Source organism: Rhodanobacter sp. L36 (assembly GCF_009765755.1).
Classification (GTDB): Bacteria; Pseudomonadota; Gammaproteobacteria; order Xanthomonadales; family Rhodanobacteraceae; genus Rhodanobacter.
Genome location: NZ_LMUV01000002.1, coordinates 452,563 through 567,905, shown reverse-complemented (window position 1 = coordinate 567,905; position 115,343 = coordinate 452,563). Strand labels below are relative to the sequence as shown.

Sequence of the window (115,343 nt, the reverse complement as noted above, 5' to 3'; positions counted from 1 at the left end):
GCAGCCGCAACGTATCCTTCGGCACCGCGAACCACCAGAACAGCAGGAACACCGCCGGCATCACGTCGTGCAGCAGCAAGTCCGCGACCAGATTCCAACCCTGCGGTTGCCAGAGTTGTCGCAGCAGCGTGTTGTAAGTGAGCATGACCACAGCGATGTTCGCCGCGATGGCAGTGGTTACGCCGGGGCGTCGGAAGAAACGGCCGAGGCGATCGTCCATGCCGAGTGCGTCTGCGCTCAGCGCTGTGGCGACAAGCAGGTTGGTGAGGACGGTGAAGAATCCCAGGTAGATCCAGACGGCCGAGATCACCGATCGTCCATCAGCCGTAGTCATGCGGATCGACAGCCATAGCTGCAACGCCAGCGCGAACCAGCCGAGCAAGGCTGCAGCGGCAAGAAGCGGACTACGCGGTAGGTTCGGAAGCGGCGATGACGGGTTCATGGAGTTCGACTCTTTGCAGAGTGGACGTTGCAGGAATGTCTTTCACCGCCATGGATGTCTTTTCCGCACGGACGCGGGCGATGTGCGCGAACCATCGCGTCAGCAACGGAATGGCGAGCAACACCATGTTGTTCCATGCCGGGACGAACCACGCCAGCAACAGCGACAGCGCTGCCGCAACCGGCAGTCCCCATGCACGTCCGCGGACAGCAGCAACATCCCCGGGCGTCAATTCCGCCTGCAGGTAACCCGGCTGCAACGCACGACCGAATAGCAAGCGCTGAATCAATGCCGCCAACAGCAGCGTCGCCGCGTAGAACATTTCGGCCACGCGCGACAACGGGTTCGCACTCATGAGTGCGGTGGCGAACGGCATGAAGGCGATCACCAGCAGCAGAAGCATGTTGGGCACCATCACGCTGCGGCTGTAACCGACAAGCATGCCGAACACCCGATGGTGCGCAGCCCACAGCGAGCCGATCACCAGAAAACTCAGCACGAACCCGAAGATGCTCGGGCGCAACGAGGCGAGCGCGGCCAGAAAAACCTGGTCATCCACCACGCCCAGTCGCGGCACGTGGATTTCGATGACCAGCAGCGTGATCGCGATGGCGAACACCGCATCGGAGAAGAAGGTCAGGCGTTCGAGTTGCGTGGCGTTGTTGCTCATGCGATCACTGCCTGGATTTCCCTTCGTGGAATGACGACGTCAAACGCCTGCTAGAACTTGTACGCCCGATGGATGGCGACCATGCCGTTGGTGAGGTTGCGTACTTCGACGCGATCGAAGCCGGCGCGCTCCATCATGCCTTTCAGCGTCTGCTGGTCCGGATGCTTGCGGATCGATTCGGCGAGGTACTGATAACTGTCCGCGTCGCCGGCAAAAAGCTGGCCCAGCTTCGGCAGCACCTTGAACGAATGGAAATCGTAGAGCTTGCCGAACAGCTCGCTCTGTACCTTCGAGAATTCCAGCACCAGCAAGCGACCGCCCGGCTTGAGCACACGATGGATATCGGCCAGCGCCTTGTCCTTGTCGGTGACATTCCGCAGGCCGAAGGCCATCGTCACCGCGTCGAACGAGTTGTCGGGAAACGGCAGCACTTCGGCATTGAGTTGCGCCCAGCGCAGGCCGGAAACCAGGCCGCGATCGGTCATGCGATCGCGACCGACGCCGAGCATCGCTGCGTTGATGTCGCCAACCACGACTTCGCCCTCGTCGCCGATGACCGGCTTGAGCAGCGCGGCAATGTCGCCCGTACCGCCAGCGAGATCGAGCACGCGATCGCCGCGACGCACGCCGCTGATGCCGACGAAATGGCGCTTCCACAACCGATGCACGCCGAACGACATCAGGTCGTTCATCAAGTCGTAGCTGCGCGCCACCGAAGTGAAAACCTGACCGACGAGTTTCTGCTTCTCGCCGATCGGCACGTCGCGAAAACCGAAATGGGTGGTCGAGTCGGGCTTGGGCTGTTCGCTGTTCATGGCGGCATGCTACCGGATGGCATCGTTGTCGTCGGAACCGGAAGCAACCGGCGTCGATGGCGTGGATGAATGTGCGCGATGTTCGTTCGCCACGTGGCGATCGTGCATCGCTTCGTCGGAAACATCGGCAGGCAGATGGCTCGGAACGACTGTTGGCGCGGGCGTTGGCGTTTCGGTCACGGAGATTTCCTTTTCGCTGCTGCCGGGCGTGATCTTGAGGATCGAGTGACGTACTTCGCGCGACAGGATCAAGCGCGCGTCGCGCACCATGCCTTCCAGCGCACCGACGTAATCGAGCTTGCCGTTGTCGTCGGTCCACACGACGCGACGCTCGCGCAATTTCTGGATGAAGCCGCGGAACAACGCTTTGTCGAAGAATTCCGGTGCGGACAATTCGTTGAGCAAGCTGAGCCGTTGCGCGGTAAGCGTGCAGGCGTTCTCGAGCTCGGTGCCGGTGAGCGTGTGTGGACCGTTTTTCACCAGCGCGGCGATGGTGATGTAGTAACGCTCGAACGCCTGGATCAGGCTGCGCGCGATCGTCTTGAGCTGATACGCGCCATCGTCCTGGCCCGGGCTGCGTTCCAGCACGCGGCCGTCGCCGGTGGATTCGAGCAGCCCGCGACGCACGAAGAAGTCGATGGTGGCCTGCAGCTGCACCGCGAATCCGTCGGCATCCCACGGCAAAAACAATTCGCTCTGGATGAACGGGTAGATGATCTGCCCCAGCCGCAATACCGACGAGCGCGACATGCGCCGGTTGTTGAGGAAACAGCATGCCACCCACGCGGCGGTGGCGTTGAGATGCAGTACGTTGTTGCGGAAGTAGCTGAGCAGTACCGCCTGCTCCGGCGCGACCGTGAGCACGTCGCCGAGCGGATGCTGCACGCGCTGGATCCACGCCATCTGTTCGCCGTAGGCGATGATCCCGGCGGGGTTCATCGGGGTCAGCGTGACGCGATCGGAATACGGCAGTTCTTCCAGCAGCGCCTTGCTCAGTTCGAGCTGCGTGAGCAGATCGGTTTCCGCCATCGCGTGCTTGGGCGTGGCCAGCAGCGCGAGCGCGAGGAGGTTGATCGGATTGACGTCGGCGGCGCGATTGATGTTGATCTGGATGCGTTCGGCGACGCGGTCGGTGAGCGTGCCGAGCCATTCGGGCTTGGCGTCCGGATCGTCGCCGAGCGTGCGCCAGTCCGCGCTCGCTTCGTCGAGCATCGGGTTGAGTTCGATTGGCTCGCCGAAATTCAGCGCGACGTGACCGTAGCGCTGGCGCAACACTTTCAGGCCCCGCAACAGGCCGAGCAGCGATTCCTTTTCTTTCGGCTGGCCGCTGAGTTCGCCGGCGTACGATTTTCCTTCCATCAACTTTTCGTAGCCGATATACACCGGCTGGAACAGCACCGGACGACGTGGCGCCCGCAGAAACGCGCGGATCGTCATCACCAGCATGCCGGCGCGCGGCGCCAGCAACCGGCCGGTGCGCGAACGACCACCTTCGATGAAGTATTCGATCGGCACGCCACGGTCGATCAACTGCGCCAGGTATTCGTTGAACACCACCGAGTACAGCGCATTGCCCTTGAAGCTGCGGCGCATGAAGAATGCACCGCCGCGTCGGAGGATCGGCCCGATCACCGGCAGATTGAGATTCACGCCGGCAGCGATATGCGGCACCACCACGCCGGACATGTGCAGCTGGTAGCTCATCAGCAAATAATCGGTGTGGCTGCGATGACACGGCACGTACACCACTTCGTGTCCCGGCGCCGCGGCGCGGGCCTTGTCGAAGTGATGCATGGCAATACCGTCGTAGAGCTTGTTCCAGAAATTCGAGAGCAGGAACGACACCGAGCGCACGACCGGATGCGAATAGTCGGCGGAGATTTCCATCACCAGCTTGTGTGCCTTGCGCCACGCCTTGGCCTGGCTGATCTTTTCCTTCGCGGCGCTGGCGGCAATGGCGCTGCGCACCGGTTCGGCGTTGAGCACCGCGTCCACCACCGTGCGTCGATGCGAAAGATCCGGGCCAATTACTGCCGCGCGAATGCGATGGAAATGCGTGCGCAGGACGCGGGCAATCTTGCGCGTGAAGCGCTCCGGATTCATGTCGCCGGATTCGTCCAGCACGCTGCGCAGCGATACCGGCGCAGAGAAATGCACCACGGTGTCGCGGCCGTTCAACAGCAGTGCCAGCAGGCGGCGAAAGCCACCGACCATCACCCAGTTTTCGGAAAACAGCACGCGGAACCAGCCGCTGTCGCGCGTCGGCGCGCGGCCAACGTAGATCGATACCGGCACCAGCTGGATGTCGTGCTCCGGCACGCCTTCCAGCGAACGCACAAGTTGGCGCAACGGTTCGTTCGGCGCGCGTTTACGGTTGCGTCCGAACACCCAGCCGACGCGGCGAGCCAGCGCGAACACCGAGCGTCGCCGCCGCGTGCCGGCCAGCGGCTGCATCGGATTGGGCAGACCTGCTTCGCGGCAAGCCCGCTGAAGAATCAGCGCGTCGGAAAAACCATCGCGCTCGATGACATAGCAGACGGTGACGCCCGCCTTGAGCAACGCGGCCGGCTCCGCCGGATCGCGGCGGATCTTGACCCAGGGCTGCAGCAATTGCCCGGCCAGGTTGAACCACCAGGGAGCGCGCTGGCGTGCGGTGATATCCGCGCTTGAAGTGTTCTGCATCCGCCTATTCTAACGGCTGCGATGTTCAGTCTTTTGCAGGCGCCGTGGCAGCCGGCGCCGGCGCACTGGCGCTGCTTGCCTGCGCGGCCTGTTCGCTCAGTTGCTTGTGCGACTGGCGGACGTTGTCGAGCATGTCTTCGGTGTACCAGCGGCCGTCCTGCTGCACCAGTTTGGCTTCGGTCGAAAGCGGTTTGCCGAGCAGCGTGTAATCGACCTTCACCACCGCGTGGCCATCGCTATTGGAAACCGGCGTCAGCTTGATGGAGTTGAGCGTGTCGTCGACCGACAGGCCGTAGATCGCAAGCAATTGCCTGGCGCCCGCGAAACCGGTCGAATATTTCGTCATCGCGGTATCGAAATCCATCGCGCGTATCTGATCCGGGCTTTTCAGATCGAGCTTGCGCGCGGTTGCCACGACAACACCAATCGCCTGCTTCGCCTTGGTCTGGTCGAACCAGGTGGTTTGTTGCGCCCACGGGCCAAGCACATCGAGGACGTTGCCGGCCTGGGTTTTCTGGTCGGCACTCAGGGTCTTGTTCTGCGCAATGCCGTTCTTGGCGAACGCCTGCCCGACGCTGATCAGCATCGGCAACTGATCCTTGTACTGCTGCTCCAGCGTCGTCAGCTTGGGCTGCAGTTCGGCGTATAGCTTGTTCTCGGCATCCGGCCCGGTGACTTTCTGGATGGTTTCGTCGAACTTGGCGCGATCGTCCGCGCTGACCGGCGGCTGCGACTGCTGATGACGCGTCCAGTCCGCGCGCATCGTGGCGTAATCGGCCGGCGGCAGCGCATGTTTCCACAGGGTATTGAAATCGCCGGCCTTGAGTAGGTCGACCGAGCCTTGCAGCGCCGACTCCGGCGTGCTGCCGCCGGGCTGGGAAGGATCGTCCTTGCCATGGCAGGCGCTCAACACCAGCGCGGCGATCAATGGAAGAACGGCGCGACGGAAAGTCGTGGATCGCATCGGGAAGCTCTCGGAAAGTGGGGACGCTTGTCGCGTCTTGATCGGGCAGGGTACGTGCCGTGCACGCGCCGGGACAAGGCCTCGCGCAACTTTTCACGGCCCTGAAAAAGAAAACCCCGCTGGCGTGAGCCTCGCGGGGAAATCCGGCAAAGCCGGAAGGGAAATGGCCTTGCCTGCAAATCTTTAGGTCAGCAGGTGTTGGCGAGGAGATGGTACGGGCAGATCAAAGCTGAGGCAACACTTTTCTTTTATCTCATAAGCTGATGATTTACAAAATAAATAATTACTGAAAACGGAGCGAATCGATCTTTTGCTGATGACGCTGCTGGCGTGGCGCACTCCAGTCGTTGTTGAACAGCGCCGGCTCCCAAGATCCATAGGTGGCGTTGGGCAACACGAACCAGCGCGTGCCGATCCACGGCAGATAAGGCGCCATCACCGTCTCGCGGCCGGCTGAGGTGTTGGCGAGCACGGTCACAAAATCGCCGATCTGGTCGCCAAACTGCATCAGAACGCGGTAATGCGCGCCGATCAACTGCCGCCGACAGCCCTTTTCAGTTCCGACCTGCTCGCAGCCGTCGACGAACGTTCCCAGCCCGAGGAACGCCTGCGATCCGGAAACGGGTACGCCGACCTGGCGAAGATTGGCCAGCGTGACCTGGTCCAGATCCTTGGCGCGATTGGATACATAGATCACGGCGATGCCGTGCCTTGCAGCGAACTGGGTGAATTCGACCACGCCGGGCAGGGCGCGCGCCCTTTGTTCCTTGCACCAGGCGGCCCAGTCCGCCTCGTTGAATTCGCCTCCGCCCTTGATCACGCGCGCCTGATACGGCGAGTTGTCCAGCACGGTCTCGTCGATATCGAGGATGACCGCGGGCTTGAGGTTCTTCAGCGGCGTGAGGCGATCATCTTTCGGCAGGGCATCCCACTGCCGATCCTTCAGAGCCGCGAGCAGGCGCGATTGGGCATCGCGGTAGGTCTGCAGATAGATCAGATCGTGTTCGATCGCCGTCTGGGCCCATGCAGTCGCGTTGAGGTTGTCGTCGCCATGCGGCCCGGCAATGACGGGCGGTGCTGTGACGGCAGACGCGGGCGTGGCAACCCGGGTCGGCGGCACGGAGGAACAGCTGGCGAGCAGCGCCAGGGCAGCGACGACTGCCGGCAGTCGATTGGACATGAATACCCCTTGGCTTGAGGAAAGACGGCACAGAATCGCCGCAGTTTACGACAGCGCGATGTCGCGGCGACTTTCACGCACTCACGCTGGCGAGCCATGCTGCCTGCTGACAGACTGGCCGCAATCCCTCGAACGTGGCCGCGCATGCAATCGACAACAGGCTTCAACCAACCCACCCGCACCATCCAGATCGTCAGCTATATGCTGGCCGGCGCGGCCCTGTTTCTGATACTCGGGTTGAGACTGCTGCCGGTGCTGCTGGCAGGCCTGCTCGTCTACGAACTGGTGCACACGGTGAGTCCGTTGTTAGGACGTCGACTCGCCGGCGCGCGCGCGCGAATGCTGGTGGTGGCTTTTCTGGGCGTGCTGGTGGTGGGCTTACTGATTTTGCTGACGCTCGCGGCCATCAGCTTCGTCCGCAATGAAATCGGCAATCCCGAGGAACTCTGGCAAAACCACCTGATGCCGCTGGTGGATCGCGCGCGCCAGCAACTTCCGGCCGCACTGGTGGGCTCATTGCCCGACAGCGTCGACGAATTGCGCGTGATGGCCGTCGAACTCACGCACAAACATGCGCTCAGCCTGCAGCACATCGGCAAGGAAACCGCACGTACTTTCGTGCACATTCTTATCGGGCTGGTTCTCGGCGCGATCGTCGCATTAAGCCGTGCCCGACCCGCACATCAGGTCGGGCCCCTGGCAGCCGCGCTCGGCCAGCGCTCGCAACGACTGGCAGAAGCCTTCCACAATATCGTCTTCGCGCAGATCAAGATTTCCGTGATCAATACCGTGTTCACCGCAATCTTCCTGTTCGGCGCACTGCCGCTGTTCGGCATTCACGTACCACTGTCCAAAACGCTGGTCGTGCTGACCTTCATCGTTGGCCTGTTGCCCGTGGTGGGCAACCTGCTTTCCAACACTGCCGTCACCATCGCCGCCCTGTCGGTATCGCTTGGCGTGGGCATCGCCGCCCTGTGTTTCCTGGTGCTCATCCACAAGCTCGAATACTTCCTCAACGCCCGCATCGTCGGCACGCAAATCCACGCCCGCGCCTGGGAACTCCTGATTGCCATGGTCGTGATGGAAGCGGTCTTCGGATTGTCCGGCGTGATTGCAGCGCCGATCTACTACGCGTATCTGAAGAGCGAGCTCGAGTCCGAAAAGCTGATCTAAGTCGGTGGTCGAGTTGCTTTTCCGGACCCCCCCGCTACGCATGACTTGCCAGTCCGTCTCGAATCCAGATTTGGATTAAGTGCGAGAGAATGAAATCGCATCAAATTGCGATTTCCTAGTGTGTATTCAACATCTTAATTTACGCAAGATGTCGCATTAATTTGCGATTTTCTGGGCAGGTGTATTTGTTGCGTGAATAATACGTTCATGCTAAAAATTCAGGCCGGATTCGCATTTAGTGCCAATCGCGGAAGTAATGGGGAAACATCTGGTCCGCAGTAATGACAGCTGGTCGCTGGCGTCAATTAATTTCTAAATTCATGGGGAAAGTCATGTTGAAATCCAAGCTCGCTGCTGCAGTGCTTGCAGCTTTGGCGTTGGGTCTGGGCTCCATTGCTCAGGCCGCCGCGACAACGACGCAGGCCACCACTCAGACCGCCACGGATCAGTCCTCATCCACGCAACAGGACAGCCAGTCGTCGGACACAACCGACCAGACCACGGATGCCGAAAAGAAGGCCAAGCGCCTCGACGCAGTCACGGTCACTGGATCGCTGATCAACAATGCGCAGATTCAGACGGCAGCCCCGGTTTATACGATCACGGCTGAAGACATCAAGGCCAGGGGCTTCACCACCGTAGCGGAAGCATTGCAGGGCGCGGTGCAGGCCACCGGCGCGGTGCAGGGCGCGCAGTCAAGCGCCAGTTTCACCCAAGGCGCCCAGGCGGTAAGCCTGTATGGGTTAAATCCCGAATTCACGTTGACCCTGATCGATGGCAAGCCGATCACCCAGTTCGGCCAGCTCTATAACGGACAGAGCAACTTCACCAACATTTCCAATATCCCGCTCAGCATGGTCGATCACATCGACATCCTGCCTGGCGGTGCGTCGTCGATTTACGGTTCCAATGCCATTGCAGGTGTCATCAACATCATCACCAAGCAGCACATGGACGGCGTCGAGGTGTTTGCCCGCACCAGCAACTACAAGGACGGCGGCGGCGCGAATCAGACCATGAGCATCACCTTCGGTCATGACTTCGGCAAACTCAATGTGCTGGGTTCGTTCGAGTTCGACAATGCCAGCCCGATCTGGGCTTATCAGCGTTCCCTGACCCGACAAGTGCCTAGCGGCAGCACGAACGAACCTGCCGCGTTGGTCGCCCAGTTCGGTACCGTGGATGATTTCTTGAACGGGCTTACAAACTACAACTTAGTCGAGGGTGGTTACCTTTCCGCGCCCGACAACTGCGCTGCAGACAGCGTATTGTTCCATGGCACGACGGTCGCTTCGCATTCCTCGGTAGCGTCGCGCACCGGAACGTACTGCGGGTCGCCAAACGTTCTTGGCTACACCACCCTGGGCAACGCCTCGCGCAGCTACGACGGCATGCTCAAGCTGAAGTACGACATCAACGATCATGTCCGCCTCTACAGCGATGTACTGGTCGACTGGCAGCAGGAACGGCTCACCCCGGGGTCGGATTACAACTTCTGGGAAGCCTCCGATGAGGGTACCTATCTCGATGACGTGAGCAAGGGCGTGGGTCCGTCCGGTGGCGGCACGATCATACTTCCCGAACGCATCTTCGGGCCCGAGGAAGTGGGCGACGATTACTACAGCCAGTTGGGACGGCAGGACGACCTGATGTACCAGGCCGATATCGGAGCGAAGGGCACCTTCGGCGAGTCGAACTGGGACTGGGATGTCTACTTCCTGCGTTCTGGTGATCGCACCAGCACAAGTACTCCGAGTCGCATGGCAGCGCCGATGGATGCCTTCTTCGACAAGATTCTGCGTCCAGTCGACCCGGGTAATCCAGACGGCTACGACGCGTTGGGTCTGGAAAAGGTCAACCCGAATTATCAGGCGCTCTACTCACCGATTACCCCAGCGCAGTTTGCGAGCTTCACGCAGAACATCAACAGCTTCTCAAATACCTGGATCAACAACACACACGCACAGGTGACGAACAGCAGCTTGTTCAGCCTGCCGGGCGGCGATGCCTCCCTCGCCATCTTGGCCGAGGGCGGCAGTCAGGCGTGGTATCAGCCGGCAAATCCGTTAATCACCAGCGGGGCGGTGTGGGGACAAACCGCAACGTCGGGCGGTGGTACCCGCACGCATGACGCTGGCGCCTTCGAATTCAACCTGCCGCTGCTGAAACAGCTGACGCTTGATTTGTCGGGTCGTTACGACTACTACGACACTGACCAGGCATCCGATCATCGGTTCACCTACAAGGCGGGGCTGGAATATCGTCCGTTCGACACGCTGTTGCTTCGTGGCAGCTATTCCACGGCCTTCCTCGCTCCCGACATGTCGTCGGTTTTCCTCGGGCCCAGTGGTTTTTACGAGCAGGTAACCGACTATTACACCTGCTCGCAGAACGGCAACAAGGATTGCAGCCAGAATTTCCCGGCACAGGTGTTAGGCACGACTCTCTCTAACCCCGATTTGAAGCCGGCGACCGCCAAGAGCTGGACGGCGGGATTTGTATGGGCCCCACTGGAGCGGATGAGCATCTCGCTGGATTATCTCCATATCGATATCGCCAACGAGATTCAAGTCCAGGATGTCGATCAGCTGCTGAAGACGGAGTCGCAGTGCCGACAAAATCCCCCGCAGTTGGCACCGGATTCGCCGGATTGCGTGGCGGCATTCGCGCAGGTGCAGCGTGACCCACTTACCGGTCAACTTAGCAACATCGAACTCTACAACGTGAATATCGCGAGCGAGTCCACCGAGTCGGTGACCGGCGAAGCGAAGTACGTGTTCAAGCCCACGGCCATCGGCACGTTCGGCCTGCAACTTGATTACAACGACATGATCAAGCACAGCTACGTGAATTATCCGGGTAGTCCCGCGATCAATGAGCTGACCAACCCGCTGCAGAGCTCGGAGTTCAAGAGCATCGTGAGTGGCGCACTCACGTGGTCGCTGCACGATCGGTGGTCGAGCACGCTCTATTTGCACCGCTATGGACCGACGCCGAATTACCTGGCGCAGGTGAATGGTTATGGCTCGCCAGGTGCCGGCAAGGTGTCGCCCTGGATCACCGCCAACCTGAGCGTGACGTTCACACCGATCAAGGGTCTGGATCTGTCGGTGCTGGCCAACAACATTGCCAACAAGATGCCGCCAAAGGATTCCGGTTGGCTGGCAAGCTTCCCGTACTACAACACGTTGAACTACAACATCTACGGTCGTCAGCTGATGTTACAGGCCGACTACCGATTCGGTGGCGCGCAGAACTAAGCAAACCTTGATGCCGCAATCGATCTTCTGCTGACGGCATCTGATTCATCTGGCTTGATCGAAAACGGCTCCGTTATCACGGTGCCGTTTTTGTTTGTCCGTCGCCAATAACAACGACGATTAATAGTTCAAAACGACTTGGCGTTCTATTTTGATGCCGGCGCTTGTCAAGAGGGCTTGTAGCTCATCCAGCCTGGATCCATATTTCTTCCAACGCTCCATGGCGCTTCGATAAAGTGGCTCGCGCACCTGCACGGAACTGGCGGTGGCAACGGGCGAAGAGTTTTCCTCGAAGCGCAGGCACGCGTCGTTCCATGGCAGGTCGCAGAATTCCAGCAGTCGACGCGAGTTTTCTTCCTGCGAATCCACCAGGTCTTCGTAGTCGATTTCGAGGATGCGTCCCGGAAAAACGCGTTGCCAGTGAGCCATCAGTCGATCGAACAGGACGTAGTACCTGCCCGTGTCGAGCAGGTCGAATGAGTAATCGAAGAACGGCGAATTTGGAGCGAACAACTGGCGAAAATTGCTGAGGCAGGTGTCCATCGGGTTTCTTCGCAGGCAGATGATCTTCGCGTTCGGCATGGCTTTGGCGATGAAACCTGCATACAGAAAGTTGTGCGGCAGCTTGTCGATGAAACGTGGCCGCTGTCCCGTCGCAGGCCGCGTGCTGGACAGATAGATTTCGCCAAGCCTGTTCCAGTCGGTGTCGTGCACGCGGGATACGATGTCGGGGTCGATCATCTTTTCCGTCTTGCTGCCGGACACGAATTTCAACGACATGGCGAAGTTGAGCAACTCGCCTGCCGATTGCACATCCAGATGGCTCGAAATGATGCGTTCCACCAACGTGGTGCCGGAGCGCGGCATGCCAATGATGAAGATGGGCTCGTGTGTCGGATAACCGTCGACCGGTGCCTGCGGTTGCGGAAACGCATGCATGATGGAGGCAAACAAGGCTTCGTCCTGCTCGATGGAATAGCTGCGATCGGCAATCGCAGCATTCTTCCCCAGAACGAGGTGATCGAAAGCTTTAGGGTAGTCGGCCAGGTCTTCGTATTCCTTCGCGATGGCCATGTTGAGCCACATTCTTGCCGGTCTTTCGACGGGTGTTTCGCTGACGTCTGATAACAGCGATTCCAATCGTTCGACGTGATGGCTCGCGGCTGTCTGCCGCTTCAATTGTGCGAGTGTCAGGTGCGCCCGCCAATAGGTCGGATCCTGATCGATGCAGGTTTCGATCTCGGTCTCGGCCTCGTCGATATCGCCGGCGGCGACCAGGGCGGTCGCCAGGTTGTAGCGATAGGACACGTGCGCCGGTGCCGATTTGACGGCAACGCGAAATGCGGCGGCTGCGGATGCGTAGGCGCCGACGTTACTGAAGATCACGCCCAGCGTGTCCAGCATCGCCGGGTGAGTGGGAGATAAAGCCATTGCGGCGTTCGCAGCAACTTCGGCCTCGCTATTTCTGTTCACGAGCGAAAAAGCTTTCGCCAGCTGCACGGCGAAATCCACGCGAGTCGGTTCGACGATGGTGGCCTTGCGCAGATACTCCAGCGCCTTCGGCATCTGACCCAGTTCCAACTTGGTCAGCCCTGCGATGTACAACCCGCCAGGGTGACGCGGGGCGATGCTCAGTAGCTCGTCCGCCATTTTCTCCGCTTGCTGCCACGCACGCCGGTTGAACGCTTCTGTGAGCCTCGCATACAGGGCGGTTGCGTCAGTCATGTCGTTCCGGATGGATGGTGCGAACTGCCCGGATTTCATCATGCACGGGCGCGACTGTCATGCGTTGGCGATTACACGCGCGTGCGGCGTGCGAACAATCAGCCGCTCCCCAACATCGCCTTGATCCTCGCCATATGCGATTCGGCGCTTTCGCGCACGGCTTCCTTGTCGGCTTCGGGATCCGTTCCATGCCGGTGCAGGTTGGCCTGCGACAGGCGCATGAAGCGGCTGGATCATGGGAAAATGACTCTGCCATTGTGCATAGCCGTTCTTCGCGTGGCTGCTTAACAGTCACGCATATCGTCTGATCCGCGCCAACCCTTGTCGACTGATCAGTCGATGACGATCCTCGGTCGCTACCTACGCAACAGCAGCGTCTCACCGACATGCGTCGGGTCGCGCCCATCGCGAAAATGCAGCGCTCAACAGACAATCAAACATTGTCAACGGTACGCCACATGTTCGGCATCGGGCCACGAGCACGAGACATCCGTCAGGTCAATCGCTGGTCCGCCAACATCGCCCCGATCGCGCGATGCCATACGTGCGAGTGCGGTCCATCTATCGATTCCGCAAGCCGCCTATCCGACGCAAGCCTTTTGCCAAAAACGCAAATATTTACGTCTTTCATGGCGTAAGACACAGCGATTTTCGTAAAAGGACGTTGCAAGGATTTTGCGTCATATGTTAAAAACATAACCCACCATGAACCGATTCGGGCTTTTGTTGAACTAACCAAAGGGTTCGTGAGTGTCTCTAATGGCCCGCGTGTCGTTGGGCTCACCTGTAGTTGCTAGGGGAAAATTCAAAATGATCAGGACGAAAATTACTGTTGCTATCGTGGCGGCTTTGGCGTTGGGGTGTAGCACCGCGTACGCGCAATCGTCTGCTCCGCAAGATGCATCACAAGATAATTCCGGCCAAGCCCCGGACAGCACCAACGCAAAGAAGCTCCAGGCGGTGACGGTCACCGGATCCCTGATTCCTCAGACCGAGATCGAGACGGCTACACCCGTCATCACGATCACGGCACAAGACATGAAAGCCAAGGGCTTCACCACGGTGGCGCAGGCGTTGCAACAAGCCTCGTTCTCCACCGGCAGCGTGCAGGGCATGCAGGATACAAATTCATTCACCACGGGCGCCGAGACGCTGAGCTTGTTCGGTCTGCCAGTCGGCTTCACGAAATATCTCATCGATGGACGGCCGATGGGTAATTTCCCTGGCCTGTACAACGGTAGCGATACCTTCAACAGCATCAGCGGCCTTCCGATCGACATGGTCGATCATATCGACATACTGCCGGGTGGTCAGTCCTCGTTGTACGGTTCGGACGCCATCGCCGGCGTCATCAACATCGTGCTGAAGAAGCACATCGATGCTCCGACGATTGATGTCCGCTACGGTTGGGACAAGGGCGGTGGCGGCGCCAATCGACGCATCAGTCTTGCCGACAGTTTCACGTTCGGCAAATTCACGTCCCTGGTGGGCCTGCAATTCGATAGCACCCAGCCGGTCTGGTCACAGGATCGCGCGTTGACGCGCGGCTACTTTCAGCAAGGCACAAGTCCGGGTATTCCCCTGCGCGACAGCTTGGCTTATCAGATCTACAGCAACGATGTGGGTCCTGAATCCCACTACATCCAGGATCCGAACAACTGTCAGGCGCTTACGGGCCTGTGGGGCGGCACGACCGCCCAATACAGCCGCAACCCGCAAGGCAACTACTGCGGATCGCCTAACGCTCCTGCTGGCAAAACGCTCTCCCTGGACAGCAAAAGTGCCAATCTCTATACCCACAATACGTTCGACGTGAACGACAACGTGCAGTTGTACGGCGACCTGCTCTACAACTATTCGGAAGACAAGTCTTCGGATGGCGGTAACACCACGTTCTGGAGTCCTGCTCTCGTTGCTGGCGGCAATACCAGTGGATATTTCTGGGATCCAAGCCTGGATGGCGGAAGCATCGTGACGTTGCAGCACACCTTTGCTCCCGAGGAGGTCGGCGGCTACCAGAACATCATGAGCAAGCAGTATGAAAAAGCCTACATGCTCAGCTTTGGCGCTCATGGCACCTTTGGTCAGTCAAACTGGGACTATGACCTGGGATTCACACACTCCGACGATCACCTGGAGAATCTGGGAACGGCTCGCGTAGCGAGCGAGGTCGAGGGATACTACAAGAACCATGTACTTGGTCCTCAGCAAGGCACGTATTCCGGCTACCCGGTATTCACGCCCAACTATGCCAATTTCTTCAAACCGATTTCCGTGGCTGACTTCGATTCTTTCACCACGCGCACCAAGACGGTTTCCAAAACCTGGGACAATCTGGTTCGCGGTCAGTTGACGAATGCTTCGCTATTCCATCTCCCCGGCGGGGATGCTGGTATCGCGGTAGTGGTTGAGGGCGGTAACGAAGGTTTCGACATCACGCCGGACCCGCGTCTGCTGGAAAACACCACGGTAGATTATGGCAATGGCAACGTCTATACGACGCCATACATCTGGGGACAGAGCGCGACGCCCGGCGCTGGTCATCGTTCTCGTGCCGCTGCCACCGCTGAATTGAGATTGCCCCTGCTGGAGCAGCTCACGGCAGACGTGTCGGGGCGCTACGACAACTACGACGTGAGCGGCAAGAACATCGGAGCAGGTACATACAACCTGGGCCTGGAATATCGCCCGGTCGAGAGCCTGCTGCTTCGCGCTCGTTACGGTACGGCGTTCAAAGTGCCCACCCTGTCCGACGAGTTCCAGCGGCCCAGCGGTTACTTCAGCGGGGTAACCGATTATCTGAACTGCGCGCGGCTTGGCTTCGTGGGTTCAACTCTGGGCAATTGTCCGGACAACTATGGATCGACCCAGTTCAAGGGCGAGACGGTTGGCAATCCGGATTTGCAGCCGATCAAGGCGAAGGTGTGGAGCTACGGCATCGTCTGGGCGCCGGTTCAGGGCATGTCGATGAGCGTGGATTATCTGCACTGGGATATCAACAATGAGGTGTCCCAACTTAGCCCGGATACCCTGTCCAACACCGAATATCTCTGCGACATCGGCACCATCGACCCGAGTACCGCAACCTGCGCGAACGCGTTCAATCTGATTACTCGCGGTACTGCCGGCAAGCTGGTGAATGGCGTCCAGTTGCTCGGCCCCATAACCGATATCACGACCACCAAGCTCAACATTGCCAATGAGCAGGACAACGCCATATCTGCCAATTTCAACTATGGTCACGACATTGGCTCGTTTGGCAAACTGGTGTTCGATTTCTCTTATTCGGATCTGCTGAAGCACACTTCTCAGGATTACGCTATTGATCCGGCGGTCGACCTGCTGACGCATCCCGGCTACAGCACTGACTTCAAGAGCAAGGCAAATGCTTCGTTGACGTGGTTGAAGAACGAGTGGAGCGCCACCTTGTACGTCAATCGATTCGGCCGCACGCCGAACTATCAGGCGACTCAGAGCGACAGTTACGTGCAGACGGCGGCCTATCCTCTTGCGGGGAAATTACCTGCCTGGATCTATTACAACGCCAGCGTGACTTTCAACCCGATTCACAACCTGGCCTTGTCGCTTCAGATAAGCAACCTGTTCAACAAAATGCCACCGCTGGATCGTTCCTATCCAGGTACGACGGCCGTGCCTTACAACACGGATGACTACAATCCGTACGGTCGCGCGATGTTTATCGAGGCCAACTACAAGTTTGGTCAGGGATCCTGACACGCTTCTGAGTTGATTTAACTGTTATCCGAGTGACCCCGTACCAACGGGGTCACTTTTTTTGCGTTATACGAAAGAGAGATCTCCCATTAGGCTGTCGCCCCAGTTTTTTTTCGATCAGCGCGATGTCTCGGCTTCAATCGCGATGCCGCCTGCGCGAAGCAAGGCCAGCAGTTCACCTAGCTGTGATTCGTATTTTTTCCAGCGTTTGAGGGAGGTGCGATAAATCGGCGAGCGAACTTGTACGACGCTGGCAGTATTGACCGGAGCAGAGTTGTGTTCGAACTGCAGACAAAGGTCATTCCAGGGTAGACCGCAAAACTCAAGCAATTCGCGTGTTCGATTTTCCTGTGATTGAACCAGCGCCTCATATGAAATTTCAAGGATGCGGCCAGGCAGCACCCGCTGCCAATGAACCATCAAGCGGTCAAACATTATGTAGTAGCGCCCGGTATCGACCAGATTTAGCGCATAACCAAAATTCGGCGAATGCCGAGCGAACAATTGCCGAAAATTGCTGAGGCATGTATCTACAGGATCTCGCCGAAGGCAAATGATCTTGGCGTTCGGCAATGCGCGGGCAATCCATCCCGCGTAAAGAAAATTATGTGGCAGCTTGTCAATGAAATGCGGCTTCTTGCCGGTGGCAGGGCGTGTACTCGCGATGTATTGCGTGCCGAGCGACACTCCATCAAGGCCGGATGCGCGCTTGATGGTTTCCAGGTCCAGCAGCATTGGCGTGCGGGTGCCCGAAAGATGCTTGAGAGTCAGACCGAAGTTCAGCAATTCCCCAGCTGAGTAAACGTCCGGATGGCTGCTAATAATGCGTTCGACAAGGGTCGTTCCACTACGTGGCATTCCGATCACAAATATGGGTTCATCCGACCCTGAGCCGGCTTCATGTAAGCCAGTCAGTAATTGATCGGCTGGGAAAGCCGCCATGATTTCTGCGAACAGGGCCTCGTCTTGTGCGATGGAGTAACCAGTCCCTTTAGCAGCAGCTGACTTGCCCAGCGTGTAGTGCTCGAAAGCCTCGAGAAACTCGGCGCAATCTTCATGCTCCTTTCCCAATGCCATGTGCAAATAAGTTTGCGCTTCGCTATTTCCCTGATGTTCCGACAGCAACGACTCAAGTCTGCTGATGTGATTGTCTTCCACTGTCTGTCTGCTTTGCTGCGCCAGCGTCGAATGAGCTTTCCAATATTGCGGATCGAGCCTGATGCAATGCTCAAGCTGTTCTCTTGCTCCGCTGATTTCACCAGTAGCCAACAGTGAGGTGGCGAGATTGAACCGATACGATGCTTGATTCGGATCAAGTGCGACGGCTCGCTCGAATGCGTTTCTTGCCTCGACGTGAGCGTGAATCTGCGTGTAAACCACACCTAGTGTGTCGTAGGTGATCGCGTCTCCAGGCGACAAAGCCATTGCGCGATCTGCCGCCTTGCGTGCTTCCGGCGACATCTTGACGATGGCCAGCGCCTTGGCGAAATGCGTCAAGACGTCAATGTTATCTGGATCCAGGTCGGCAGCCTGGTGCAGATGCGAAAGAGCCTTGGGCATCAGTTGGAGCTCCAGGGCGGATACGCCAGCGACGTAGTGCACGGCTGGATGCCTAGGCGACAACATCAGCAACTCGTTCGCAACAACCCATGCTCGCCGCCAGTCGTGTTGATTGAAGGCGAGCGTCAGCGTGGAAAGAAGTGCGGCAGTATCGGACATGGCCACCTCAAAAGTTTCTTACAAAGATATCGAAATCGAAGCATTGGCGGGCATTCCTGCATCCTGCCAATCGCTCAGCTGCTTCCGAGCATCGCCTTGATCCTCGCCATGTGCGACTCCGCGCTTTCGCGCACGGCTTCCTTGTCGGCTTCGGGATCCTTGCCTTGCCAGTGCAGGTCGGCTTGCGGCAGCTCGTGCAGGAAGCGGCTGGGCTGGTTGCTGTGGACGTCGCCGTAGCGTTTGGTCTTGGCCGACCATGACAGGGTCAGCAATTCCTTGGCGCGGGTGATGCCGACGTACATGAGACGGCGTTCTTCGTCGATACGACCTTCGTCGATCGCGCCTTCGTGCGGCAGCGTGCCATCCTCACAGCCGACGATGAAGACGAAGCGGAATTCGAGGCCTTTCGCCGCGTGCAGCGTCATCATGCGCACCGCATTGCCGGGATCGTCGCGATCGGCGTAACTCAGCAGCGCCAGTTGCGATGCGAGATCGCCAGCGCTGTTGCCGCCTTTCTGCATGGCGCGGAACCAGTCCGCGAGTTCCTTGAGGTTTCCGAGCCTGCGTTCACGCATGGCGGCATCGCTGGTGCTAGCGGCAATCTGCGCGGCGTAACCGGTGCGCTGCAGAATCGTTTCCACCAGCTCGGCTGCGCCCTGATGCAACGATGCGCTGCGGAGTTCGTCGAGCAGGCTGGCGAATGAGGCGAGCGCAGCCGCTGGCCGCGGCGTGAGCTGACGCAGCACACCGTCGCTGCGAACGGCATCGAGCAGCGAGCTGTGTTTCTGTTGCGCGAACTGGCCGAGTTTCTCCAGCGTGGTCGCGCCGATTTCACGCTTGGGCACGTTGACCACGCGCAGGAACGCGGCGTCGTCGCTCGGGTTGGTCAGCAAGCGCAGATAGCACAGCAGGTCTTTCACTTCAGCGCGATCGAGGAAGCTCAGCGCGCCGGTGAGGTGATACGGCACGCGCGCGAGTCGCAGGGCTTTTTCCAGCGGACGCGCCTGAAAATTGCCGCGGTAAAGAATGGCGATGTCATGCCAACGCGCTTTGTGTTTTTCCGCCAGCGTGGTGGCGATGGAGGCGACGCGTTCGGCTTCGTGCTCGGCCTCCTTGCATTCGATCACGCGAATCGGCGCGCCTTCCGGATGCTCGCTCCACAATTTCTTTTCGTGCAGGTGCGGGTTGTTGGCGATCAGCTGGTTGGCCGCGCGCAGGATGCGTTTGCCGCAGCGATAATTCTGCTCCAGCTTGATCACGCGCAGGCTCGGCCAGTCGCGTCCGAGCTGGTCGATGTTTTCCGGATTCGCGCCACGCCATGCGTAGATCGACTGGTCGTCATCGCCGACGCAGGTGATGCCGCCACGCTCGCCGGTAAGTGCCTTGAGCAATCGATATTGCGCGTCGTTGGTGTCCTGGTATTCGTCCACCAGCAGATAGCGCAATCGATCGCGCCACGCGTCGCGACATTCGGCGTCGCTTTCGAGAATGCGCAATGGCAGCCGGATCAAGTCGTCGAAATCCACCGCGTTGAATGCAGCGAGGCGTTGTTGATACATCTCGTAGATCGTCGCTGCTTCGAGCTCTCGTGGGCTGCGCGCAGCGGCGAGCGCTTCCTCCGGCGAGAGGCCGCCGTTCTTCGCGCGACCGAGCAGGTTGCGGATGCCGAACAGCACGTCGGGCTTGACGCCTTTCGGCGCGAGTTCCTTGATGATGCCGCCGCTGTCGTCTGCATCGAGTACGGAGAAACCGCGACGTAGCCCGGCGCGTGCGTGTTCGATCTGCAGGAATTTCAGGCCCAGCGCGTGGAACGTGCACACGGTGAGCGCTTGCGCGTCTTCTTCGGTGACGAGCTTGGCGACGCGATCGCGCATTTCGCGCGCGGCCTTGTTGGTGAAGGTGATCGCAGCGATTTTCGAGGGCGGCAGTTTTCGGCGCGCGATCAGGTACGCGATCTTCTGAGTGATCACTGATGTCTTGCCCGAGCCTGCACCGGCGAGCACCAGCAGCGGGCTGTCGCAATGTTCGACGGCGGCCAGTTGTTGCGGATTGAGCATGAAAGCGGGGCAATGCGTGAGGCGGCGAGCGATGGTAACAGAGCCACTCTGGCAAGCTGCGCGGCGTGCGCCATAATCCGCCGATGCCATGGCCGCGGCGTGCGGCAGAAACGGAGGATGCATGACGGAACAGAGCGTCGAACAGTGCGATGTGGTGGTGATCGGCGGCGGCCCCGGAGGCAGCACCGCAGCGACGCTGCTCGCGCGGCGTGGGCACAAGGTAATCGCGCTGGAAAAAGCGCGACATCCGCGCTTCCACATCGGTGAATCGCTGCTGCCGATGAACCTGCCGATCTTCGAGCGACTCGGCGTGCTAGATAAAGTGCGCGCGCTGGGTGTGTTCAAGGCCGGCGCGGACTTCGAGGCCAACAATGAGCGCGGCTACAACACGTATGCGTTCGCACGCGCGATCGGCAACAGCCCGCCGCATGCGTATCAGGTGTGGCGGCAGGATTTCGACAAGATGCTGTACGACCACGCGCGCGACAGCGGTGCGGATGCGCGCGAGGGGCAGGAAGTACTGCGCGTCGAGCAGATCAATTCGCGTGAAACCCTGCTCGACGTGCGCAGCGACGATGGCCGCGAATACCGCGTGCAGGCGCGCTATGTGGTGGACGCCAGCGGTCGCGACGCGTTTCTCTCGGGCAAGCTCAAATTGCGCCGCAAGAACGATCAGCATCAGAGCGCGGCGATCTTCGGTCACTTTCGCGGTGCCGAAACGCGCGCGGGAGAAGACGCCGGCAACATCAGCATTTACAGCTTCGCGCATGGCTGGATGTGGATGATCCCGCTGCCCGACGGCGTGATGAGTGTGGGCGCGGTCTGCCGGCCGGAATATCTCAAGCAGCGCAAAGGCCGCACGGTGGAGTTTCTGCTCGACACGCTGAAGGCAAGCCCGGCGTTATGGAAACGCATCGAGCACGCGGAGTTGATCGACAACGACGTGCGTGTCACTGGCAATTATTCGTATGACTCGACGACGATGGGTGGCCCGGGCTGGGTGCTGGTAGGCGACGCGTTCGCGTTTCTCGATCCGGTGTTTTCCTCTGGTGTTTACCTGGCGATGAGTGGCGCGGAGCAAGCGGTCGACGTGGTGGATCGCGCATTGCGCGAACCTGCGCGCGAGGCTGCACTTTTGCGCAAGCTGGAAAAACGCCAGCGTGCGGGCATGGCGCGTTTCTCGTTCTTCATCTATCGCTTCAACGGACCGGTGATGCAGCAGATGTTCCGTGAGCCACGCAATGCGTTCCGGCTGGAAGAAGGCGTGATCTCGATGCTCGCCGGTGATCTGTTCGACACGCCGCAAGTGCTGTGGCGGCTGCAGATGTTCAAACTGGTCTATGCATTTTGCGGGTTGCTCGACTGGCGCCGCTGGCGCGCGGAGCGACGCTATCGACTGGAGCAGGCGCGGCTGCAGTTCAGTGGTGGGACCACGCCGCTGGACAAGGCTTGAGTGGTTAGGTTGGGATGCTCTTGATCCTCCCCGCAAGCCCTAACGGCCCCCTCCCGGCCTCTCGCTGCAGGCAGGGGGAGGAGTCAGGTCGTGGTCGCGTTACCATGCACGGTCACGAACTGAACCCATGCCATGGCCAAGCTCTATTTCTATTATTCGGCGATGAATGCCGGCAAGACCACCACGCTGCTGCAGAGCGCGTACAACTATCACGAGCGCGGCATGCGCACGCTGATCCTCACGCCGGCGCTGGACAACCGTTTCGGTGAAGGCGTGGTGGCATCGCGCATCGGGCTGAAGGCCAACGCGCGCCGTTTCGGTGGCGACGAGAATCTGCTCGCCCTTGTCGAACGCGACATCGCCGAACGCGGTCCGCTGCATTGCGTGTTCGTCGACGAGGCGCAGTTTCTCGGCAAAGCGCAGGTATGGCAGCTGAGCGATGTGGTCGATCGTCTCAATATTCCGGTGCTCGCCTTCGGTTTGCGCACGGATTTTCGCGGCGAGCTGTTCGAAGGCAGCCGTTATCTGCTGGCCTGGGCCGACAACCTCGAAGAGATCAAGACGATCTGCCACACCGGTCGCAAGGCGACGATGGTGGTGCGCGTGGACGAGCATGGCCGCGCGGTTACCGAAGGGCCGCAGGTTGAGATCGGCGGCAACGAGCGCTATGTCTCGGTGAGCCGCGCGGAATTCAAGAAGATCAGCGAGGGCAGCGGGCGCATCGAATTGCAGCAGCCGGTGTTGCCGTTGGGCGAGAATCGTTGAGCCATTCACCAAGGACATCCATGAACAACCCGATTCCCATTCCCGCCTGGCAACGCCCGCACTGGCACGCCAGCGACGAAGACATCCTGCTGCAGTTCTATGTGTTCGGAAAATTCGACACCGTGCGCGTGCCCTCGCGTGATTACGGCAGCCCTGGCTTGCCGACGCAGATCGAATCGACCAGCCATTTCCACGGCGCGCTGCGCCAGTGGGAAGGCTATCCGCTGAAAGGCGCGATGGGCCGCATGTTCAAGATCGATTCGCCCGAGGCGTACCAGCGCGCACTCGACGCGCCCGAAGTGATGGTGGTGCGCGGCACGCTCAAGGACAGCCAGTCCACCGGCTACTTGCGCGATACGCTCGGCGTGCTGGCCGGCATGCTCGACATCGGCGGCGTGGCGATTCTTGATCCGCAGATTCTGAGTCTGCTCGACGCCGATGCGTGGCGTCGCAGATACCTGATCCGAGATGGCGCACCGATCCGCCATCACCTGCTGATCTTGCGCGATGGTGAATCAGCGCCCGATCATTCGTGGATCCACACACGTGGCATGCGCAAGTTCGGCCGCCCCGACATCAGCATCCACAGCGTGCCGGATCACTCTGTCGATAGCGCGGGCATGTTGTGCGAAAAACTTTGCGAGCTGCAGGCGCTGGGCGTGCATTTCGTCAACGGCCAGACGCTGGATATCGAGGGCATTCCCGCCGGCGTGCAGGTTCGCCTCGGTGGTGGGCTGGAAAACCCGCAGTTCAACAACACGTTCGTGGAATTCGATTGGCCCAAGTGAGTGGCATCGCAGGAGCGCACCCTGTGCGCGACGCTCTTGGTCTTGGGACGCAATGAAAGACATCGCGCACAGGGCGCGCTCCTACAGGATGTGGGGGTCTATCAGCGCTGGCAGGTCGGACACCAGAAGGTCGAGCGCTGTCCAAGCGTCACTTGTTTTATCGGGGTGCCGCACACGCGGCATGGTTCGCCGGCGCGGCCATACACGTTGAGCTCGCGAAAAAAGTAGCCAGGCAGGCCGTCGGGGTTGAGGAAGTCGCGCAGCGTAGTGCCGCCGCGTTCGATCGCCCAGGCCAGGATGCGTTTCACTTCCGTAGCGAGTTTCGCGTAGCGCGCACGCGACACGTTGCCGGCGGCACGGCGCGGATCGATGCCGGAGGCAAACAGCGCTTCGCTGGCGTAGATGTTGCCCACGCCGACCACGATTGCGTTGTCCATCAAAAACAGTTTCACCGCCGCCTTGCGTCCACGCGACAGATGCCACAGCAGGTCGCCATCGAACGCATCGGTAAGCGGCTCCGGGCCGAGGTTCGCCAGCAGCTCATGCGTCTCGCCGCGCGGTTGCCATAGCAGGCAACCGAAGCGACGCGGATCGGTGAATCGAAGCACGCGCGCTTTCTTGCTACCTTCGGGTTCAATCGCGATGTCGACATGATCGTGCTTGCCTACGGGCGCATCCGGCGGCAACACGCGCAACACCCCGGACATGCCAAGGTGCAGCAATGCGCTGCCGATTTCCGTATGCAGTAATAGGTATTTCGCGCGCCGCTCGACTGCGCCGATGCGTTGACCGGGCAGCAGTTCGCTGATCTCGCGCGGAATCGGCCAGCGCAGATCCGGTCGGCGCAGCGTGACACCTTCGATGCGCCGACCGATCAGATGCGGCGCAATACCGCGTCGCGTGGTTTCGACTTCAGGCAGTTCGGGCACGCAGCGTCAGTTCCATTCTTCGTGGAAGCTGCCTTTCTTGTCGATGCGTTCGAACGTATGCGCGCCGAAGAAATCGCGCTGCGCCTGCAGCAGGTTCGCCGGCAGTCGTTCACTGCGATAGCCATCGTAGTAAGCGATGGCCGAAGAGAAACACGGCACCGCGACGCCGGCGGTGATCGCCGCGGTAACGACTTCGCGTAGTGCCTCCTGATATTTCTCCGCGATGTCGCGGAAGTACGGCGCGAGCAACAGATTCGCGAGCTCGCCATTTTGGGCGTAGGCATCGGTGATGTTCTGCAGGAAGCGCGCGCGGATGATGCAGCCGCCACGCCAGATCTGCGCGATGGTGCCGTAGTCGAGCTTCCATTCGTATTCGTCGGACGCGGCACGCAACTGCGCAAAGCCCTGCGCGTAGGAAACGATCTTGCTGAGATAAAGCGCGCGGCTTACCGAGGCGATGAAGGCATCGCGGTCGCCGGAAAACTTTTTCGCTTCCGGTCCGGCAAGTTGCTTGCTGGCGGCGACGCGTTCGTCCTTCAGCGATGACAGCACGCGCGCGAACACCGATTCGGTGATCAACGGCAACGGCACGCCGAGGTCGAGCGCGCTCTGGCTGGTCCACTTGCCGGTGCCTTTCTGCGCGGCGCGATCGAGAATCACGTCGACCAGATCCTTGCCGGTTTCCTCGTCTTTCTTGCCGAAGATTTTCGAGGTGATTTCGATCAGGTAACTATCGAGCTCGCCTTCATTCCATTCGGTGTAGACCTTCGCCAGTTCCGCGTTGGAAAGCCCGAGCACGTGCTTGAGCACGGCATAGCTTTCGGCGATGAGCTGCATGTCGCCGTACTCGATGCCGTTGTGGACCATCTTCACGTAATGGCCCGCGCCATCCGTGCCCATGTACGCGACGCAGGGCTTGCCGTCTTTCGCGCGCGCGGCGATCTCGGTGAGGATCGGCGCCACCAGATCGTACGCATCGCGCGGGCCGCCGGGCATGATCGATGGCCCGTGCAGCGCGCCCTCCTCGCCACCGGAGACGCCGGTGCCGATGAAGTGCAGACCGGCTTTCGCAAGTTCCTGATTGCGGCGGATGGTGTCCTTGAAATTCGTGTTGCCGCCGTCGATCAGAATATCGCCCTTGTCCAGCAGCGGCTTGAGCTTTTCGATGGTGTCGTCGGTGGGCTCGCCGGCTTTCACCATCAGCAGGATGCGCCGCGGTTTCTCCAGCGATTTGACGAATTCTTCAAGCGTATACGTGGGCACGAGTTTTTTGTCGCCGTGTTCGGCGATCACTTCGTCGGTCTTCTCGCGGCTGCGATTGAAGATCGACACCGCGTGGCCACGGCTCTCGATATTCAACGCCAGGTTACGGCCCATGACGGCCATGCCGACGACTCCGATGGCTTGCTGACTCATCTCGATCTGCTCCTGATGTGCGACGCGGCGGACTCATGGATGGAGGCGCAACGACAAAGCTGCAAGGGTACGCCGCAGTAGTGCATGAAGAAGGTTAAATCGAGTGGCGTGGCGGCACGGGCGACATCAGTGCAGATTCACCACGGCCGCCGCGGGCGAATGCGGCATGTAGCGATCCGATATGAGGGCCACACGCTGGCCGACGAGTACATAGTGCTGCGGCCCGGTGACCGAGCTTTCGCCGAACGCGAGCGATTGGCCGTCCAGCGTCAATACAGCTTGCGGGTTCGACAGGCCGATTTTCGCAAGTTTGAAATCGCTGGCCGGACGCCAGCTCAGCACGTGCGCGGCGGCGGTGTCGGCCAGCTCGGCGAGGCGCCCGTCAACGGCTCGAACGGGCGCACCGTCCACACGCCACCAATGGCCATCACGCTTTTCGTAATGCAGCGTGGACGCACCCGACAGCGCCAGCGTGATGCGCGAAATAGTGGAAGGATCGAGCGCGGTCAGCGTGCCGGTTTCATCCTGCTCGTCGCGCCGCGATTGCCATACGGCGGCGACCAGCAGGACTGCCACGATGAGCAACAGGATTGAGCGCTGGCGCGCGGCGCGGCGCATCGATCAACGCCGCCGCCGTTGCCACACGATGAGGCCGCCGATGACCAGCAGCAGTAGCGGCAGGGCGATGAGAAAGCTGAAGCTGACAATGTCGAGTTCGGTCTGCGAGATCGCCAACAGGCGATCCGGCGCACCGCGTGGCGGCAGATTCACCAGCTTATCGTCACCGAGCAGCCAGTCGAACACGCGTTCGCCAAGTGCGCGATTGCCGCCGTTGCCGAGGAACGTGTTGGAAAGAAAATCGCCGTCGCCGATCACCACGACGCGCTGTTCGCTCTTGTCGGGACTCGGCGAAAGGCGACTGAGCGCGAAGCCGAAATCGAGTGGGCCTTTCAGCTCGCCCGCTGTCGCATCGAAACGGATGTCCGACGTCTTCGAGTTGTTGATCGGCTTGAATTCGGTCCAGCTCTGCACGCTCGAACGCAGAAATGGCTGCGTCGCCCAGTCGGCTTGTGTCACCTGTGCCAAGGCGGAAACCTGCGGAAACAAAGTGGTCAGCGTGAAGCCTTGCGTGATCGCCTGCGGCGGGTAATCGCCCAGCGCCAGCTGACGCGGATCGTGCAGGCCGAGCGCCGTGCCGGAACCATCCACCAGCACGCCGGGCAACACGCGCACGCCGAGCGCATCGGCCAGCGGTTTCAACCCGAGGTCGTCGTTGGAAGGCTCGGTGAGCCAGAGCAGGTTGCCGCCGTTCTGCACATAGGTGATCAACGCATGCACCGCACCCGGCGGCAGTGCCAGCGTCGGGCTGGCCAACACAACGAGGTCGGTGTGTTCCGGCACCGCGCTTACTTGCGCAAAGTTCAGCGGCACCGCGCGCATGCCGCGCCCTTCAAGCTGTGCCATGAACGTGCCGAGATCGGCGTTGGCCTGGCCATCGGCGCGACGTTCGGCGTCACCGGTGACGAATGCGACGATGCGATCGCTGCCGCGGACCAATTTTTCCAGTGCGTTGGTGAGGCTGCGCTCGGACAATTCATCCAGGCGCTGTTCGTGGTCCCTGTAGTGCAGGATGAGCGCGCCGTTGACGGTGATGCCGAGCTCGCGCATGCGGGCCGGATCCAGCTGCGGATCGACGAAGCGCAGGTTGATATCGGGCTTCACCTGTTGATAGCGCTGAACGAAACCGGCCAGGTCCTGGCGCAGGTCGCCTTGCGGATTGGCGTAGCTGACGATATCCACCGGTCCGTTCAACTGCGCCAGCACCGCGCGGCTTTCTGGCGAAAGGCTGGTGCGGCCGTTGGCGGTCCAGTCGGCGATATGAGAATAACGGTGAGTGAGGAAGCCGGCGGCACCGACCGCGATTAACAGCAGGATCGCGAACAACCAGCCATCCAGACGTCCATATATGTTCCGCATCAACCGCGCTCCTTGTCCGCCGACAAGCGGCGAGTGGCGAGCGCCAGCGCCAGCGCGATCAGCAACAGGAACCACGCGATGTCGCTGGTCGAAACCAAGCCGCGCAGCATGGGTTCGAGATGCGTGGGCATGGCGATCCAGTTGATGACGCCATTGCTCACCCCAGCAGTCTGCGCGCCGATCTGCAAGATGCAGAGAGCGAGCGCCATCATGATGCCGGCGACAGCGGCGATAGCGGGGTGCGTTGTGTATGCCGAACAGGCCACGCCGATCGCGCCCAGTGTGGCGAGCAGCAGCAAGGTTCCCAGGCTGGCGGATGCCAGCTTGCCCCAGTCAAAGTGGGCCGCGTGTGCCAGTGACAACGGCATCGCCAAGGTCAGCATCAGCCACAGCAGCAGCCAGACCATCAAGGCCAGGTATTTGCCCAGCACAATCGATGATGACGTGAGGCCAGAGCCGAACAGCAGTGGCAGCGTTCCCTGATTGCGTTCGCCCGCCAGCGTCGACATGGTCAACAGCGGCACCATGAACAAGGCCAGTTCGGTGAGTCCGAAAGGAACGAAGCTGCCGGTCAGCAGGCTGCTGAGGAGCGGCACGCTGACCATGTCCGTGTAGCCCGGCCCGCTTGGCAAAGCCGCCAGGCGAACCTGCGAGCCCAGAAAATTCCCCAGAAGGAGCACGAAACGCCAAGCCAATTCAGCAAGAGTGAGTGCGGCGAGAACCCAAGCCAGCGGGCGGACAAGCAGGCGGCGCAATTCAAGGCGCATTACGGCAAGAAAAATCATGCCGCGCGCGCCGTGCCGCCCATGGCGACCTCGAAGAATGCATGTTCGAGCGCTGCGTGATCGTCCGCGTGTACGTTTCCCTCGTGACGCAGCATGCCTTCATGCAGGATCGCTACGCGATCGCAGACGGCAGTGACTTCGGGCAGCAGATGCGTGGACAGGATCACCGCCGTGCCTGCCGCGGCCTGTTCGCGAATCACCGCGCGCAACGCCGTGACCTGCACCGGATCGAGCGCGTTGGCCGGCTCGTCCAGCACCAGCAACACCGGTCGGTGCAGCAGTGCGCAGGCGAGCCCGAGGCGCTGGCGCTGGCCTTGCGACAACACGCCCGCCAGGCGTCGCACCAGAGGCTGCAGCTCCAGTCGTTCGATGATCGCTTCACGTGACTGTTTCAGAGAAGCGCCATGCATTCCGCGCAGGCGACCGTGTGCGTCGAGATGCTCGCGCACAGTCAGTTCCGGCCACAGTGGCGCGCGTTCCGGTAGCCAGCCGATCGACCGGGCAGCGAGCTCGGGATGCTCCAGAAAATCCTCCCCGTTCAGCTTGATGCTGCCGCTGTCCGGCCGCAGCGCGCCGGCAACCATCGACAACGTGGTGGATTTGCCGGCGCCGTTCACACCGAGCAGCCCTAGCACTTGGCCGGGTTGCAGGGTCAGCGAAAGAGTCTGCACGGCCGGCCGGCCGGCGCGTTTGCGGCTGACCTGGTCCAGTTGCAATACGGGGTGCGGCGACGCGGGGCGGGCTGGAGTCATTGTGCGATTGTCACGGCGCCCCCATGGATAGACAACAGGCCTTTGAGCAGCCCGTGAATCGGTCGTGCGAACCAGGCCTCAGTTCCGCGGTCCGTACACATGTCGGAACCCTTGGTGCATATACACTGGCGTGGCGCAGATTCCATGCTGGCGGGTACGGACACCCTCGACTAATCTGCCTCATCCCACATAGCCGGTGCATTCCATGCTCGACGCAGTGCTCAATTTTCTCAGTGATGGCCTGACCCACTCAAGTTGGGGCCAGAAGCTGGTCTACCTGTTGATCGTGACCCAGCTGACCATCTTCACGGTCACGCTGTATCTGCATCGCAGCCAGACCCATCGCGGCGTGGATTTCCACCCGGCCGTGGCGCACTTCTTCCGTTTCTGGGGCTGGCTCACCACCGGCATGGTCACGCGCGAATGGGTCGCGGTGCATCGCAAGCACCATGCCAAGGTCGAGACCGAAGAAGATCCGCATAGCCCGATGATCTACGGCATCAAGAAGGTGTTCTGGGACGGCGTCTCGCTGTACCGCGACGCCTGCGAATCGAAGCAGGACATGGAGCAGTACGGCCGCGGTACGCCGGACGACTGGGTCGAGCGCAACGTCTACGGCGCGCATCCGTATTGGGGTCCAACCCTGATGTTGCTGATCAGCCTCGCGTTGTTTGGCGTGATCGGCGCGGCCATCTGGGCGGTGCAGATGGTCTGGATTCCGTTCTGGGCCGCTGGTTTCGTCAACGGCATCGGCCACTGGGCCGGCTATCGCAATTTCGAAAGCGCCGATACCGCACGCAATCTGATTCCCTGGGGTTTCTGGATCGGCGGCGAAGAGCTGCACAACAATCATCATGCGTTCCCCAGTTCGGCCAAGTTCGCGCTGCGCAAATGGGAATTCGACATCGGCTGGGCGGCGATCTGCATGTTCCGCGCAGTCGGCCTGGCCAAGGTATTGCGCGTGGCGCCGTCGCTCGACGTTCGCCCCAATGTGCCGCTGCCGGATGCCGAAACGCTGAAAGCCGTGCTGACGCATCGCTTCCAGGCAATGACCGACTACTACCGCGGCGTGATCATGCCGACCCTGCGCGACGAAGCGCAGCACGCGGGCGAAAGCCTCAAGGCGGTTCCGCGTCGCATGCGTCTGGCGCTGGCCGATGGTGGCCGCTGGCTGGACAACGAAAGCAGCGTGAAGCTTCAGGCCGTGCTCGCCAAGCGCCCGAACCTCAACGTCGTCTGCGATTTCCGCAATCGTCTCGCAGCCTTGATGGATCAGCGCGGTGCCGATCAGGCCCTGAAAGGTTTGCAGCAGTGGATTCACGAAGCCGAGGAAAGCGGCATTCGCGCACTGCAGGATTTCGCTGCCCGGCTCAAGGGCTATTCCGTGGCGAATGCGTGATCAGCATTGATGTGATTTCCAGGAAAGCCCGCCGCATGGCGGGCTTTCTTTTAAGGCTTTCACCGCATACGACGATTTCGTGTCCGGACTCGATCAACGGGTAGCGCGCTTCCGAAGGCCATGCTGCGCATCGGCGTGGACGCATCAGGCCGAGTTGCCCGATCAATCCAGAAAACGCGTGACATGCGCGGCATCGGGCAAACGGCATTGCTCGCGCCGGCCAAACAATCGATAACGATACCGGGCGATCCATCGATAGGCCGGATCACGCAGGAACGCCGGCACCACGCGCAGAAGCCCGCCGAGGAACATCCAGCGGCCACCCAACCCGCGCAGCACGCGAATGATCGCATCGGTATCGGTGTATCCGCGTCCGTCCTGCACCAGCAGGAACGACGCCGGATCGTCCGGCGACAGGCCATGCTCGCCCAGCAGGCGGCTGCCGTGACGGCCCTGCATGGCGGCGAGTTGGTAGCGGTGTGCGTGGTCGTGGCGAAGGATGAAGTCGACCCAGCGGCTGCACAACAGGCAGACGCCGTCGAACACGATCACGGATGCGTTGTCATCCGCCATCGACGATCTCCAGCCAGCCGCGATAGGCAATCAGTCGCCCCAGCAGCGGCAGCCGGACGTCGATATGGAAGGCATAGCGACCATTACTTTCGCCGCTGCGCGACACGACGCTGCCCAACAGTCCTCGCGGGATCGGCACGCCGAGAAGTCGCACGCTATAAAGTCGCCAGTCGATCGCGCCCGCGTCGAAGCGCAGTTCGAAATGCAGCGCTGCCGGCCCCAACCGCTCGCACAGCAGCGGTCGGCCCTTCACGAGATCGAGCACGGATTGCATCTGTCCATCTGCAAACCGACGGGTCCAGGTTTCACGCGTACCGTTGCGTTCGATCGACACTTCCAGTGGCTGCGCCGGGCCGGGCTCCGGCAGGCCAAGCAACCGGCGGTTCCAGCGTGCCAGAAAACCCGTCGCACCTTCGACGTCCGCAGAGCCTCGCGCCAGCAAGCGCGGAGTGTCGCCATGCATGGCCTGGACCGGTGAGGCCAGCCGATACCATGCGTCGCCGAGCAGGCTTGGGAACAGGGCGGCCGTCGTGGTCATGGCGGAATGATAGGCGGGATCTCTTTCGTCACGGCAACCGGCCATAAAAAAACCCGCCACATGGGCGGGTTTTTCCGGAAGCCGGATTCCGGCCTGCGCCGGCATGACATTCTGGCAAAGCCGTTCGCATCAAGGGCGAACAGGCCAGAATCTCACTTGATCTTGCCTTCCTTGTAGATCACGTGCTTGCGCACGACTGGATCGTATTTCTTGAACTCGAACTTTTCCGGCGTGTTCTTCTTGTTCTTCTGCGTGGTGTAGAAGTGGCCGGTGCCGGCCGAGGAGATCATGCGGATCTTGTCTTGGGTCTTGTTAGCCATGGTTTGATCCTCAGACCTTGTCGCCGCGGGCGCGCATGTCGGCAATCACGGCCTCGATGCCATTCTTGTCGATGGTACGCAACGCGTGGTTGGAAACGCGCAGCTTGATCCAGCGGTTTTCGCTGGCAACCCAGAAGCGTCGCTCGTGCAGGTTGGGCAACCAGCGGCGACGGGTACGGTTGTTGGCGTGCGAAACGTTGTTGCCGCTCTGCACACCCTTACCTGTGACTTGACATACACGGGCCATGACGACCTCCGTAATTTGATGTTCACCACCCGTTGGCCAGGGCGATATCGGCCCAGCGGCGCTTGGCGCCACGCGATGCTGGAGGTTGCAGCTGTCGCCGTGAGTCGTGAAGTCCGCACCGCGTGGCGGACTGCCCGGAATTCCGGGTCGACATGAGCGAGCCGCGTATTCTCGCAGAAAAGCGAGCCGCGGCGCAATCTTTGAAGGCTCGCTAGCGGCCACCCGGCGTGCGTGGCGCGGGGATGTATGGAACAATCGACCTCTTTTTTGACACGAACATCTCGAGGAACACCCGATGGCAGAAGTAATCACCCAGGACCAGGCCAACGGCCAGGATGGCCAGCCGCAACTGGTGATGCAGAAGATCTATGTGAAGGACGTTTCCTTCGAAGCGCCCAACGCACCGCAGATTTTCCAGGACCTCGACGAGCGCGAGCAGCCGCAGGTTCAGCTTAACCTGGGCCAGAAAGCCACCGACCTGGGCAACAACCTCTACGAAGTGGTGCTCAGCCTCACCCTGACCTGCACTGTCGGCGCCCGCACGGCGTATCTGGCAGAGGTGGAGCAGGCGGGTCTGTTCGGCATCGCTGGTTTCAGTGAATCCGATCACGCCGGCATCATCGGCAGCTATTGCCCGAACCTGCTGTTCCCCTACGCGCGCCAAGTCATTTCTTCGCTGGTTCTGGAAGGCGGTTTCCCACCGTTCCTGCTGCAGCCGATCAATTTCGATGCCCTGTTCGCCGAACAGCAGCGCCGCATGATGGGTGGTGACGAGATTCCGCAAACGCTCAACAGCTGAGGCATCCCATGGCCGAACGCCCGACTCTCGCCGTACTCGGGGCTGGTTCCTGGGGCACCGCACTGGCGGCATTGACGGCGCGCAACGGCGTGGCGACGCGGTTGTGGGGGCGTGATCCGCAGGCGCTGGCGACGATGGCTGCGGATCGCTGCAATCATCGTTACCTGCCGGATATCGTGCTGCCGGCATCACTGGCATTCCAGAGCGACCTCGCGCTTGCCGTGCGCGGCGCCGACATCGTGTTGATCGTGGTGCCAAGCCACGCGTTCGCCTCGATGCTGGTGGAACTTTCCTCGTTGCTCGACGACGGCACCGCCATCGCCTGGGCAACCAAGGGTTTCGAGCCGGGTACGGGACGATTCCTCCATGAACTGGTAGCCGAACGCTTGCCGGGTCGCGCCGCCGCCGTGGTTACCGGGCCGTCGTTCGCGCGCGAAGTCGCCGCCGGCAAGCCGAGCGCCGTCACCGTGCATTCGGACGACGACGCCTTCGCGCACAAACTCGCCAGCTTGCTGCATGCGCCAAACCTGCGCGCGTATTCCGGCCGCGATGTGCTCGGCGCGGAACTCGGCGGCGCGATGAAAAACGTGCTCGCCGTCGCCACCGGCATCGCTGATGGCATGGAGCTTGGCCTCAACGCACGCGCCGGCCTGATCACCCGCGGCATGAACGAGATGCTGCGCCTGGGCGTGGCACTGGGTGCGCGTCCGGAAACGTTGATCGGACTGTCCGGTCTCGGTGATCTGGTGCTCACCTGCACCGGCGATCTGTCGCGCAACCGCCGGCTCGGTCTGGCGCTGGGTCGCGGCATCGCGATCGACGAGGCGGTGCGCCAGATCGGCCAGGTTGTCGAAAGCGTGCTCACCGCGGATGAAGTCACGCGGCTTGCCGACAAGCACGCACTGGACCTGCCGATCAGCGCCGGTGTGCACGCCGTTCTGCACGGCGAAGTCACGCCGGTCGATGCGCTCAAGGCGCTGATGGCGCGCGAACAGAAGCCGGAATATCCGCACGGATTGTTCGGCAACGCCTGAGTCGTCGCGGCTCTTTCAACAAAGTTGAAACGCATCGTCGTGGTGACGGTCGCAAGCGCATCGGCACTGCTAAGCTCAACGTTTTGGTTGTCGCCACGGATCGCATGCGCATGCAGCAGCCGGACGAGAAACAGCACGTCGCAGCGTCGCCATCGGGTGACGAAGAAACCTTGCCGCTTGCATGGCGGAAGCTGTTGGCCACGCCGAAGCCGGCAACGGCGGACGACCGCGGCGTACTCGGTTTCTTTCTGGAAGTGATGCCTGAAGAAGGCGCCGCGTTCGCGCGCCTCGACGTCGCGCCGGTATTGCTCTCCACCATCGAACATGGTCGCTACACGCGGCCGGTGCCGCTGGACAGCCGGCATCTCGCGCAGTTCTCGCTGCAACCGCACGAGCAACGTCTTGCAGCGACGATGCTCGGCCTGCCGCAGAGCGTGCGCAAGGGTCGAAGCTACGCGCGCCTGGGCGGTCACGTCGGCGATACGTTGCTGGCCGAAGTTCTCGATACCGCGCCGTGCTTCCTCGGAGGGCTTGCCGGCCTGCGTCTTTCCCGCGGCAAGTCACATCAGCTCAACTGGCATTGGCACATGGAACCGGACGGCAGTCAGCGCCTGCTGCCGCTGTTGCCGCACAGCCAGCGCCTGCTGCGCATCGATGCACTCTGGTATCTCGATGCAGAGCGCGCCACGCTTGGCCTGCTCGACGCTGCGGCGGAAGAAACGCAATGGCTCGAACTGCCCGCGCTCAAGCACGAGCACGGCCGTCGATTGCGCAACCGTTTGCCTGCAAGCCGACTGGCCACGCGCCTGCCGCTGCCGCATCTTTTCGGTGAGTTGCGTCGATCGCAGCTCGCGCCGAAACCGGTGTTGACGCTGCATGCATTGACCCGCCACGCGCGACTCGCCGCGGGCACGCCGCCGCTGGGTTATGCGCGGCTCGCGTTCGACTACGCCGGCGAACGTTTGCCCGGTCGCGGCGGTGAGCCGCTGGTGCGCCGCGTGCGCAACGGGCAACTGGTCGAGATCACGCGTCGTCGCGCGGAAGAACTTTCGGCGATGGAACAACTCGAACGCGCCGGCCTCACGCCGGGCGTCGATACCGAAGGACTGCCGTGGGATGTCGCCGACACTTTGCCGGATGATGCATGGCTGTTTCCCGGCACCGGTTATGCCGGCGCACTCGAGGTGAATACGCCCGCGCGCTGGCTCGCGCTGCGACCGAAACTCGAGCAGGAAAATTTCCAGGTCGAGTACGCGCCGAGTTTTCCGTTCGAAGTGCTCGAAGGTCCGGTGCGCTGGTACGGCCACGCGGTGGAGGATGATGACGATCACGCGTTCGATCTGGAGATCGGTATTGAGCTCGACGGCCAGCGCTACAACCTGCTGCCGGCCGTCGCGCAGGCACTGGCCGAGCACCAGTTGAACCTGAGCCCGGCGCCCAACGAACCGGAAGACGCCGTGTGGTATGCGCCGGTCGACACGCGTCGTCGCGTGCCCGTGCGTCTGAAAGAATTGCGCGGCCTGCTCGCGCCGCTCGCCGAATATCTGGAAAAGCCGCGCAAGAAACTCCACCTGCCGCGCGTGCAGGCTGGACGTCTTGAAGAGCTGGTCGAAGCGATGCCCAGCGGCAGCACGCTCGAAGCATCCGAACCGCTGCGCGGTTTCGCCGCGCGCCTGCGCGATGCCGCCGAACGCGCCAGTGACGCGGTACCCGAAGGGCTCACCGTCGAGTTGCGTCCGTACCAGCGAGAAGGTCTGCGCTGGTTGAACGCGCTCGCCGAAGCCGGCGTCGGCGGCGTGCTTGCCGATGACATGGGGCTCGGCAAAACGCTGCAACTCATCACGCATCTGATGTCGCTCAAGCAGGGCGGCGCGCTGAGTCAGCCAGCACTGATCGTGGTACCCACCAGCCTGATTCCGAACTGGCAGTCGGAGATCGCGCGCTTCGCGCCGATGCTTCGCGTGCTCACGCTGCATGGTCCGCAACGCGCGGAAGAATTCGTGCAGCTCGGCGCGCAGGACATCGTGCTGACCAGCTACGCATTGTTGCCGCGTGATGTGATCGCGCTGCGCAAGCAGCCGTTTGCATTGATCGTGCTGGACGAAGCACAGCAGGTAAAAAATCCGCGCACGCAGGCACGCCGAGCGCTGCTCAGCCTTCGCACATTGCGTTACGTTTGCCTCACTGGCACGCCGCTGGAAAATCATCTCGGTGAGTTGTGGTCGCAGGTCGATCTCGCCGTGCCCGGTCTGCTCGGCGATGAAGGCGCGTTCCGTCGCTACTACCGCGTGCCGATCGAAAAGCAGCACGACGAGGAATGCCAGCAGCGACTCAATTTGCGACTCGCGCCTTTCATTCTGCGCCGGACCAAGGCGCAGGTTGCGAAGGAGTTGCCGCCAAAAACCGAGATCACTCGTCGCGTCGTGCTCGAAGGTCGACAGCGCGAACTCTACGAAGGCCTGCGTCTCTCGCTCGCCGAAGAACTGCGCGAAGTCATCGCCCAGCGCGGCATCGCGCACTCCGGCATCGTGGTGCTCGATGCGCTGCTCAAGCTACGCCAGGTTTGTTGCGATCCACGTCTGGTGAAACTTGAAGTTGCACGCGGCGTGCACGAGTCGGCCAAGTTCGAACTGCTGATGGACATGCTTCCCGCGCTACTCGACGAAGGCCGCAAGGTGCTGCTGTTCTCGCAGTTCACCGGCATGCTCAAGCTGATCGCCGCCGAACTTGATCGCCGCCGCATTCGCTACGTCACGCTCACCGGCGAAACACGCGATCGCGCCGAACCCGTGCAGCGTTTTCAGAACGGCGAAGTGCCGCTGTTCCTGCTCTCGCTCAAAGCCGGCGGCGTCGGCCTCAACCTCACCGCCGCCGACACCGTCATCCACTACGACCCGTGGTGGAACCCCGCCGCCGAAGCGCAAGCCAGCGACCGCGCGCATCGCATCGGCCAGGACAAACCCGTGTTCGTGTTCCGCCTGATCACCTCAGGCACTGTCGAAGAACGCATCGAAGAACTGAAGGCGCGCAAAGCCGAACTCGCCGCCGCTGTTCTGGAAGGCGGTGGCAGCCGCGAAAAACTCAGCTTCGATCAAACCGACCTGGATGCTTTGCTGGCGCCGGCATAAAGCATCCGCATCGTCAGCGAACTCGCTAGATCGCCGCGTGCGCGTATTCATTGTCTGGTTCGCCGAGTGATACCGCGCAGGTTCAACGCAACAGATCAATCTTGCGCAGGCCATCACGTATCGCTTCGATGTTGCCTTTGTCGGGCCATCCAATCACGGTGTCGATAACCGCGCCGTGGTCGAGAAAAAAGAACGTCGGTGTGCCCTGATGCTTCAGCATCGGTAGTTCGTCATCGCGGTACGCGATACCGAGGCGCATGTCGGGATAATAGTTGTTCCACTGCCGCACGGCATCAAAGGCGGTGACGTCCTCGCTGTCTGCGACCCACTGTCCGTATTCGCGAAAGATGTCGCGCAGCAGTGGATTCCGCTCCAGATCGCCTGCGGCAATGTGGCAAAAGTGGCAATCGACTCCAGCGAACACGATGATCTGAGCGGGCGCTCGCATATTGAAACGCAAACGCAAAAGTTCTCGCTTGGCAGCGTTGGCGATCCACAAACTTGGTTGTCCCTTGGCGACGTGGCCGCTGCGCATCACCGGCGGTGGTTCGCGATCCAGTTGCCGATGTGAGGCAAGAAGCGCGCGGGCTTCATCGGTTCGATGGGTTCGAATCAATGCATCGTAGAAGTCGCTGATGACCGGACGCTCCGCCACGTGCCGGCGATCGAGTTCATCGAAATCCGCACGCATGTCCGCGAGATAAGCTGCGTTGCCAGTGCGGCCGAGCGACATATTTGCTGCGCGAAACACGAACTCCATATCGCGATCGCTGAGTGTTCGTCGCTGCGAATCGGTCTGGTACGCGGCGAATTCCGAACCGTATTGCTGGATCAAGATGTGTGTCGCGTTCTCATCGTCTTTCTCGCCGGCTTTCAGCAGAGTGTCATAGCGGCTTTCAAGTTCGCCGCTTGCGTGGCGCTCACTGTCGGACAGCGGCGTATAGCGCGCGTCCATGCCGATCGCAAACGCCTGCTCGCCGAACAGTCGCAACAACGCAAAGGCCTGATCCCGCGTGAGGTCGTAGCGCAGGTCGTCGGTTTTGAATCCACTAAGGCCTCGCTCGTGGAATACCAGGCTGGCGAGAAACCTGCGCTGGCCGCCGGGCGTGAGCGCACTGAACGGCGAGCGGGAAGACGGCGTATCGCGCAGGTACACATCGAGCTGTTCCTGCGTGGCGATAGGTTTGGAAGGAAACGCGATTGGCGTGACCGGTGTCATGCCGGCGCTCGCTGTTGGCATCGCACTTTTTGCCGGCGCCGCCATCGCTGCCATTGAAACGCCCATCAGCAGGACGTGGAAGGAAAGAATGTGTCGTGGTGAATGACGCGACATGATCACCTCGCATGTGCCGACGTGAACGTCGGAAACAACGACCGCGTTCTCGGTTCCGTTCTAGCGCGGCTTCAACAGCGAGCCGCCCGATTCCATCACCGCCAGCGCGGCTGCGCCGAGCAGGCCGGGTTCGGGATTCATGATCGCCTGCGTCGGCACTTTTTCCATGATGTCGCGGAAACGACCCTTGGCTTCGAAGCGTTCGCGGAAGCTTCCCTTCGTGAGCCACGGCAGCAGGATCGGAATCAACCCGCCGGTGAGATACACGCCGCCCCAAGCGCCGAGCGTCAACACGAGATCGCCGGCGATGCTGCCGAAGATGCCGGCGAAAGTTTCCACCGTGCGCACGCTCATCGCATCGCTGCCGGCTTTCGCGCGGGCGGTGATGTCTTCGGGCAGGATGCATTCGGCTTTTTCGCCGGCGATGTGGCAGATCGCGTCGTAGAGATTCACCAGGCCCTGGCCGCAGATCAGGCGCTCATTCGACACACGTCCGTACTTCTGGTTGAGATAGTTGAGGATCTCGATGTCTTCCGGCGAATGCGCGGCGAATCCCGCATGGCCGCCTTCGGTCTGCAGCACGCTGCAATGGCCTTGGCGCACGAGTAATCCACCGACGCCGAGGCCGGTGCCCGGGCCCACGATGGCGAATGTCTGTTCGTCCTCCGCGCCGATCAGCGGTGGCGGCAACGTGCCCACCGTTACCAGGTCTTCCGACTGCAGCAGCGTCACGGCCATGCTCTGCGCGGCGAAGTCGTTGACCAGATGCACGTAATCGAGATTCAACGCCGCGGCCGTCTGCTTCGCCGAAATCGCCCACGGATTGTTGGTGACCTTCACCGTCTCGCCGTCGTCGATGCGGCCAGCCGCGGCCACGATCGCGCGGCGGACTTCCAGGCCGGTTTCCTCGAGGTAATGCTTGGCCGTGGATACCAGCGAATCGTAATCGGCCACGCGATAACGACGGATGCTTTCGTTGAGCAGCGGCTTGGCGAGCGAGGGGTCGGCCACGCCGAAACGCACGTTGGTGCCACCGAGATCGACGAGCATGGTGGGGGCACGATTGGACTGACTCATGAATCTTCCTGAATGCATGGAACGGCAAGCCTGCCGACGTAACGTCGCTACGTCCAGTCCTACGGACCGTACGGCGTGGAATGTGCGGCAGCGAACGCACAGGCCGCGTGATGTCATGAAACGCGGCCGTTGGCGATGGGGCGTAAAATACAACGGATCGACCCTCGAGAGTCCGCCATGAGCTTCCCCGCCATCCGCATGCGCCGCATGCGTCGCGATGCCTTCTCCCGCGCGCTGATGCGCGAGCACACGCTGCTGCCGACGGACCTGATCATGGTGGCGTTCGTGATCGAGGGCGAAGGCCAGCGCGAACCGGTACCGTCGATGCCCGGCGTGGATCGCCTGTCGATCGACGAACTGCTCAAGCTCGCTGGCGAATGCGTAAACCTTGGCATCCCTGCGCTGGCGTTATTTCCTTCGCCCGGAGCGTCGGTGAAAAGCGAGGACGCCGCCGAAGCGTGGAATCCTGATGGGCTCATGCAGCGCGCCACCCGCGCACTTAAAGCGGCGCATCCCGAACTCGGTTTGATCGGCGACGTCGCGCTCGATCCTTACACCACACACGGCCAGGACGGCTTGATCGACGACGCCGGCTACGTGATGAACGAGCCGACTGTTGAAGCACTGATCAAAATGTCGCTGGCGCAGGCCGATGCCGGCATGGATTTCGTCGCACCGTCGGACATGATGGACGGCCGTATCGGTTCCATCCGTGACGCGCTGGAAGACGCCGGCCACATTCACACGCGCATCCTTGCCTACTCGGCGAAATACGCCTCCGCATTCTACGGCCCGTTCCGTGACGCAGTCGGCTCTTCGGCGAACCTCGGCAAGGGCAACAAGCACACGTATCAGATGGACATCGGCAACAGCAATGAAGCCCTGCACGAAATCGAACTCGACATCGCCGAAGGCGCCGATGCGGTGATGGTGAAACCCGGTTTGCCTTATCTCGACATCGTGCGCCGCGTGAAAGACAGCTTCGGCGTACCGACGTTCGTGTATCAGGTGAGCGGCGAGTACGCGATGATCAAGGCCGCATCGCAGAATGGATGGCTGGATGAAAAAGCCGTCGTGCTTGAATCGCTCACGGCGATGAAGCGGGCGGGAGCGGACGCGATCCTTACTTACTTTGCGATTGATGCGGCGAAGTGGCTGTGCGGAGAATAAGCGGCTGGGTCGATTATTTTCGTTGGGCGCTGCAAGGGCTACACGTTCAGCAGGACTTTGCGTGTCGCTGTTCGTTGCGGGCGAGACATCATATGAGGACGCCTATGAACATTCGAACCATCGGCATGGCGTTTTTCCTGTTGTGTTTGCCAACCATTTTGGCAAGTCGGGATGCGAGCCGTGTGGATGCTGTGGATATCGCGGTATTGAAAGTCGTTCTGAATGCGCAACGGCACATGTCGGATGACGGTTTCCTCGTTCTTTCCTCAACGACAGAGGCGCCTGGTCCAAACGCCGATATCGGTGCCGCTGACAATTCAGGGGCTGTCGGCGACCTGAAACGCCGAGCGCAAATCCCGACAGCGTTGCCTGAAAGTCTCGCCACTGGCGATGTCCATCTTCTGAACGATCGGGAGATTCAACAGGCCTTGAAAGACGCCCGCCCGACGTCGACGAAAGCATCGTCAATTCACAAAGGCTGGGAGTCATTTTACTCAGCGTTCCCGGGCTCGGCCGGCCTGTTGAAAATCAGTCTGCCCGGCTACGCAGCGACGGGCGATATTGCTGTCGTATACACCAGCTTTCGGTGTGGACGACTATGTGGAACGGGACAGTATTTTTATCTGCGAAAGGTAGGTGGGACCTGGCAGATTCTGGTTTATCTTCCAGTCTGGGTTTCATAGCAATAACCGCTCGTGGGCCGCCGAACTCACGCGTACTGCGCGACACCATTTCCGAATGACCAGTTCTCTTTTGTCACCTCGACCAGATTGATGAATACGTCTTCCGAGCGTACGCCCGGATCGGCGGAAAGATTCTCCGCGATGCCTCGGTACAGCGCTTGTTTCTGATCGATCGTGCGGCCGCTGTTGCAGGTGATCTGCACGATGACGAGGTCGTCGCCGCGGGCGATGCCGAGATAGGTTGGGTCGTAGTCGAACTCTTCGGCGTCGTGCTGGGTGACCAGGATGAAGCGGTCGTTCTCCGGCACGTTGAAAGCTTCGCGCATCCCCTTGTAGACGCCATTGCGAATCGCAGTGAGATGAGCGGGAGATTTGCCGCGGCGAAGGGAGATACGGACGAGGGGCATGGTTGTTCTCCGTGGGATGAAGTTCGCTAGATGGGGATGGTTAGGTCGAACTCCAATATTCGTTGGTCCTTAGTGGCAAGCCGGCGTGTCGAATAGGAGCAAGGGCTTTCGTCTGCTTGCAGCAGCCGAGTCATTTCTCTTTTGCTTGTCCAAAAGAGAAGTAACCCAGAGAAAATGACACCCGCTTGGCGCTTGCCGGGCATCCATGCCCGGCAAGTCCGTGAGCCGGTGCCGGGCCTTTCGACAGCACATCCATGTGCTGGCGAAAAGGCATCCACATCGTGTCGATGCCCGCTACGCGGCCTGTGCGTCCCGACTCACCGCCGCACAGGGCACCGGGTAAAGCAGCAGGCCATCCGGGCGCGCACTCGATGAAAGTGCCATGCAAAGCACAAAGCACAAACACGTGCACGGATAGCGCCAACTAACGACTTATTTTTCCCAGCGCGTCAAAGCCGATGGATCACTGGTTGTAGTACTGCAGTTCGAATCGCTTGTAGCCGTGTTTGCGCAGCAGCTTGGTGTGCAGTTCGAAGTCGACCTGATCGCCGGGTTGAAGGATTGTGTTGAGATCGGTCGAATCCGAGCCGACGTAGCGGTTGTCATCGTCGTAATAGGTCACGGCCACGCCGATCAGCTTCATCGAGCGCGTGTCGGTGTTGTGCAGCGTGCCGACCATGTCGACACATTGATAGTTGAACGAGAAATCGCCTTGGCCGTTGATGATGCGCTCATGGCAGGTGCGCATCTGCTGCGACTTGACCTCGAGGTTTGCCTTGCGGCGCGGACCGGGCAGGGAGAGGCCGCGTGACGGATGCCAATGGACGTCCATTCGTGCGATCGGTTTGATGTCATCGTCGTCGCCGATTTTCACCCACGCTTTTTCGCCGGGATACAGCGATGGTGGAAGGCCGCCGATGCTGGCGGGAACCTGGCTGGTGCCATCGGTCGAGTAAAGCCGCAAATCCATCACCGGATTGATCACGATCGCGTCGGTGCTTCGGTTGTTCAGCGGCGCGCGAAAAGTCGGCAGGCCGGTTTCATCGATGATGCGTTCGAACGTGCCTAGTTCGAGTTTCGAACGGTCGAATAGCGGAAGCTGTGGCGCGAACAGTTCGTCCAGCGTCCAGTCGAGCCCTTCGTCGATCACGCGAATCTTCGGATGCTGCACGGTGACCTGTCGGTTGCCATTGCCATTTGGTGTTGCCACGGCCGCGGTCGCGGGTGCCGAAGAGGACGCGACTTTTGTGTCGCTCAACGCGTGGTGGTGCAGATGCCGCCATGCAATCACGGCGCCAGCGATCAGTGCGACAAGTATCACCAGCGCTGGCCACATTCTGCGCTTGATGGGCGCCGTCTTCGCCTTGGTGCCGATTGGATCGTGCTGCACCCAGCCGCAGCTCTGGCAGATGTAGCTGCCATCGCCTTGCGGCACGCTGTTGCGCGCGCCGCAGCTTTCGCAGATGACCTTGTTGTCGACGCTGCCGTTGCCCGGTTGGTCGCTCATCGTGGCGTCCTTGCGGTGACTCGCTCGCTATCGATGAGGTACTGCATCGAAGCGATGTCGGCTTCGTCGTAGCGATCGATCGACACATCGAAGTTGGTGGTTTCGCCACGCGCGAGCTCGGAGGAATCCGGTGAGCCGTGGCCGTATCCGACGAGGTTGCCGGCGGCGTCGAACAGACTGATGGACAGGTTGATCGATTTGGCAGGCAGCGCATCGGCATCGGTCAACTGGCCGATGAAGCGCAGCCGCGTGTGCTCGCGCACCAACTGTTCATGTGCCGCACGCAATTGTGCGCGACCGTCGAAATCGTCTTCGGTGTCGACGCGCTTGCTGGCTACCTCGAAACGTTCGTCCGGTTTGGGCGACCACGGCCAGAAAACGATCGGCAATGTTTCGCCGGGGAGCAGACGCTCGCTCATCGACGTGGATTGATCGTCCTTGCGCAGGCCGCCGCTGTAGACGTTGAGCGTGAGCTCGACCCGGTTGACCACGCGGTCGCTGTCGTTGCGAATCATGCCCACGAGCTTGTCGCCTTGCGCCACGCGATGCAGGCCTTCGATCTTCAGCAGGCCCGGATCGACGTCTGGCCGCGCGCGGGTACTGTCGAACGCGTGATGCGTCGATTCCGTGCGCGTCGCGTGACGCACGCCGGTGGTCAGCAGGCTCGCGAAGAAAGCAAACAGCGCGATCATGGCGACAACGACAAAAACCCACGCGATCGATGCTTGGGGTCGCGGTGCGTTCGTTGCAGCGGTTGCCGCCGGCATCTGCAGCTTGCTGAGAATCTGCTCAAGCCGCTCGGCAACATCGTCCTGCACGATCGTGATCGAGCCGCAGTGCGTGCATTTGAATTCGTTGGTGTCGAGGCGGATGAAATCGCCGCCGTGACAGTTGGAGCAGGTGAGTGTCTTGGTGTCGATCATCAATCACGTGTTCCGGCGTCGGGTGGATCGTTCGATGCGCTGGCGGCTTCGGTTATGCTTCGACGGTCCTTCAAGGCTGCGAGCCCGCCATGTCCCTGTGGAACAAAGCCACTGCAGAACTCGTCGACATCATCGAGTTTGTCGATCCGTCGCGCGACACCCTGGTCCATCGCTTCGAACGCTACAACAACGAGATCAAGTATGGCGCACAGCTGATCGTGCGCGAAGGGCAGCAGGCGATCTTCGTCAACGAAGGCAAGTTGGCCGAGGTGTTCGGGTCGGGCACGTACACGCTGGAGACGAAAAACCTGCCGGTGCTGTCCACCCTCAAGGGCTGGAAGTACGGATTCGAGAGCCCGTTCAAGGCCGAGGTGTATTTTGTCGGAACGCGGCAGTACCTCGACCAGAAATGGGGCACGCAAAATCCGATCGTCCTGCAGGATGCGCGTTTCGGTTTGGTCCAGTTGCGTGCCTATGGCACCTGCGCATATTCGGTGGTCGACGCCGCGGCATTTCTGCGCCAGGTGGTGGGCACCAGCGACAAGGTGCAGACCGATGCGGTGCAGGGGCAACTGCGCAGCCTGATCGTGACGCACTTCGGCGACGCGCTGGGCGCGATGAAAATCGGTGTCGAGCAACTGATCGGCCAGCAAGGCGAACTGGCCGCGGCGATGCTGTCGAAGATCAATGCGGACCTCGTCGCGCTCGGCGTCGCGCTCAGCCAGTTCACCGTCGAGAACATGTCGCTGCCCGATGCGCTGCGCGATGAAATTTTCGAATATAGCCGTCTGAATCGCGTGGACGTGGATGCGTTGACGCGGCTGAATTCGGCCAAGGCAATCGAGAACATCAGCCTCAAGCCTGGTGGCACGGCCGGCATGGGCGGTGATCTCGCGATGGGCCTGGCGATGGCTTCCAACCTCGGCAATGCACTGGCCGGCAACGCGAGTCATGGAGCAAGTTCGACGCCGACGGACGGCTATTTCGTTGCGCTGGATGGTCAGCAGCAGGGTCCGTATTCGCTGGCTCAGCTCGGGCCGTTGGTGCAGCAGCGCAAACTCGCCGCCAACACGCTCGTATGGCGCGCAGGCATGAGCGAATGGACACGCGGTGCAGATGAGCCGGCCATCGCGCAGTTGCTGTCACAGCTGCCGCCTCCTTTGCCACCGGCATGAAGCGCGCAGTTCTTCACCCATTCCGCTCCACATGTGTTTGCCATCCATGACACTCTCGCGTCTTGAAATTATCCGCCCCGACGATTGGCATCTGCATCTTCGCGATGGCGATGCGCTGGCTTCGGTGATTGGCCACACCGCGCGTCAGTTCGCACGCGCGATCGTGATGCCGAATCTGAAGCCGCCGGTAACGACGGTGGCGCAGGCGGAGGATTATCGCCGGCGCATTCTCGCGAGCTTGCCTGCGGGTTCGCGCTTTCAGCCGCTGATGACGCTGTATCTCACTGAGACCACGCCGCCCGCAGAAATAGTGCGCGCCAAGGCAAGCGACAGCGTCGTGGCGGTGAAGTATTACCCCGCCGGCGCCACCACCAATTCGCAATCGGGCGTGCGCGAGTTGTCGCACGTGTATCCGGTGCTTGAAGCGATGGAGAAGCATGACCTGCCGCTGCTGCTGCACGGCGAGGTCACCGATCCGGACATCGACATCTTCGATCGCGAGCGCGTTTTCATCGAACGTCACCTGATGCCGCTGCGCGAAAAATTCCCCGCCTTGCGCATGGTGCTGGAGCACATCACCACGCACGATGCCGTGCAGTTCGTGCATGCTGCTCCGACGCACGTAGCGGCGACGATCACGGCGCACCATCTGCTGCTCAATCGCAACGCGCTGTTCGAAGGCGGGATGCGTCCGCACAACTATTGCGCGCCGATCCTCAAGCGCGAGACGCATCGCGCGGCGTTACTGCAGGCCGCGACCAGTGGCGATCCGCATTTCTTCCTCGGCACGGACAGCGCTCCGCATCCGCGCGAGGCAAAGGAAACGGACTGCGGATGTGCGGGTCTGTACACGGCGCATGCGGCGCTGGAGTTGTATGCCGAGGCGTTCGATCAGGCGGGTCGCCTGGACAAGCTGGAAGCATTTGCCAGCTTTCACGGGCCGGACTTTTATCGGTTGCCGCGCAACGCGGATCGCATCGTGCTGGAGCGCACGCCGTGGATCGTGCCGGAGGAATATCCGCTCGCAGGATCGACCTGCAAGCCGATGCGGGCGGGGGAGTCGGTCGCTTGGTCGGTGGTTGATACCGCGATTGCGTGATCGGGTATCGAAGCTGAATAAAGCAAAGCCACGAGCGACCCCACCCATCCCCTCTCCTGCAAGTAGGGGAGGGGAGAAAAGCTGGTCCATTCGGACTTTCGGCTCGATCTTCAGACGTCACGCGTTTAGAGCTTCGGCGTTACATGTTTCGAGCTTGGGCGTTAAGCGGTTCGGGCCTCAGCGCTCGAACTCTTGAGGATCAATACGCGAATTCGCGGAATACCGGATCGACGCTGCCGTTCCAGACGCCGTGGAAAAGTTCGAGTTTGCGTTCGGCTGGCGTCTGGTTGGCCTGCACGATCTCGATCATCGGTTCGAGGAAGATGCTTTCGTCGGCGCCGTTCTTGTTGAGCTTGGCGCGACGCTTGAGACCGTGGCTGGCGATCTTCAGCGCCTCCTCGGAAAGGTCGCGCACGGTGCCGCCGCGGAACGGCAGTTTCAGCGCGTGTTTCGGCACGCCGTCACGCAAGGCGTGACGCTCTTCGCGGCTGAAGTCCTTGACCAGATCCCACGCGGCGTCGAGCGCCTCGTCGTCATAGAGCAGGCCGACCCAGAAGGCGGGCAGCGCACACAGGCGATTCCACGGGCCGCCGTCGGCGCCGCGCATTTCCAGGTACTGCTTGAGGCGCACTTCGGGGAATGCGGTGGTGAGGTGGTCGGCGAAGTCCTTCATGCTGGCGTGCGTGCCCGGCAGCATCGGCAGTTCGCCGGCCATGAATTTCTTGAAGTCCTGCCCGGCCAGGTCGATGTACTTGCCGTCCTGGAAGCTGAAATACATCGGCACGTCGAGAATGTAGTCGACATAGCGCTCATAGCCGAAGCCGTCGGCGAAGACGAAGTCGAGCATGCCGGTACGGTCTTTGTCGGTGTCGGTCCAGATGTGCGAGCGATACGACAGATAGCCGTTTGGACGTCCTTCCGTAAAGGGCGAATCGGCGAACAGCGCGGTGGCGATCGGCTGCAGCGCCAGGCTGGTGCGGAATTTCTTGATCATGTCCGCTTCGGACGAGAAGTCCAGATTCACCTGCACGGTGCAGGTGCGCGTCATCATGTCCAGGCCGAGCGAGCCGACCTTGGGCATGTATTCGCGCATGATCTTGTAGCGGCCCTTGGGCATCCACGGCATCTCGTCGCGACGCCACTTCGGCTGGAAGCCCATGCCGAGAAAGCCCAGGCCCATGCCGTCGGCGATCGAGCGCACTTCCTCCAGGTGCGAATTCACTTCGCAACAGGTCTGGTGGATGGTTTCCAGCGGTGCGCCGGAGAGCTCCAGCTGGCCGGCCGGCTCCAGCGTGATCGACGCCTTGTCGCGCGACAGCGCCACCGGGTTTTCGCCTTCGCGGGCGACGTCCCAGCCGTAGCGCGTGGCGATGGTTTCCAGCAGCAGCTTGATGCCGCGATCACCCTCGAAGGTCGGTGCGCGCAGGTCGTCGGTACGGAATCCGAACTTCTCGTGCTCGGTGCCGATGCGCCATGCTTCGCGCGGCTTTTCGCCGGCGGCGAGGTAATCGGTCAGCTGCTGGCGGCCCGCAATCGGGGTGCTCTTGACGGCACTGGGTATGGACACGGCAAAGCCTCGCAGGGTGAGCGAGTGACTATGGGGGTGTTGGGTGACAACGAAAAGGGGGTGAGGGCAAATAATTGGACGGGGCGGTACAGATGGCGGCTCAGGCTCATCTAGATATATCGTCCGGCACGCATGCTCATCGCAGTCTTTCAGTGCGTCGCGGTGGCAGTCAGGCAAACCAATCGTTTCACTATGGAATCGGGTAAGCCTTTGTCTCTGCCCAAGATGGCAACCGTGACGCCTGGTTTTCGGATAGTGAGGTTTGCGCGACAGGGTTCGGCACCATGGTCAAGCAAGAGTTGAGTCATGGCTGCATCGCCGGAAACGGCTGCAGTTAGCAGGCCTCGGGAGGGATCGGCGCCATATTCGAGCAAGCGCTGCACGATGGCAGCGTTACCTTGAAGCACAGACAAGCTCAGTACATCGACACTCTTGGGTGGGTGTGCTTTCACGTTGGCGTGGTGGTTCAGTACGACGTCCAATGTAGCTACGTCCCCACACATGGCGGCAGTACGCAGTGCAGGGCCATCCGAAAGGCCCGGGAACATCAGTACTTCGTCCAGTTTAAAACCAGTTTCCGGCTCTGGGTTTGTCGAATCCCACTTTGGATCCTTCTTCACGTCGGCGACGACTTGATCATGGAACCTGCGTTTGAGACTGGGTATTGATCCTTCATCATTTACCACTGCGCCATCGTTCAGCAGGCTATCGACCATGGCGGAATGTCTGGCGTAAGTTGCGATGATCAATGCGGATTGACGCCAGCGTGTGGCATCGGCCTTATTCATCGCACGTAGCTGCTGACTTACCTGCGGCAGTTTTCCGTCGATCACATTCACCATCAGCGTATTGATGGCGGGAGGTGCATCGAAAACGCCTTGGAGCGCGAGTTTGCGCATGAGGGAAGTTTGATAGGGGCAAATCAACGTCGGCGGGAAAGGTTTCTGATCGGCTGCGGCTGGCTTGGCAAGTAACAGTCCGAACATGAGCAATGCAATGCGTAAAAGCATAAATTTCCCCCCCTGGATTTGCGGCCGACTGCAGCCGAAGGACGGCGCTTCTGCAAGTGCGTGCAAACAAGAAAGGCCGGCTTGCGCCGGCCCTTCCAATTCACGCAAACGATGCGGTCAGCGCTTCATCGAATTGAAGAACTCGTCGTTGGACTTGGTGTTCTTCATCTTGTCGAGCATGAACTCCATCGCGGAGAGTTCGTCCATCGGGTGCAGCAGTTTTCGCAGGATCCAGATCTTGGCGAGCATGTCCGGGTCGATCAGCAGATCCTCGCGACGCGTGCCGGAGCGGTTGATGTCGATGGCCGGGTACACGCGCTTCTCGGAAATGCGGCGGCTCAGATGCACTTCCATGTTGCCGGTGCCCTTGAACTCCTCGTAGATCACCTCGTCCATCTTGCTGCCGGTTTCGGTCAGCGCGGTGGCGATGATGGTGAGGCTGCCACCTTCCTCGACGTTACGCGCGGCGCCGAAGAAACGCTTCGGGCGCTGCAGTGCGTTGGCGTCGACACCACCGGTGAGCACCTTGCCGGAGCTGGGGATCACGGTGTTGTAGGCACGCGCCAGGCGGGTGATCGAGTCGAGCAGGATGATCACGTCCTTCTTGTGCTCGACCAGGCGCTTGGCCCGCTCGATCACCATCTCGGCGACCTGCACGTGGCGCACGGCGGGTTCGTCGAAGGTCGATGAAATGACTTCGGCGCGCACGGTGCGGGCGATCTCGGTGACTTCCTCCGGGCGCTCGTCGATCAACAGCATGATCAGGTGCGCTTCGGGATGGTTGTACTGGATCGCCTGGGCGATGTTCTGCAGCATCATCGTCTTGCCGGATTTCGGCTGCGAGACGATCAGGCCGCGCTGGCCTTTGCCGATCGGCGCGATGAGGTCGAGGATGCGGCCGGTGATGTCCTCACTGGAACCGTTGCCGCGCTCGAGCTTGAAGGCCTTGCGCGGGAACAGCGGGGTGAGGTTCTCGAACAGCATCTTGTTCTTCGACGCTTCCGGCGGATCGCCGTTGATGTCGTCGACGCGCAGCATCGCGAAGTAACGCTCGCCTTCCTTCGGGTGACGCACGCGGCCGGTGATGTAGTCGCCGGTGCGCAGGTTGAAGCGACGGATCTGACTGGGCGACACATAGATGTCATCCGGACCGGCGAGGTAGGACTCGTCGGCCGAACGCAGGAAGCCGAAGCCGTCCTGCAGGATTTCCAGCACGCCTTCGGCCCAGATGCCGCCGCCGGAGCGTGCGTGCGCCTTGAGCACGTTGAAGATCACGTCCTGCTTGCGCGCGCGGGCGACGCCTTCGTGCACGCCCAGCGATTCGGCGAATTCCAGCAACTGGATCGCGTTCTTGCGCTTCAGTTCGGTGAGGTTGATGACGCGGTCGTTGCTGCCCGGATCGGCGTTGTCGTCATCTACCGGCAGGCCATTCGGGTTGGGGCGCGGATGGTTGTTCTGTGGGCGCGGCTGTTGCGGATTACCGGGATTGGGGTTGCCACCGCGCTCGTTGCGGCGACGGCGACCGCGGCCATCACGGCCTTCGCGATTGTTCGGGTTATTCGGGTTGTTCGGATGATTGGGATTGTTCGGGTTGTTCGAACCATTCGGGTTGCCGCCCTGATGGTTGTTCGAACCCTGACCCTGACTCGGCGCCGGGTTCGCACCCTGCGGCGCCACGTTGCCCTGAGACGGCGCTTGGCTGTCGCCCTGGCCGCTGTTTTGCGCAGCAGGCGCGGCATTGCCATTGCTGCCGTTTGGCGCCTGGTCGGCGTTCGAGTACGACGTCGATTCACGTGGCGGCTGCGGTTGCTGCGCGCGCGGCGCGTCATTGTTGTAGCTCGGCGTTGCCGGCGCGGGTGCGGGCGACGGCGCAGCGGCCGGCGGTGGCGCAGCGCGCTCGGTCACCGCGGCGGCGGGCTTGTCGCTGCCCGCTGCTTTCTCGGCTTTGTCCGCCGCAATGGCGGCAGCCGTCCGGCGCGGCGCACGCGTACGCGGCTCGGCCTTGCCTTCGGATGCAGGCTTGGTATCGGCGCTCTTGGCGTCGTTGGGAATCTTGTTTTCGGTATCGGACACGGGCAATCCTCGCAGGGCGCCGTTGAATTACAGGAGGGAGGGTGTGCGTCGCGCGGAAGGCGCTCAGGGACAGGACTGCCCCGACGGACGCGATGAATCTAGCACTCGTCGCGCACTGGCGTAAAGCCTTGTGTAGCGGCGGGGCTTCGGGCCGGACCTTGGTCGGTCCGGCATGGCGTGGCAATTTGCAGCAGGTGAAGCAGGTGGATCAGAGAGCCTTGTCGATCATCTGGGTCAGCTGACCCTTGCTGACGGCGCCGATCTGGGTCGCTTCGACCTTGCCGTTCTTGAACACCATCAGGGTCGGGATGCCGCGGACGCCGTAGGTGCGCGGGGTCTGCTGGTTCTGGTCGATGTTCACCTTGACGATGCGCAGCTTGCCTTCGTATTGCTTGGCCAGGTCGTCCAGCATCGGCGCGATGGCCTTGCACGGGCCGCACCATTCCGCCCAGAAATCGAGCAACACCGGGGTCTCGGACTTGAGCACCTGCTGTTCGAAGGCGTCGTCGTTCACATGGGTAATCAGGTCGCTGCTCACCGGGAATCTCCGTGGCTGGGGCGCATGTCGCGCGGACTAAAAAGGTTGGGAACAGAGAATGGGGTGGCGGATGCGGCAAAACAAGGAGTGACGGGCGCGGGTCCTGATCGGCTACACTCAGGCGCCCATGAAGCACGGGTTAGGCAGAATGGAGGGCGCGCCAGGAAGGCAGGTCTTCATTCCAACCCAACTCAGGGCACGATTCAAGGGCGGCTTTCCAAGCCACCCGTTGGCCTGCCGGCACATCGGCGCCGCTCCACGCGGCGACGCGCCGACGGCGCCGACATGAACCGCTTCGCTGCGCATCGCGCACCCGTCCTGCACCGCCATCCGCTGACTTCCGGCGCATGAAGCGGGCGCAGCGCATCACGCCGCCGTCAGGCAAGGTTTCCATTCCGCTTATGTCACAAACCGTACTCACCGATACCTTCTTCGCCAATTTCGATTTGCATCCGCTGCTGCAGCAAGGCCTGGACGACAGCGGCTTCACGCGCTGCACGCCGATCCAGGAAATGACCCTGCCACTGGCGCTGACCGGGCGCGACGTCGCCGGCCAGGCGCAGACCGGCACGGGCAAGACCTGCGCGTTCCTCGTCGCGCTGATGAATCGCTTGCTCAATCACCCGGCCGTGGCCGAGCGCAAAGACAGTGACCCGCGCGCGCTGATCATCGCGCCGACGCGTGAGTTGGCCATCCAGATCGAGAAAGACGCCCGCGCCATCGGCCGTCACACCGGACTGCGCATGGCGCTGATCTACGGCGGCGTCGACTACGACAAGCAGCGTCAGCAATTGAAGGACGGCTGCGACATCATCATCGCCACGCCGGGCCGGTTGCTCGACTATCACAAGCAAAATGTTTTCGGCTTCAACGGGGTCGAAGTGATGGTGATCGACGAAGCCGATCGCATGTTCGATCTCGGCTTCATCAAGGACGTGCGTTTCATTTTCCGCCGTTTGCCGGTGCGTGAGCAGCGCCAGGTGCTGCTGTTCTCCGCCACGCTCAGCCATCGCGTGCTCGAGCTCGCCTACGAGCACATGCACAACGCCGAAAAGCTGGTGGTGGAAAGCGACAACATCACCGCCGACCGCGTGCGCCAGCTGGTCTACTTCCCGGCCAAGGAAGAAAAGATGCCGCTGCTGCTGAACCTGATCGATCGCAGCAAGCCGACGCGTAGCATCATCTTTGTCAACACCAAAGCCGCCGCCGAACGCATCACCGAACGCGTCAAGCGTCACGGTTGCCGCGTGGGTGCGATCTCCGGTGACGTACCGCAGCTGAAGCGGCAGAAACTGCTGCAGCGTTTTCAGGATGGGCAGCTCGACATTCTTGTTGCCACCGACGTGGCTGCGCGCGGCCTGCATATTCCGGCCGTCAGCCACGTCTTCAACTACGACCTGCCGCAGGACGCGGAAGATTATGTGCATCGCATCGGCCGTACCGCGCGTCTGGGTGCCGAAGGCGACGCCATCAGTTTCGCGTGCGATCTCTATGCGATGTCGCTTCCGGATATCGAAACCTATATCGGTCAGAGCATTCCGGTGGCGCAGATGGATCCGGAATTGCTGATCATGCCGAAACCGCGCGCGATCGACGCCGAATTCGCCGCGAACGCCGCAGCCGACAGCGCCGCGTTCGGCGACATCGTGCCGCCGCGACCGGGCGAAGCGCCGCGTCGCCCGCGCGGTGCGTCGGGTCGCGATGGTGAGCGAAGCGGTTCGCCGCGCCCGGCATCGAGGCCGCCGCGCGAGCGTCGTCCGGTTGCTGATGTTGTCGCTGTCGCAGAGCCGGCCGTTGCGGCGACTCCCATCGTTGCCGACACGAGCGCACCGGGCACCGCCGATGCAACGGCCGAAGGCACGCGCAAGCCGCGTCGTCGTCGTGGTGGCCGCAATCGTCGTCGCGAGGGTGAAGCAACCGCCGTCGTCGAGACGCAGGGTCAGCCTGCAACGAATCCGACAACTGGTAATCGTGCGCCGCGTGGCGAACGTCGTCCCGCGCGTGAGCGCAGTGCGGCCGACGTGGCCGCGCATGGTGGTCGTCCGTCGCGGCAAGTCGCGGTGACTTCCGGCAAGACCGGCGAGCACGCGCATCCGAAGAAGCCGGGCATCTTCCGCCGACTGACCAAGCTCTTCACCGGGCGCTGATTCCATCGGTCGCCGGGCTTTGCGTCCCGGCGACGATCACGCCATGACTTGATTCTTTCTGCACGGGCTTCGCTTATCCTTGCGGTCGCAACGACGTACAGGCGCGGGGACACGCGGTGATTCATTTCGATCAAATCAGCAAACGCTACGAAGGCGGCCACGAGGCGCTGTCGCAGCTGTCGTTCGAGGTGCCGACGGGCGAGATGGCTTTCGTCACCGGCCACTCCGGCGCCGGCAAAAGCACGCTGCTGAAACTGCTAGGCCTGATCGAACGTCCTTCGCACGGCACGATCAGCATGGATGGCAAGAGCCTGGGCAAGATCCGTCGCAGCGGCATTCCCAAGTGGCGCCGACAGATCGGCATGGTGTTTCAGGATCACCGCCTGCTGATGGAGCGCACGGTATTCGCGAACGTCGAGTTGCCGCTGGTGATCGGCGGCATCGCACGCGCCGAACGCGCGCGCCGCGTTCGCGCGGCACTCGAAAAAGTCGGGCTGCTTGCCTATGAACGGCAATTGCCGGCCACGCTTTCCACCGGTGAACAACAACGCGTCGGCATCGCGCGCGCCATCGTGGCGCGACCGACGTTGCTGATTGCCGATGAGCCGACCGGCAACCTCGACCCGCAGCTCGCCATGGAAATCATGGGCCTGTTCGCCGAATTCCAGCAGGTTGGCACCACGGTGCTGATCGCCAGCCATGATCTGCCGCTGATCAAGCGGATGAAGAAGCGCGTGATCGTGCTCGATCACGGACGCCTGGTGGCCGACCTCGCGGCGCAGGAGGTGCTGTGAACATGCCGCCGGAAAATCACACGGCTCCGCCTTCCGATGCGTCGATGCGCAATGAACACAGCCACGGACGTCGTGTGGCGAGCTGGCAGGAGCATCACGGCTGGAGCGCGGCAAACAGCCTGCGCCGGCTGGCATCACGCCCACTCGGCAGCCTGCTGACCATCGCGGTGATGGGTCTGGCGCTGGCCTTGCCGCTGGCGTTTTATCTCCTGCTGGGCAACGTGCAGCGACTCGGTGATGCGCTGGGCCAGAGCCAGGACATCAGCGTTTTCATGCAGCCCGGCCAGGGCGCGCAGCAGGCGCAGTTGCTGGCCACGCAGTTGGGTGGTCGCGCTGAAGTGGCGTCGGTGCACGTCAAGAGTCCACAGCAGGGCATGGATGAACTCGCCAGAATGCAGGGCTTCTCCGGCGCGTTGAAAACACTGGACGACAACCCGCTTCCCTACGTGTTGCAGGTGCAGCCGCGTGCCGATGTCAGCGCCGACGACGTCGACCGACTGGTAGCGGACGTGCGCACGATGCGCAGCGTGGACATGGTGCAGGACAGCGGCACCTGGCGGCAGCGACTCGACGCACTGCTTGGTGTTGGCAATCGCGTGGTCCTGATTCTTGCGTCGCTGCTGGCGCTGGCGGCGTTGCTCGTGGTCGGCAATACGGTTCGCGTGGATATTGCCAGCCGCAGTGAGGAAATCGGCGTGTTGCTTCTGGTTGGAGCAAGCGCTTCGTTCGTGCGCCGGCCGTATCTCTACGCAGGCATCTGGTATGGCCTGTTCAGCGGCTTGCTTGCGGCAGGGTTGGCGATCCTCATCGAATTCGCGCTGGCCGGACCGGTCGCACGGTTGAGCCAGACCTATGATGGCAAGCTGCAGGTCGGCGGCCTGCCGCTATGGCTGTTGGTCGCAGTGCCCATTGCGGCGGCGGCACTGGGCTGGATCGGTGCGAGGCTGGTCAGTGCGTGGCAGTTGCGCAAGGCGGTTTGAAAGTCGGCGCGACAAGACGAATCGTCGGCGTTCGCCACAATGTTGAAGTAAGCGGACGCAGAAGGCGTGACCGCAGGTTTACGGCCAGGGATCGCCATCGGTCAGGTGGATGTGCAGGGAATGAGTAAAAATATCAGCAACCGTCTGCTCACCGAGGCGCCCCGCGTGTTGGTGGTCGACGGTTCGCGTGTGGTGCGCCAACTGATCAATCGCGTGTTGCTGGCGGAACTTCCAGGCGTTGAAGTCGTGGGTTGCGGCACGGGCGCCGAAGCGGAGCAGATGCTCGGTGAGGGCGTATTCGATTTCATCACCATCGCGTTGCGTCTGCCCGACATGGATGGTCTGGAACTGGCGCGCTTCGTGCGCGAATCGGCGCCGCAAACCTATGTGCCGATCGTGGTCGTGTCCGGCGATGTCGACGATCGCCTGCATCAGCGTTCGCTCGGCGAACATGTCACGGATTACTTCGACAAATCGCTGGGATTCCAGGCACTGGCCGAGTTCATTCGCGGCTACGTGAGTCCGCAGACGACCACCGAAGGGACTGTGCTGTATGTCGAGGACAGCCGCGTCGTCGCGCTGGCCACGCGCCGCATGATGGAAAAGATCGGCCTGACCGTTCGCCACGTGGTCAGCGTGGAAGACGCGCTGGCGATGCTGGAAACCGATCGTGCGCTGGGCTGGGTCGGCGCCGATGTGGTGCTCACCGATGTCAGCCTGAAAGGTGAATTGACCGGCGGCGATCTGCTCGCGCATATTCGCGGCGAGTTCGGCTACGGCAAGGGACGGTTGCCAGTGCTGGTGATGACCGGCGACGAAAATCCCGCCAACCAGACAGCATTGATCCGTGCCGGTGCAAATGACTTGGTGGAAAAACCGGTAGAGGAAAAACTCCTGATCACCAAATTGTTGTTTCAGCTTCGCGTCGCGCAGCATCTGCGCGGTCGTGCCGGCAAAGCATGAGCGAGCAGCCCATCCGGCTCGAACCGTCATGGAAATCGCGGCTCGGCGAGTATCTGCAGCGGCCGGACATGCAGCAGCTATCGGCGTTTCTCCGCGCAGAAAAACAGGCGGGGAAACACATCTATCCGCCGGGGCCGGAGATCTTCGCGGCCTTCGATCACACGCCGTTCGACGCGGTGCGGGTGGTAATTCTCGGTCAGGATCCATACCACGGGCCCCGCCAGGCGCATGGGCTTTGTTTCTCGGTTCGCCCAAGCGTGCGCGTGCCGCCATCGCTGGAAAACATCTTCAAGGAAATTCAGCGCGACCTGGGTATTCCGCGTCCCGATCATGGATGCCTGACGCCGTGGGCAGATCGCGGCGTGCTGCTACTCAACAGCGTGCTGACGGTTGAGGATGGGCACGCCGGTTCGCATCAGGGCAAGGGCTGGGAAGGTTTCACCGATGCTGCCATCGCTGCGCTCAACGGCGAGCGAGAAGGCCTGGTGTTCCTTTTGTGGGGTTCGTATGCGCAGCGCAAGGGCGAACTGATCGACAGCCAACGCCATTGCGTATTGAAGTCGGTGCATCCGTCGCCGCTGTCCGCGCATCGCGGCTTCATGGGCTGCGGACATTTCTCCGCAGTGAACCACTATCTGGAATCGCGCAGCCAGTTGCCGATGGACTGGTCGCTACCGCCGCGTTCGGCGTTTCAGGACAGCTGAAGAACTTTTACGACCACGAGTGCAGCAGCATCACGATGCCCCAGGTCAGCAGGTAGAGACCGAGCAGATCCATCAACACGCCACCCATGGACGCCACTCGCGAAGCGTTTGACGTCGGATGGTCGAAGGCATAAGCCGGGCGCGGCGGGTGATTGATCCATTCGCCGACGCCGAACAGGAAAACACCCGCGGCGATCATCGCGATCGAACGGTTGTTCATGTTCAACGGCAGCGTCAGAGCGAGCAGAAACGGCGGCGCACTCAACACCACGATGGCCTTGTACCAATAGTTGGCGACCAGCTTTTTCACAGCCCGCGCGCCTTCGACCGGGTTGGCAGCGGAAAGCTGACCTGAAGTCCGTGTCCTGTCTGTGGTCTGTCCATGTTTTGTCTCTGTCTTCAAGCGATCCATAACCCGGGGAAGGAGATCAAAGTGACGCACATGGTCAGTTTCTGTTGGACGACGCATGCGACCTGATCTCGAGTTGACTGCTGCACAAGGCTTCGATGCCTTTATCAGCATGGGTGCTGATAGATAAGCAGGACCCGGGCCAACACCGCAGGTAGACATGAAACTAGGAGTCCTAGATTTTCGTCACAGGTCCACATAGCTCAGGCCAAGACTTCGCGCTGGTTGAGGGCTCGCCCTTGAAGTGCGTCGATCAGGATTCGATCTCCAGCGCATTCGAGCGCTGGACAAACCGTCTCAATATCTGTACGATTCGGTTCATTAAGTCCGGAAGCGTTCCGGTCTGAACCAAACAGGCTTTTAGCACTCCAACTATCCGAGTGCTAAAATTTGTTTTCCTCCAGGAGGTTCCACCCATGTCTCAAGCTTTGGTGACCGCCAACCTGCCGCTCCCCAGCGTGGTGGGCAGTCTCGACGCCTACATTTCTGCGGTACACCGGATTCCGGTGCTGACTTCGGAAGAAGAGCAGGCGTTGTCGCGCGACTATCTCGAAGAAGCCAATCTGGCTTCGGCGAAAAAGCTGGTGATGTCGCATCTGCGTTTCGTGGTGCATGTGGCCCGCGGATACAGCGGTTACGGGCTGCAGCTGTCCGACCTGATCCAGGAAGGCAATATCGGTCTGATGAAGGCGGTCAAGCGCTTCGACCCGGATCAGGGCGTTCGGCTGGTCAGCTTTGCCGTGCACTGGATTCGCGCCGAAATGCACGAGTTCATCCTCAAGAACTGGCGCATCGTGAAGGTCGCCACCACCAAGGCGCAGCGCAAGCTGTTCTTCAACCTGCGCAAGAGCAAGAAACGCCTCGGCTGGATGAACGCCGCCGAGGTGCGCACCGTCGCCCAGGATCTGGGCGTGCCGGAAGCAACCGTGCGCGAGATGGAATCCCGACTGTCCGGCCGGGACATCGGCTTCGAGCCGGTGAGCGACGACGAGGACGCCAAGCCCGCACCGGCGGCGTTCCTGATCGATGAAGGCGCCGACCCGTACGAGAACGTGGCCGATGCCGACGATGCGGACAATCAGATGTCGACGCTGTCCAGCGCGTTGAAGAATCTGGACGAGCGCTCGCGCAAGATCATCCAGCGTCGTTGGCTCGACGACAACAAGGCCACGCTGCAGGATCTGGCCGATGAGTACGGCGTTTCCGCCGAACGCATCCGTCAGGTCGAGGCAAATGCCATGAAGAAAATGCGCGGCCTGTTCACGACCGCAGCCTGAGCGATCCGTGCATGACGACGACGGCCTCCTTCGGGAGGCCGTTTTGTTAGGCTGATTGCCCGTCATCACGCACCATCGCATACAGCACACCATGCCGCGCATTCTGGTCATTGAAGACGACGACGTTACGGCGCGAGAAATCGTCGCCGAACTCGTGGCGCATGGTTTCGAGGCTGATCGCGTTTCCGATGGCAACGTAGGTCTCGCGCGTGCGCTGGTTCCGGGTTACGACGCCATCACGCTCGATCTCATGCTGCCCGGCCTGGATGGGCTTGGCGTGGTAACGCAGCTGCGCGCGCAAGGCATTGCGACGCCGGTGCTGATGATCAGCGCGTTGGGCGATGTCGACCGACGCGTCAGCGGCCTGCGTGCCGGCGGAGATGATTACCTGACCAAGCCATTCGCGCCCGACGAAATGGTGGCGCGGGTGGATGTGCTGTTGCGTCGCCATCGTCAGCAAGCACAGCAGACCGTGCTGCGCGTGGCCGACCTCGAACTCGATCTGGTCCGTCATGTCGCACGCCGAGGCGAGCGCGAGTTGTCGCTGCTGCCGACCGAATTCAAGCTGCTCGAATTCCTGATGCGCCACGCGGGGCAGGTGCTGACACGTGCGATGATTTTCGAAACCGTTTGGGGTTTCCATTTCGATCCGGGTACCAATCTGATCGACGTGCATATCGGCAGGCTGCGTCGCAAGATCGACACCGGCGAACATCAGCCATTGATCCATACCGTCCGTGGTTCGGGATACAGCCTTGCGCAGACTGACTGACAACTGGCGATCCACCACCGCGCGCCTGATCCTGATCTACGGCGCGTTCTTCGCGCTGTGGGGCGTGCTGGTGATCGGCGCCATCCACTGGCAGGCAGCGAGTTACCTCAGCCGCGTGTCGGACGATCTGATCGGCCGACAGGTCAATTATTTTTCGATGCTCGACGAACCCACGCGACAGATCGCGCTGAGCGATTACGTGTCGCTCGAAACACGCCGGCTCAATGCGTGGGGATTGTTCGACGCGAAAGGCGCGCCGCTCGGCGGCACGATCAAGGCACTGCCGAAAGAAGTACGCGTGAATGGCCCGGTCGTCGTTCTGCCCGACGGCCTTTCGAGAACCGATGGCGACGACCATGGCAGCGTGCGCGCAGCCGCGGTGCGGCTCGACGACGGACGCATTTTGCTGATCTCGCGCGACACCAGCATCGTGGATCGTATCGGCGCGATCATTTTCCAGGCGTTGCTCTGGGGTCTGTCGTTGACTGTGGTGCCTGGTCTGCTTGGCGGATGGCTGCTCACGCGTGGGCCCTTGCGTCGTGTGCACGCGATTCGCGAAGCCACGTTGCCGATCATGCGTGGCGACCTCGCACAACGATTGCCGGTCAGCCGGCGCGGCGACGAACTGGATATGCTCGCCGGCATCGTCAACGCGATGCTCGATGAAATCGAACGCCTGCTCGGTGAAGTCAAAGGTGTCTGCGACAACATCGCGCACGATCTGCGCACGCCGTTGACACGTTTGCGCGCGCGTCTTTATCGATTGCAGCAGCAATTCGACGATGACAGTGGCGAAAACGAATCGCTTGAAGCGTGCATGGTCGACACCGACGCGTTGTTGGATCGCTTTCGCGCGTTGCTGCGTATTTCGGAGCTGGAAAACCAGCATCGCCGCGCGGGTTTCGAGCGCGTCGACCTCGTCGAAATCCTGCATGAAGTTCACGCGCTCTATCTGCCTCTGGCCGAAGACCGCGGCCAGCAACTCGAACTGCAACTGCCCGCGCTTCCGCCCGTGCAGGCCGATCGTCACCTGCTGCTCGAGGCTTTCAGCAACCTGGTCGGCAACGCGATCAAGTTCACGCCGCCGGGCGGTCGCGTGGACATCGCCGCGCGGTCAGCTGACGATGGCCCGTGGGTCGATGTCAGCGACAGCGGCCCGGGCATTCCGGTGGATCAGCGCGTCGCGGTGACGCGCCGCTTCTATCGAGTCGAGAGCTGCCGCAGCACGCCGGGTTCCGGCCTGGGCCTGAGTATTGTCAGCGCTATCGCGCGACTACATGGGTTCACGCTGGAAGTCGCCGATGGCGAACGCGGCGCGCGCCTGAGCATCCACTGCGCCGTCGCGGATATTTCCTAGCGACAACCCATCGCATCGCCGCAGATGAAAATATCTTCATGCGGCGAAACGCGATCCCCGACGGCGCGCGTGTCAAAATTTGACGCTTCGCAACATTCTCGCTGGAAAATCCATGCTGGGTATCGTGCGGATCGCCTTGTCGCGACCCTACACATTCATCGTTCTCGCGCTGCTGATCCTGATCATCGGCCCGTTGTCCGCCATGCGAACGCCGACCGATATTTTTCCGGACATCAATATTCCGGTGATCGCGGTGGTGTGGCAGTACACCGGCCTGCCGCCCGATCAAATGGAAGGCCGAATCACTTCGCCGTACGAGCGCACGCTGACCACCACGGTCAACGACGTCGAGCACATCGAGGCGAAATCGATTGCCGGCTTCGGCATCGTCAAGATCTTCTTTCAGCCGACGGTGAATATCGCCACCGCGAACGCGCAGGTGACCGCGGTGTCGCAGACGCTGCTCAAGCAGCTGCCGCCCGGCATCACGCCGCCGCTGATCCTCAACTACAACGCCTCGACGGTGCCGATCCTGCAGCTGGCGCTGTCGGGCAAAGGTCTCAGCGAACAGAACCTGGGCGATCTCGCGCTCAATATCCTGCGACCGCAGCTGGTGTCGGTGGCGGGCGCGGCGATCCCGTATCCCTATGGCGGCAAAACGCGTCAGGTGCAGATCGACGTCGATCCATCGGCGCTGCAGTCACGCGGACTTTCGGCGGCGGACGTAGCCAACGCGCTGGCGGCGCAGAACCTGATCGTGCCGGTCGGCACGCAGAAAATCGGTTCATTCGAATACACGCTCAAACTCAACAACTCGCCGAACGACATTCAGGATCTGGGCAATCTGCCGATCAAGACCGTCAACGGCACCACGATTTACATCCGCGATGTCGCGCACGTACTCGACGGCAGTCCGCCGCAAACCAACATCGTGCATGTGGATGGCCATCGTTCGGTGCTGATGAGCGTGCTGAAGAACGGTTCCGCCTCCACACTCGCGATCGTCGCCGGCATCCGTCAGCGCCTCGACGATGCGAAGGCCACGTTGCCGGATAATCTCAAAGTCGCGCCGATCGGCGATCAGTCGATCTTCGTACGCGCGGCCATCAGTGGCGTGGCGCGCGAAGGCATCATCGCCGCGGCGTTGACCAGCCTGATGATTTTGCTGTTCCTCGGCAGCTGGCGCTCCACCGTGATCATCGCCGTATCGATTCCGCTGGCGATTCTTTCCTCGCTCGCCGCGTTGTCCGCGATCGGCGAAACGCTCAACATCATGACGCTCGGTGGCCTCGCGCTCGCCGTGGGCATCCTGGTCGACGATGCCACGGTCACCATCGAAAACATCAACTGGCATCTGGAGCAGGGCAAGCAGGTCGAGCCGGCGATTCTCGATGGCGCCGCGCAGATCGTCACGCCGGCCTTTGTCTCGCTGCTTTGCATCTGCATCGTTTTCGTGCCGATGTTCTTCCTTGAAGGCGTTGCGCGATTCCTGTTCGTGCCGATGGCTGAATCGGTGATGTTCGCGATGATCGCCTCATTCATCCTGTCGCGCACGCTGGTGCCGACGATGGCGAAATACCTGCTGCATCCGCACGTCGACGAGCACGGCCAGCACGCCGAAGTCGCGCCGACGCGTAATCCGCTGGTGCGTTTCCAGCGCGGTTTCGAAGCGCGTTTCGACAAGATTCGCGACAGCTATCACGGCCTGCTGGGCATGGCGATGGAACATCGCCGCATCTTCGTGATCGGCTTCCTCGCCTTCGTGGTGCTGTCGTTCGCGCTGGTGCCCGGGCTCGGCCGGAATTTCTTCCCTGACGTGGACGCCGGCCAGATCCTGATGCATGTACGCGCGCCGGTCGGCACGCGCATCGAGCAGAGCGCGCAACTCTTCGCACAGGTGCAGCAGAGCGTCCGGCGCATCATTCCCGCAGAGGAACTGGGCACGCTCGTCGACAACATCGGCCTGTCCAGCAGCGGCATCAACAACACATACAACAACACCGGCACCATCGGCGAGCAGGATGGCGACATCCAGATCGCGCTCAACGAAGGCCATCGGCCGACCGCGGAATACGTGCGCGAGATGCGCGAAAAACTGCCGCGCGAATTCCCCGGGGTCACATTCTCGTTCCCGCCCGCTGACATCGTCAGCCAGATCCTCAACTTCGGTTCGCCCGCGCCGATCGCCTTGCAGATTCGCGGCGTGCATCTGCCGGCAAACTTCAAGTACGCCAATTCCCTTATGCGAGACATCAAGCGCATTTCCGGCGTGGCTGACGCGCGCATCCAGGAGTCGCAGGCGAACCCCGGTTTCAACATCGATGTCGATCGCACGCAGGCGCAATTGCTCGGCATCACCGAGCGCGATGTCACCAACAGCCTGGTGGTGAACCTTGCCGGTTCGAGCCAGGTGGCGCCGACTTTCTGGCTCAATCCGCAGAACGACATTTCCTATCCGATCGTGATGCAGACGCCGCAGTACTCGCTCGATTCACTATCCGCGTTGCGCAATCTTTCGGTCACCGGCAGCAACGGCACGTCGCAAGTGCTTGGTGGCCTGGCGACGGTGAATCGGCAGAACACCAACGCGGTCGTGGATCAGTACAACATCCAGCCGGTGGTGCAGATTTTTGCCACCACGCAGGATCGCGATCTCGGCAGCGTTGCCGGCGACATCCAGAAAGTGATCGACAACCACGCCAAGGAATTGCCGAAAGGCTCGCACGTCGAGCTGCTCGGTCAGGTGCAGACGATGAACAGCGCGTTCTCCGGCCTGTTGTTCGGCTTGCTCGGCGCGCTGGTGCTGATCTACCTGCTGATCGTGGTGAACTTCCAGTCGTGGGCTGATCCGTTCGTGATCATCACCGCATTGCCCGCCGCACTCGCCGGCATCGTGTGGATGCTGTTTGTCACGCACACCACGTTGTCGGTGCCGGCGCTGACCGGCGCGATCATGTGCATGGGCGTGGCGACGGCGAACTCGATCCTGGTGGTGAGTTTCTGCCGTGAGCAGCTGTTCGAACACGGCGACGCGCAGGCCGCGGCACTCGAAGCGGGTTTCGTTCGTTTCCGCCCGGTGCTGATGACCGCGCTGGCGATGATCATCGGCATGGCGCCGATGGCGCTCGGCCTCGGCGAAGGCGGCGAGCAGAATGCGCCGCTTGGTCGCGCCGTGATCGGCGGCCTGGTGTTCGCCACTGTGGCTACCCTGTTCTTCGTACCCGTGGTGTTCCGCATCATCCATGCGGGTTACGTCCACGCTCCCGAGCAATCCCCCGATGATCCAGCGCCTGTCCTTGGAGGGCCTGCCCATGTCTGACAATCAACAACTCTCTGCTGCACCGTCGCCGCAACGCCTGCGTCTGGTCGGCATCATCGCCGTGATCGTCGTCGTCGCCGTCGTGATACTCGGCATCGCCACGCGCATCTCGGATGCGAAGCAACTGAAAACCTGGACCGACGCGCAAAGCGTGCCGACTGTCAACGTCGTGTCGCCGGAATCCAGTGCGACCGGCGCGCCGCTCGAATTGCCTGGACGCATCGAGGCGTATGCGCGCGCGCCGATCTACGCACGTATAGACGGCTATCTGAAATCGTGGAATGTCGACATCGGCACGCAGGTGAAATCCGGCCAGTTGCTCGCTACCATCGAAACGCCCGACCTTGACCAGCAGCTACTGCAGGCGCGTGCGGATCTCGCCAGCGCGCAGGCCAACGAATCGCTGGCGTCGACTACCGCCAAACGCTGGCAGTCGATGCTGAAATCCGATTCCGTGTCCAAGCAGGAGGTGGACGAGAAGACGGGTGACTTCACCGCAAAACAGGCGATGGCGAACGCAGCACGCGCCAACGTCGAGCGCATCAACGCGATGAAAAACTACACGCGCATCGTCGCGCCGTTCGACGGCGTGATCACCGCGCGCAACACCGACGTTGGTGCGTTGATCAACGCCGGCAGCGGTGGCAATGGTCAAGCCTTGTTCGAGGTCTCCGACGTGCGCAAGCTGCGCGTCTACGTGCAGGTGCCCCAGAGTTACGTGCCGTCGATACCGACGGGTGCCGTGGCAACGCTCACCGTGCCGGAGTATCCGGGCCGCACGTTCAACGCGAAGGTCGAATCGTCCGCACAGGCCGTTTCCGCCGCATCCGGCAGCACGCTGGTGCAGCTGGCGGTGGACAACGCCGACGGCAAGTTGATGCCGGGCAGTTTCGCCAACGTGCGCTTCGACATCGCCGCCGACAAAGCCGCGCTGCGCGTACCCGCCAGCGCGTTGGTGTTCGACGACAACGGTACGCGACTGGCGACGATCGGCGCGGATGACCGCGTGAAATTCAAGACCATCACGATCCTGCACGACTACGGCAAGAGCGTGGAAATCGCCTCCGGCATCGCCGCTGGCGACCGCGTGATCGACAGCCCGCCCGATGGACTCAACGACGGCGACCATGTGCGTATCGCGCCATCGGATGCTTCATCCAATGCACCGGCCAAAGACCATGCGAAAGCCTGAACTCCGCATCTCGCTCGCGCTGGCGATCGGTCTGGTGCTGACCGGTTGCTCGCTGGCGCCGGCGTACAAGGTACCGACCGTGCCCGTTGCCGCGTCGTACCAGGAGACCGGCCCGTGGAAGCAGGCGCAGCCCGCCGATCAGCTGCCACGCGATCAATGGTGGCAGCTCTATCACGACGCCCGGCTCGATGAGCTGCAGCAGAAACTGCTGACCAGCAATGCGGACCTCGCCGCCGCACTCGCGCATTACCGACAGGCGCAGGCGTTCGAGCAGGAAACGCGTTCGGATCTTTTCCCCACGATCAGTTTGAACGCCAACGGCCAGCGCGATCGTCAGTCGGATACGAAACCGTTGCGTGGTCCGTTGACCGGCCCGAGCGAATCGCCGGCCAACTACAACTCGTACACCGCCGGCGCCGAGATCGATTACGAACTGGACTTGTGGGGTCGCATACGCAACGCGGTCACGGCGGGCAGGGGTGAAACGCTCGCGTCGGCAGCCGATCTCGCTTCTGCGCAATTGAGTTTGCAGGCGCAGCTTGCCGACAACTACATCGTGCTGCGCGGCACCGACCAGGAGCTCGCGCTGCTCAAGCAGAGCATCGATGCCTATCAGCGCGCGCTGCAGTTGACGCAGACGCGCCACAGCGGTGGCATTGCATCCGGCCTTGACGTGGCGCGCGCGCAGACGCAGCTGTCGTCGGCAAAATCTTTGTGGTCGCAAAGCATGGCGCAACGCGCGCTGACCGAGCACGCCATTGCGGTGCTGGTTGGCGAATCGCCCGACCAGTTCAAGCTGGACGTGCAGACGGCGCCGATCGGCTTGCCGCAGGTGCCGGCGAACGTGCCATCCGCGTTGTTGCAACGTCGTCCGGATATCGCCGCCGCCGAACGTCGCACGGCCGAGGCGAATGCGCGCATCGGTGTCGCACGCGCCGCGTATTTCCCGTCGCTTTCGCTGAGTGCGCAAGGTGGGTTCCAGAGTGCGGAATATGCCGGCCTGCTGACGGCGCCCAATCACTTCTGGGCGATCGGGCCGATGCTGTTCGAAACACTTTTCGACGGCGGCTTGCGCAAGGCCGGCGTCGAGGCAGCCAAGGCGGCCACCGACGAAGCCGGTGCGCGTTATCGCGGCGTCGTACTGAATGCGTTCGCGCAAGTCGAGGATAACCTCGCCCAGCTAGATCACGTCGGCGTGGCGCTGAACGACCAGAAGGATGCCGCCGATGCCGCGCAGCATTCACTGGATCTGTCGATGGATCGTTACAAGCAGGGCGCGGTGGATTATCTCGACGTGGTGCAGGCGCAGACGGCCGCACTTGATGCGCAACGCAGCCTGCTCGATCTCAGCACGCGCCAGCTGCGCGCCAGCGTGCAACTGATCCGTGCGCTCGGTGGTGGCTGGTCGGTGGATCGACTCGCCAGTCGCTGATGCAGGCAACGCCGGCGCGTCAGTCCGGCGTGTCTTCGCCGCTGACGATGCGTGCGCTGCGCTGATGCGTGAAGTACGCCCAGCCCCAGTCGAGCATCACCACCAGCCGGTTGCGGAAGCCGATCAGGAAAAAGATGTGCGCCAGCAGCCACACGGCCCATGCAATGAAGCCGGACAATTTCATCTTGCCGAATTGCGCGACGGCCGCCATCCGGCCGATGGTGGCGAGCGAGCCGTCGTCGTGATAACGGAAGGCGCGCGTGTCGTCGCCATCCTGCAGGCGCGCGCGAATGATCGCGCCGACATGCGCGCCCATCTGTTTCGCTGCCGGCGCCACGCCGGGCACGGGTGATCCGTCCTCTTGCATGACGCTGGCGAGATCGCCGATCACGAATACATCCGGATGTCCCGGCATGCTCAGATCCGGACGCACCTGCACGCGGCCGGCGCGATCCAGCGGCGCGTCAAGCATGTGCCCCACCGGTGACGCCGCCACACCCGCTGCCCACAAGACGGTGCGCGCGCGAAGACGACGTTCGCCCAGCCTCACGCCTTCGGCATCGATCGCCGTTACCGCCACGCCGGTATGCACTTCCACACCAAGGTGTTCGAGCTGTGTGCGCGCTTTTTCCGAAAGTGCCGGATCGTAGGCGGACAGCAATCGCGGGCCGGCTTCGATCAAGCGCACCGATGCGCGGCGTGGATCGCTGCGACGGAAATCGCGCGGCAACGTATGCCGCGCCAGTTCGATCAAGGTACCCGCCAGTTCGACGCCGGTTGGACCACCGCCGACCACGATGAAGTTGAGCCACGACTGGCGATGTTCCGCATCGGCTTCGCGTTCCGCGCGCTCGAACGCGAGCAGTACGCGACGGCGGATCAGGAAGGCATCGTCGAGCGTCTTCAACCCCGGCGCAAACGGCTCCCAGTCGTCGTGGCCGAAATACGAATGCGTGGCGCCGGTGGCGACCACCAGAAAATCGTAGTGAAGCTCGCCGTGCATCAGCTGGACGCGCCGGCCGCCGACGTCGACGCCGGTGACTTCGTCGAGCAAGACGGTGACGTTGGACTGGCGTCGAAGAATCTCTCGCAGCGGCGCGGAGATCGACGGCGCCGCGAGGCTTGCCGTCGCCACCTGATACAGCAGTGGTTGAAACAGATGATGGTTGCGCCGATCCACCAGAGTGATGCGCGCGGCACTTTTCGCCAGTTTTCTGGCGACGGCCAGACCGCCGAAGCCTCCGCCGAGAATCACGACGTGCGGTAATGCGCCAGCGTCTTTGCCCGTGTCGATGGACGTCATGCGATTCGACCTGCAGAGATCATCCAATCGGGATGAGTGGCGGCATCCTATCTGCATCCATCGGCACACGGCGTCAACGCGCCGTCAGCAATGCCGAATGTGCAGAGTCTCAGCGTCGCGTCGGGCTCTGTCCCAGCGCCATGCCCTTGAGCACGTTCAACGCTTGCGACAGCGCGTAGTCGCTGGTGGCGAGTTTGCCGCTGGCGCTGCTGCCGTCGTCGTTGATGTCGTCGCCCTTGGCGTGTTCGTTGGCCAGATGGTTTGGCAGATCCGCTTCGGAGCTGATCAGGCTGGGGCCGCTGTCGGCCTTGTTCACGGTGAGGTCGGCGAGCGCGATGTCGGGCTTGATGCCCTCGGCCTGGATCGAGGTGCCGTTGGGCGTGTAGTAGCGCGCGGTGGTGATCTTCACGGCGTGCTCCGCATCCAGCGGCAGCACGGTCTGCACCACGCCCTTGCCAAAAGTGCGCTGGCCCATGATCAGCGCGCGATGGTTGTCCTTGAGCGCGCCGGAAACGATTTCCGCCGCGGACGCGGTGCCGTTGTTGGTGAGCACGATGAGTGGCGCACCGTTGAGCTGGTCACCCGGATGCGCATTGAAGCTCATGTTGGAATCGGGCAGGCGACCGCGCGTGGTGACGATGACGCCGGAGCTCAGGAAGTCGTCGCTGATGCCGACCGCTGCGGTGAGCAGGCCACCGGGGTTGTTGCGCAGGTCGAGTACCGCGCCTTTCTGTGCGCCGTTCTTCGCGATCAGGTCGGCGAGTTTCTTCTCCATGTCGCCAGCGGTGTCTTCCTGGAACTGGGTGACGCGGATATACGCGAAGCCGGGTTCGAGTTCGCGCACCTTGATGCTGGTGACGGCGATGTTCTCGCGCACCAGATTCAGGTCGATCAGCTTGTCGCTGTTCTGGTGCACGATGGTCAGCGCGATCTTGCTGCCGGGCTTGCCACGCAATTCCTTGAACATGTCGTCGACGTTCTGCGGATCGATCACCGTGCCGTTGATCTTGACGATGGTGTCGCCGGCCTTGATACCGGCGCGTGCGGCTGGCGTGTCGTCGATCGGCGACACGATCTGCAAGCCGCCATCGGTCTGCAGCACTTCGATGCCCAGGCCGCTGTACTGGCCGGTGGTGTCTTCGTCGAGCTGTTGCAGGCCTTCCTTGTCGAGATATTCGCTGTGCGGATCGAGGCCGCTGAGCATGCCGGTGATCGCGGCCTTCATCAGTGTCTTGTTGTCGACTTTTTCCACGTATGCCTGACGCACCAGCGCATACACGCGGCTGAAATTGCGGATGTCGTCGATGTCCACCTGGTCGGTGCTGGCGGCGCTGGCCGGGACGCTGGCAGTCGATGCGGATGCAGGCAGTTCGGGTGGCGCGGCGGAACTCGCTGCAGCCGCAGGCGCGGTCTGCGCCGATGCGAAGGGCGCGGCCAGCATCAGCGGAACGGTCAGCAGCAGGCCGAGCGGGCTGCGGGTGGAAAAACGCATGTTCAGAACTCCGTGCGACAGGCGGGCGCCGGGAAGAGCGCGGCAGCATGGGGATAACGTGGGACAACGGGACGCGTGCGGAAATTCACCGGCATCGCAGACTAGCCTGCGATGCCGCATGGCGCACGTCAACGACGGCTGAGCCAGCTGCGCGGATCGACCGGCTTGTTGTCCTGGCGAAGCTCGAAATACACGCCGGTATTGACGCCGGTCGGCGCGCTCGCCGTGCCGATCGCCTGGCCGGCCTCGACCTGATCGCCAACGCCCTGCAGCAGCGTTTCGTTGTTGCCGTACATGCTCATCCAGCCGTTGCCGTGATTGACGATCAGCAGCATGCCGTAGCCGCGCAGGAAGCCCGCGTAGATCACGCGACCGCGTGCCACGGCGTGGATTTCGCTGCCGCCGCCGGCCTTGATCAGCACGCCATTGCCATAGCTGTTGACCACGCCGCTGGCGGGCCAGGGCAGGTTGCCGCGAATGTTTGCCGAGGCTTTGCCCACCTCGATTTCCGGCGGCGGCAAGCGATGTCCGGGATGCTTGCGGATCGCGGCCTCGCGCGCCGCCTTGTCGCGTGCTGCCGCTTCGCGGGCGGCATCGTCAATCGCTTTCTGCAGCTTGTCGACCAGGCTGTTGAGCGATTGCGCGTTTTGTTTCATCGCCGCGAGCCGCTGCGCCTGATCCTTGTATTGCGCGTCGGTGGCGCTGGCGAGTTTCTGCTGCGCGGCGCGTTGCTGGGCCAGCGTTTTGGTCTGCTTCTCGCGTTGCGTGCGTGTCGCCTCGAGCGCCTGTCGTTCGGCGGTGATCGCATTTTCGAGATCCTGCAATTTCGCCAGGTCGGCCATCAGTTGCTGCACGCGCTGCACGCGGTCCTGCTGGAAATATTTGGAATAGACCAGCGCGCGCGAAACACGGGCCACATCCTCGTCGCCCAGCAGCAGGCGCAGGTCCGAACCGTGGCCGAGCGCATATGTGGCGCGCAGGAGATCGGCGATCGCCGCGCGTTGCGTATCCAGTTTCGCCTGCAGATCGGAGCGTTGCTGTTCCAACTGTTCGAGCTGTTTCTGCTTCGCGCCCAGTTCGACATCGGTCTGGCGCACCGCGCGCGCGGCGCTGGCCAGCGCGTTGGCCTGCTTCGCCAGTTCCGCGTTGGCGCTGTCGCGGCGTTCCGCCGTTTCGGACTGCTGTTTCGCCAGCGCCTCCATCTTGCTGCGCAGGTCGGCAAGTTTCTCTCTGGCCTGCGCCTGCTCGGTGCGGCTGCCGGCGTCCTGGTGGGCTTGAGCCGGCCACGGCGCGATGCCGCCTGTCAGGACGAAGGCGGTGAGCAGGCCGATGACGGCAAGGCGGGCAACGCGGGTGGTATGGGGCATGCGCCGATTATCACCGAGCCGGCGCGCCGGCGCGAGCGACGCGGCGCGCGAGGAATGCGATAACGGCGGGCGCTGGCGGCGATCGCTCGATGGGACGACATCCTGAGCCGGACTTCGAAGTGGTATGCAATCTCTCGCTCGTCCCGGGTTCGCATCATGCATTGAGACGCAAAGACGTATAGCCGTCCAAACGCATTTTTTGACGCGACGCAGCAGTTGTGGTTTAGTCAGGCATACCCGCATGCCATGCCGGTGCTTATTGCGCCGCAGGCCGCGTGCACTCCCGAACATCCACTGCCGGAGCCATGATGGCGCAGCCAGACCTACGCACGTTGTACGACCCGTCGTTCGAGCATGACAGCTGCGGCTTCGGGCTCGTCGCGCAGATCGACGGGCGCGCGAGCGCGAGTCTGGTCGATACCGCGTTCTCCGCACTGGCAAAACTTTCCCATCGCGGCGGCGTCAACGCCGACGGCATCAGCGGCGACGGTTGCGGCGTGCTGATCCATCGTCCTGAATCGTGGTTGCGCGCGCTGGCCGGGCAGAGCGGCATCGCGCTGGCCGCGCGTTTTGCCGCGGGTCTGGTGTTTCTCGATCGTACGGACAGCGAAACCGCAGCGATTGAATTCGAGCGGCACATTGCAGAAGCGGGCCTCGAGCTTGCCGGCTGGCGCGATATCGTCATTGATCAGGACGCCTGCGGGCCGCTCGCCAGCGCCACGTGCCCGCGCGTGCGCCAGGTATTCGTCGACGCGCCGGAAGGCATGGACGATGCCGCATTCGAGCGCGCGCTGTTCCGTGCACGTCGCCGCGCGGAAACAGCGCTGGAAAGCGATGCGCAGTTTTACATCGTGACGTTTTCGGCGCAGGTGATCGGTTACAAGGCGATGGCCGCGCCGGGCCGGCTGCGCGATGTGTTTGCCGACTTGCGTCATCCGTCGTTGGCGAGCGACGCCGTGGTGTTCCACCAGCGCTTCTCCACCAACACCACGCCGCAGTGGCGACTGGCGCAGCCGTTCCGCCTGCTCGCGCACAACGGCGAGATCAACACCATTCGCGGCAACCGTCGCTGGATGCAGGCGCGCGAAGCCGTACTGCGTTCGCCGCTGGTCGACCTCAGCGACATCGGCCCATTGGTGCGCCAGACCGGATCCGATTCGGAGAGCCTCGACAACGCACTGGATGTGCTGCTCGCCGGTGGCCTGGACATGCTCACCGCGATGCGCGTGCTGGTGCCGCCGGCGTATGCGGCGCGCGAAGATCTGGATGAAGACCTGGCCGGTTTCTACGAGTACTACGCGTTGCACAGCGAACCGTGGGACGGGCCGGCGGGACTGGTGATGTGCGATGGCCGCTACGCCGTATGCACGCTGGATCGCAACGGCCTGCGTCCCGCGCGTTGGGCACTGTCCGACGACAATCATCTGATCGTTGCTTCCGAAGCAGGCCTGTGGGACGTGCCGCCATCGCGCGTGGTTGCGAAAGGCCGGCTCGGGCCGGGCCAGATGCTGGCGGTGGATTTCCAGCAGAAGCGTTTGCTGCACGACGCCGACATCGACGCGATCAATCGCAGCCGCGCGCCGTTTCGCGACTGGCTGCGCGCGGGCGTGAGCTACCTCGAATCCGACCTCATCGATCCCAGTCTCGCCGCCGAGCCGTTGCCGGCGAACGAATTGCGTCGATGTCAAAAGCTCTACGGTCTGAGCCGCGAGGAACGCGAAAGCGTGCTCAAGGTGATCGCTGAAACCGAGGCGGAAGCCACCGGTTCGATGGGCGACGACACGCCGATGGCGGTGATGTCGCGGCAGATTCGTCCGCTGTTCGATCGCTTTCGCGAGGGTTTCGCGCAGGTCACCAATCCGCCGATCGATCCGCTGCGCGAGCGGCTGGTGATGTCGCTGGTCACGCAGATCGGCCAGGAAGGCAACCTGTTTGAACTGGCCGCGGAAAACGCGAAGCAGATTTTGCTCAACTCGCCGATTTGTTCACAGCGCAAGTTGCGCCAGATCCTCGCACTGCCGCAGTTCGCCGACGCCACGGTCAACATCGATCTTTGTTACCCGCTCGGTGAAGGGCTCGAAGCCGCGCTGCGTCGTTTCTGTCGAGAGGCGGAGCAGGGTGTTCGTGCCGGCGCTGGCATGGTGTTCATCACCGATCGCTATCCGAAGCGTGAGACGTTGCCCGCGCATGCGTTACTGGCAGTGGGCGCGATCCACGCGCACCTGATCGAAACCGGCCTGCGTTGCCAGTGCAATTTGCTGGTGGAAACCGCGACGGCGCGTGACGCACACCAGTTCGCGTGCCTGATCGGTTTCGGCGCCACCGCGATCTATCCGTGGCTTGCGTATCAAAGTCTTTTCGAACTCGGCCGCGATGGCTACATCAAGCGCGGCGATGGCGAGCCGCGCGAGATCGGTCGCAGTTATCGGCGCGGCATCCGCAAGGGGTTGCTGAAAATCCTCTCGAAGATGGGCATCTCCACGGTGGCCGGTTATCGCGGTGCGCAGCTGTTCGAGATCGTCGGGCTCGCGCCGGAAGTGGTTGCGCTGTGTTTTGCCGGCACGCCGTCGCGCGTCGGCGGTGCAGGTTTCGCCGAACTCGAACAGGACCAGCGCCTGCTCGCCGCCGACGCCTGGAACGAAGCGCAGCCGCTGCGTGCCGGCGGCTTGTACAAGTTCGTGCACGGCGGCGAGTACCACATGTACAACCCCGACGTGATCGACACATTGCAGACGGCGGTGCGCACCGGTTCAATGGCCGACTATCGACGCTACGCGCAACACGTGGATACCCGCCCGCCGTCCGCGTTGCGCGATCTGCTGTTGCCGCACGCTGCAGGTGCGCCGATACCGATCGAAGAAGTCGAGTCGGTCGGAGACATCCTCAAGCGATTCGATTCGGCCGGCATGTCGCTCGGCGCGCTGTCGCCGGAAGCGCACGAGGCGCTGGCGATCGCGATGAACCGGCTCGGCGCGCGCAGCAATTCCGGCGAAGGCGGCGAAGATCCCGCGCGCTACGGCACCGAGAAAATGTCGAAGATCAAACAGGTGTCGTCGGGTCGCTTCGGTGTGACCGCGGCGTACCTGATCAACGCCGAAGTGCTGCAGATAAAAATAGCGCAGGGCGCGAAACCCGGCGAAGGCGGCCAGCTGCCGGGCCACAAGGTGGACGCGACCATCGCGCGCCTGCGTTATGCGAAGCCCGGCATCGGTTTGATTTCTCCGCCGCCGCATCACGACATCTATTCGATCGAGGATCTCGCCGAACTGATCCACGATTTGAAGGAAGTGAATCCGTACGCGTTGATCTCGGTGAAGCTTGTATCGCACGCAGGCGTTGGCACGGTGGCCGCCGGCGTGGTGAAGGCGGGCGCGGACCTCATCACCGTGTCTGGCCACGACGGTGGCACCGGCGCCAGCCCGCTCACGTCGATCAAGTACGCCGGCACGCCGTGGGAGCTGGGTATGGCCGAAACGCAGCAAACCTTGCGTCGCAATGGCCTGCGTGGGCGCGTGCGGTTGCAGACCGATGGTGGCCTGAAGACCGGCCTCGACGTGGTCAAGGCCGCGATGCTCGGTGCGGAAAGTTTCGGTTTCGGCACCGGGCCGATGGTCGCGCTCGGTTGCAAATACCTGCGCATCTGCCACCTCAACAATTGCGCGACCGGTGTAGCTACGCAGAACGAAAACCTGCGCAGGGATCACTTCATCGGCCTGCCCGAAATGGTGATGAACTATTTCCGCTTCGTCGCTGAAGACGTGCGCGCGCATCTCGCGCAGCTGGGCGTGCGCAGCCTCGGTGAACTGGTCGGTCGCAACGATCTGCTGAGCCAGGCCGAAGGCAGCACGCCGGTGCAGCGGCAGCTCGACCTCTCGCGGCTTATCGTCGACGACGGACTCGGCGTCGATGTCGATTCGGCGTGTGTCATGCCGCGCAATCCGATGCGCGATCCGGCCGCGCTCGCCTCGCGCATCAGTGCCGACGCGGACGAGGCGATCACGCGAGCGCAAAGCGCCACTTTCAGTTACGACATCGCCAATACCGATCGTGCCATCGGCGCGCGCTTGTCCGGCGACATCGCTCGCCTGTATGGCGATCACGGCATGGATGCGACGCCAATCACCCTGAAGCTCGAAGGTGCGGCCGGCCAGAGTCTGGGCGCGTGGAACACCGGCGGCGTGCATATCGAACTCACCGGCGAAGCGAACGACGGCGTCGGCAAGGGCATGACCGGTGGTCGCATCGTGGTGCGTCCTTCGCCGGATTCGCCGTTCGCCAGCCAGGATGCATCGATCATCGGCAACACCTGTCTCTACGGCGCCACCGGCGGCGAACTGTTTGCCGCTGGCCGCGCGGGCGAGCGCTTTGCCGTGCGCAACTCCGGCGCGCTGGCGGTGATCGAAGGCGCCGGCGATCACTGCTGCGAATACATGACTGGTGGCGTGGTCGCCGTGCTCGGTTCATGCGGCCTGAATTTCGGCGCCGGCATGACCGGCGGCTTCGCCTACGTGCTCGACATGGAGCGCAACTTCGTCGATTGCTACAACCACGAACTCGTCGACATCGTGCGTATCTCGCCCGAAGGCATGGAGCACTACATGCAACATTTGCGCAACCTGATTGCGTTGCACATCGAGCGCACCGGCAGCGCGTGGGCAAAGAGCCTGCAAGGCGATTTCCGCGGCTTGCTGCAGCGCTTCTGGCTGGTGAAGCCGAAGGCCGCGAGCCTCGCCGCGCTCGCCGACGAATTGCGGAGAGCGGCATGAGCGACAAACTCTTCCGCTTCCTCGATTTGCCGCGGCAGCCGCCCAAGGCCGTGCCGGTGGCGATTCGCGTACTCGGTTACGGCGAAATCAGTGGCGACTTCGCACCGACTTCGGCGGTGGGCCAGGCGGAGCGTTGCATTGACTGCGGCAATCCGTATTGCGAACACGCCTGCCCGGTGCACAACTACATTCCGGACTGGCTGAAGCTGGTACAGGATGGACGGCTATTTGAAGCGGCCACCCTGATGCACGAAACGAATCCGCTACCGGAAATCTGCGGTCGCGTGTGTCCGCAGGATCGCTTGTGCGAAGGCGCGTGCACGCTGGAGCAGGGCGATTTCGGTGCGGTGACGATTGGCAGCATCGAGCGTTCGATCACCGACGAAGCGTTCCGCCAGGGCTGGCGTCCCGATCTATCCGGCGTGATCGAAACCGGCCGGCGCGTCGCGGTGGTCGGCGCCGGTCCCGCGGGTCTGTCGTGCGCCGATCGTCTCCGTCGCGCCGGCATCGCGGTGGATGTCTTCGATCGCCAGCGTGAAATCGGCGGCCTGCTCACCTTCGGCATCCCGCCGTTCAAGCTGGACAAATCGGTGGTGCGCACGCGGCGCGACGTGCTTGAAGGCATGGGCGTGACGTTTCATCTCGGCGTGGAGATCGGGCGCGACATCGCGTTCCATCAACTACTCGCCGACTACGACGCAGTGTTCGTCGGCACTGGCGCGTACACTTTCGTCGACGGCGAATTGCCGGGCAAGCAACTCGCCGGCGTGCACGATGCGCTGCCGTTCCTGATCGCCAACGTCGATCGCCTGCTCGACGATCAGCCGGTACCGCGCGCACTCGATCTCAACGGCAAGCACGTCGTCGTGCTCGGCGGCGGCGACACCGGCATGGACTGCAACCGCACCGCGATCCGCCTCGGCGCAGCTTCGGTCACCTGCGTCTATCGCCGCGACGAGGCCAACATGCCCGGCTCGCGACGCGAAGTCGCGTACAGCCGCGAAGAAGGCGTCACCTTCCTGTTCCATCGCCAGCCGCTCGCATTGCTGGGCGGCGACAGCGACGAGGACCGCGATGTCGTACGCAAGGTTCGCGTCGTCACCACTGAGCTCGTTGACGATGGCGAAGGCCGCAAGCGGCCGGCGAACGTCGCTGGCAGTGAAGTGGATCTGCGTGCGGACGTGGTGATCCAGGCGTTCGGCTTTCGCCCGAGCCCGCCGACGTGGTGCGCCGAGCACGGCATCGAACGGGATGCTGGCGGAAAAATTCTCGCCGGTGGCAGAGGGCGTCTTCCTTTCCAGACCGGTCATCCGCAGGTGTTCGCCGGCGGTGACAACATGCGCGGCGCCGATCTGGTGGTGCGTGCGGGGCATGATGGCCGCGAGGCCGCCGCGTCGATCGCGCAGATGCTAAACGAACTCTCGGTGGCTTCGCTCGAACACGTCGCCTGAGTTCGCCATCGCGTTCATCACGACAGCACGTATGCAGCCGTCGTATCGTGAGGCATCTGTCTTGCCGGTAATTTTTAGCCATGTGTCTGATCGCTTTCGCATGGAATATCCACCCGCGCTGGCGCCTCGTGCTGGCGGGTAACCGCGACGAATTCCACGCGCGTCCAAGCGCACCACTGGCGCGATGGAAAGATTCGCCGATCATCGGCGGCAGGGATATTGAAGCCGGCGGAAGCTGGCTCGGCGTGACCGATGCCGGTCGTTGTTGCGTGGTAACCAATGTGCGCGATCCACGCGATCCGCAACGCGGCACATCGCGCGGCATGCTGGTGACGCACTTCCTGCGCGGCGGGCACGACGCGACGCATCACGCGCATGGATTGCTGCGCGTTGCGGGTGATTACCGGCCGTTCAATCTGCTCACGTTCGACGCGCGCGATGCCTTCTACCTCGGCAATCGCCCCGCGTCGCACATGCAACGTGTCACCGCGGGCGTGCACGGTTTGTCGAATGCGGATTTCAATACGCCCTGGCCGAAGACGCACGCGCTGATGCGTCGCCTGCAGCAGTGGATCGACAATGGCGACAATTCCTTCGTTGCGCTGTTCGACGCGCTCGCCGACGAACAGATAGCGCCGGATGAGCACTTGCCGGATACCGGCGTCGGGCTGGAACGCGAACGCTGGTTGTCGTCTGCGTTCATTCGCGGCGAAAGCTACGGCACGCGCGCCAGCACGGTTGTCGCAATCGGACACGATGGCGTCGGTGCCATTGTGGAACGACGCTTCGGCCCGAACGGTCGCCTCGATGGTGAGACCACGCTGACATTTGGCCCGCAAGCGACCAGCGATTGATCGCGACTGCGCATGCGCCACGCGGGGTGATGCGCGTCGCCTACATGGACCGTCGGTATCGTCGCATCGCTGCGCGCGCGCAGATTATCTAGCCTGCGAGGACTGCCAAGGAAATGGAATCGCATGCGCACGGAATGGCTCAGGTGGATGATCGCCGTCATCTCTGTTTTCGAGGTCACGTTGCTGCGTGCAGCGGATTGTCCGGCGTGGCCTCGGGAAAGAGCAGCGAAGGAAATGCTCGTATTGCATGATCGCCTGGATGGCTGGAATCAGGCCTATCGCGCGGGCGGTCAATCGCCGGTCGACGATGCGGTCTACGATCAGGCGCTGAAGCAACTCGCTACATGGCGACAATGCTTTCCCGTCGGTGCGCCGCCGATGCCCACGCACCTTGGCCATGCCGGCGGCGGCGCGACCACACCGGTCGCGCAGACCGGCCTGGCCAAGTTGCCGGATGCCGCTGCGCTGCAGGCATGGATGCAGCAGCGTGACGCGAAGGATCTATGGGTACAGCCGAAGGCCGATGGTGTCGCGGTCACGCTGCTCTATCGCGATGGGATTCTGCAGCAGGCCACGAGTCGCGGCGACGGCGTGCACGGATCGGACTGGACTGCGATGGCGAAACTCATCGACGCGATTCCGAAGCATCTGCCGAATGCGCCCGGCCGCGTCGTGTTGCAGGGAGAAATCTACTGGCGCCTGCCCGACCACGTGCAGTCGAAAGACGGTGGCGTCAACGCGCGATCGGCGGTGGCCGGTGCGCTTGCGCGCGACGATCTCGATGCAACGACGGCGGCGAAGATCGGCCTGTTCGTGTGGGATTGGCCGAGCGGTCCGGCCGACATGCCCGCACGGCTGGCGGGTCTGCAGGCGATGGGTTTGAGCGACAGCGTCACGTACACGCAACGCGCCACAAGCTTCGATGACGTCCAGCGCTGGCGCGAGCAGTGGTATAGACACGCGATGCCTTTCGCCGCCGATGGCACTGTGGTTCGCCAAGGCCATCGACCACCGGCCTCGACGTGGAAAGCCGCACCACCCGCGTGGGCTGTTGCATGGAAATATCCTGCGGCCAGCGCGCTTGCCGAAGTGCTTGCGGTGACGTTCAAAGTCGGTCGTAGCGGACGCATCACGCCGGTACTCGAATTGCGGCCGGTGCAACTGGACGATCATCGCGTACAGCGCGTCAGTGTCGGCTCGCTGAAGCGTTGGAAAGAACTCGACATACGGCCGGGCGATCAGGTGGAGATTGTGCTGGCCGGGCTGACCATTCCGCGATTGCAGTCAGTCGCGTGGCGCGCCGCCGAACGCACTCCGGTCAATCCGCCCGATCCACAGATGCACGACCGTTCGAGCTGCTGGACGTACGAGCCGGATTGCGCGAAACAGTTTCGCGCGCGACTGGTCTGGCTTGGCGGCAAGCATGGACTGCAACTCGAAGGGCTGGGTGCGGATACATGGCAGTTGCTGATCGATGCGGGAGACATCCGTGAATTGCTCGACTGGATGACTCTGACGCCTGCGCAACTCGCAGCCATACCGGGTTTGGGCAAAGCGCGCGCCGCCACGGTGGCGCAGACTTTTTCGAACGCGCGACGTCAGTCATTTGCGCACTGGATTCATGCGCTCGGCTTGCCGACGGGCGGAGAAATGGAATTGACGAATTGGGCTGCGGTCAGTCATCGCGATGCAGGCGATTGGCAAACCCACGAGGGAATTGGTGCCGGTCGCGCGCAGCATCTGGTCGAGTTCTTTCACGATGCCAATGTCGTGGCGCAGGCCGCGCGATTACACAAAGCAGGCATCGAAGGTTTCTAGTGCGCGGGCGCGATATCGATCACGTCACCATCTCGCCGTCGAGATAAAACCAGCGGCCTCGTTCGCGCACGAACCGGCTGAGCTCGTGCTGGCGTTGTGCGCGTCCGCCAGCGAGGCGATAACGCGCGACGAATTCCACCGTCGCATGATCGTCATCGGTCGACTGATGCCCGCGAATATCGAGTCTCAGCCAGGTCGGTTTCGGCGTCTGTGTAGCGAGGCCGAGCGAAGAAGGACGCGTATCGGCATGCCAGCTGGCGAGCAGGTAATCCTCGCGTGTCAACACGTACGCGCTGTAGCGGGAACGCATCAGCTGCGCGGCGTCTTCGGCCAGCGCGCCTTCGTGTAATGGTTCGCAGCACGATGCGTAGCCTGACGAATTTCCGCACGGGCAAGGCGTCAAAGTGTCGATCGATTTCATGCAGTGTTCGATGCAACGCGACGCGTGGTCGCGTTGCCGAAACGCAGAACAATCAGGCCGCGTGACCACGCAATACGCGCGCCGGCAACATCAGCATGGCGCCGAGCAAGGCGAACACCGCACCGACCGTGATGCCGACCAGCCGGAACGGCAACAACACCAACCAGACAATCGGATAAAGCACCAGGGCCAGCAACGCCAGCGGCCAGCAGAACACCAGCAACAACAACCAGAGCAGGAAACCAGCCATCTGAACATTCTCGCGGTGAGTGGGTGGCCGCATTTTAGCGCGCGATCCGATCGCCCGCGTGCATGACTCACGTCACCCTTGTGGAAACGGGATCTTCACGATTTCGTGGAGACGCGCACCACCAGCGCCACGGCGTCTTCATGCATGACGATGGTTCGCTTACCGGTAGCGCCGGGTCGCCATGCATCACCTTCGTGCAGGCGGCCGTCGGCGATGTCCATGTTGCCGCGAGCGCAATAAACGAGCACGACGTCCGCATCGGCGATGCGTGTTTCCGCGCCGCGCCATGTCGTGACATCGCCGTGCGTCAGTGCGCGGCGAACCATCAGGTTGAAGTCATGCGTCGCGCCGTCGACCAGACGCACGGTGACGCGGGATTCGCCGGGAAAACCGAACGGTTCGAACGGTTCGACCAGCGCGTGTGTGCGCTCGTCATCGAGCGTCATGTGAAAACCGCGACCGTCGAGCAGCACGATCTGCCGATCGATGCCGGGAAACAAAGAGAACGGCGCGGCGCTGTCGACGCGCGCGATGCTGATGCGCCACACAAAATCGTCGCCATTAGCGCCATCCGGATGGACGGCTATTTCACGCGTGCTGCCCTGGCCATTTTTCCACGGACGATCGGGGCAATCCTGCAGGCGGGTGATCATGCGGTGCGCTCGATGATGCGCTGGAACGGCGGCAGCGCCTTGAGCATGCCGCTGCCGTAGCGCTTGGTGACGACGCGGCGATCCAGCAACACGATGCGGCCACGGTCGGTTTCGTTGCGGATCAGTCGGCCGCAGTATTGCGTCAACAAACGCGTCGCTTCGGGGATGCTCACTTCGATGAAAGGATTGCGCCCGCGCGATTCCAGCCATTCGGCATACGTGGCGCCCACCGGATCGGTCGGCACCGCGAATGGCAACTGGGTGATCACCACCGTCTCGCAAAGTTTGCCCGGCAGGTCGAGGCCCTCGCCGAACGAGGCCAGCCCGAAGAGCGTGCTGCCTTTGCCCGCTTCGATGTCCGCGCAGTGTTCGGCGATCAGTTGCGATTTGCCGAGCGAGCCTTGCGCGCGCACCTTGCGCACCTGCGCGATGGGAAGTTTCTGCAGTACGCGATCAAGTTTCACGCGCGAGGTGAACAGCACCAGATTGCCCGCATCCCAATCGAGGTGTTCGGCGAGCCATTCGCTGATTTCCTCCGCGTGCGCTTCGCGCGCGTCCGGCAACGTGCGCATCGCGGGCACTTCGAAGCGCGCCTGCGCGGCGAGGTCGAACGGCGAAGGCAGGCTTAGCGTCACCGCGTCGTCGGGCAAGCCGACCGAATCGGCGAAGCCGCGGAAATTGCCGCCCGCGCTCAACGTGGCCGAGGTCATCACGACACCGCTGGCATTGCCCCACAGCACGCTGCGCAGCAACGGGCCGGCCGAGACCGACGACGCGTGGCAAACCAGCTGCTGATCGCCGGTAAGCGTGACCCAGCGCGCGAGCGGCGGCACGTCGTCGGTATCGTCGCTGCACCAGGCGTTCCAGGTGCCGGCCTGCTTGCCGATGCGTTCCAGCGCGATACCGAGTTCGCGTGACAACGCTTCCTGCGTCGGCCCGCCGTCGGTCATCTCGACCACCGCCCGCCGCACGGCGGTGAGCCAGCGATGCACCTCGCCGGTAAGCACGGCGAGCACGCGCGCGTGGTGCACCCACGGTTTCGGCAGTTGCCCCAGCGAGCCGCGAAACATCGGTTCGGTTTCGGATGGATCGGGCAACCAGCCGAGGCGGATGTCGCGCTCGAGTTCCTCCAGCGTGTTGCTCAGCTCCTGCAGTTTCGCGTCGCCGCGATCGAGGCTGAGCTTGCCGAGGGTTTCTTTGTCGGTGAGCGAATACGCGGCGTGCACCTGTCGGCCGAGTCGGCTCAGCTGGCGCACCGTGGTGTTCATGAACACCTCGCCGGCGCCGCGATCGATCGCCTTGCCCGGCAAGTGATGGCCTTCGTCGAAAATGTAGAGCGTCTCGTCCGGCCGCGGCAGGATTACGCCGCCCCACGCCTGCACGCCGCCCTCGTCCTCGCCCGGCATGGTCAGGTCGGCCAGCACCAGATCCTGGTTGGCGACGATGATTTCCGCGTCTTCCACCGCACGGCGCGCGGCAAAGAACGGGCAGATCATGAAATGCGCGCACTTGCGACTGGTGCAGCCACCAGCGCTGGTGGTCACCATCGGACGCAGCAGGTCGCTCACGCTTTCCGGTGAGCTGTCCATGTCGCCGTTCCACTCGTGGTGATCGAACGCGACGCTGAGTTTTGCCAGCGCGTGCTTGTCGCGCGGTTGCGGCGGTTTGGTCCATATCGCCAGGTCCGAATCGAAGCCCGCCAGCCCCATTTGCGCACTGTCGTTGATGCTGCGCGTGGCCAGCGCCAGGTTGCGCGGGCACATGTAACGGCCGCGGCCCTTGGCCAGTGCGACCTTCGCCTCGATGCCGTTGAGCTTGAGATACAGCGGAATATCGCGCTGGATGAGTTGCTCCTGCAGCGCGACAGTGGCGGTGGCGATCAGCAGTTTCTTTTTCTGGAAGCGCGCCACTTCCACGCCGGCGATCAGATACGCCATCGACTTGCCCGTGCCCGTGGGCGCCTCGATCACCGCCACGCCGCCGGTCTGCCCGAACGCCTTGGCGACCTCGGCGATCATCCGCCCTTGCGACGCGCGCGCGCGGAAGCCCGGCAGGCCGTCTTTCAGGCGTGCGTAGGCGGCGCGGATGGCCTCTTTGGTGACGTCGGTGAGCATGCGATGGATGAACCTGTGACGCGTGTCGCGGGAAAGCGTTCCGGCCTCGCCGAACCTGTGGACTCTCGAACGAAATAGCGAGATGGCGTCGTGGGAACGAGCCGGCCCGACAGTTTATCGGCAATGCCCCTTGCGCAGTGCACGCCATGGCACAGCCCTTGCTGTCCTGGGGCAGTGCAGGCGTATGCTGATCGACGGGGTGACTAGTTATGGTCCTGAGGGGGGGCTTTTCGATGAAGGGTTCGGGGATCGTCGATCCGGTCGTTTCCTATGGCGCGCTCCAGCTCGCCTGGCTGACCCGGCTCACGGCCGCCAACACGCCTGATGAAGTCGCTGCGGCGATCGCCGACCTGGCGCAGGCGCGCCCGGGCTGCAAGGCCGCATGCGTGGTCTGGGGTCTGGACGATGCGTCGGGTTGCCACAGCGTCCCGAAGACGCCGTCCGATGTGAGTGACGCGCTGTGGCTCGACGAGGCGAGCCACTCCGATGTGCCGCGCTGGCACGACGAGCGTCAGCGCGTGGCGATCCGGCTTTGCCGACTGCCCGAACCGGCTGTGCTGGTATTGACCCTGCAGGCGGGTTACGACGGCAAGCGTTTTCTCGATGAACTGGCCGCGCCGCTGGAACTCGCCGGCCAGCATCTGCGTCGCGCGCTCGAGTGGCTCGAGCTGCAGTATTCGCATCAACAACTGGAGCGCTCCGAAGCATTGCAGCGCGCGCTGTTCGCGATCTCCGACCTCGCCGGATCCGAGCGCGACATGCCGGACATGCTGCGCGGCATCCACGCCATCGTCAGCGAGCTGATGTACGCGGAAAATTTTTTCATCGTGCAGCACAACACCGAGCGCGACACGATTCGCTTCCTGTATTTCGTCGACGTGGAAGATCCGCTGTCGCCGGGCGAAGGGCGCGACATGCCGCTGTCCGCCATCGAATACACGCTGACCTGGTACGTGATTCGCGACGGCAAGGCGTTGATGGGCACGGCCGAGCAACTGCGCAGCCAGGTGCCCGGCCAGGTGATGCAGATCGGCTCGGACAGCCACGACTGGCTCGGCGTGCCGTTGATGCGCGACGGCACGCCCGGCGGCGCGCTGGTGGTGCAAAGCTACAAACAGAGCATCGCGTTTACCCACGAAGATCGCACGCTGCTGGAGTTTGTCGGCAGCCACATTCTCACTGCGCTCGAACGCAAGCAGACCAAGGAGGATCTCGAACAGCGCGTGATGCAGCGAACCGAAGAGCTGGCCGAAGCCAATCGCGGCTTGCAGATGGAAATTCTCGAACGCCAGCGCGCCGAACATCTTCAGGCTGCGCTGTTCCAGATCGCGCAGCTGGCGACCGCGGATATCGGTCAGGAGGAATTTTATCGGCGCGTGCACGCGGTAGTCGGCGAGCTGATCAATGCGGAAAATTTCTTCATCGCGTTGTTGTCCGACGACCGTCAGCAACTCACGTTCCCGTATTCGGTCGACGCAGTGAAGTTGCCGCCCAAGCAACGTCCGCTCGGGCGCGGATTGAGCGAGTACGTGCTGCGTCGTGGCACCGCGCTGCGTGCGGATAATGCCGACATCGAGGAACTCGATCGGCTGGGCGAGATTGCGCCGGGCCGTTCCGGATCGCCGGCGTTGTGCTGGCTCGGCGTGCCATTGATCGTCGGCGACGAAGTGATCGGTCTGGTGACCGTTCAGAGCTACAGCGATTCGGTTGTTTACGGCCCGGCGGATCAGGAATTGCTGAGCTTCGTCGCCAGCCAGATCGCCAACAGCCTCACGCGCCGGCGCTCCGCAGAATCGTTGCGGCGCGCGTACGAGCAACTCGAACATCGGGTCGAGGAACGCACGCTTGCGTTGCGAAAGGAGATCAGCGAGCGCGAACGCATCCAGGATCAGTTGCGTCATCAGGTGATGCACGACTCGCTGACCGGCCTGCCCAATCGCGGCTATCTGCGTGATCGCATCGATCGCGTGCTGGCCAGCATCCGGCTGGAGCCGCACCGGCGCTGTGCGCTGCTGTATCTGGATGTCGATCGCTTCAAGATCATCAACGACAGCCTCGGTCATCTGGCCGGCGACGAAGTACTGAAGGAAGTCGCAACGCGGCTGGCAAGCTGCGTGCGGCATCCGGATCTGGTAGCACGATTGTCCGGCGACGAGTTCGCGATCCTGCTGGAAGAAGTCGAGTCGCCCGCGGTCGCCACCACCGTTGCACAGCGCGTACTCGACGCGCTCGGCGCGCCGATGCTGGTGGCCGGCAAGGAATTGCAGCCCACCGCCAGCGTCGGCATCGCGATCGGCGACGCGCACTATCACGCCGCTGACGACGTTTTGCGCGATGCGGACATCGCGCTGTATCGCGCGAAGGAACTCGGACGCAAACGCTACGAATTGTTCGACGAAACACTGGCAAAAAACGTGGTCGACGTGCTGACCATGGAAGGCGAATTGCGCCAGGCTTTGCTGCAGGAGCAATTCGAGCCGCACTTCCAGCCGATCTGTCGCCTCGACAGCGGCAGAGTGGTCGGCTACGAAGCCCTGATCCGCTGGAACCATCCGCAGCGTGGCGTGCTGAAGCCGCACGATTTCCTCAAGATCGCCGAGGACAGCGGGCTGATAGAGACGATCGACTGGCACATGTTCGAACTCAGCTGCGGCCTGCTCGCGCAATACGGTCCGGCCGACACGTTCATGACGTTCAACGTATCGGCCCTGCACCTGCGCCATGCGAATTTCGACGAAACGCTGATCGACATGCTCTCGCGCACCGGACTGGACGCATCACGTCTGATCGCGGAAGTGACCGAAGGCGCGCTGCTGGACAACCCCGATCGCGTGCGCGCCACGCTCGACCGGTTGCGCATCGTCGGCGTCGGTGCGGCGCTCGACGATTTCGGCACCGGTTACTCGTCACTGAGTTACCTGCATTCGCTGCCGCTGCGCATGCTGAAGATCGATCGCGCTTTCGTGCAGGAGCTGGACAAGGCCGGCAACACCAACAGCACAACCGTGGTGGCGGCGATCCTCGCGCTCGCGCGCGCCCTGAACATCCAGGTGATCGCCGAAGGCATCGAAACACAGGCACAACGCGACGCGCTGCTGGCGATGGGTTGCGAAATGGGCCAGGGATATTTGCTTGGTCATCCCGCGCCGATCAGGCAATGGCTGGTCGGCGGAGATCACTGACTCGGCGAGCGCGTTATGCCGAAACGATCTGGCGCAGTGCCCGCTCGAACGCTTCCGGCGGTTGTCCGCCAGAGATCAGGTGCTGTCCGTTGATGATGGTCGCGGGCACGGAATGAATGCCGCGATCCATGAAGAAACGTTCCTGCGCGCGTACCTCGCTGGCGTAGGTGTCGCCGGCAAGAATCTCGCGTGTGCGCGTGGCATCAAGCCCGGCTTCTTCCGCCAGACGCACCAGCGTGTCGTGCGCGCTCACGTCTTCGCCATCGGTGAAATACGCGCGCAGAAAAATCTGCTTGAGCGCAAGGTCCTTGCCCTCCAGTTCGGCCCAGTGCAGCAGGCGATGCGCGTCGAAGGTGTTGTAGATGCGCTGGCGCGCGTCCAGGTTGAAGGTGAAACCCACTGCTGCGCCACGCTGGCGCAAGCCTTCCTGGTTCTGCGCCAGCTGCGCCTGCGACATGCCGTATTTCTTCGCGATGTGCTCACCGACATCCTCACCCTCGGGTGCCATCTGCGGATTCAGTTCGAACGGCTGGAAATGGATTTCCGCCTGCACCTCGCCATCGAGTTTCGCCAGCGCCTGTTGCAGCGAGGCCAGACCCACCGCGCACCACGGACAGGAAACGTCGGAGACGAAATCGATACGAACAGGAACGGGTTGGGCCGACATGGGATGCCTCGCGAATGATCGTGTCGCCACGATATAGGGTCGCGGTGCTGCGCAATCAATCGAAGCGGATGAACCGCATTGATCAGCAATACTTGATCAGCGCGTGGCGATGCTCAGCGCAACGGCCTCGGCGATGCGGATGCCATCCACCGCCGCTGAAAGAATGCCGCCGGCGTAACCCGCGCCTTCACCCGCCGGATAGAGGCCGTGCGTGTTGAGGCTTTGCAGGCTGTCGTCGCGCTTGATGCGCACGGGCGACGACGTGCGTGTTTCGACGCCGGTAAGGACCGCATCGTGCATGGCATAGCCGCGAATCTGCCGGTCGAATGCAGGCAGCGCTTCGCGGATCGCGGCCAGCGCGTAATCGGGCAATGCGCTGTCGAGGCTGCCGAGCGCTACGCCGGGTTTGTACGAGGGCTGTACGTCACCGAAGGCGTGCGAGGGATTCGCGGCAAGGAAATCACCGACCAGTTGTCCCGGTGCGCTGTAGTCGCCGCCACCGAGTACGAAAGCATGACTTTCCAGCGCGCGCTGCAGGGCGATGCCGGCCAGCGGATGGCCGCTGCCTTCAGAAGCCATGTCGTCGTACGGCGCGAAATCAGCGGGATCGATGCCCACCACCACGGCCGCATTCGCATTGCGCTCGTTGCGCGAGTACTGGCTCATGCCGTTGGTGACCACGCGACCGGGCTCGCTCGCGGCCGCCACCACGGTGCCGCCCGGACACATGCAGAAGCTGTAGACCGTGCGACCGTTTCCGGCATGGCTGCCCTTGCAGTGATGCACGAGTTTGTAATCGGCGGCGCCAAGCAACGGATGGCCGGCCTGCGCGCCGAAGCGCGCGCGATCGATGACCGATTGCGGATGCTCGATGCGGAAGCCGATCGAAAAGGGCTTTGCTTCCACATACACGCCGCGCGCATGCAGCATCTCGAACGTGTCGCGCGCGCTGTGGCCGATCGCGAGCACCACGTGATCGGCACGTAGCGTTTCGCCGCTGGCCAGTGTGAGTCCGCGAACATGACGCTGGCCGTCGGCCCCGGTTTCGATCTCCAGATCGTCCACGCGCTGGTCGAAGCGAATCTCGCCGCCAAGCGATTCGATCGTCGCGCGCATGTTCTCCACCATCGTCACCAGGCGGAACGTGCCGATGTGCGGCTTGCTGACGTATAGGATTTCTTCCGGTGCGCCGGCCTTGACGAATTCGACAAGCACCTTGCGGCCGTGATGCAGCGGATCGCGGATCTGGCTGTAAAGCTTGCCGTCGGAAAACGTGCCGGCACCGCCCTCGCCGAATTGCACATTGGATTCCGGATGCAGGTTGCGTTTGCGCCACAGGTCCCAGGTGTCTTTCGTGCGCTCGCGTACCGCCTTGCCGCGGTCGAGGATGATCGGACGAAAGCCCATTTGCGCCAGCAGCAATCCGGCAAAGAGCCCGCACGGTCCAGTGCCGATGACCACCGGACGCGACGGCAACGATGCCGGTGCCGAGGCGACGAAATGGTAATCGGTGTCGGGTGTCGGGTTGACGTGCGGATCATCGGCGAAGCGCGCGAGCAGCGCGTCGTCGCGCGTGGTGCTTACGTCCAGCGAATAGATCAACGCGATCGCGCCGCGCTTGCGTGCATCGTGGCTGCGCTTCGCCACGACATGCAGCAGCAATTCGTCTGCGCGGATGCCGAGCCGCGTCACGATGGCCAAGGCGATCGCATCGTCGGCGTGATCCAGCGGCAGCTTGATGTTGGTCAATCGCAGCAAGCGAAAATTCCAGGGACGGCACACAACGTGTGCGTGCCATTGAACGTGCAATGAAAAGTTCGGATGGCATCCCGCATGCGCGGCACACGAGAGACGGACGGCTATTGTCGGTGCCGCGGTGGCCGCCGACAAGGCGCCATTCGCCAGCGGCGCCAGTACCTTGAGATGTGGCGACGGTGATCGGCTTGCAGCGTTTCAGCGGCGAGCCGTTCCCGCGGTCATTTTTACAATGAAGCAGCGGTCCGTGGACATGACGTCCGCGGACCGCTCGATCGATCAGGCTTGGCCGATGAAGTCGCCCTTGCCGATTTCCACACCTGACTTGCGCAGGATGTTGTAAGCAGTCGTGCAATGGAAGAACACATTGGGCAGCACGAAGTGCAGCAGGTAGCTTTGGCCGTCCAGCTTCTGATCGCCATCGCGCGTCTTGATCACCACTTCGCGAGTTTCGCTGCCGTCGATCTGCGCGGCGGTGAACGTCTTGATGTAGTCGGTGGCGCGCGCGATGCGGGCCTGAACCTGTTCCATCGTTGTTTCGGTGTCTTCGAACGATTGCGGCTCCGCACCCGCCAAACGCGCCGAAGCGCGGCAGGCCATGTCGCACGCGATCTGCACCTGGCGAACCAGCGGCAACATGTCCGGAATCAATCGCGTCTGCAGCAGCACTTCGTCGCTGACGCTCTTTGCCTTGGCGTGTTCCGCGCCTTTGCCGAGCACGTGCGAAAGATTGGCGAGCGTGCGAACAAACACGGGGACGGAAGCCTGGTACATCGAAAGTGTCATGGGAATTGCTCCGGTGGATGTTGGGGGAATGGATGGGCAGGGATGGTGTCGGCAGGCACGGACTGCGCGCCAGCGGCGACAGGGCGCGTGACGCGCGCGGCGATCAGGGCAGCGGCCAGCAACAGCGCCGCGGCCAGTACGAACGCCACGCCGGGCAAATGCCCCACGGGCGCGTGATCACTGATGAACAACGCGAACAGATTGGCGAAAAGTGCGGGACCAAAGATGCCGGCAAGGCTGGCGAGGCTGGTCAGCGCACCTTGCAGCCGACCCTGCTCGTGTGGATCCACCTGCTGGGTAACCAACGCCTGTGCGGGTGGACCAGAAAGGCCTCCAAGGCACAGGAAAGGAATACCAAGCACGAAGAGCCAGCTGCTGTTGGCGAATCCGAAAAATGCGTAGCCGACAATACAAAGGGCGAGGCCGATCAGGATCAGCTTGCGCTCGCCCAGTGCCGGCATCAGCCGTCGCACCAGCACGGCCTGCACCAAGCCACTGCACAGGCCGACCAGACTCAAGGTGAACCCGACGATCTGCGATGCCCAGCCGTACCGGTATTCGGTATAGAGCACGTATGTGGAATTCAGCGAAAACTGTGCGAGGTTGATCAAAAAGAACACCGAGGCCAGTCCGAGCACCTGCGGGTAACGGCGCAGCAGCACCACGGCGCCGAACGGGTTGGCGTGGCGCCAGTCGAACCGTGTGCTGCGGCGCTCCTTCGGCAGCGATTCGGGCAGCACGAAGAAACCATAGGCGAAATTGATCAGCGACAACACCGCTGCAGTCCAGAACGGCAACCGGATCCACAGATGACCGAGGAAGCCGCCCAGCGCCGGACCGATGATGAAGCCGACGCCAAATGCGGCGCCCAGCGTACCGAACGCTGCCGCGCGTTTTTCCTTCGGCGTGATGTCCGCGATATAGGCGTTGGCAGTCGAAAAGCTGGCCGCGCAGATGCCCGAGATCGCGCGGCCGACAAACAGCAGCCACAGCGATGGCGCCAATGCCATGACGACGAAATCGACACCGAGGCCGAAGCTGGAAATCAGGATGACCCGGCGTCGCCCATAGCGATCCGAGAGCGCGCCCTGCACCGGCGAAAACACGAACTGCATCGCCATGAACAGCGTCATGAACATGCCGGCCCATACCGCTGCCTTGGCAAAGCTCCCGCCGATCAATTGCATGATCAGGTTCGGCAACACCGGAATGATGATGCCGAACGCGAGCATGTCGATCATGACGGTGACGAAGATGAAGGTGATCGCAGCGCGGTGGCGCGGCGCGATGACGCTCGGTGACTGATCCATGTTTGGGGCGTGGCGCAACAAAGGGAGCTGCACGATAGCCGAAGCGTGACGGCGCGACATGTGCGCCTCGACACTCCAGCCGGCATGATCTTGAGGGTTCGATTCATCGACGCAAGTAAAAGCGCACGCGGCGAAAGCTCACTGACCTGAAATCACTCAGCGTTCGGCGGCACTGGTCAGCGAAGCTTCGATCCACGCATGCACTGCCTGCGGATGTTCCAGATGCAGATGATGTCCGCCATCCATGTGGCTGACCACGATGTTGCCGACACACTCGGCGCGAGCCTGCATCAATGCGCTGGGCAGATAAAAAGTGGCCGGTTGCGCCAGCAAAAGCGAGGTAGGTGAACTGATGCCGCGCAACAGCGAATGGATCTGCGATTCGGCCAATCGCGTGGCGCTGGGTCGAGTCAGGCGCGGATCGCTGCGCCATTGCCAGCCGTCATCGACCTTCTTCAAACCGCGTTCGACGATCGGCTTCGCGAACTGGGGCGGCAAGCCGCTGACCATCGTGCGCGCGCTCACCGCTTGTTCGATGCTGCGAAACACGCGAAGCGGCCGGCTCTTTTCGCTGCGCGTCGCGAAGGCATCGCGGAAACGCTGCAAGGTGTGCGAGCCGTCGTCGCCGAGCGGACCAAGCCCTTCGATCAGCAGCAGATTCGCGATGCGTTCGGGGGATGCGACGGCGACAAGCGACGCGATGCCTGCGCCGAGCGAGTGTCCCAGCAGAACGTATCTATCGAGGTGCAGCACATCAACCGTCGCCAGCACGTTCTGCACCTGATCGAGATAGTGATAGCTGGCCGCGGCGTGCGCGTGATCGGAGTGACCATGTCCTGGCAGGTCGAGCGCGATCACGCGAAAGCGCGTCGCCAGCAGCGGTGCGAGGCGCGCGAAGCTTCCGGCATTATCTAGCCAGCCGTGCAGCGCGAGCAGCGGCGGTGCGTGCACATCGCCCCAGATTTGCGCCGTCAGCTTGCCGTGCGGCAATTCGATGCGCTGTTCCGTCGGCGTGATCAAGAGATCGCTGCGTCGTGTGGTTGCGCCCAGCCTTGCGCGTGTCGAAGCAGCAGCGTGGCGAGGCTGTCGACCTGCTCTTCGCTGTCGTTGAGCGCGGGAATGTAACGCAACGATTCGCCGCCCGCGGCGACGAAAAAGTCACGATTCTGCATCGCGATTTCCTCCAGCGTTTCCAGGCAATCGACCGCAAAACCGGGACAGGCGACATCGAGTTTCTTCACGCCGCCCGCTGCCAGTTCGCGCACGGTAGCGTCGGTATAAGGATGCAGCCAGCGCTCGCGACCGACGCGCGACTGGAAGCTGATCAGCAGTTCGTCGTCAGTCAATCGCAACCGGTTGCGAAGCAAACGCGCCGTGGCTTGGCACTGGTCTGCGTAGGGATCGCCGAGGCGCACGTAGCGTTCGGGAATGCCATGGAACGACAGCAGCAACTTGTCGCCGCGACCATTCATCTGCCACCAGCGTTCGATGCCTTGCGCGAGCGCTTCGATGTGACCGCTGTCGTCGTGATAGTCGTTGATGATGCGCAGCTCCGGCGGCCAGCGCAGTTGCTTGAACGCATCGGCGACTGCGTCGATCACCGAACCGGTGGACGTGGCGGAATACTGCGGATACAGCGGCAACACGAGCAGACGTCGAATGCCATCGCGTTGAAGTTGCGCGATCGTGTGCGCCACCGACGGTTCGCCATAGCGCATCGCCAGCGCCACGCGAAAATCACCGGGCCGGCGATGATCCAGTTCGCACTGCAAGGCATGCGACAACGCTTCGCTGCCGACGCGCAAGGGCGAGCCCTGCGCGGTCCAGATCTTTGCGTACGCATGCGCCGAACGCGCGGGCCGGATGCGCAGGATCACGCCGTGCAGAATCAGCCACCACAGCCAGCGTGGATAATCGATGACGCGCGAGTCGCCAAGAAATTCGGCGAGATACGGACGCACCGCACTAGCGGTTGGCGCGGTCGGCGTGCCGAGGTTCACCAGCAACACGGCTGCCTGAACGGAGGGAACAGAGGACTCCCCGGAACCGCTTGCAACGCCGGTATAGTGATTGCTGCTGGGCATCGTGAGAGTCATGGCTGATCGAGGCCCGAAGTCTGCCACAAGCGCCATCGCGCAGCGGTGCGTCCGCCATCCCCGAACCCGAGTGGAGCTGTCCATGTTCAAGACCCCATTGCATCGTGTCCTGCTGATCGGTCTGGCCCTTCTGCTGCCTGCGATGGCAGTGCACGCGGAGGATCCGCCGCTAGTGCGCAGCAAGAACGCCGTGCGCGTGTTGAGCGACATCATGCAGGCGCCGGACAAGGCGATTCCGCAGGATCTGCTGCGTGATGCACGGGCGATCGCGGTGATCCCCGACTTGCTCAAGGTCGGCTTCATCTTCGGCGGTCGCCGCGGCGAAGGGCTGATTTCGGTGAAGGGTCCCGATGGCACGTGGTCCAACCCGAGCTTCATCACGATGACCGGCGGCAGTGTCGGTTTTCAGGCGGGCGTGTCGTCGACCGACGTGATCCTCGTGTTTCGCACGCAGCGCGGCGTGGATTCGATCGTGCGCGGCAAGTTCACCATCGGCGCGGACGCATCCGCCGCGGCTGGCCCGGTCGGTCGCACCACCAGCGCGGCGACGGATGGCGAGCTGAAGGCGGAAATTTATTCCTACTCGCGTGCACGCGGGCTGTTTGCCGGCGTGGCGATCGACGGCGCCGCGTTGCGCATCGACTACGACGCGAACGAGGCGATCTACGGCCCCGGCATCACGCCGCGGCGCATCTTCGAAGGCGGCGTGAGCAACGTGCCGGGTCCGGTCGTCGATTTCCGCGACAGGCTTGAGGAGTACACTTCACGCTGATAAGTGCCGGCGCGATTCGCGTCCAGACGGTCTGGCTAGCATCCGCCTCGAGGTCGATTATGGGTTTTGACAGTATTTGGCATTGGCTGATTCTCCTGGTGGTCGTGCTGCTGATTTTCGGCACCAAGAAGATCCGCAACCTCGGGCCGGACCTCGGCGCGGCGATCCGCGATTTCAAGAAAAGCGTGAGCGGCGACGACGAGGCGAAGCAGAAGGAAGAGGAAGCCCGCAAGGCTGCCGAACAACTGCGCGCCGACCCGCCGCCGTCCAGCAGCACCACGCAGAGTCAGCGCGACTCCAGCGAAACCAAGTAAGCGCACGGCGGGCGGCGGCAATGATCGAGATCAGTCTCGGCAAAATGGTGCTGCTCGCCTTGATCGCGCTGATCGTGCTCGGTCCCGAAAAACTGCCCGGCGCGGCGCGTACCGCCGGCGCGTTGCTGCGTCGCGTGCGCAGCGGCTGGGACAACGTTCGCTCCGAAGTCGAACGTGAGCTGGAAATCGAAGAGATCAAGCGCGCCGCGCGCGAGGCCGCGGCGCGTGCCGAGTCACTGCAAAACGAGATGAAGCAGACCGCGCAGCAGGTGCATGCGCCGATGGCGGAGGCCGTGATGATGGTCAAGTCATCGACGAGCGATGCGCCGGTTGCAGATGTGAGTCCCGAAGACGTAGTCGGCACGCAGGCCGAGTTGCCGCTCGAGACGATGCCGTCGACACCGCAGACGCACGACAGTGAACCGCATGGCCACGACTGATCCCGCCGAGTCGGACGTCATCGAAGACACGCAGCAGGGGCTGTTTTCGCACTTGCTCGAACTGCGTACGCGCCTGCTCAAGGCGGTGGCAGCAGTTTTGCTGGTGCTGGTGGCGCTGGTTCCGTTCGCGAACCGCTTGTACGCGGAACTTGCCGCGCCGCTGGTAGCGCGGTTGCCGCAGGGCGCGCATCTGATCGCAACCGAGGTCACCAGCCCGTTCATCACGCCGCTGAAGCTGGCGTTCTACGCGTCGCTCTTCATCAGCATGCCGGTAGTGCTGTATCAATTGTGGGCGTTCGTCAGTCCCGGTTTGTACAAGCATGAGAAGCGTCTTGCGCGCCCGTTGCTGGTGGCAGCGCTTGCGCTGTTCTACATGGGCTGCGCGTTCGCCTATTTGCTGGTGCTGCCGGCGGCGTTCCGCTTTCTCACGGCGGTGACGCCGCAGGGCGTGGAGATGATGACCGACATCACCCACTACCTCGACTTCGTGATGCTGATGTTCTTCGCGTTCGGCCTTTGCTTCGAAGTGCCGGTGGCGGTGGTGATTCTCGCGGCGATCGGCGTGGTCGATCTGCAAAAACTGCGCAGCGGGCGTCGTTACGCGATCGTTGGCGCGTTCGCGATCGCCGCGCTGATCACGCCGCCGGACATCACGTCGATGCTGATGCTCGGTATTCCGATGTGCTTGTTGTACGAGCTCGGCGTGCTTGCGGTGCGCTGGCTGGTGAAGCCCGGCTCGCTGCGACGCGACGCGGCCTGAGCGACGCATCACTCGATACGGCAACACTCAATACAGATCGATCGGATCGACATCCAGCGACCAGCGCACCCGTCGCGCCGATGGCAGCGCGGTCAACGCGAGTTGCCACGTTCGCAGCATGCCGTGCAGCGTTGCACGGCTATCCGCCTCCAGCAGCAGTTGCCCTCGATGTCGGCCCGCGCGCAGAGGCATCGGCGCGGGCATCGGGCCGGCGATCTGCAGCGATGTCAGGTTCGGCAGTGCGGCATGCGCATCGGTGAGGAATCCATCGACGTGTTCGCGCAGCGGTGCTTCCGCGCGCAGCAGCACCTGATGGCTGTATGGCGGCAGCTGGCTTTGGTGACGCTCGGCCAGCAACTCACGCGCGGCGGCGGCATAGCCTCGAGCGAGCAAGCCGCGCAATAGAGGATGTTCCGGCTGATGCGTCTGCAATAGCACGCGGCCGGGCTTGCGCGCGCGCCCCGCGCGCCCGGCGACCTGCACGACCAGCTGCGCCAGTCGTTCGCCGGCGCGAAAGTCGACGCTGTGCAAGCCTTCGTCCACGCCGACGATCGCCACCAGCGTGAGGTTGGGCAGGTCATGGCCTTTGGCGAGCATCTGCGTGCCGACGAGGACCGTCGGCTGGTGGTCCTGCAGCGTCGCCAGCAATGTTTCGAAGGAGTCGCGACGACGCGTGGTTTCGCGGTCGACTCGCAGCACGGGCACCTGCGGAAATTGCGCAACCAGCGCTTCCTCCAGCCGTTCCGTGCCCTGACCTTGCGGCTTGAGATCGTTGGCGCCGCAGGTCGGGCAGGTCGTCGGCGGGCGCTGCCGGTAATCGCAGTGATGGCAGATCAGCTGGCGACGACCGGCATGCAGCGTCAACGGGCGATCGCACCGCGGGCAGTCCGCGTGCCAGCCGCAGTTGTGACACAACAGCACCGGCGCGTAGCCGCGGCGATTGCGAAACACCATCGCTTGCTCGCCGCGGGCGATGGTATCCGCCACGGCTTCCAGCAATGCAGGAGACATGCCGTGATCCAGCCGCTGCGCGCGCATGTCGATGATCTCGACCTGCGGTGGCCGGATCGCACCCGGCCGTGCGCGCAGATGCAGCGTGCGATAACGGCCGCTTTCCGCGTTCGCCAACGATTCCAGCGAGGGCGTGCCCGAACCTAGCAGCACCGGGATATTCAGGGCGCGTGCGCGCACGATGGCCAGATCGCGCGCGTGGTAGCGAAATCCATCCTGTTGCTTGTAAGCGCCGTCGTGTTCTTCATCGACGATGATCAAGCCGGCCTGCGGCAGCGGCGTGAAGATCGCCGAGCGCGTGCCGAGAATCACCCGCGCATCGCCCGATCGCGCGCGCAACCATGCGCGCGTCCGATCGCCTTCGGAGAGATTCGAATGCAGTACTTCGACGCCGACGCCGAGCCGATCGCGCAGACGCCGCACGGTCTGTGGCGCCAGGCCGATCTCCGGTACCAGCAACAACGCTTGCCGACCTCGTGCCAGCACCTGTTCGATCAGCGCGAGATAGACCTCGGTCTTGCCGCTGCCGGTGACGCCATCGAGGAGGTACGGCTGAAAAGCGCCGAGGCTTTCCGCCACCGCGGCCACTGCGTTGCGCTGTTCGTCGCTGAGCAGCGGTGCGCTCGACATGCTGGACACGCGCGGCGACGATGGACGCTCGCTGCGTTCGAGCAGGCCGGCTTCGGCCAGCCGTCGCGCGGCGGCTCGCCAGCCGGGAAGCCGGTCGGTCAGTTCCGCGGCGTCCAGCGGTCCTTTGGCAAGTACCGCCAGCAACGCGCCGCTGCCGCCACGACGGCTACCGGCGTCGTGAGCACTCTGGCCTGCCGTGGTCAGCGTCCAGAATTCGTCGCCGATCGCTGGCAGCGGCCTGGCTTCGCGCAACGCCAGCGGCAGCGCATTGGCGTAAGCCTCGCCCGGCGCGCCCAGCCAGTAATCAGCGGCCCAGGCCAGCGTCTGCATGAGTTCGGTGTCGAACAGCGGTTCGTCGTCGAGCAACCGCAAGGCGCGCTTCAGCCGGCGGTTGTCGACGCTGGTTTCCACATCGATCGCAACCACCACGCCTACCAGCTTGCCGCGCCCGAACGGCACCCATATGCGCGAACCCACGCCGGCTGCGCCGGTTTCCGGCGGCAGGTAGTCGAACAGGGTCGGCAAAGGCACCGGAAGGGCGATGCGGAGAACAGCGGGCATGGTTACCTCGTGGAGTTCGACAGTGTAGCCGTGCACCGATTTTCCCGACCGGATGAGGCACGAAGTCGAGTTGCGCGCACTTGCTCTGCGTGTATCGAGAAAGCGAGGGTAAGTTGCTCACCGCCGGAGCTTTTTATGCTTATCCACAACAGCTGTGGATAAGTCTGTGGATGCAACGGGGAGGGCAGGCCGCCGGGCGCGCCGCAGCGCCCTTCATCCCTAGTTGATGAAGTTTTCGTCACGAACAAAAGTCGCTTATTTTCAAGGAGTTGAAAATGACGGCACGCAGGTGTTCACGCAACTGACAAACGGCAGTCATCCACCTTGACAGGTCGATGACGCTGTGCAAAACCATCGGCAGACGCGCTGAAAACGACTCAATATCCCAGCCCGAGCACGGTCGCGATGAGCAGCGCAACAAGCAGCAGCCAGAAGTAGAACCAACCGATGAACCACCACTTCAGGACGGTCATCGCCCAGCCTTGGCGATACACGCGTTTCTGCATGATCAGCAGGTAGATCGGAATCCACCACAGCATCAGTGTTTCCAGCCAGCCCAGCGTCGTCGACATCCACGCGCCGTGCGGCTTCAGCCACGTCCCCAGCATGTTGAGCAGCAGGACCAGCAGCAAGGTGAGGAACATGAACGCGTGACTGTGCAGGGCGACGATCAGGTGTTCCATGTAAAGTCGGCGGCGGAACACGTAGAAGAACCAAAGCATTCCGGCAAACATCGGTATCAGCACGAACATCGTCTGCGGCAGCACGCCGAAGATGCCGTTGATCATCCGCTGCTTGGCTTCCTCGCTGGTCTTGGCATCGCCGTGTTTGTAAGTACGCCAGTTGGCGAGGACGTGCGTGGCCCATTCGCCAAGACGTGCATTCACGACGTCGGGTAGCCATGCAACATGGATGGACTTCGAGAGGTCCTTGGTCTTTTCCGGAGATATATCGAGTGGCGAATCGTCATCGTCATCGCTTGAGGTCGCCGCCGCTGGCGCCGCCATGGATGCTGCGGGCATCGGAGCTGCGCCTAACTGGATGAGACGGGCGCTCGCGGTCTGCTGCAACTTCTGTTCACTGGTGGCCAGTTCCGCTGCGGCAGACGCCGGCAACACTTCGTAGTTGCGGATTTTCTCCATGTTGTGCAGTTGGACGCGCAGCGTCTGACGCACGTCGGCTGCTGTCTTGGCGTGCGCGAACTCGCTGCCATCGAACTGGATGTCCGGCTTGATGTTGGGAAAGCTGCGCGAGGTAATGTTCTCCACCGCGAGGTGGAATACGAAGAACGACATCACGCACAGAATGAACATCAGGCGGAACGGTGCGACATAGCGCACGCGCCTGCCGCTGAAATATTCCAGCGTGAGAAAACCGGGCTTGAGCAATAACGGTGGCAGCGTGTGGACGATGCGGCCATCGATGTCGAGAACAGTCTCCACCGTCTCGCCGATCATCCCGTGCAACGGCCGCAACACCGTGTGGATGGACTGGCCGCAGTCGTGGCAGAACTCGCCGTGCATCTGCGCGCCGCAATTGGCGCAGTTCACGTTTTCGAGGTTGCTCAACTGCTTCATTCATCGCCCCCTTTCCACACAGCACGTGATCTTCGCACAACGATTCAACGGATCGGTCGTGACGAATGGCTCAGGTAGAATGGCCGGCCCTGGAGTCTGCTGTGTCGATGAGTTCCTTCCGTCCCGACCGCGTCCGTCTCATGCACGAGATGCGCGCCACCGTTCGCCTTGCGTTGCCGCTGATTTTCGCGCAGCTCGCGGCGATCGGCAGCAACGTCATCGACACCGTGTTGGCCGGTCACGTCGATGCGCATGTGCTCGGTGCCGTCGCGGTGGGCGCGAATATCTGGTCGCTGGTGATCGTCTCCGGCATCGGCATGATGATGGCGCTGCCGCCATCCATCGCGCAGCTCGATGGCGCGGGCCGCCGCCATGAAGTCGGCGCCGTGTTTCGCCAGGCATTGTGGCTGGCGATCGGCATGGGCGTGTTTTTGTGGTTCGCGGTGCGCCACGCGGAGCCGCTGATCGACATGGTGGGTGTCGCGCCGAGTCTGCGTGCCGACGTGCAGCGTTTTCTGCTGGCGATCAGCTGGGGCGCACCGGCGCTGACATGTTATTTCGCGTTGCGAGGTTTGTCCGAAGGCCTGTCGCTCACGCGTCCGTCGATGTATTTCAGCCTCGGCGGCCTGGTCCTGCTGGTGCCGCTGGGCTACGTACTGATGTTCGGCAAACTCGGCATCCCGCCGCAGGGTGCGCACGGTTGCGGCATTGCCACGGCTATCGCCTTGTGGCTGGAGATGCTCGCGTTCGGCATCTACGTGATGGTTCGCCGCAACTATCGCGGGCTCGGTCTGTTCGACCATTTCGAATGGCCGGATCGGCGACGGATCGGTGCGCTGGTGCATATCGGCTTGCCGATGGCTGTGACCTTGCTCGCCGAAGCGGGTCTGTTCGTGGCGACCGCGCTTATCATCGCCACGCTGGGCGAAGCGGTGATCGCCAGCCATCAGATCGCGATCAACATCGCCTCGTTCTTTTTCATGATTCCGCTGGGCCTCGCGATGGCGATCACCGTGCGCGTAGGCAATGCGGTTGGTCGCGATGATGCGCTTGGAGTGCGTTACGCCGGCCTGTGCGGCATCGGCCTGACGCTGGCGACGCAGTTGTTGTCAGCCGCGTTGATGCTCGGCCTGCCACGACCCATCGCCTCGTTGTACACGCATGATCCCAAAGTGATCGCGCTGGCCGCGCAGTTGATCGCGCTGGCTGGATTGTTCCAGTTTTCCGACGGCATCCAGGTCGCTGCCAACGGCGCGTTGCGCGGTTTGAAGGACACGCGCGTGCCGATGGCGATCACGCTGTTCGCCTACTGGGTCATCGGCTTGCCGGTCGGCTTCTGGCTGGCATTTCATCGCGGACAAGGTGCACGCGGCATGTGGATGGGCTTGATTGCCGGGCTGTCCGTGGCGGCCCTGATGCTGTTTGTGCGCTTCTGTCGCAGCGCGTGGAAACAACGTTGGCAGCGCAGCCCTGCCAACATGACCGGACCGATCTGACCGGCTACGCTTGCCCCAATCACCATGGAACAATCACGCATGAATCCACCGCCGCTGCCTCGCCGTAAAAATGGTTTCTGGCCTTTTCTTCGCAGTGCCGGGCGTGGAATCAACATCGTTCGACTGGTGATCATCAACCTGATCTTCTTTCCGCTGCTGCTGATCTTTCTGCTGTTCCTTGTCGCGGGTACCTTCGGCAGCCGCAGCAGCCGGATCCTGCAGAGCGACAGCGTGCTGGTGCTGAAGCCGCGCGGTCAACTGGTCGAGCAATACAGCGCCGATCCGCTGCAGCGTACGCTGGCCGGCTTGTCGGGTGACGAGCAGAAGCAGGTGCAGGTACGTGACCTGATCAGTGCGGTGGACGCGGCCGCGAGCGACAAGCGCATCACGCGAATCCTGCTGCTGCCGGATGAATTGCAAGGCGGCGGTTTCGCTGCACTGCGCGAAGTCGGCGCCGCGCTCGATCACTTCCGTGCCGCCGGCAAGCCGGTGATCGTTTGGGCGGCCAATCTGGATCAGGGCCAGTACTACCTCGCAGCCCACGCCGACCGTGTACTGGTCGATCCGCAAGGTGGCGTCATGATCACCGGGTTGGCGAATTACCGCCTGTTCTACAAGGACCTGCTCGACAAGCTTGGCGTCGATGTGCACCTGTTCCGCGTCGGCCAGTTCAAGAGTGCGGCCGAGCCGTACATCCTCGATCACGCGTCGCCCGAATCGAAGCAGGCCGACGGTTACTGGATGGGCGGGCTGTGGGACAGCTATCTCGACGAGACCGCCCGCCTGCGCAAGATCGACCCGGCCGCACTACGCGCGGACATCGACAACCTGCCGCAGAACATTGCCAGCACCCAGGGCAATCTGGCGCAGCTCGCGTTGAATGAGCACCTGATCGACGGACTGGCCACGCCCGACGAGCTCATCTCAATGATGCGCAAGGAAGGCGTGCCGGCCGGTCGCGGCGGACAGGGTTTCCGGCAGGTCGACCTGCCTCGCTATGCGGCCGTGGCTTCCAGTGGTGTCGAATTGTTCAAGCCGGGCGTCACGGTGGTGGTCGCCGAGGGGGAGATCGCCGGCGGCAAGGCGTCGCCCGGTTCGATCGGCGGCGAAAGTACCGCGGCATTGATCCGCGACGCGCGCGAAGATCGCAAGACCAAGGCGCTCGTGCTGCGGGTCAATTCGCCAGGCGGCGAAGTCTATGCCGCGGAACAGATCAGGCGCGAAGTGGAATTGACGCGCGAGGCGGGCATTCCCGTGGTGGTGTCGATGGGTGATGTCGCCGCCAGCGGTGGCTACTGGATTTCGATGAACGCCAATCGCATCTTCGCCGAGCCGAACACCATCACCGGATCGATCGGGATTTTCGGCATGTACTACTCGGTGCCCAACACGCTGGCCAAGCTCGGCGTGCAGAGCGATGGCATCGCGACCGGGCCGATGGCCGGCGCGTTCGATATCACCCGTCCGCTCGATCCCAAAGTGGGCGACGTGATCCAGGCGATCATCGACAAGGGCTATCGCGATTTCGTCGGCGGCGTCGCGAAAGCACGCGGCAAGGACTACGCGTCCATCGACGCCATTGCGCAGGGCCGCGTCTGGACGGGCCAGCAGGCGCTCGATCGCGGACTGGTGGATCAGCTTGGAGGGTTCGGCGATGCCGTGGCCGACGCGGCGAACCTCGCGCATCTGCAGGATGGTTTTCCTGTGCGTTATGAAGAGGCGCCGATGGGCGGCTTCACGCGTTTCCTGATGGGCCTCAACCAGAGCGCCAGCATGCAGGTTCTGCAATCGTGGGGCGTGCGCCTGCCAGGCTGGGTGGCGCAGATTCCGGCGATGGCACCCGAGCTGCAATTGCTGCGCAACGCGCAAGCCGGCAAGCCCAACGTGTATGCCGATTGCCTGTGCAGTCCGCGATAGACGGCTGAAGGTTCACCGCATCACATCGCGCGATGGTGGCCATCGCGCGTGATGGCCGTCCATCTATGGCTCTCGCATTTATTGGGTCTGCGCCTCGATCTGCTTGCGCTGTTCCTCGGCCTGTTTTTCGACCGTGTTCTTCGTGTCCTTGGCGCGTTGTTCGTCGGCGCGCAATCCGTCGAACGGCGTCGTTACCGGCGCAGGCTTCGCTTCGGCCGGTGGTGGCTTGCCCGAGCACGCGCCAAGGGCCAGCAGACTAAGCAGGATCGGCAGCGATTTCATGGCGGCTTCCGCTCAAAGGAGATGCCGAGTGTCCCGCCATCCGGCAACACAAACAAGAAACCCGGTCACGACTTCAACCTATGCGCGACCGATGGGACGTTTTAAGCTGCCGGCATGAACAGCCGCATCGACGCATGGCAGCTGCAAGGCCACACCGCTTTGATCACCGGTGCCAGCAAGGGCATCGGCTACGCAACGTCGCGCGAGCTGGCGGGGCTGGGCGCCAATCTTCTGCTGATCGCACGCGACGAGGATTATCTCGAACAGGTGCGGGTGGAATTGACGGACGATTTCCCCGACGTCGACATCCTGACGTTTGGTGCAGACCTCGTCGAAGCCGAAGAACGGCTCGCAGTGTTTGACTGGATTTCAGATCTCGGTGCGCCGCTCTCGCTGCTGATCAACAATGCCGGCGGCAACCAGCCGAAAGACACCCTCGACTATGCCGACCATGAGTTCCGCGCAATCTTTGAGCAGAACCTGTTCTCCGCGTTTGAGATGTGCAGGCTCGCGCATCCGCAGCTGACGCAGCATGCCAACGCGGCGATCGTGAACGTGGGTTCGGTGTCCGGCATCACGCATGTCCGCACGGGCTCGCCCTATGGCATGAGCAAGGCCGCGCTGCATCAGCTCACGCGCAACCTCGCTGCGGAGTGGGCGGTCGACGGCATTCGCGTTAACGCGGTCGCGCCGTGGTACATCCGCACGCAACGTTCCGAGCCGGCGCTAGCCGACGACCAATACCTGGACGAGGTGCTCGACCGCACGCCGCTGCGGCGCATCGGCGAACCCGAAGACGTGGCAGCCGCGATCGCGTTCCTTTGCCTGCCGGCAGCAAATTACATAACCGGCCAGGTGCTGGCCGTCGATGGTGGATTTCTCCACTACGGCTTCTGACGCTTCCGATTCTCCAGAAACAAAGTTCGGCTGTGCGCTCCCTATCGAAACATGCACGCTGCCAAACCGGAGGCTTGCTCAAGATGCAGTTAACCTGCAAAGCGATGCCTAGAACTCCGCGACGTGTTCCTCGGCCGCAAAACCCAGCGTGACCGCACCTTCGCCAACGTTCACCATGCCGGTGATGCTCATGGGTGCTTCCATCAGTTCCACGTCGCACTCCTCGCAGGCTGCGCGCAAAGCCGCGTAACCGGGAAGATTTGAAAGCACGTTCAGATCGCCTCCATAACTCACGCAGACCATCGGCACCAGCAGTCCGGCGCGTACGCGCTGGGTCGCGTATCCGAACAGCGCCTCGGCGCCTTGTTCGAAACCACGCACCTTGCCGACCGGGCCGGTTTCGCCGCGATAGCAACGCAGCAACGGTTTGATATCCAGTGCGGAACCGAGCATCGCGCTGAATAGACTGACGCTGCGGTCGTTCTTTTTCTTGGCGCGCGCGCGCAGGTAGTAGAGATCGCGCGGCAACATGTAGCCATAACTGTTGTTGGCGACATGCGTCAGTCGTTCGCGAATCGCTGCGGGCGCTTCGTCGGCCGCGATCATGCGAGCCGCGTCGTAGATCGCCGGTGCCGCGCCTGCAAAAATGTTGCGTGTATCGACCACGCGCATCATGAAAGGTCCCGTGGCGCCGGCCTGTTCGCGTGCATGGCGGTAGTTCTTCAGGATCGCAAAGCTGGCGCGATTTACGTGTTCGTTGATCGGACTGCGGGTGGCCGTGATGGTCAGGCAGAACACGCAATCCTGTTCGAGCACGAGCTTTTCAAGAAAAATTTTCTGCACGTTTTCCACGGAGCACGGTTCGGTTTCGGCCGAATGGCTGCGACTTCCGAGGCGGCGGTCGATGAATCGCTGAAGCTCGACCGGCTCGCGGTCATCCATGAATTCGTCGTTGTCCACACGCACCGTGATCGGCATGACCGTCACCTGATGCTTCTGCAAAAAGGCTTGCGACAGATCGCAAGCCGCATCGATAGCCAGGCCCATCCTCATCGCATTTGTCCGGTCATGAATGGCAGGCGAAACATATCATGCACGTCGCGCGCGGACGCGTACGAAAGCCATCGACAACGTTGAATCGGCAGCCACTCCCGGGTGCCGCCGTAAGATGTCGCCACATGCATTGACCTTCTCGCCGGCGTGGCGTCGCCGGCAACATCCTTCGAGTAAACACTGATGAAAAACAAGCAGGAAATTGTTTCCAACTGGCTGCCGAGATACACCGGCACGGCGCTGGAGCAATTCGGCGAACACATTCTTTTGACCAACTTCGGACATTACGTGGAACTGTTTGCGCAGTGGCACGGCGTGGAAGTGCAGGGACGCGATCGCCCGATGCCCAACGCTACCGCCGACGGCATCACCTTGATCAACTTCGGCATGGGCAGCCCGAACGCCGCCACCGTGATGGATCTGCTGGGTGCGATCCAACCGAAGGCGGCGCTCTTCCTCGGCAAGTGCGGCGGCCTCAAGAAAAAGAATCAGCTCGGCGACCTCGTGCTGCCGATCGCCGCCATTCGCGGCGAAGGCACCAGTAACGACTACCTGCCCCCCGAAGTGCCGGCGCTGCCGGCGTTTCAGTTGCAGCGCGCCGTGTCCACCATGATCCGCGACCTCGGCCACGACTATTGGACCGGCACGGTTTACACCACCAACCGTCGCGTGTGGGAACACGACGACACCTTCAAGGATTACCTGCGACGCACACGCTGCATGGCCGTGGACATGGAGACTGCCACCATCTTCGCTGCCGGTTTCGCCAACCGCATTCCATGCGGCGCACTGTTGCTCGTGTCCGACCAACCGATGATTCCCGAAGGCGTCAAGACCGAAGCCAGCGACCGCCAGATCACCTCGAAATTCGTCGAGTCACACATCAAGGTGGGCATCGAGGCGCTGAAGCTGGTGCGGCGACATGGGCGCAGCGTGAAGCATTTGAGGTTTGACGAGGAGCTTGGCGAATAGGCATCAAAGTTTCGCGGTCGTTAACCTCCCGTTCCAAATCGCGACTTTTTAAAAGGCAAGTCATTCGCAATATATTGCGTGGACCCGACCTTCCCAAGCTCCTTTGGTAGCCGTTTGTAGCTGATAAGGCGCGAAGTCGAATTAATTGCCTCAATTAAATCGTAATAAATTACGATTTTGTCGATTCATAACTCCCATAAATGCATGATTTCGCAAGTTATTGTTGTTGACTTTTTGTTATTTGGCGCCTTATGGTTAAGCACGAACCAGATTGCTAAAGGCAGGTTAAAGCCCGCTAAAAATAAAGGGAGCTTTAGCGATTTGTGGGGAAAAGAAGTCGTCAGAATTGCACGGTTTAATTGAAAAAAAGTGCGCATTACGTGCCTGCAATCACTGCCGGCGTCTTACTTAAAGTTAAAAATTTCTTGCCGCTATGGGGTCTACTTCATGAATTCTAAAAAGCTTGCATCCAGGTCGAGGGGACTGAATGTCCGCCATACCACTCTGGCAATCGCCGTGGCGATGGGCATGGGTCTGTCCGGACACGTGTTGGCACAGGCCACCACCGGTTCCGTGTTCGGCACGGCGCCTGTATCCGCCGGCGAATCGGTTCGTATCGTCAACAGCCAGACGGGCCAGACTCGTGAAGTGCAGGTTGGCAGCGACGGTCGATTTGGTGCCAACCAGCTGCCTATCGGCGATTACACCGTATCGCTGGTGCAGGGCGGAAATGTGATCGCTACGCACAACCATGTCCAGGTGAGCGTCTCGGGTGGCACGGCGGTGCCATTTACCGCTGACGAGGCCAGTAAGAGCGCGCAAAACCTCTCCGGTGTTACGGTGACGGCCAACCAGTTGCCTGCTATCGACGTGTCCAACACCCGCCAGAACCAGGTGATCACTGCGCAGCAATTGAAGACGCTGCCGGTGGCTCACAGCGCTGAAGCGATCGCACTGCTGGCTCCTGGCGTGAACATGGGCGGCTCCAGCCTCGGTAATGGTCCGACCGGTACGCCGCTGGTTTCCTTTGGTGGTAACAGCGTCGTGGAAAACGCCTATTATCTCAACGGTTTCAACACCACCGATCCCATCGGTGGCGCGGGCGGTATTGCACTGCCGTTCTTCGCCATCGCCGAGCAGCAGACCATCACCTCCGGTTACGGTCCCGAATACGGTCGTTCGACCGGCGGCGTGATCAGCCAGATTGGTCAGCGCGGCAGCAACGAGTTCCATGCCGGCGTGGATGTGTCCTGGCGCCCGTCGTCGACTCAAGCCAACTTCGACAACATTCACTACAACAACCCGCTGACGCCTGTAGGTGCGGTGGACAACACCGGTACGCCCTATCTAGCCTCCAGCCAAGGCACAACAGCTTACGCCCCCGGTTATGGCCAGATCCAGGATGGCAGAAGGCAAAACAGCGACTGGGAGACGGTGTATGACGCTTACGTCAGCGGTCCGCTGATCAAGGACAAACTGTTCTTCTTCATCACTGCCGAATGGCAGCATGACAGCAGCCAGGGCGGTCTGGGGAACTTCGGCGTAACGTCGCCGCAGGGTTTCTGGGAGTCGCAGGGCACCAAGAGCCCCAAGCTGTACGGCAAGTTGGACTGGAATATCAACGACAGCAACGTGCTGGAAGCCACCTACGCTTCAACCCAGAACCAGCAGACCGGCAAAAACTTCTACAACTATGACTACACGGATCAGACAGTCGGCAGCTTTTACGGTCCGGGCGTAACGACCAAGGATACTTTCAAGGTCGGTATTCTCAAGTATACCTCCTACATCACCGACGACCTCACGCTCGAAGCGCAATATGGCGTGATGACGGGTCAGTACTACTCCGGTCTGGGTGGTGCAAATGTGGCGCCGGTGAGCTTTGGTCCAGGCGTGCCTGTGCCAGCGGGTGTCACCGTCCCGAACCTGGTGGATACCACCATTGGCAACCCGGGTCACAAAACCAAGACAGAAAACCTGCGCGTCGACCTAGATTGGAAGATCACGGCTGATCATGACGTCAAGTTCGGTATCGACAACGTTCAGTACCGCGACGATGACGATGGTACCTCGATCCTTGGTGGCGGCGCCTACAACTACGTCCTGGGCATTCCGTCCGAGTTCTCCAATGCGCCTTTCCTAGGCACTCCTGGCTACGGCAATTACGTCACCGAAGCGCTGGTACAGCAGAACGTCACGATTGCGGCTCGCCAGAAAGCACAGTATGTGGAAGACAAGTGGCAGGTTACGCCCAACCTGTTGCTTGACCTTGGCCTGCGCAACGATCAGTTCGAAAACACCGGCCCCCAGGGCGTAGCCTACGTTAGGGAAACCAGCCCGCAATGGGCGCCGCGACTTGGTTTCAGCTGGGATGTGTTCGGCGATAGCACTTTTAAGGTCTTCGGTAACGCGGGGCGTTATTATCTAGCCTTGCCGGCCGGTCTGGCCGCGCGCAACTCGGCATTCGGCTCGATCAACGGCCAAATTGTCTATACCTATACAGGCATCAATGCTAATGGCGTTCCGACAGGTCTGACCGCGCTTCCCATCAGCAACCAGGCGCCGGGGACGCCCACCGGATACTTTTCGTCGGATGGTGAGAATGGCGTCCCCGGCAATATCAAGGACTATGCCTCGACCAATCTCAAGCCGCAGTACCAAGACGAATACGTATTTGGCTTCCAGAAGATGCTTGGCGATACCGGTTTGGTGCTCGGATCTCAGGCTACTTGGGAGAAAGCCGGCAATCTCGTGGACGACACCGACGTCGCCTACGAAGGCAACGTCATTGCGGGTCTGGTCAATCCTGGCAAGACCAACTACATCCCGCAGCCCGATGGTGTCGCGGTATGGAATCCGAATACAGGTGAAGGCGTTTACACGCAGGGTCAACCATTCATCCCGTTCCCGCAGCCGTCGCGCAAGTACTACTCCTTGGATACCTATCTGGAACATAGCTGGGACGGCAAGTGGTTCGGCAAGATCGACTATCTGTTCTCCAAGTCGTACGGCACCACCGAAGGTCCGACCGACACCGCGATTGGACAGATCACCAACCAGACAAATGGCGGCTTCTCCGGCTCGACCACGGCACAGTGGGATTTTCCGGATCTCATGCAGTACGCCAACGGTGATCAGGCCAACGACCATCGCCACACCATCAAAGCGTTTGGCTCCTACGCCATTACGCCGGAGTGGCTGGTTGGCGGCACCCTTATCATGCAGTCCGGTGCGCCGAACCAATGCTTGAGCGGCTTCGGTGATACGATCATTGCGGATGCGTACAACGGCCCCTACCAGCATTATTGCGGTGGTGTACCTAGCTCCATTTCGCCCACCGGTGTGGGTTCTGGTGGCGTAGGGTCACCGGGTGGTACCAGCGGCCGTACGCCGTGGCTCCACCAGCTCAACCTGAGCTTGACTTACGTGCCGGACTGGGCGAACAAGCACCTCACTTTGCAGGTTGAAGCGCTTAACGTGCTCAACGAGCAGAAAGCGACGCTGTACTACACCCAGTACGCCATCGGTAACGGTGGTGGCGCAGGTGGTGGCAATACGGGTACCTTCATTTACAACCCCGTTTACCACACTGCCCAGTCGACCGAAGCGCCGCGTTACGTGGTATTCAACGCCAAGTACGACTTCTGATCCTCACCCTCCAACCGCAGGCCGTCGCGAATGGCGGCTTGCGGGAACGAGATGCGGAACTAAGGCCGCCGGGCAACCGGCGGCCTTATTTTTTATATTACGTGGGGCTGTCAAAGCACACGCCTTTGTAGCTGCGCGAAAAGGACGGACCACCCACGTGTCGGACGTCGTACGTACGTCTCGCCTGCCTTTATATCTGTCTCGACAGCCGCTCCCGCAACGACTGCAGCCAAGGCAGATACAGCGCGCTATGCGCTGTATTTGTGCGAATCGGCTTACGTACCTGAGCCGCGCTCGCAGTACTGAGCACCTCACGATTCGTCCGGTGAGGTGTCAAGCAGGCCGGGTCGAAAGAAAGGTCGCAGAAGGCGAGCATGCGACGGATCTGTGCTTCCGGTTCCCGCACCAGAGTTTCGTATGGCAAATCCAGTATGTCTTGCGGATGCCGTGCCAGCCAGAACGCGCTGAGGCGTTGGTAGTCGCGGTAGTACTCGACTAACTCATCCAGGTCGTAGCTGTAGTGCACGCCCTGTCGGAACAGTTGGCGATAGCAGGAAAAGCAGGTTTCCACTGGGTCGCGATGACAGTGGACGATCTTGGCGCCCGGCAGCATGCGCCGCGCCGCACCCAGCAGCGGCCAGTTGGTGACATTCTTGTCGGTGAAGCGCGGGCGTTGCTCGCGCCAGCGTGCCGTGCGAGCCAGGTAATCCTGACCCAGCCGATGCCAGTCATCGGCGGTGGCGGCTCTGACCCATTGCGGGAAGGGTTGGCCGCGGCGGCGCGACTCGTCTTCGATGACCTGGGGTAGATCAGGAATCTCGTTGGCGCCTTCAACGCCTCGATGTGTTGCGAGGATGTGCTCGACCAGCGTGGAACCCGAGCGCGGCATGCTTGCGATGAAAATCACTTCGTGGCCAAGGGAGGCATCTATCGACGCAGGCGGCGGAACGCTGAAGGCCTCGATGATCCGGTCGATCTGCGCTCGCTCGGCAGCAGCATTCCAATCCACTTGCTGTCTCTTGTCCGCGTTTGCCTGGCGCAACGCTTCAAAAGCAAGGGCGTAATTTTGTTGATCTTCCAGCGCGTGGAACAGACTGAAACCGAGCAACACCCGCGTGTCAGGTGGCAAATTGGGTTGACGCAGGGCGCGACGGATCAGCTCGGTGTCGGCTGGTCCCAGCGATTCGGTCTTGAGATTGGCCAGACCGTGCCACGCTTCGGCGCGCTCGGGCTGTTGCCGCAGCACATGACGGTACTCGGCCACGGCACGCGGAACATCTCCCTGCATGGTGGCGACATCAGCCACGCCGATGCGCGCAAGCACGTGTTGCTGATCCAGTGACAGCGTTTGCCGAAAGGCCTCGTCGGCATCGCTCAGTAGGCCCTGTTCCTTCAGTGCCTTGCCGAGGTTGTAGGCGAGCTTGGCTTGCCGTGGTGCCAGTTCGCACGCTTTGCGCAAATGGATCAACGCTTCGTCGAACGCGCCTGCATCGTGCAACGCGCAACCCAGATAGCTCTGCATGTTGGCGTCGGAAGGATGCTGTGCGACGGCCTTGTGCAGCCAGCCGACAGCCTTGGCAGGCCGGCCGCGCATCAGGCAGGTGATGCCGTACAGGTATTGCGCGTTAGCCAACGCGGGATGGGCAGTCAGCACGTGCATCAGCGTGCGCTCGGCGTCATCCAGCCTGCTTTCACCAAGCGCTTTTCCGGCTTCTGCCATCAACTGACCGATGTCGGTGGAGGTCGGATGTGGTGGCATGTGACTTCCTTCATCGAACGCGCAATGGCAGCCTGCCCTTGATGCTTTCTCAGGTCGGCGGTCGTGTTACCTGACGCGTCTGAGCTTGATCAGTACCGAGGCACGCTCGAATCAATCTCAGCGGCCCAGGCATCCATCCCGCCGTCCACATTGTGAAGATTGCTGAATCCGTGCGCGGCGAATCGCTCGGCCATGGCGCGGCTGGAGATGCCGTGGTGGCAGATGAAAGCGATGGCGGTGTCTTTGGGAAGGGCGGCCAGGCTTTCGTAGCCTTCGTCTTCGAGTACGCGCGCCTGCGGTAGCGGCGCGGCTTGCGCGCGGCTTTGTGCGGGGCGAACGTCGATCAGCGTGACGCTATTGGTTTCCAACAACGTCTTGAGCTGCTGCACGGTGATCGACTTGATTTCCTGCGCGCCGGGAAACTTCAGGCTGAGGCCCTCGCCCTGCACGGTGGAAACCCAGTCGATCACGATGCCTTTCGCGCGCTGCGCGCTGGCGGGGTCGAAATGCACTTCGAGACCGTTGGCGTGCGCGACGATGTCGTGCTCGCCGGCGGGCGCCAGCTGGAAGCCGGCGCTGTGGTCGGGGCCGATTTCCAGATGCAGTGCGACGCCCTGTACGTTGCCGGTGCCTTGACGGATGGCTTCGGCCGCGGCGTCGGTGATGGTGATCTCGGGAGGCGTGCGATCGGGCAGGGCGGCGCCGAACAAGGTGTGCAGTTCGCCGCTGGTGTAGAGCTGGCGGATGATGTCGGCGCCGCCGACCAGCTCGCCTTCCACATAGAGTTGCGGGATCGTGGGCCATTCACCGAAAGCCTTGATGCCTTCGCGGATTTCCGGATCTTCCAGCACGTTGACCGTGTGATAGCTCGGTAGCAACTCGTTGAGCATGTTGGTCGCCGCGGCGGAGAAACCGCACATCGGCTGCTGGCGATCGCCCTTCATGAACAGCACCACGCGGTGGTCCTTGAGCAGGGATTCGATTCGTTCGCGGGTGGCAGTGTCGAGGGACATGGAAGGCTCCGGTAAAGAACGCAATGATACGCCGCCCGATATGCGGCGATCCGGCCCGGGCTTCAAGGTAGCGGCGGGTCAGGCGGCGCGATCCAGTTCGCGCAGTTCACGTCGGCGAAACCCCAGCGGCGCCAGCGCCAGTGCGGCACAGGGTGAAGGCAGAACCAGTTCGCGACTGGCGCGGCCCAGCGCCGTGGCCTGTTCGCTCCAGTGGATCAGTTCCATGGCGCCGGTGTGATCCTCGATCAGGGCGGTGCAATGTTCCACCCAGTCGCCATCGTTGAGGTACAGCACGCCGGCCAGCTCGCGCACGTGGCCAAAATGAATGTGTCCGCAGATATGCCCGTCGAAGCCGCGTTCGCGCGCGTCGTCGGCGACGCGCTGCTCGTAGGCGCGGATATAAGCCAGCGCTTTGCCGATGTGCGATTTGACGATGATCGACAGCGGCAGATACGGCAGTTCGAGCTTTCGACGCACGGCATGCAGGCGTCGATTGCCCCAGCAAATGAAGCGATGCATCGCTTCGCCGACATGCAGCATCCAGCCACGGCCAATGTGTTCCGGGTCGAACTCGTCGCCGTGGCTGACGCGATAACGCCGGCCATCGGCGCCGATGTGCACGGTGTCCAGCTCGATCCGCACGCCGCCGAAACATTGGCCATGCAAGCCGCGCAACGGCGCGTCGTGATTGCCGGGAATATAGACGACCTCGACACCGCGACGCGCGAGGTCGAGCACCTCGGCGATCACCGCGCTGTGTTCGGGATGCCACCAGTGGCGACGCGTCAGCGCTTCCATGTCGATGATGTCGCCGACCAGGTAGAGCTTTTCGCAGCGAAGCTTGCGCAGGAAATCCAGCAGATAACCGGCCTTGCAGTCAGGCGTGCCCAGATGCACGTCGGAGATGAAGGCGCTGCGGCAATGGAAGTTCTTCATGGCGCGTTCCCCGGTGGTTGCCCGGGGCGCCAGTGTCGGCCGCCAACGTCACCGCGCGATGGCGGAAAGGTTGCAGCACGGTTGCGCGGAAACCTCAGCGCGAACGCAGCGCCATTCGCACGACCGGTTCAATCGCATTGACCCACAACGCATATTGCCGGGCGTCCGGGTGCAGGCCATCGTCGGCGACAAATTCAGGGTGGAGTCGCGACGCGCGCGTGATGTCGACGAATCGTGCACCGGCACGTGTTGTTTCGTCGCGCGCGATCGCGTTGAAGATATCCAGCTCGCGGGCAACTTGTGCCGCGTCGCGGCCTTGCTCGCGCGCGAACCGCGTGACGCCCCAGTCCGGAATCGAAACCACCACCACGCGCGCGGCTTGATGGCCCGCGAGTCCGATGGCGCGCGCAAGCAGGCCGGAGAACTGCAAACGGTATTCACCAGCCGGACGGCGACGGTATTGATTGTTCACGCCGATCTGCAGCGTGACCAGATCGAAGGTTGTCGACAGCTGAGCCGCATCCATGCCCTGCGAGAGTTCGTCGGTGGTCCAGCCGGTCACGGCGACGATGCGCGGATCGTCGATGACAACGCCGGCACGTCGCAATCGCGCGACCAGTTGCGCGGGCCAGCGCCCTTGCGCGGGAACCGATTCGCCGATGGTGTACGAATCGCCCAGCGCGAGGTAATGCAGAGGCGCAGTCGCGGGCATTCGTCTCAGGCCACGGCTGCGGCGGATCGCTGCGGTTGCTCGGACGCCATCTGCGCCAGCACGCGTTCGATGCGCGCGAACACTTCGCTCAATTGCGCGGGCGCCGGCAACAAGGTGAGTCGGAAATGATGGCTGCCGGGCACGTTGAAACTACTGCCGGGCACGATCAGCACGGATTCCTGTTCGAGCAGGCGTAGTGCAAACGCCTCGTCGTCGAACGCCGGGAAATGATCGGCGCGCACTTGCGGGAACGCGTAGAGCGCGCCGTCCGGCGTCACCAGATCCAGATAACGGCTTGCGGCAACGCCTTGTAGCACGGCACGGCGGGCTTCGTGCAGACGTCCGCCGGGCGCGGTCAACGTACCGATCGTGGGCGCGTCCTGCAGCGCCGGAATCACTGCCCATTGCGCGGTCACGTTGGCGCACAGGCGAAGCGCGGCAAGCAATTGCATTGCATCGCGATAAGACGCGCTGCGCACCGGATTGCCGGACAAGCTCATCCAGCCCACGCGATAACCGCAGGCGCGATGCACCTTGCTCAGTCCGCCGAAACTCAGGCACGGCAATTCGCCGGCGACTTCAGCCAGCGGCTGGAACGTGGCGTCGTCGTAAAGAATCTCGTCGTAGATTTCGTCGCACAGCAGCAGCAGGCGATGACGCACCGCGATCGCCACGAGTCGCTCAAGCAGCGTGCGGGGATACACCGCTCCGGTCGGATTGTTCGGATTGATCAACACCAGCGCGCGCGTGCGCGGGGTGATCAGGGATTCGACTTCATCCGGATCGGGCAGGTGGCCGTTTTCCGCCAGGCAGCGGTAATAGCGCGGCTGTCCGCCGTTGAGAATGGTCGCGGCGCTCCACAGCGGGTAATCCGGGCTAGGCAGCAGCACTTCGTCACCCGGATGCAGCAGTGCGCGCAGCGACAGGTCGATTAGTTCGCTGACGCCATTGCCGATGAAGATGCGCTCGGGCTCGACGCCACGCGCGCCACGCGCGCGCTGTTGCGCGGCGATGGCCTCGCGCGCCACTTCCAGGCCTTGTTCGTGGCCATAGGCTTCGCTGTCGCGCAAGTGGC

The 115,343-nt window shown here is 62.1% G+C and carries 91 protein-coding genes (2 of these 91 only partly in view); 39 read left to right on the top strand and 52 right to left on the bottom strand.

Translation table 11 applies throughout. The features are described 5' to 3' along the window. The 6 genes from GSQ73_RS02435 to GSQ73_RS02410 form a co-directional block, all read right to left on the bottom strand. Positions 1 to 442: the 5' portion of a Pr6Pr family membrane protein gene (locus tag GSQ73_RS02435; RefSeq protein WP_158880650.1), read on the bottom strand. 236 nt of this gene lie to the left of the window's left edge; 442 of the gene's 678 nt are visible here — the first part of the coding sequence; its start codon is at positions 440 to 442; its stop codon lies off the left edge, out of view. Then, positions 405 to 1,112 (bottom strand): TMEM175 family protein, encoded by a 708-nt coding sequence (locus tag GSQ73_RS02430; protein ID WP_158880648.1) that lies wholly within the window; start codon positions 1,110 to 1,112, stop codon positions 405 to 407. The genes GSQ73_RS02435 and GSQ73_RS02430 overlap by 38 nt, the downstream gene beginning before the upstream one ends. A 50-nt stretch (positions 1,113 to 1,162) precedes the next feature. After that, the gene (ubiE, locus tag GSQ73_RS02425) at positions 1,163 to 1,927 is read right to left on the bottom strand and encodes a bifunctional demethylmenaquinone methyltransferase/2-methoxy-6-polyprenyl-1,4-benzoquinol methylase UbiE (RefSeq protein ID WP_158880646.1); all 765 of its coding nucleotides are present in this window, start codon (positions 1,925 to 1,927) and stop codon (positions 1,163 to 1,165) included. Positions 1,928 to 1,936: 9 nt separating this feature from the next. Next, positions 1,937 to 4,609: a glycerol-3-phosphate 1-O-acyltransferase PlsB gene (gene plsB / locus GSQ73_RS02420; RefSeq protein ID WP_158880644.1), complete on the bottom strand. Its 2,673-nt coding sequence runs from the start codon at positions 4,607 to 4,609 to the stop codon at positions 1,937 to 1,939. A gap of 25 nt (positions 4,610 to 4,634) precedes the next feature. Next, positions 4,635 to 5,573, bottom strand: coding sequence for a hypothetical protein (locus tag GSQ73_RS02415; RefSeq protein WP_158880642.1), 939 nt, complete (start codon positions 5,571 to 5,573; stop codon positions 4,635 to 4,637). Positions 5,574 to 5,856: 283 nt separating this feature from the next. Further along, complete coding sequence (locus GSQ73_RS02410) at positions 5,857 to 6,753, bottom strand: HAD family acid phosphatase (RefSeq protein WP_158880640.1); 897 nt, start codon at positions 6,751 to 6,753, stop codon at positions 5,857 to 5,859. 144 nt (positions 6,754 to 6,897) lie between these two features. Between GSQ73_RS02410 and GSQ73_RS02405 the strand changes: the two genes are divergently transcribed. Together GSQ73_RS02405 and GSQ73_RS02400 are read left to right on the top strand one after the other, a co-directional pair. Further along, a complete protein-coding gene (locus tag GSQ73_RS02405) occupies positions 6,898 to 7,926 on the top strand; it encodes an AI-2E family transporter (protein WP_158881670.1) in 1,029 nt (342 codons plus the stop codon). 332 nt (positions 7,927 to 8,258) lie between these two features. Then, on the top strand, positions 8,259 to 11,186 hold the full coding sequence (locus tag GSQ73_RS02400) for a TonB-dependent receptor (protein ID WP_158880638.1): 2,928 nt from the start codon (positions 8,259 to 8,261) through the stop codon (positions 11,184 to 11,186). Between the two features lie 120 nt (positions 11,187 to 11,306). Here the strand turns inward: GSQ73_RS02400 and GSQ73_RS02395 are convergent, their stop codons facing one another. Together GSQ73_RS02395 and GSQ73_RS18100 are read right to left on the bottom strand one after the other, a co-directional pair. Next, positions 11,307 to 12,911, bottom strand: a complete 1,605-nt coding sequence (locus tag GSQ73_RS02395; RefSeq protein ID WP_158880636.1) for a sulfotransferase — start codon at positions 12,909 to 12,911, stop codon at positions 11,307 to 11,309. 98 nt (positions 12,912 to 13,009) lie between these two features. Next, positions 13,010 to 13,132 (bottom strand): hypothetical protein, encoded by a 123-nt coding sequence (locus tag GSQ73_RS18100; RefSeq protein ID WP_256371879.1) that lies wholly within the window; start codon positions 13,130 to 13,132, stop codon positions 13,010 to 13,012. A gap of 589 nt (positions 13,133 to 13,721) precedes the next feature. Between GSQ73_RS18100 and GSQ73_RS02390 the strand changes: the two genes are divergently transcribed. After that, positions 13,722 to 16,646, top strand: a complete 2,925-nt coding sequence (locus tag GSQ73_RS02390) for a TonB-dependent receptor (protein WP_158880634.1) — start codon at positions 13,722 to 13,724, stop codon at positions 16,644 to 16,646. Positions 16,647 to 16,763: 117 nt separating this feature from the next. Here the strand turns inward: GSQ73_RS02390 and GSQ73_RS02385 are convergent, their stop codons facing one another. Both GSQ73_RS02385 and GSQ73_RS02380 read right to left on the bottom strand, forming a co-directional pair. Further along, a complete protein-coding gene (locus tag GSQ73_RS02385; RefSeq protein WP_158880632.1) occupies positions 16,764 to 18,365 on the bottom strand; it encodes a sulfotransferase in 1,602 nt (533 codons plus the stop codon). A gap of 74 nt (positions 18,366 to 18,439) precedes the next feature. Then, the gene (locus GSQ73_RS02380) at positions 18,440 to 20,422 is read right to left on the bottom strand and encodes a UvrD-helicase domain-containing protein (RefSeq protein ID WP_158881668.1); all 1,983 of its coding nucleotides are present in this window, start codon (positions 20,420 to 20,422) and stop codon (positions 18,440 to 18,442) included. 121 nt (positions 20,423 to 20,543) lie between these two features. Between GSQ73_RS02380 and GSQ73_RS02375 the strand changes: the two genes are divergently transcribed. The 3 genes from GSQ73_RS02375 (at position 20,544) to GSQ73_RS02365 (ending at position 23,428) form a co-directional block, all read left to right on the top strand. Further along, positions 20,544 to 21,875, top strand: a complete 1,332-nt coding sequence (locus GSQ73_RS02375; RefSeq protein WP_158880630.1) for an NAD(P)/FAD-dependent oxidoreductase — start codon at positions 20,544 to 20,546, stop codon at positions 21,873 to 21,875. 132 nt (positions 21,876 to 22,007) lie between these two features. Beyond that, positions 22,008 to 22,640 (top strand): thymidine kinase, encoded by a 633-nt coding sequence (locus GSQ73_RS02370; RefSeq protein WP_158880628.1) that lies wholly within the window; start codon positions 22,008 to 22,010, stop codon positions 22,638 to 22,640. A 20-nt stretch (positions 22,641 to 22,660) separates the two neighbouring features. Beyond that, a complete protein-coding gene (locus GSQ73_RS02365) occupies positions 22,661 to 23,428 on the top strand; it encodes a hypothetical protein (protein ID WP_158880626.1) in 768 nt (255 codons plus the stop codon). A gap of 101 nt (positions 23,429 to 23,529) precedes the next feature. On the opposite strand, the gene mutM is transcribed toward GSQ73_RS02365, so the two are convergent. The 6 genes from mutM to GSQ73_RS02335 form a co-directional block, all read right to left on the bottom strand. Further along, a complete protein-coding gene (gene mutM, locus GSQ73_RS02360) occupies positions 23,530 to 24,357 on the bottom strand; it encodes a bifunctional DNA-formamidopyrimidine glycosylase/DNA-(apurinic or apyrimidinic site) lyase (RefSeq protein WP_158880624.1) in 828 nt (275 codons plus the stop codon). A 6-nt stretch (positions 24,358 to 24,363) separates the two neighbouring features. Further along, entirely contained in the window at positions 24,364 to 25,773 is a 1,410-nt protein-coding gene (gene gndA, locus GSQ73_RS02355; RefSeq protein ID WP_158880622.1) for an NADP-dependent phosphogluconate dehydrogenase, read from the bottom strand. A gap of 126 nt (positions 25,774 to 25,899) precedes the next feature. Then, on the bottom strand, positions 25,900 to 26,391 hold the full coding sequence (locus GSQ73_RS02350) for a hypothetical protein (RefSeq protein WP_158880620.1): 492 nt from the start codon (positions 26,389 to 26,391) through the stop codon (positions 25,900 to 25,902). A gap of 3 nt (positions 26,392 to 26,394) precedes the next feature. After that, a complete protein-coding gene (locus tag GSQ73_RS02345) occupies positions 26,395 to 27,750 on the bottom strand; it encodes a GldG family protein (protein ID WP_158880618.1) in 1,356 nt (451 codons plus the stop codon). Further along, positions 27,750 to 28,535 (bottom strand): ABC transporter permease subunit, encoded by a 786-nt coding sequence (locus GSQ73_RS02340; RefSeq protein WP_158880616.1) that lies wholly within the window; start codon positions 28,533 to 28,535, stop codon positions 27,750 to 27,752. The genes GSQ73_RS02345 and GSQ73_RS02340 overlap by 1 nt, the downstream gene beginning before the upstream one ends. Beyond that, on the bottom strand, positions 28,532 to 29,287 hold the full coding sequence (locus tag GSQ73_RS02335; protein ID WP_158880614.1) for an ABC transporter ATP-binding protein: 756 nt from the start codon (positions 29,285 to 29,287) through the stop codon (positions 28,532 to 28,534). The genes GSQ73_RS02340 and GSQ73_RS02335 overlap by 4 nt, the downstream gene beginning before the upstream one ends. A 205-nt stretch (positions 29,288 to 29,492) precedes the next feature. Here GSQ73_RS02335 and GSQ73_RS02330 point away from each other — a divergent pair, with 205 nt between their 5' ends. After that, positions 29,493 to 30,686, top strand: coding sequence for a fatty acid desaturase (locus GSQ73_RS02330; RefSeq protein ID WP_158880612.1), 1,194 nt, complete (start codon positions 29,493 to 29,495; stop codon positions 30,684 to 30,686). A gap of 162 nt (positions 30,687 to 30,848) precedes the next feature. Here GSQ73_RS02330 and GSQ73_RS02325 read toward each other — a convergent pair whose 3' ends face one another. Genes GSQ73_RS02325 through rpmB form a run of 4 tightly spaced genes read right to left on the bottom strand, consistent with a single transcriptional unit; the run spans position 30,849 to position 32,364 of the window. Continuing rightward, the gene (locus GSQ73_RS02325; RefSeq protein ID WP_158880610.1) at positions 30,849 to 31,259 is read right to left on the bottom strand and encodes a thiol-disulfide oxidoreductase DCC family protein; all 411 of its coding nucleotides are present in this window, start codon (positions 31,257 to 31,259) and stop codon (positions 30,849 to 30,851) included. Next, positions 31,249 to 31,902 carry a DUF4166 domain-containing protein gene (locus tag GSQ73_RS02320; RefSeq protein ID WP_254063240.1) on the bottom strand — a complete coding sequence of 218 codons (654 nt, stop codon included), beginning with the start codon at positions 31,900 to 31,902 and terminating at the stop codon, positions 31,249 to 31,251. The genes GSQ73_RS02325 and GSQ73_RS02320 overlap by 11 nt, the downstream gene beginning before the upstream one ends. Before the next feature lie 47 nt (positions 31,903 to 31,949). Next, a complete protein-coding gene (rpmG, locus tag GSQ73_RS02315) occupies positions 31,950 to 32,117 on the bottom strand; it encodes a 50S ribosomal protein L33 (RefSeq protein ID WP_072759007.1) in 168 nt (55 codons plus the stop codon). A 10-nt stretch (positions 32,118 to 32,127) separates the two neighbouring features. Then, a complete protein-coding gene (rpmB, locus tag GSQ73_RS02310; protein WP_158880608.1) occupies positions 32,128 to 32,364 on the bottom strand; it encodes a 50S ribosomal protein L28 in 237 nt (78 codons plus the stop codon). 295 nt (positions 32,365 to 32,659) lie between these two features. On the opposite strand from rpmB, the gene secB reads away from it, so the two are divergent. From secB to GSQ73_RS02295, 3 genes are all read left to right on the top strand, one after another. Beyond that, on the top strand, positions 32,660 to 33,163 hold the full coding sequence (gene secB, locus GSQ73_RS02305) for a protein-export chaperone SecB (protein ID WP_158880606.1): 504 nt from the start codon (positions 32,660 to 32,662) through the stop codon (positions 33,161 to 33,163). An 8-nt stretch (positions 33,164 to 33,171) separates the two neighbouring features. Continuing rightward, the gene (locus tag GSQ73_RS02300) at positions 33,172 to 34,197 is read left to right on the top strand and encodes an NAD(P)H-dependent glycerol-3-phosphate dehydrogenase (RefSeq protein ID WP_158880604.1); all 1,026 of its coding nucleotides are present in this window, start codon (positions 33,172 to 33,174) and stop codon (positions 34,195 to 34,197) included. Positions 34,198 to 34,307: 110 nt separating this feature from the next. Then, positions 34,308 to 37,325, top strand: a complete 3,018-nt coding sequence (locus GSQ73_RS02295) for a DEAD/DEAH box helicase (protein WP_158880602.1) — start codon at positions 34,308 to 34,310, stop codon at positions 37,323 to 37,325. Between the two features lie 82 nt (positions 37,326 to 37,407). Here GSQ73_RS02295 and GSQ73_RS02290 read toward each other — a convergent pair whose 3' ends face one another. Then, complete coding sequence (locus GSQ73_RS02290) at positions 37,408 to 38,658, bottom strand: hypothetical protein (protein WP_158880600.1); 1,251 nt, start codon at positions 38,656 to 38,658, stop codon at positions 37,408 to 37,410. A 60-nt stretch (positions 38,659 to 38,718) separates the two neighbouring features. Beyond that, complete coding sequence (gene glk, locus GSQ73_RS02285; protein ID WP_158880598.1) at positions 38,719 to 39,735, bottom strand: glucokinase; 1,017 nt, start codon at positions 39,733 to 39,735, stop codon at positions 38,719 to 38,721. 177 nt (positions 39,736 to 39,912) lie between these two features. Here glk and hemB point away from each other — a divergent pair, with 177 nt between their 5' ends. Further along, entirely contained in the window at positions 39,913 to 40,905 is a 993-nt protein-coding gene (gene hemB / locus GSQ73_RS02280) for a porphobilinogen synthase (protein ID WP_158880596.1), read from the top strand. A 104-nt stretch (positions 40,906 to 41,009) separates the two neighbouring features. After that, positions 41,010 to 41,588 carry a hypothetical protein gene (locus tag GSQ73_RS02275; RefSeq protein ID WP_158880594.1) on the top strand — a complete coding sequence of 193 codons (579 nt, stop codon included), beginning with the start codon at positions 41,010 to 41,012 and terminating at the stop codon, positions 41,586 to 41,588. Positions 41,589 to 41,614: 26 nt separating this feature from the next. Here GSQ73_RS02275 and GSQ73_RS02270 read toward each other — a convergent pair whose 3' ends face one another. The 3 genes from GSQ73_RS02270 to GSQ73_RS02260 all read right to left on the bottom strand — a co-directional run bounded on the left by GSQ73_RS02270 (position 41,615) and on the right by GSQ73_RS02260 (position 44,425). Next, positions 41,615 to 41,995, bottom strand: coding sequence for a tautomerase family protein (locus GSQ73_RS02270; protein WP_158880592.1), 381 nt, complete (start codon positions 41,993 to 41,995; stop codon positions 41,615 to 41,617). 463 nt (positions 41,996 to 42,458) lie between these two features. Continuing rightward, complete coding sequence (locus GSQ73_RS02265) at positions 42,459 to 43,502, bottom strand: FxLYD domain-containing protein (RefSeq protein WP_158880590.1); 1,044 nt, start codon at positions 43,500 to 43,502, stop codon at positions 42,459 to 42,461. Beyond that, the gene (locus GSQ73_RS02260; protein ID WP_158880588.1) at positions 43,499 to 44,425 is read right to left on the bottom strand and encodes a hypothetical protein; all 927 of its coding nucleotides are present in this window, start codon (positions 44,423 to 44,425) and stop codon (positions 43,499 to 43,501) included. Before GSQ73_RS02260 ends, GSQ73_RS02265 begins: the two co-directional genes overlap by 4 nt. 89 nt (positions 44,426 to 44,514) lie before the next feature. Between GSQ73_RS02260 and GSQ73_RS02255 the strand changes: the two genes are divergently transcribed. Next, the gene (locus GSQ73_RS02255) at positions 44,515 to 45,600 is read left to right on the top strand and encodes an SPFH domain-containing protein (protein ID WP_158880586.1); all 1,086 of its coding nucleotides are present in this window, start codon (positions 44,515 to 44,517) and stop codon (positions 45,598 to 45,600) included. A gap of 46 nt (positions 45,601 to 45,646) precedes the next feature. Next, positions 45,647 to 46,699, top strand: a complete 1,053-nt coding sequence (pyrC, locus tag GSQ73_RS02250) for a dihydroorotase (protein WP_158880584.1) — start codon at positions 45,647 to 45,649, stop codon at positions 46,697 to 46,699. A 199-nt stretch (positions 46,700 to 46,898) separates the two neighbouring features. Here the strand turns inward: pyrC and GSQ73_RS02245 are convergent, their stop codons facing one another. The 4 genes from GSQ73_RS02245 to trxA all read right to left on the bottom strand — a co-directional run bounded on the left by GSQ73_RS02245 (position 46,899) and on the right by trxA (position 51,887). Continuing rightward, positions 46,899 to 48,266 carry a glutamate--cysteine ligase gene (locus GSQ73_RS02245; RefSeq protein WP_158880582.1) on the bottom strand — a complete coding sequence of 456 codons (1,368 nt, stop codon included), beginning with the start codon at positions 48,264 to 48,266 and terminating at the stop codon, positions 46,899 to 46,901. Between the two features lie 149 nt (positions 48,267 to 48,415). Beyond that, on the bottom strand, positions 48,416 to 49,276 hold the full coding sequence (locus tag GSQ73_RS02240) for a hypothetical protein (RefSeq protein ID WP_158880580.1): 861 nt from the start codon (positions 49,274 to 49,276) through the stop codon (positions 48,416 to 48,418). Between the two features lie 117 nt (positions 49,277 to 49,393). Further along, on the bottom strand, positions 49,394 to 51,349 hold the full coding sequence (gene rho / locus GSQ73_RS02235) for a transcription termination factor Rho (RefSeq protein ID WP_158880577.1): 1,956 nt from the start codon (positions 51,347 to 51,349) through the stop codon (positions 49,394 to 49,396). Positions 51,350 to 51,557: 208 nt separating this feature from the next. Continuing rightward, on the bottom strand, positions 51,558 to 51,887 hold the full coding sequence (trxA, locus tag GSQ73_RS02230; RefSeq protein WP_158880575.1) for a thioredoxin TrxA: 330 nt from the start codon (positions 51,885 to 51,887) through the stop codon (positions 51,558 to 51,560). Between the two features lie 401 nt (positions 51,888 to 52,288). Here trxA and GSQ73_RS02225 point away from each other — a divergent pair, with 401 nt between their 5' ends. From GSQ73_RS02225 to ung, 5 genes are all read left to right on the top strand, one after another. After that, positions 52,289 to 54,034, top strand: a complete 1,746-nt coding sequence (locus GSQ73_RS02225) for a DEAD/DEAH box helicase (protein WP_158880573.1) — start codon at positions 52,289 to 52,291, stop codon at positions 54,032 to 54,034. Between the two features lie 116 nt (positions 54,035 to 54,150). After that, a complete protein-coding gene (gene ftsE, locus GSQ73_RS02220; RefSeq protein WP_158880571.1) occupies positions 54,151 to 54,828 on the top strand; it encodes a cell division ATP-binding protein FtsE in 678 nt (225 codons plus the stop codon). A gap of 44 nt (positions 54,829 to 54,872) precedes the next feature. Next, positions 54,873 to 55,808: a permease-like cell division protein FtsX gene (gene ftsX / locus GSQ73_RS02215; RefSeq protein WP_254063239.1), complete on the top strand. Its 936-nt coding sequence runs from the start codon at positions 54,873 to 54,875 to the stop codon at positions 55,806 to 55,808. Positions 55,809 to 55,928: 120 nt separating this feature from the next. Beyond that, positions 55,929 to 56,771 carry a response regulator gene (locus tag GSQ73_RS02210; protein WP_158880567.1) on the top strand — a complete coding sequence of 281 codons (843 nt, stop codon included), beginning with the start codon at positions 55,929 to 55,931 and terminating at the stop codon, positions 56,769 to 56,771. After that, a complete protein-coding gene (ung, locus tag GSQ73_RS02205) occupies positions 56,768 to 57,475 on the top strand; it encodes a uracil-DNA glycosylase (protein WP_158880565.1) in 708 nt (235 codons plus the stop codon). The genes GSQ73_RS02210 and ung overlap by 4 nt, the downstream gene beginning before the upstream one ends. Positions 57,476 to 57,482: 7 nt before the next feature. Here ung and GSQ73_RS02200 read toward each other — a convergent pair whose 3' ends face one another. Then, complete coding sequence (locus GSQ73_RS02200) at positions 57,483 to 57,944, bottom strand: hypothetical protein (protein WP_216844709.1); 462 nt, start codon at positions 57,942 to 57,944, stop codon at positions 57,483 to 57,485. Positions 57,945 to 58,300: 356 nt separating this feature from the next. Between GSQ73_RS02200 and rpoH the strand changes: the two genes are divergently transcribed. The 6 genes from rpoH to GSQ73_RS02170 all read left to right on the top strand — a co-directional run bounded on the left by rpoH (position 58,301) and on the right by GSQ73_RS02170 (position 67,233). Next, positions 58,301 to 59,161: an RNA polymerase sigma factor RpoH gene (gene rpoH / locus GSQ73_RS02195; protein WP_158880561.1), complete on the top strand. Its 861-nt coding sequence runs from the start codon at positions 58,301 to 58,303 to the stop codon at positions 59,159 to 59,161. Positions 59,162 to 59,252: 91 nt separating this feature from the next. Then, positions 59,253 to 59,933, top strand: a complete 681-nt coding sequence (locus GSQ73_RS02190; protein ID WP_158880559.1) for a response regulator transcription factor — start codon at positions 59,253 to 59,255, stop codon at positions 59,931 to 59,933. Beyond that, entirely contained in the window at positions 59,917 to 61,290 is a 1,374-nt protein-coding gene (locus tag GSQ73_RS02185; RefSeq protein WP_254063238.1) for a HAMP domain-containing sensor histidine kinase, read from the top strand. Before GSQ73_RS02190 ends, GSQ73_RS02185 begins: the two co-directional genes overlap by 17 nt. Before the next feature lie 112 nt (positions 61,291 to 61,402). Then, a complete protein-coding gene (locus GSQ73_RS02180; RefSeq protein ID WP_158880555.1) occupies positions 61,403 to 64,609 on the top strand; it encodes an efflux RND transporter permease subunit in 3,207 nt (1,068 codons plus the stop codon). After that, the gene (locus tag GSQ73_RS02175; RefSeq protein ID WP_158880553.1) at positions 64,602 to 65,801 is read left to right on the top strand and encodes an efflux RND transporter periplasmic adaptor subunit; all 1,200 of its coding nucleotides are present in this window, start codon (positions 64,602 to 64,604) and stop codon (positions 65,799 to 65,801) included. The genes GSQ73_RS02180 and GSQ73_RS02175 overlap by 8 nt, the downstream gene beginning before the upstream one ends. Further along, positions 65,788 to 67,233 (top strand): efflux transporter outer membrane subunit, encoded by a 1,446-nt coding sequence (locus tag GSQ73_RS02170; protein ID WP_158880551.1) that lies wholly within the window; start codon positions 65,788 to 65,790, stop codon positions 67,231 to 67,233. Before GSQ73_RS02175 ends, GSQ73_RS02170 begins: the two co-directional genes overlap by 14 nt. A gap of 19 nt (positions 67,234 to 67,252) precedes the next feature. Here the strand turns inward: GSQ73_RS02170 and GSQ73_RS02165 are convergent, their stop codons facing one another. The 3 genes from GSQ73_RS02165 to GSQ73_RS02155 form a co-directional block, all read right to left on the bottom strand. Next, positions 67,253 to 68,536, bottom strand: a complete 1,284-nt coding sequence (locus tag GSQ73_RS02165) for an NAD(P)/FAD-dependent oxidoreductase (RefSeq protein WP_158880549.1) — start codon at positions 68,534 to 68,536, stop codon at positions 67,253 to 67,255. 109 nt (positions 68,537 to 68,645) lie between these two features. After that, the gene (locus GSQ73_RS02160; protein WP_158880547.1) at positions 68,646 to 70,028 is read right to left on the bottom strand and encodes a S41 family peptidase; all 1,383 of its coding nucleotides are present in this window, start codon (positions 70,026 to 70,028) and stop codon (positions 68,646 to 68,648) included. 128 nt (positions 70,029 to 70,156) lie between these two features. Further along, on the bottom strand, positions 70,157 to 71,395 hold the full coding sequence (locus tag GSQ73_RS02155; RefSeq protein ID WP_158880545.1) for a peptidoglycan DD-metalloendopeptidase family protein: 1,239 nt from the start codon (positions 71,393 to 71,395) through the stop codon (positions 70,157 to 70,159). A gap of 308 nt (positions 71,396 to 71,703) precedes the next feature. Between GSQ73_RS02155 and gltB the strand changes: the two genes are divergently transcribed. The 4 genes from gltB to ligB all read left to right on the top strand — a co-directional run bounded on the left by gltB (position 71,704) and on the right by ligB (position 80,284). Continuing rightward, positions 71,704 to 76,161 (top strand): glutamate synthase large subunit, encoded by a 4,458-nt coding sequence (gltB, locus tag GSQ73_RS02150; protein ID WP_158880543.1) that lies wholly within the window; start codon positions 71,704 to 71,706, stop codon positions 76,159 to 76,161. After that, the gene (locus GSQ73_RS02145; protein WP_158880541.1) at positions 76,158 to 77,612 is read left to right on the top strand and encodes an FAD-dependent oxidoreductase; all 1,455 of its coding nucleotides are present in this window, start codon (positions 76,158 to 76,160) and stop codon (positions 77,610 to 77,612) included. Before gltB ends, GSQ73_RS02145 begins: the two co-directional genes overlap by 4 nt. A gap of 80 nt (positions 77,613 to 77,692) precedes the next feature. Beyond that, positions 77,693 to 78,466 (top strand): NRDE family protein, encoded by a 774-nt coding sequence (locus GSQ73_RS02140; protein WP_158880539.1) that lies wholly within the window; start codon positions 77,693 to 77,695, stop codon positions 78,464 to 78,466. A gap of 123 nt (positions 78,467 to 78,589) precedes the next feature. Beyond that, positions 78,590 to 80,284, top strand: coding sequence for an NAD-dependent DNA ligase LigB (ligB, locus tag GSQ73_RS02135; RefSeq protein WP_158880537.1), 1,695 nt, complete (start codon positions 78,590 to 78,592; stop codon positions 80,282 to 80,284). A gap of 19 nt (positions 80,285 to 80,303) precedes the next feature. On the opposite strand, the gene GSQ73_RS02130 is transcribed toward ligB, so the two are convergent. The 4 genes from GSQ73_RS02130 to dinG all read right to left on the bottom strand — a co-directional run bounded on the left by GSQ73_RS02130 (position 80,304) and on the right by dinG (position 83,722). Beyond that, a complete protein-coding gene (locus GSQ73_RS02130) occupies positions 80,304 to 80,705 on the bottom strand; it encodes a YchJ family metal-binding protein (protein WP_158880535.1) in 402 nt (133 codons plus the stop codon). Between the two features lie 52 nt (positions 80,706 to 80,757). Beyond that, positions 80,758 to 80,955 (bottom strand): hypothetical protein, encoded by a 198-nt coding sequence (locus tag GSQ73_RS02125; protein ID WP_158880534.1) that lies wholly within the window; start codon positions 80,953 to 80,955, stop codon positions 80,758 to 80,760. Positions 80,956 to 81,050: 95 nt separating this feature from the next. Next, on the bottom strand, positions 81,051 to 81,608 hold the full coding sequence (locus GSQ73_RS02120; protein ID WP_158880532.1) for a HutD family protein: 558 nt from the start codon (positions 81,606 to 81,608) through the stop codon (positions 81,051 to 81,053). Beyond that, positions 81,605 to 83,722 (bottom strand): ATP-dependent DNA helicase DinG, encoded by a 2,118-nt coding sequence (dinG, locus tag GSQ73_RS02115; protein ID WP_158880530.1) that lies wholly within the window; start codon positions 83,720 to 83,722, stop codon positions 81,605 to 81,607. Before dinG ends, GSQ73_RS02120 begins: the two co-directional genes overlap by 4 nt. A gap of 233 nt (positions 83,723 to 83,955) precedes the next feature. On the opposite strand from dinG, the gene GSQ73_RS02110 reads away from it, so the two are divergent. After that, the gene (locus tag GSQ73_RS02110) at positions 83,956 to 86,904 is read left to right on the top strand and encodes an EAL domain-containing protein (protein ID WP_158880528.1); all 2,949 of its coding nucleotides are present in this window, start codon (positions 83,956 to 83,958) and stop codon (positions 86,902 to 86,904) included. Positions 86,905 to 86,917: 13 nt separating this feature from the next. On the opposite strand, the gene GSQ73_RS02105 is transcribed toward GSQ73_RS02110, so the two are convergent. From GSQ73_RS02105 to hemH, 6 genes are all read right to left on the bottom strand, one after another. Continuing rightward, entirely contained in the window at positions 86,918 to 87,571 is a 654-nt protein-coding gene (locus tag GSQ73_RS02105; protein ID WP_158880527.1) for a DsbA family oxidoreductase, read from the bottom strand. A gap of 96 nt (positions 87,572 to 87,667) precedes the next feature. Further along, positions 87,668 to 89,329: an NAD(P)/FAD-dependent oxidoreductase gene (locus tag GSQ73_RS02100; protein WP_158880525.1), complete on the bottom strand. Its 1,662-nt coding sequence runs from the start codon at positions 89,327 to 89,329 to the stop codon at positions 87,668 to 87,670. Between the two features lie 276 nt (positions 89,330 to 89,605). Further along, positions 89,606 to 90,112, bottom strand: coding sequence for a DUF1993 domain-containing protein (locus GSQ73_RS02095; protein WP_158880523.1), 507 nt, complete (start codon positions 90,110 to 90,112; stop codon positions 89,606 to 89,608). Beyond that, a complete protein-coding gene (locus tag GSQ73_RS02090; protein WP_158880521.1) occupies positions 90,109 to 91,422 on the bottom strand; it encodes a TCR/Tet family MFS transporter in 1,314 nt (437 codons plus the stop codon). Before GSQ73_RS02090 ends, GSQ73_RS02095 begins: the two co-directional genes overlap by 4 nt. A 156-nt stretch (positions 91,423 to 91,578) precedes the next feature. Next, positions 91,579 to 92,442, bottom strand: coding sequence for an alpha/beta hydrolase (locus tag GSQ73_RS02085; RefSeq protein WP_158880519.1), 864 nt, complete (start codon positions 92,440 to 92,442; stop codon positions 91,579 to 91,581). Next, positions 92,439 to 93,506: a ferrochelatase gene (hemH, locus tag GSQ73_RS02080; RefSeq protein ID WP_158881664.1), complete on the bottom strand. Its 1,068-nt coding sequence runs from the start codon at positions 93,504 to 93,506 to the stop codon at positions 92,439 to 92,441. The genes GSQ73_RS02085 and hemH overlap by 4 nt, the downstream gene beginning before the upstream one ends. Before the next feature lie 94 nt (positions 93,507 to 93,600). Here hemH and GSQ73_RS02075 point away from each other — a divergent pair, with 94 nt between their 5' ends. Genes GSQ73_RS02075 through tatC form a run of 4 tightly spaced genes read left to right on the top strand, consistent with a single transcriptional unit; the run spans position 93,601 to position 95,804 of the window. Beyond that, a complete protein-coding gene (locus GSQ73_RS02075) occupies positions 93,601 to 94,290 on the top strand; it encodes a lipid-binding SYLF domain-containing protein (protein WP_158880517.1) in 690 nt (229 codons plus the stop codon). Between the two features lie 59 nt (positions 94,291 to 94,349). Next, positions 94,350 to 94,604 carry a Sec-independent protein translocase subunit TatA gene (gene tatA, locus GSQ73_RS02070; protein WP_158880515.1) on the top strand — a complete coding sequence of 85 codons (255 nt, stop codon included), beginning with the start codon at positions 94,350 to 94,352 and terminating at the stop codon, positions 94,602 to 94,604. 20 nt (positions 94,605 to 94,624) lie between these two features. Beyond that, the gene (gene tatB / locus GSQ73_RS02065; RefSeq protein WP_158880513.1) at positions 94,625 to 95,044 is read left to right on the top strand and encodes a Sec-independent protein translocase protein TatB; all 420 of its coding nucleotides are present in this window, start codon (positions 94,625 to 94,627) and stop codon (positions 95,042 to 95,044) included. Continuing rightward, positions 95,031 to 95,804, top strand: a complete 774-nt coding sequence (gene tatC, locus GSQ73_RS02060; RefSeq protein WP_158880511.1) for a twin-arginine translocase subunit TatC — start codon at positions 95,031 to 95,033, stop codon at positions 95,802 to 95,804. The genes tatB and tatC overlap by 14 nt, the downstream gene beginning before the upstream one ends. Positions 95,805 to 95,831: 27 nt before the next feature. Here tatC and GSQ73_RS02055 read toward each other — a convergent pair whose 3' ends face one another. Next, positions 95,832 to 98,006, bottom strand: coding sequence for a primosomal protein N' (locus tag GSQ73_RS02055; protein WP_158880509.1), 2,175 nt, complete (start codon positions 98,004 to 98,006; stop codon positions 95,832 to 95,834). A gap of 377 nt (positions 98,007 to 98,383) precedes the next feature. Continuing rightward, positions 98,384 to 99,583 carry a DUF3667 domain-containing protein gene (locus tag GSQ73_RS02050; RefSeq protein ID WP_158880507.1) on the bottom strand — a complete coding sequence of 400 codons (1,200 nt, stop codon included), beginning with the start codon at positions 99,581 to 99,583 and terminating at the stop codon, positions 98,384 to 98,386. Between the two features lie 107 nt (positions 99,584 to 99,690). Between GSQ73_RS02050 and GSQ73_RS02045 the strand changes: the two genes are divergently transcribed. Together GSQ73_RS02045 and sppA are read left to right on the top strand one after the other, a co-directional pair. Further along, positions 99,691 to 101,079 carry an MATE family efflux transporter gene (locus tag GSQ73_RS02045; RefSeq protein WP_158880505.1) on the top strand — a complete coding sequence of 463 codons (1,389 nt, stop codon included), beginning with the start codon at positions 99,691 to 99,693 and terminating at the stop codon, positions 101,077 to 101,079. 39 nt (positions 101,080 to 101,118) lie between these two features. Next, the gene (gene sppA / locus GSQ73_RS02040; protein WP_158880503.1) at positions 101,119 to 102,996 is read left to right on the top strand and encodes a signal peptide peptidase SppA; all 1,878 of its coding nucleotides are present in this window, start codon (positions 101,119 to 101,121) and stop codon (positions 102,994 to 102,996) included. A gap of 78 nt (positions 102,997 to 103,074) precedes the next feature. On the opposite strand, the gene GSQ73_RS02035 is transcribed toward sppA, so the two are convergent. After that, positions 103,075 to 103,278, bottom strand: a complete 204-nt coding sequence (locus GSQ73_RS02035) for a hypothetical protein (protein WP_158880501.1) — start codon at positions 103,276 to 103,278, stop codon at positions 103,075 to 103,077. Between the two features lie 114 nt (positions 103,279 to 103,392). Between GSQ73_RS02035 and GSQ73_RS02030 the strand changes: the two genes are divergently transcribed. Continuing rightward, positions 103,393 to 104,175, top strand: coding sequence for an SDR family oxidoreductase (locus GSQ73_RS02030; RefSeq protein ID WP_158880499.1), 783 nt, complete (start codon positions 103,393 to 103,395; stop codon positions 104,173 to 104,175). A gap of 108 nt (positions 104,176 to 104,283) precedes the next feature. On the opposite strand, the gene GSQ73_RS02025 is transcribed toward GSQ73_RS02030, so the two are convergent. After that, on the bottom strand, positions 104,284 to 105,228 hold the full coding sequence (locus GSQ73_RS02025; RefSeq protein WP_174236042.1) for a DegV family protein: 945 nt from the start codon (positions 105,226 to 105,228) through the stop codon (positions 104,284 to 104,286). Between the two features lie 183 nt (positions 105,229 to 105,411). Here GSQ73_RS02025 and GSQ73_RS02020 point away from each other — a divergent pair, with 183 nt between their 5' ends. Continuing rightward, on the top strand, positions 105,412 to 106,200 hold the full coding sequence (locus GSQ73_RS02020) for an AMP nucleosidase (RefSeq protein WP_158880497.1): 789 nt from the start codon (positions 105,412 to 105,414) through the stop codon (positions 106,198 to 106,200). 447 nt (positions 106,201 to 106,647) lie between these two features. Further along, on the top strand, positions 106,648 to 109,848 hold the full coding sequence (locus tag GSQ73_RS02015; RefSeq protein WP_158880495.1) for a TonB-dependent receptor: 3,201 nt from the start codon (positions 106,648 to 106,650) through the stop codon (positions 109,846 to 109,848). 190 nt (positions 109,849 to 110,038) lie between these two features. Here the strand turns inward: GSQ73_RS02015 and GSQ73_RS02010 are convergent, their stop codons facing one another. The 5 genes from GSQ73_RS02010 to GSQ73_RS01990 all read right to left on the bottom strand — a co-directional run. Then, on the bottom strand, positions 110,039 to 111,607 hold the full coding sequence (locus GSQ73_RS02010) for a sulfotransferase (RefSeq protein ID WP_158880493.1): 1,569 nt from the start codon (positions 111,605 to 111,607) through the stop codon (positions 110,039 to 110,041). Between the two features lie 89 nt (positions 111,608 to 111,696). Beyond that, positions 111,697 to 112,620 carry a Grx4 family monothiol glutaredoxin gene (gene grxD / locus GSQ73_RS02005; protein ID WP_158880491.1) on the bottom strand — a complete coding sequence of 308 codons (924 nt, stop codon included), beginning with the start codon at positions 112,618 to 112,620 and terminating at the stop codon, positions 111,697 to 111,699. Positions 112,621 to 112,698: 78 nt separating this feature from the next. Beyond that, positions 112,699 to 113,556 carry a UDP-2,3-diacylglucosamine diphosphatase gene (locus GSQ73_RS02000; RefSeq protein WP_158880489.1) on the bottom strand — a complete coding sequence of 286 codons (858 nt, stop codon included), beginning with the start codon at positions 113,554 to 113,556 and terminating at the stop codon, positions 112,699 to 112,701. Between the two features lie 94 nt (positions 113,557 to 113,650). Beyond that, entirely contained in the window at positions 113,651 to 114,268 is a 618-nt protein-coding gene (locus GSQ73_RS01995; protein WP_158880484.1) for an SGNH/GDSL hydrolase family protein, read from the bottom strand. A gap of 5 nt (positions 114,269 to 114,273) precedes the next feature. After that, positions 114,274 to 115,343, bottom strand: the 3' portion of a protein-coding gene (locus GSQ73_RS01990; RefSeq protein ID WP_174236041.1) for an aminotransferase class I/II-fold pyridoxal phosphate-dependent enzyme. 187 nt of this gene lie beyond the right edge of the window; only the last 1,070 of its 1,257 coding nucleotides appear in the window; the start codon falls outside the window, past its right edge — the gene reads right to left on this strand; its stop codon occupies positions 114,274 to 114,276.

What these genes read in the sequence shown, in the direction of transcription:
- GSQ73_RS02385 (WP_158880632.1), bottom strand. Translation starts at nt 18,365, where the DNA reads ATGTCCGATACTGCCGCACTTCTTTCCACGCTGACGCTCGCCTTCAAT.
- GSQ73_RS02290 (WP_158880600.1), bottom strand. Translation starts at nt 38,658, where the DNA reads ATGTCGCGTCATTCACCACGACACATTCTTTCCTTCCACGTCCTGCTG.
- dinG (WP_158880530.1), bottom strand. Translation starts at nt 83,722, where the DNA reads ATGCTCACCGACGTCACCAAAGAGGCCATCCGCGCCGCCTACGCACGC.
- GSQ73_RS02365 (WP_158880626.1), top strand. Translation starts at nt 22,661, where the DNA reads ATGAACAACCCGATTCCCATTCCCGCCTGGCAACGCCCGCACTGGCAC.
- GSQ73_RS02380 (WP_158881668.1), bottom strand. Translation starts at nt 20,422, where the DNA reads ATGCTCAATCCGCAACAACTGGCCGCCGTCGAACATTGCGACAGCCCG.
- GSQ73_RS02160 (WP_158880547.1), bottom strand. Translation starts at nt 70,028, where the DNA reads ATGCGTTTTTCCACCCGCAGCCCGCTCGGCCTGCTGCTGACCGTTCCG.
- GSQ73_RS02200 (WP_216844709.1), bottom strand. Translation starts at nt 57,944, where the DNA reads ATGCGTCGTCCAACAGAAACTGACCATGTGCGTCACTTTGATCTCCTT.
- tatB (WP_158880513.1), top strand. Translation starts at nt 94,625, where the DNA reads ATGATCGAGATCAGTCTCGGCAAAATGGTGCTGCTCGCCTTGATCGCG.
- GSQ73_RS02265 (WP_158880590.1), bottom strand. Translation starts at nt 43,502, where the DNA reads ATGAGCGACCAACCGGGCAACGGCAGCGTCGACAACAAGGTCATCTGC.
- gltB (WP_158880543.1), top strand. Translation starts at nt 71,704, where the DNA reads ATGGCGCAGCCAGACCTACGCACGTTGTACGACCCGTCGTTCGAGCAT.
- GSQ73_RS02395 (WP_158880636.1), bottom strand. Translation starts at nt 12,911, where the DNA reads ATGACTGACGCAACCGCCCTGTATGCGAGGCTCACAGAAGCGTTCAAC.
- GSQ73_RS02330 (WP_158880612.1), top strand. Translation starts at nt 29,493, where the DNA reads ATGCTCGACGCAGTGCTCAATTTTCTCAGTGATGGCCTGACCCACTCA.
- grxD (WP_158880491.1), bottom strand. Translation starts at nt 112,620, where the DNA reads ATGTCCCTCGACACTGCCACCCGCGAACGAATCGAATCCCTGCTCAAG.
- GSQ73_RS02155 (WP_158880545.1), bottom strand. Translation starts at nt 71,395, where the DNA reads ATGCCCCATACCACCCGCGTTGCCCGCCTTGCCGTCATCGGCCTGCTC.
- GSQ73_RS02210 (WP_158880567.1), top strand. Translation starts at nt 55,929, where the DNA reads ATGAGTAAAAATATCAGCAACCGTCTGCTCACCGAGGCGCCCCGCGTG.
- hemH (WP_158881664.1), bottom strand. Translation starts at nt 93,506, where the DNA reads ATGCCCAGCAGCAATCACTATACCGGCGTTGCAAGCGGTTCCGGGGAG.
- GSQ73_RS02175 (WP_158880553.1), top strand. Translation starts at nt 64,602, where the DNA reads ATGTCTGACAATCAACAACTCTCTGCTGCACCGTCGCCGCAACGCCTG.
- tatC (WP_158880511.1), top strand. Translation starts at nt 95,031, where the DNA reads ATGGCCACGACTGATCCCGCCGAGTCGGACGTCATCGAAGACACGCAG.
- ubiE (WP_158880646.1), bottom strand. Translation starts at nt 1,927, where the DNA reads ATGAACAGCGAACAGCCCAAGCCCGACTCGACCACCCATTTCGGTTTT.
- tatA (WP_158880515.1), top strand. Translation starts at nt 94,350, where the DNA reads ATGGGTTTTGACAGTATTTGGCATTGGCTGATTCTCCTGGTGGTCGTG.
- GSQ73_RS02375 (WP_158880630.1), top strand. Translation starts at nt 20,544, where the DNA reads ATGACGGAACAGAGCGTCGAACAGTGCGATGTGGTGGTGATCGGCGGC.
- GSQ73_RS02090 (WP_158880521.1), bottom strand. Translation starts at nt 91,422, where the DNA reads ATGGATCAGTCACCGAGCGTCATCGCGCCGCGCCACCGCGCTGCGATC.
- GSQ73_RS02105 (WP_158880527.1), bottom strand. Translation starts at nt 87,571, where the DNA reads ATGTCGGCCCAACCCGTTCCTGTTCGTATCGATTTCGTCTCCGACGTT.
- GSQ73_RS02255 (WP_158880586.1), top strand. Translation starts at nt 44,515, where the DNA reads ATGTCCCTGTGGAACAAAGCCACTGCAGAACTCGTCGACATCATCGAG.
- sppA (WP_158880503.1), top strand. Translation starts at nt 101,119, where the DNA reads ATGAATCCACCGCCGCTGCCTCGCCGTAAAAATGGTTTCTGGCCTTTT.
- GSQ73_RS02010 (WP_158880493.1), bottom strand. Translation starts at nt 111,607, where the DNA reads ATGCCACCACATCCGACCTCCACCGACATCGGTCAGTTGATGGCAGAA.
- GSQ73_RS02340 (WP_158880616.1), bottom strand. Translation starts at nt 28,535, where the DNA reads ATGATTTTTCTTGCCGTAATGCGCCTTGAATTGCGCCGCCTGCTTGTC.
- GSQ73_RS02015 (WP_158880495.1), top strand. Translation starts at nt 106,648, where the DNA reads ATGAATTCTAAAAAGCTTGCATCCAGGTCGAGGGGACTGAATGTCCGC.
- GSQ73_RS02145 (WP_158880541.1), top strand. Translation starts at nt 76,158, where the DNA reads ATGAGCGACAAACTCTTCCGCTTCCTCGATTTGCCGCGGCAGCCGCCC.
- pyrC (WP_158880584.1), top strand. Translation starts at nt 45,647, where the DNA reads ATGACACTCTCGCGTCTTGAAATTATCCGCCCCGACGATTGGCATCTG.
- rpoH (WP_158880561.1), top strand. Translation starts at nt 58,301, where the DNA reads ATGTCTCAAGCTTTGGTGACCGCCAACCTGCCGCTCCCCAGCGTGGTG.
- ung (WP_158880565.1), top strand. Translation starts at nt 56,768, where the DNA reads ATGAGCGAGCAGCCCATCCGGCTCGAACCGTCATGGAAATCGCGGCTC.
- GSQ73_RS02370 (WP_158880628.1), top strand. Translation starts at nt 22,008, where the DNA reads ATGGCCAAGCTCTATTTCTATTATTCGGCGATGAATGCCGGCAAGACC.
- GSQ73_RS02295 (WP_158880602.1), top strand. Translation starts at nt 34,308, where the DNA reads ATGCAGCAGCCGGACGAGAAACAGCACGTCGCAGCGTCGCCATCGGGT.
- GSQ73_RS02030 (WP_158880499.1), top strand. Translation starts at nt 103,393, where the DNA reads ATGAACAGCCGCATCGACGCATGGCAGCTGCAAGGCCACACCGCTTTG.
- GSQ73_RS02170 (WP_158880551.1), top strand. Translation starts at nt 65,788, where the DNA reads ATGCGAAAGCCTGAACTCCGCATCTCGCTCGCGCTGGCGATCGGTCTG.
- GSQ73_RS01995 (WP_158880484.1), bottom strand. Translation starts at nt 114,268, where the DNA reads ATGCCCGCGACTGCGCCTCTGCATTACCTCGCGCTGGGCGATTCGTAC.
- gndA (WP_158880622.1), bottom strand. Translation starts at nt 25,773, where the DNA reads ATGAGTCAGCAAGCCATCGGAGTCGTCGGCATGGCCGTCATGGGCCGT.
- GSQ73_RS18100 (WP_256371879.1), bottom strand. Translation starts at nt 13,132, where the DNA reads ATGCGCCTGTCGCAGGCCAACCTGCACCGGCATGGAACGGATCCCGAA.
- GSQ73_RS02225 (WP_158880573.1), top strand. Translation starts at nt 52,289, where the DNA reads ATGTCACAAACCGTACTCACCGATACCTTCTTCGCCAATTTCGATTTG.
- GSQ73_RS02035 (WP_158880501.1), bottom strand. Translation starts at nt 103,278, where the DNA reads ATGAAATCGCTGCCGATCCTGCTTAGTCTGCTGGCCCTTGGCGCGTGC.
- rpmB (WP_158880608.1), bottom strand. Translation starts at nt 32,364, where the DNA reads ATGGCCCGTGTATGTCAAGTCACAGGTAAGGGTGTGCAGAGCGGCAAC.
- secB (WP_158880606.1), top strand. Translation starts at nt 32,660, where the DNA reads ATGGCAGAAGTAATCACCCAGGACCAGGCCAACGGCCAGGATGGCCAG.
- GSQ73_RS02300 (WP_158880604.1), top strand. Translation starts at nt 33,172, where the DNA reads ATGGCCGAACGCCCGACTCTCGCCGTACTCGGGGCTGGTTCCTGGGGC.
- GSQ73_RS02320 (WP_254063240.1), bottom strand. Translation starts at nt 31,902, where the DNA reads ATGCCGGCGCAGGCCGGAATCCGGCTTCCGGAAAAACCCGCCCATGTG.
- GSQ73_RS02260 (WP_158880588.1), bottom strand. Translation starts at nt 44,425, where the DNA reads ATGATCGACACCAAGACACTCACCTGCTCCAACTGTCACGGCGGCGAT.
- ftsX (WP_254063239.1), top strand. Translation starts at nt 54,873, where the DNA reads ATGCGCAATGAACACAGCCACGGACGTCGTGTGGCGAGCTGGCAGGAG.
- GSQ73_RS02050 (WP_158880507.1), bottom strand. Translation starts at nt 99,583, where the DNA reads ATGAAGCAGTTGAGCAACCTCGAAAACGTGAACTGCGCCAATTGCGGC.
- GSQ73_RS02275 (WP_158880594.1), top strand. Translation starts at nt 41,010, where the DNA reads ATGAACATTCGAACCATCGGCATGGCGTTTTTCCTGTTGTGTTTGCCA.
- GSQ73_RS02410 (WP_158880640.1), bottom strand. Translation starts at nt 6,753, where the DNA reads ATGTCCAATCGACTGCCGGCAGTCGTCGCTGCCCTGGCGCTGCTCGCC.
- GSQ73_RS02095 (WP_158880523.1), bottom strand. Translation starts at nt 90,112, where the DNA reads ATGACACTTTCGATGTACCAGGCTTCCGTCCCCGTGTTTGTTCGCACG.
- GSQ73_RS02110 (WP_158880528.1), top strand. Translation starts at nt 83,956, where the DNA reads ATGAAGGGTTCGGGGATCGTCGATCCGGTCGTTTCCTATGGCGCGCTC.
- GSQ73_RS02405 (WP_158881670.1), top strand. Translation starts at nt 6,898, where the DNA reads ATGCAATCGACAACAGGCTTCAACCAACCCACCCGCACCATCCAGATC.
- hemB (WP_158880596.1), top strand. Translation starts at nt 39,913, where the DNA reads ATGAGCTTCCCCGCCATCCGCATGCGCCGCATGCGTCGCGATGCCTTC.
- plsB (WP_158880644.1), bottom strand. Translation starts at nt 4,609, where the DNA reads ATGCAGAACACTTCAAGCGCGGATATCACCGCACGCCAGCGCGCTCCC.
- GSQ73_RS02270 (WP_158880592.1), bottom strand. Translation starts at nt 41,995, where the DNA reads ATGCCCCTCGTCCGTATCTCCCTTCGCCGCGGCAAATCTCCCGCTCAT.
- GSQ73_RS02000 (WP_158880489.1), bottom strand. Translation starts at nt 113,556, where the DNA reads ATGAAGAACTTCCATTGCCGCAGCGCCTTCATCTCCGACGTGCATCTG.
- GSQ73_RS02140 (WP_158880539.1), top strand. Translation starts at nt 77,693, where the DNA reads ATGTGTCTGATCGCTTTCGCATGGAATATCCACCCGCGCTGGCGCCTC.
- GSQ73_RS02430 (WP_158880648.1), bottom strand. Translation starts at nt 1,112, where the DNA reads ATGAGCAACAACGCCACGCAACTCGAACGCCTGACCTTCTTCTCCGAT.
- GSQ73_RS02400 (WP_158880638.1), top strand. Translation starts at nt 8,259, where the DNA reads ATGTTGAAATCCAAGCTCGCTGCTGCAGTGCTTGCAGCTTTGGCGTTG.
- GSQ73_RS02390 (WP_158880634.1), top strand. Translation starts at nt 13,722, where the DNA reads ATGATCAGGACGAAAATTACTGTTGCTATCGTGGCGGCTTTGGCGTTG.
- GSQ73_RS02075 (WP_158880517.1), top strand. Translation starts at nt 93,601, where the DNA reads ATGTTCAAGACCCCATTGCATCGTGTCCTGCTGATCGGTCTGGCCCTT.
- GSQ73_RS02415 (WP_158880642.1), bottom strand. Translation starts at nt 5,573, where the DNA reads ATGCGATCCACGACTTTCCGTCGCGCCGTTCTTCCATTGATCGCCGCG.
- GSQ73_RS02055 (WP_158880509.1), bottom strand. Translation starts at nt 98,006, where the DNA reads ATGCCCGCTGTTCTCCGCATCGCCCTTCCGGTGCCTTTGCCGACCCTG.
- GSQ73_RS02350 (WP_158880620.1), bottom strand. Translation starts at nt 26,391, where the DNA reads ATGCGCCGCGCCGCGCGCCAGCGCTCAATCCTGTTGCTCATCGTGGCA.
- ligB (WP_158880537.1), top strand. Translation starts at nt 78,590, where the DNA reads ATGCGCACGGAATGGCTCAGGTGGATGATCGCCGTCATCTCTGTTTTC.
- GSQ73_RS02240 (WP_158880580.1), bottom strand. Translation starts at nt 49,276, where the DNA reads ATGCTTTTACGCATTGCATTGCTCATGTTCGGACTGTTACTTGCCAAG.
- glk (WP_158880598.1), bottom strand. Translation starts at nt 39,735, where the DNA reads ATGAGTCAGTCCAATCGTGCCCCCACCATGCTCGTCGATCTCGGTGGC.
- GSQ73_RS02180 (WP_158880555.1), top strand. Translation starts at nt 61,403, where the DNA reads ATGCTGGGTATCGTGCGGATCGCCTTGTCGCGACCCTACACATTCATC.
- GSQ73_RS02335 (WP_158880614.1), bottom strand. Translation starts at nt 29,287, where the DNA reads ATGACTCCAGCCCGCCCCGCGTCGCCGCACCCCGTATTGCAACTGGAC.
- GSQ73_RS02020 (WP_158880497.1), top strand. Translation starts at nt 105,412, where the DNA reads ATGAAAAACAAGCAGGAAATTGTTTCCAACTGGCTGCCGAGATACACC.
- GSQ73_RS02120 (WP_158880532.1), bottom strand. Translation starts at nt 81,608, where the DNA reads ATGATCACCCGCCTGCAGGATTGCCCCGATCGTCCGTGGAAAAATGGC.
- GSQ73_RS02165 (WP_158880549.1), bottom strand. Translation starts at nt 68,536, where the DNA reads ATGACGTCCATCGACACGGGCAAAGACGCTGGCGCATTACCGCACGTC.
- GSQ73_RS02045 (WP_158880505.1), top strand. Translation starts at nt 99,691, where the DNA reads ATGAGTTCCTTCCGTCCCGACCGCGTCCGTCTCATGCACGAGATGCGC.
- GSQ73_RS02130 (WP_158880535.1), bottom strand. Translation starts at nt 80,705, where the DNA reads ATGAAATCGATCGACACTTTGACGCCTTGCCCGTGCGGAAATTCGTCA.
- GSQ73_RS02025 (WP_174236042.1), bottom strand. Translation starts at nt 105,228, where the DNA reads ATGAGGATGGGCCTGGCTATCGATGCGGCTTGCGATCTGTCGCAAGCC.
- GSQ73_RS02125 (WP_158880534.1), bottom strand. Translation starts at nt 80,955, where the DNA reads ATGGCTGGTTTCCTGCTCTGGTTGTTGTTGCTGGTGTTCTGCTGGCCG.
- GSQ73_RS02325 (WP_158880610.1), bottom strand. Translation starts at nt 31,259, where the DNA reads ATGGCGGATGACAACGCATCCGTGATCGTGTTCGACGGCGTCTGCCTG.
- GSQ73_RS02190 (WP_158880559.1), top strand. Translation starts at nt 59,253, where the DNA reads ATGCCGCGCATTCTGGTCATTGAAGACGACGACGTTACGGCGCGAGAA.
- rpmG (WP_072759007.1), bottom strand. Translation starts at nt 32,117, where the DNA reads ATGGCTAACAAGACCCAAGACAAGATCCGCATGATCTCCTCGGCCGGC.
- GSQ73_RS02345 (WP_158880618.1), bottom strand. Translation starts at nt 27,750, where the DNA reads ATGCGGAACATATATGGACGTCTGGATGGCTGGTTGTTCGCGATCCTG.